We start from the raw sequence: 115343 nt of genomic DNA on the forward strand, positions 1-115343 counted from the left end.
GCTGGATATCCTCTTTTTTTGTTATAAAGTATAAAAAAACACGTACTCCCCTGATCTATAATCAAGTGAAAGCACGTGCTTGTGAAATGAGATTACTACTATTTTAAGGAATGAATTGCTGCACGATTTTTACAACTTTACCCTCACGAAGCGTAACATGGTATGGAAATTGACTGAGGTCCAGAACGTCCTTTTTAGCAAAATCTTTCTCAAACTGTGCCAGAGGAATCGATTCGTTCCATTGCACGTCTGTATCTTCTATGTTACCCGTGTGATCATAAATCTGCACCTCTACCGAAGCATCTGGTGCAACCTGATACACGTCATTTTGCACGGAATTGTTTACGATGTAGTAGCCGTCTGGAGCTCCATCCAATCCTGTATTTCCTTCATGCTCCAATAATGCTTTATCAGCTGCCGCGCCTTCATACCATTCAATCGGGTCTGCCGACAAATAAATTTGTCCGTCACGAATCTCCATTTGGTTTATATATACGGTCTCCTGATTTTCAGCAGCTGCTACAGGCGTGTAGCCTTGCGCTGTTGCCCCAGCCGTCGTAATCAGCATCATCATTAAAGCCAATACGGTCCATTTCGAAGCTAGTTTCATCATGTCTGATCTCTCCTTGCCGTTTGGGTATGTACACGGTGTCTGTAAGCTTCATTACCCTTGTGTACTTATCATAAACGTTGCACGGTTAAAAAGTGTATCAGATACATAAAAAAGAAGTTACGATTTTTTAAGACTTGGTCTTAAAACTTGATAACATGTCCTAGCTATCTTAACAACCCGACCTGACGTGCCTGTTCTTCGGTGAGAATAAACTCTTCATTTTGCCATACTTCGTCCTCTTTGGTTACAGCAAACATCCCCATGATCTCTGTCCATATTCCTTTGTCGACGGCTTCCTGTTGTGTAATGATAATTTTCATTTTGTTTCCTCCTCCTGTAAAATATGTGCAATCCAAGGCTGTCGATTTGTGTATCCCACTTCGCGATCAGATGGTTTCTCCGATCGCTGTTGGAACCTGATTTTTTGAATTATATTTTAAATGGTTAAATTCAGGTTCCAAAGGCGAACGCTATCGCTTCTCCGAAATCCATCTGCCCGCTTCGTTACTCAGCTTATCCTTGCCATTCTCATTTTTCATGAGTTCACTTCTAAAAAGCCAACGACCTAAACTGATACTTAGGCCGAATATAATACTTTTATTTAAAGCCTCTAACCCTTATATGGAACTCACAATGCTTGTCCTAGATTTGCATTATCGGAGTGCTTGAGGGGTTCTTGTCCCGCTTATAACATATGTACCCTTTTCCTACCGAGATTATTCGTATCTTATTTGTACCATAAAATTTTATATTATTTTTGTAGGTAGTGATTTCTTTTGAAATAACTAAGCCCTAAAATAAAAACGGCTGTAGGTTATTCTACGAGCCGTTTTTACTAAAAAATTTTATATGCTTGGTTAATCTGTCAGTACCATCAACATATAACGTATTCGTTTATTGTTTCTGCATAAAAAAATGGTCGCCAAAAGCACTAAAGCAGCGGAGAGGACGGAATCGTTCTGAAGAAGCGGAGCGTTCGGAAGAATGATCCGTCCTCGTAGCGACCATTATCCGCATCACTATCACTTAACCACTCCGCATGATATAAACGTAACGCTCCTTTTACACAGAAAAGTAAAAAGGCTGTACGCATACTGGCTTGGATACGGTTACTTGTTGCCCGGTGTAGGTCAAGCGTCCACTCGCCTTGTCCACTTTGAACGTAACAATGTTGTTGGTATCGCGGTTGGCCACGAGCATATGATCACCATTTGGAGTCAAAGCAAAATGGCGTGGATGCTCTCCTTCAGCAGATACATGCTCGACCAAGCTCAACTTGCCAGTTGCTCCGTCTACAGCGTATACCACAATGCTGTCATGCCCACGGTTGGAACCGTACAGATAAGCTCCATCCCCCGAAATCGCAATTTCAGCAGTTGTGTTTTCACCTGTAAAGTCAGACGGCAATGTCGGTACGCTCTCAAGCTCAGTGAGCTTGCCAGCCTCTGCATCATATGCAAAAGAAGTAATGGAAGAATCCACTTCGTTAATCACAAAAGCGAATTTACCATTCGGGTGGAACGTCAAATGACGTGGACCTGCACCTGCATGGGTTTTTGTTTCACCATGAAGCACCAGTTGTCCTTTGCTGTCATCAATGGTGTAAACGCGGATCAGATCCAGACCGAGATCTTGTACGAACAGGAAGCGGCCGTCCGGACTAAAGAAACTGGAATGTGGATGTGGACGGTCCTGACGTTCAGGGTGCGCTCCTTTGCCCTCATGCTGTTTAACATCCAGCAACTCACCGATACGTCCGTCCTCAGTCAGAGACACCAGTCCCACCATACCACCGTGGTAGCTGACTACAATAAGGTAACGATCAGATGGATCACGCTGAATGTGGCAAGTTGTTGCACCCACGTTTTCCGCACGATTCAGCAATGTAAATGTTCCTTTAACTGGGTCAATTTCGAAAGCAGAGGCTTCGCCTACTTTCACTCCTGCAGCAGAAGTCGTCTCTCCAATGGAATACAGCTTCCGATTTTTGACGTCCACATTCAGGAATGTAGGATTTTTCAAGCCGGAGAACTCATCCTGTAGTGTAAGTGCTCCTGTCTGTTCATTAAAAGTGTACGAATAAACTCCGTTACCTTCCAATTCGGCGTAAGAGCCTGCGAATACGAGCAATTTTTGTTGTGCTGTCATGGTTGTGTCCTCCTTGGATTAAAAAAATGATGGGCAATTGGAATGATTGCTCCTGTTACAAATATCGCTTTAAGAGGCGCGCTCCACCACGGGCTCTGTGGACAACGCCACATTTCCCGCTACGGCACGCGAGATCATGCATGAGGTTTCTGCCTGCTCTGCCAGTCGCAATGCTTGTTCGATCTGCGATTCTGTCGCATCGGCGGCCAATTGAACCTGCGGACGATGCACAATTCGGCGATATGTAAAAATATTGTTCGTTACATCGACAATCCCTTCGGATTCCAGCGCCAGTGATGCCACCGGGAGACTCGCGCGCTCCATCATCGCCGCCAAAGTAATCAAATAGCAGGTAGCGGCGGCACCGAGCAGCATTTCATCTGGATTGGTGCCCACACCAGGGCCTCCCATTTCAGCCGGGATCGAAATTGCAGTCCGCAACTGTCCAGCCTCAATACGGCCGTCGCTGTTGCGCCCCCCGTTCCAGTCTGCCTTGAGCAGAAAGGTATGCTCCATTTCAGGTCACTCCTCTCTCTTATATTATGAATCTTTACACAGGTGAATGTAAAGGTTAGTCAATCTCCTGATTTTTGGTTTCCGTACCCAGCAACCATACAGCCGCTGCACCGATCAAGATAGCTACGAAGAAAATCACAAAGATAGATGGTAACGCTACGCCCTGTCCTACGAGTATACCGACCGCAAACGGCCCGATAACGCCTCCAATACGGCCAAACGCAGCCGCCATACCCACACCAGTTGAACGTACAGCTGTCGGGTACAATTCCGGAGTATAGGCGTACATGGCTCCCCATGCACCAAGATTAAAAAAGGACAAGCAGATACCAGCAGCTAGCAGCATTCCCGCCGTTTCCGAGGTGCCAAACCAAATGGCGGACACTGCTGTGAGCAGCAGGTAGATGATCAGTACGAATTTGCGCCCCAGCTTTTCAATCAGATAGGCGGCGGTAAAGTAACCTGGTAGTTGCGCAAGCGTCATGATCAGCACATACTCAAAGCTTTTAACCAGTTCGAAACCTTTCATAAACATAATGCTCGGTAGCCACAGGAACATGCCGTAGTATGAAAATACAACTGTGAACCATAAAATCCACAGCATCAGCGTAGACTTGCGATGGGGTCCCGACCAAATCGAAGCCAATCGTGCACGCAGCGGAAGTTTAACGCTTTGCTGCTTATAACGCGGTGAATCCTCAATAGCTCTGCGCAGATAAAGAGCGTACAGCGCAGGTACTGCGCCGAGAATAAATGCCATTTGCCAACCATACTTTGGAATAACAAAATAAGCAATAAGAGCCGAAAGGATCCAGCCTGCCGCCCAGAAGCTTTCCAGCAGCACAACCGCTCTTCCTCGTTCTTTCACAGGCACTGATTCTGACACCAGCGTCGAAGCAACAGGCAATTCCCCACCCAAGCCTGCACCAGCAATAAAACGCAGCACCAGCAGCATTCCGAGACCTGTCGCCAAAGCGGATAAGCCACTGGCAATAGAAAAGATCAACAATGTCCACACTAATATGGCACGTCTGCCGTAACGATCAGCCAAAATCCCCGCCAAAGCGGCCCCGAACACCATTCCTATCGAATTCATTGCAGTCAGCAGTCCAATTTGCTCAGATCCCAGATGCCACTCCTTTGCCAACGCTGCGACTATAAATGAAAGCAGCCCCACATCCATAGCATCAAACAACCAGCTGAGCCCTGCGCTAAACAGCAATTTTCTTTTTTTGGCTGGTGGTAATGAAGTTAATTCACTCATGATTTGCTCTCCCTTAAAAATATATCGTATGTAGACGTATATTCAGGTGTCTTGTCACCTGTAGCCTAGCATCTATTGTACCGTAAGCTTCCTTAATCTGCGAGCTTTTTAACACAGAAAAAAACGGAAGATTGCCTACGGCAATTCTCCCGCCTTCTGGAACCTGCCACTTACCGGTTTTGGACCAGACCGATGATCGTCACCATGAGCACCAGCAGCTGGATGAGTGTATCGTTACTCATTCCAATCGCCTCCATCCCATATGAGATACTCCTTCGGCCGTTTCCCCTCTCCCCGGATCATGACGCTTGTTCCCCAATACATACCTATGCAGGCGGCGGGAAGCTTATGATCAATAATGGATGAAAATCTCCATACGTTTAAGGTTTAATCCAGGACCACTGCAAATCCATTTCCTGAATACATTCACGGTTATCATGTTCATCATTGGCCACCAGTGGTGTCACTGGATAGATGCTCATGTCGCCTTGCTCATACGTGCGTAGTAGAGGCAACAGCTCATCTATGTTCTGGACAGACGGGTCCAGCCATGAATCTATATGATCAGCTTCCAAAATAGCTGGCATACGGGTATCGAATTCACGTATATCCGTATTGGCATGAACTGTCATCATCGTACAGGTACGTAAAGGCTCCTTACGACTATCCTGCCAGACTTCATATAGCCCCGCGACCGCAAACATCTTCTGTTCCGGCAATACCACCCGTACAGCACACATGCGTTTACCTAATTTTCGCCAGTAATAAAATCCATTGCATGGAATGATACAGCGCCGGGTTTCCGCCATCTTGCGATAACTCGGATTTACCCGAACCGTATTCAAGTCTGCATTGACACAATCCTTGCCCCAGTAGGGAATAAATCCCCAGCGAAATTCATCAAGTACCCGTTCTCCATCCTGATACAGCACAATTGGAACATGCTGAGTGGGACTCATGTTATAGCGTGTTTTGTAATAATACATCACCCGTTGTATACCAAAGTGATCCCTTACCTCATCCAAATCAGCCGATAACGAAAACCTTTTGCACATTTGCTATTCATCCTTCCGCCTTTTTCACCTATTGTGCGGATATACAAGGAAAAATATGCATATGCTGGTTTTGCAAAAATCCAATAAACGACAAAACATATAGCAATATCCCCGCAGTTGTGAAGCTACGGGGATAGATACTAACTTATATTGTTATTACTTCTTTTCTACCGCGTGACCGCCAAATTCATTGCGCAGCGCAGCAACCACTTTCCCGTTGAACGTGTCTGCATCAAGAGAACGATAGCGCATCAGCAGGGACAAAGCAATGACTGGAGTTGCAGCTTGAATGTCCAGTGCTTCCTCTACCGTCCATTTTCCTTCACCAGAAGAGTGCATAACCCCACGAATTTCGTCCAGGTTTGCATCTTTGGAAAATGCACGTTCAGTCAAGCCCATCAGCCAAGAGCGAATAACAGAACCGTTGTTCCACACACGCGCTACTTGTTCATAATCAAAGTCAAAGCTGCTTTTTTCTAGCACTTCAAATCCTTCACCAATGGAAGCCATCATGCCGTATTCCACACCGTTATGAACCATTTTCAGAAAATGTCCGCTTCCGGATTTACCTGCATACAGATATCCATTTTCCACTGCTGTGTCGCGGAAAATAGGCTCAACAACCGCCCAAGCTTCCGGATCGCCACCGATCATGTAACAAGCGCCATTGCGTGCGCCTTCCATCCCGCCTGATGTTCCAGCATCCATGAAACTGATACCATATTCTTTTAGACGGGCATGACGAGCAATAGACTCTTTATAATGAGAATTACCACCTTCAATAATGATGTCCCCTTTGGACAACATCGGTTGAAGCTGATCCAGCACAGAATCCACAATTTGGTGAGGAACCATAATCCACAATACTCTAGGGGATTGAGTTGTCTGTACAAGCTCTTCCAATGTAGAAGCACCTTTAGCTCCATAATCCTTCATTTCTTGAATTGCGGCCGCATTGACGTCGTAAGCGACAAGTTCATGCTTATGATCGATCAAATTTCTTCCGAGATTCAAGCCCATTTTTCCCAAACCAATTAATCCTACTTGCATAGTAAAGGCCTCCTGCCGTAGCAAACATATTTTGTATATACTTTCTTATAAGTGTTAAGAACGAACGACTGCTTTCTCAGAGCTTTCGGACTTTTCGTCCAACCACCATGTAAAGCCTTGCTCCTCTAACAATTGATCTGAAGCTTCTGGACCGTAAGAGCCTGCTGCATACGTGTGAAGTGAAACCTCACCACGAGCAAAAGCTTCCAGTACAGGTTGAACCCACACCCATGAAAGCTCAACTTCGTTCCAATGAGCAAAAAAGGTGGAATCGCCGCGTAGCGCATCAAAGATGAGGCGCTCATAGGCTTCTGGTACATCCTTGGCCTCGGAATGATAATTCATCAGAACCGTCTCCAGTTGACCATTGTTCAGCGGGTCTCTACTGTTCAGACGCAGCGTTACCTTTTCATCCGGGTTAACATGGATGATCAGCAAGTTCGGGTCAGTCGGTTGCCCTTGAGCGGCATAAGGATCTGTGCTGTCCTTTTTGAATTCCACGACGATACGAGTAGATTTTTCTTTCATACGTTTGCCGGTACGAATATAGAACGGCACACCCGACCATTGTTCGTTGTCAATCCATAGGCGAGCTGAAATGAAAGTGTCATTTTGCGAATCAGGTCCGATATCCGGCTCTTCTTTATAGGAAGGAACTGCTTTTCCGTTGATCTCACCGTTGGTATATTGGCCTCTAACCACGTTGGAAGCAATATCGGAAGGATCAAGCGCACGAAGCGCGTCCATCACCTTGCTTTTTTCGTTACGCACCTGGTCAGCCGTGACATGTCCCGGCTTGTTCATAGCCGTCATCATCAACACCTGCAGCATGTGATTTTGTACCATATCACGAATAGCGCCGGAGTGATCGTAGTATCCCGCTCGCTCCTCCACCCCTACAGTCTCGGAAGCGGTAATTTGCACATTGGCGATGTATTGATTGTTCCATATTCCTTGGAGCAATGGATTAGCAAATTTTAAGGCTTCCAGGTTTTGCACCATGGGTTTACCTAAGTAATGGTCAATACGATAAATCTCATCCTCAGCAAATGTTCTGCTTAGGCGATCATTCAACTCACGTGCGGATTCCAAATCATGTCCAAATGGTTTTTCGATAATGAGCCGTTTCCAACCCTTTGTTTCAGCTAAACCACTCTCCCGAATATTGAGGGCAATCACATCAAAAAATTCCGGTGCCACCGATAAGTAAAACATGCGGTTCCCCGGAATTCCCAAGTCATTTTCACGTTGCTCAGCAAGCTGTAGCAGCTTTTTATAATCTTCCGGGTGGTTGACGTTCAATGCGCTGTAACGGAAAGCACTTAAGAACTGATCCATCTGTGCACGGTCATCATTCACGTGTCTGGAAAAATCCTTAATGGATTGCTCTACATTACTTTGAAATTGCTCGTCCGCCACTTCACGACGCCCCATCCCAATTACAGAAAAGGAAGCCGGAATTTTACCTTCTACAAACAAATTATACAAGGCAGGGTAAATTTTGCGTTTAGCCAAATCCCCTGTCGCTCCAAATAAGACAAATGTCATTGAATCCATGAAATATTCCTTCTTCCCATTATAAAGATGAGGTTATTAAAAGTTACCTGAGGAATTAACGTAACCCATAATACACCCAAAATAAGGGGCAAGTCAATCAAATTTTAGCGAAATCGTGAACATTCGATATATCCTGTAATGATAACGTTTTCTGTGGTATGATTGACGAAAGGAAAGAGAAAAAACTGTTAAATATGTCACAGTTGATACAAAGCGTTATAGTTACTATTGGTATACAGAGTTACTTTTAGTATACTGTTTAAAACAACAATGAAATTGAGGGGATTCAGATGAGCGACGACAGGCAGCCTAAGCTTTTGTGCGGTAAGGTGGAACAGTCCTTTCAGATCATCAGCAAAAAATGGACCGCTCTCATCATTCATACTTTGATGGAACATCCCAAACGATTTAGTGAAATTCACGTCTCCATACCTGATCTTAGCAAACGCATGCTGAACGAACGCATCAAGGAACTAGAGCTTTCCGGCCTGATCCTTCGCAATGTCATCACAGAGCGGCCTGTGCGTACTGAGTATTCGCTGACACGCAAGGGTAAAGAGCTAGGTGATGCATTGAATGGTGTGGAGAGCTGGGCCGAGAGATGGCTTTAACCGCTAACAGGAGGTCATCACACAGGGTCTCCTGTTATTGTGTTACCCCATGTGGATCATAATACAAACTATAGTACGAAAATAATGGGACAACCGCTTAGCAGCTCATGATTTCAGAATGAGCCAAGGAAGGATGAAAACGATGGCATTTGGCATTACCCGGCAGGAACTTATGGCCTGGAAAAGAGAAGTCAGTCGTGGTGAAATTGCTTTTCTGACACATTACTGGCTGGATGATCGCTTTCCAGGCATTACAACCGTCACCAAGGTGGGATGTTCTAATTTGGACAAGCTGCGTTTATGGTGCAACCATAACGGATTGGACCCCCAATATATTCATCAGCGTCAGCCCTATCCGCATTTTGATCTTATCGGCAACAAACAGACGGAAATTTTACGTAAGTACGGCATGAGCGATCAATTAAAACGTTTCGAACTTCAACTCCCAACGAGTACACGCCCATCGTTCTAAACCGCAGCTCTCAGAGCTGCGGTACTTTTGTTTTCATACCAGTTAATACCTTGTGTATCCAAATAGCTGACATAGCTCCTTCTCCCATCGCCACAGTCGCTTGCTCGGCATGAGCACCTAAGTCCCCGGCTACCCATACATTTTCCACATTTGTCATTTTGCTGCGAGGATGAGTTTCAATATGCTTATTATGCAGCAGATGTACACCCAGTTGCTCTGCTAGCTCTGAATGAACATGATTGCTGCCAAAGGCTAAAAAGCCCCGCTCTGCTCGAACCACTTGTCCATCAGCCAGCCGCACTCCTTCAAAACAGCCCGGTTCTCCGGTTATAATCTCAGAAATGGCTGCTTCCTTATAGCCAATCCCTTTTTCCCGCAGCTTCACAATCAGCTCGTCCGGCACCTCTGAACGCTCATGATTGACATAAACAAGTTGATCGGTGCGCGCTGATAAAGTCAGAGCCATGGAAGCTCCTGCTTTGCCTGCCCCCATAACGACCGTGCTGCGATCCTGAACCTCATAACCGTCACAATCCGGGCATACATATACACTGTTGCCCAAGCAGGCTTGTAACCCATCCAGCTTTGGAAAACGGTCCGTTAGCCCTGTCGCCAACAGCAGCGTTTTTGACGAATACACGGATCCACCTTCCACTTGAATGTCAAAAAGCTCATCTCTTTTGGCGGCTTTTACCGCCTTCCCTTCAACAAATTCAGTACCTAGTTTCGTGGCTTCACTACGTCCAAGCCGGCGCAGCTCTTCACCAGAAATTCCGTCAGGAAAGCCCAAAATATTATGATACTGGTGGCACAGCGTAGATCGACCATAGCCCGAATCTATCACTAGAACCCGATGACTGCTGTATCTCCCCAATTGAATCGCTGCTTGCAATCCGGCAATTCCCCCACCAACAATAATGCAATCATAGTTCATCACTTTTCCTCCTTTGAATAGGTGCTACCCTAGACATCTGCATAAAACCGCAATAACACCTATGTAAACTTCTCATCCAATTTTAAACATAATATCACCCACTAACGGATGAATTAACCCCAGTGTCCGTATATATCAAAAGCTTACATACCTTAAAAATGGAATGACAAAAAGCACTGTGGATACCCACAGTGCTCTAATCAGGCTGAACCTGAAACGTCATTTTATCGTAAAAATTATTTAAATGTTTTTACGCGTTCCTCAACAGGCTGGAATTCTTTTTCACCTGGTTGGAATGTCGGTTTACCAAATGGCATTTCAGCAATCAGTTTCCAATGCTCAGGAATGTTCCATTCGTTTTTCACTTTTTCATCAATTAATGGGTTGTAATGCTGAAGGGATGCCCCCAGTCCTTCTTGCTCCAGAGCTGTCCATACAACCAATTGCAGCATACCATTAGATTGGTTGGACCAGATCGGGAAATTGTCCGCATAGGCTTCAAATTGTTGTTGCAGACCAGCCACCACGTTATTGTCTTCAAAGAACAAGACTGTTCCGTATCCGCTGCGGAAGCCGTTCATTTTCTCGGCAGTAGACTTGAATTGCTCCTCATTGCCTACAACCTCACGCAAAATATCTTCTGTAATATTCCATAGTTTGTCATGATGCTCTCCAAGCAGCACTACAGCACGTGAAGTTTGGGAGTTGAAAGAGGTAGGTGTGTACTTAACAGCTTCCTCTACAATCTCTTGAATCCGTTGGTCAGAAATGACTTGTTCTTTGCTAATACCATAATAGGAGCGTCTGTCTTTCAGAGCTGTGAAGAAGTCTTTAGCCATTTTGTTACCTCCTGAGAAAAATTAATTACTTTTCGTTACTTAATATACATTACACATATCTTAAAGTCAAGAGATTTCTTTTTAAATATTACCAGTTAGTTGATGATTATACGCCACTATTGTATTTTTTCTCACTGGAAGAGGTGTGCTTGGTTGCATCCTTGTCTCTCTCTTCCTGTCTTTCCATCTTCAAATCCTCTACAGGAATGGCGTCTACCGTCTGCTCGATCTCAAAACGGTCGAACAAGCTTTCCTGCTCTGTCGGATACTGCTCTGCATGATCTCGATTGATCGACTGTTTCTGATGTTTAGACTCCGTTCTTCCTTTCCCCTTCTGTCCTTTCTGCTCATTCTGATCGTGCAGGTTATCTTCAAATGGGGTCATTTGGCTTCCCTCCCTATCGGATTGGTGTCCACAGTATACTTTTACCTTTCACATCGGGGATTAAACGCAAAAAAGAGAAAATCTCCGCAAAGATTTTCTCTACTCATGTACTTATAGATGGTTGATTGGATTATTCCGAGCTGGATTGACCTGTACACTCATGAAAAAGATGAGGTTCCAGCTTCTCTCCCGTTACGAGCTTCTGCACCAGTTGAGTCCCCGAGTCGGGGGTCATTTGACCATACCAGTCCCCTTGAGGATATACGATTACAACCGCAGCATCATGACAACGCCCATTACAGCGAGTTCTAGTCGTGTGAATATATGCTTCTGCATTTTGTTTACGAATTTCATCCCGAATTGCCTGTGTAACTTCTTCACCCTCATGTCGCATACATGTGCCTCCATTGCAGATCAACACATGATGCTTCATCGGTTCTAATTCAAAAATAGCCATAGCTTCCCCTTTAATCAACAGTTGTTGGTTTTAAATCAATGTTTATCTGGATAAAGAACAAGCTGTGCTTCCATCTGATCAGCCTCAATCGTCAGCACGATAAATGAATATTCGTCTTCGCCGCGTTTGTCCGTCGGAGACCCCGGATTAAGGACAAGCTGACCGTCAATCGTTTTGACCACCGGAATATGCGAATGTCCATAAATCAGACAATCCAGCGTCTCTCCCTTAAACGTATTCAATGCGATATTTTCTGTCGTTCCTCGCCAGCCGTGACCGTGAACCATACCGATCCGCTTGCCTTGGGCTTCAACGATTCGCTGATAGCCTAAACGCTCTACGATGTCCATTCCATCATTGTTTCCGGCAATGCCTTGCACAGGCGCAAATTCAGCTAGACGTTCATATACAAACCAATCCGTCCAATCTCCGGCATGAAGAATGAGGTCACTGCCTTTTAACTCCTGTACAAGCCGACTAGGTAACGTTTTGCTTCTATGCGGCATATGAGTGTCTGAAAGTACGATGATTTTCATATCAATTTCTCCTTACCAGCGTCTTTACATAGATGAACTTTGTTGCCCCAGGCGCTGCTGAAGTGCCTGCTCCAGATCTCGCAGCGTAACAGTCTCGAAAAACGCCTGTATTTTCTGCTCTGCCACGGTATATAAACCATCCAACAATGCGTCTATGTTCCTACCTACCTCACAATTATGATTGCTATCGGTATGGATGGCGAACAACGGACCTTCATCCTTGGTCGCCTCATAGATCATTTTCAGATTGATGTTTGAACTGGACATGCTTAGACGAAAGCCGCGTGCTCCAGGCGACGAATCAACCAAACCCGCTTGCTTGAGTCGGCTCATAATCCTTCTCACAACTACCGGGTTTGTGTTGATGCTGGAAGCAATAAGTGACGATGTCATTCGCTCCGGTGCCCCTTCAGCCAGAAGAAGCAGACAATGGATACTAACGGAAAAATGGGTACTCATGTTAACCACCTTTATGTGTGTGCCTCATTAAATGTTTGGTAAAATGCATGTTTCCATCATACCACAATAGAGGCACCAACACAGTGCTTACTGCACCTTACTCCGGAAAATAGTCATTTTCAGGACGTACTCGCACTTTTAATTGGCGTACACTATATTCCAACTGCTTAACGATATCCTCCAGTTGACGACGGTCAAGTCCATTAAGGTCGGCGGCAGGCTTAGGTGCATTTTTCAAATCACGTATGGTTGCCTGCTGCTCCTGCCACTTGTCCATCAGGTCGGCTATATTCGCATAAAAGCGTTCGTAATCCTTGATCACTTCATCCAGAAAGGCATCCACCTCGTCCGGATCATAGCCGCGCATTTTATTCTTAAACTGTTTCTCATGAATGGAGAGCGCGTCCAGCTGAATGCCCAGTTGCTTAAACAACTGCTTTTGCTTATCCAGACGACGCTTCATATGTTCATCCATCGGTTATTCCCTCCTTAACACACTATTCTTTTTATATCACATTCTAGGCTGGGAATAAAAGTCTCTGCTGATTGCCCGGCCCTAGGAACGGGTATAAAAGAGCATACGTGTCACTTATACAGACCACGAAGGGGAGAGATGATCATGAACCACTTGAACGATTCGCAGCTTGCAGAGCTGAAACATATGTTGTTGGAGCAGAAAAAGGATTTAGAAAAGCATTTTGAACAAAACGGTCAGGAAAACACTCCATTGGGAGAAACTCTGACAGATTCCACAGGTGAGCTCTCGTCCTATGATAACCACCCCGCAGATATAGGGACAGAAACCTTTGAACGGTCCCGTGATCTGGCGATTAATGATTCGCTGCAAGACGAGCTGGAGCAAGTCAATGCAGCCCTTCAACGGATGAAGGATGGGACGTACGGAATATGTGTGGAAAGCGGGGAAGAAATTCCTTTCGAACGGTTGCAAGCCATTCCATATACAGCCTATACCGTCGAGCACACGCCAACTCGAGAATTATCGAATGACCGCCCGGTAGAGGAACAGGTCATGACTCCACCACCCAAAGGTGCGGGTGAGGTTCGCCAACGAAATGCAGGACGATTTGACGATGCGGGCGCATGGGACGCCGTAGAAAAATACGGTACATCGAACTCGCCTGCAACTGCCGCCAAGCGTGATGTCACCGATTATGATGAAAATATGTAATGCTATACGCTTATGTATTCGTTCATCTAAAAAAGCAGCTTGTCCTTTGGACAGGCTGCTTTTTTATGCCTTACGGGAATACGGTGATCCCGTTTATCCAATTTCTATCCGTTTTCGACTGCGAGCTGACTCAATACAAGCGTCGATCACCTTCATATTGCTCACCGCATCTTCTGGCTCATACGGCAACGGGACACCATCAAGCACCGCTTTAGCAAAAGCATCCGCTTGCAGTTCAAAGGAATTAAAACCTTTCAGACGTTCCTCACGCGTAACCGAACCGACGTGGACGAAAATTTGCGGTACCACAGACGTTCTTTCCCAACCGAACATTTTGGGCATTGCAATCGTACCCTTGCTACCGAGAATTTCCATGTTGGAACGGTTGGCTGCCCACATGCCACAATCGAAAGTAAGGTTGACTCCACCCGGAAATTCCAGCAAGCCGGAAGCCATCATATCGACGTTGTCATGCTCCGGGGAAAATAAGGCATGTACCGTCACTGCCTCCGGCTCCCGGTCCAAATACATACGAGCGGCTGATATCGGATAGACGCCCACATCATATAGCGAGCCGCCGCCCATGTTTTTATTAAAGCGCACATTATCTGCCTGATCGGTATTGTTAAACGTAAACGTGCAATGGATGCCGCGAATGTCACCAATTTCCCCACTATTGATAATTTCCTTAATTCTTCGATGTTTGGGATGATAGCGATACATAAAAGCCTCTGCAAAGATCACTCCTGCACGTTGACATGCTTCAATCATGCGGCTTGTCCCAGCCGAGCTAAGAGAAGATGGTTTTTCACACAAAACGTGCTTCCCAGCGTCCGCTGCCCGAATGGTCCACTCTTCATGCAGATGGTTTGGCAACGGAATGTACACCGCTCCGATTTCGGGATCAGCCAACAGTTCATCATAGCTTCCATAACTTTTTGGAATATCGAACTCCCGGGCGGCCTCAGCGGCTTTATCCGCATTACGACTAGCAATCCCAAGCACTTCTCCGCGTTCAGATTGCTGAATCGCAGGAATTACAGCGATTTGGGCGATCTCCGCAGTGCCTAAAATTCCCCATTTCAGCTTTCTACCCATCATTCTCATCCTTTCGTGGTTAGGAATAGTTGTCTTGTTCCGCTTTATGCAGCATACCTAAGCAACGGTCCAAATCAGCTTTGACCTGCTTCTTGTACAATCGTGCTTTCTCCTCCCCATCATCTGTAAAGTGATAGAGTACAATCTCCTGAAAATCCACGCGCGGGTCTGTTCCTTTCAATCGCTTGGTACGGTAAAAAACGCCTTCCTGTACCAGCTCATGCAGCGCCCGGTAAACCTCGCTCTGAGGCGGAACATATCCAAAGCCACTAAACTCATCCTTCATCGATTCGAGCATCTGATATCCATAACCGCGATGCCTCTCCACCATTGTGATCAGATAAATTTTGATAAAAGCCCGCTGGGATATCATAAACGCCATTTCACAGCCTCCTCCACACCTTATTCGTGCACCTTATCTTCCATTATAAACCACTCTGCGTCCATACACTATTTCCTTTGATGAGATAAGAGTTTATGAGAACTCTCCATCCCTTGTGACCTGTTTTAAGATGGTGAGAGATATAGAATGAGGCGATATAGAGTAGTGTGCGAAGCGCTGAGAAATGATTTTATTGTTTTTGTTATTATGAATTTTTCATATGTTGAAATAATGTAACTAAAGCTAAAAAAATAGAGTTACAGATTACGAAGACTGGATTAATTGTTTTAAGGCCTCCGTATCGTTACTTGTCAAAATAGGAATATATTCTGTTATTTTTTGGATGTCCCAGTCCCACCATTTCAGGGTTTGGAGCATAGCTATAGTTTCCTCATCAAACCGATAACGAATTAACTTCGCGGGATTTCCTCCTACAATGGAATATGGCAGAACATCTTTAGTCACCACGGCATTTGACGCAATGATCGCGCCATCACCAATTTGAACTCCGGGCATAATGGTAGCATTGTAACCAATCCAAACATCATTTCCAACCACAGTGTCCCCTTTGTAGCCCCCACTTAAATTGGGTAAACCAACTTCCCAATCTCCGCCAAACGCTCCAAAAGGAAAAGTGGTAAACGCATTTGTATTATGATTAGCGCCATTCATAATAAATTTGGCTTTGGAAGCAATCGCGCAAAACTTACCAATCTTTAATTTGTCCCCTATAAAATCAAAATGATAAAGGACATTTTTCTCAAAATCCAAAGGGTTATCATCATCGTCATAATAGGTATAATCCCCGATTTCGATATATGGATTAACCACTACATTGTTCAAAAAACACAGACTTCTAATATTTTTCATCGGAAAAACGCTTCTTGTATCTGGACCACTCATTTTGCGACCCTCCCATATGGATGTTCCTTCACCTTACTAGTAAAGGAACATCCAGTCTATCAGTATGTATACTATTAAACAAATGTAGATAGAAAAGTATCCCTTGGCCTTATTTCTTGGCTTTGGGATACTCATGTGAACATATGTGATTGGGTTATCAAATCAGGCTTGCTTTTGTAAGGCTGGCGGACCTCCAGTCGGGCGAGGACGAACCCGAAGCCCCACGATCCATTTGCCCAGAGGCAAACGTGCCAGCAGCCATGTTCCGGCAACGGAAAAGATCATACAGAGAACGAATGAAGCCAGCGTACGAAGAACGTGACTCCAGTCTGCAAACAACCTCTCGTCAAAATAATAGGTCACACGTAGCATAAAGGCATGCATGAGATACGCTCCATAGGACAACGTTCCAATGGCCGTCAGCATACTCGCCGCACGTCCCCCCTTATGAGCAATCCACGTCGCTACCCGATAAGCTACAAAAATAGACGCAACGCAATATACAGCCATGACCGGACGCAGCAGAGACAAATAGTTAAAGGAAAGAACTGAACCTCGCGGCGTCTGGAACTGACCGATCATCTCATACAGTAAGTAGCCTGTAATTACGATAAACAACGGCCAGTATATCATCTGTGCTTTGGTTACCCAAGCATTCCAACGCTTGACGTTCATCCCGGCTGCCGCTCCTAGCACAAAATAAAAGAAAAAATAGATCACATTCCGGTCAGCATACAGGGTAAACCAAGAGGTAATGACCGGAAGCTGGAGCTTATCCATCGCTTGGTATACGGGTCCAACGGCGAACATGAGCAAAATATATAGCACGCCGAATCCAGCCAATGCAGCGGGTCGCCATTTTGACGGCAGTAACGCAGACAAACGGCGAACGGCATAACGAAACACGGGAAATAACACATAACATTGAATAATCATAACGATGTACCATAGATGATAGCTGCTTTTCCCGTTCAACAACTTCTGGAAAAAATCCAGCGGGTGAATATATCCACCACTTTGGGCAAGCTGATTTCCCAATTCGTATAAAAGAGACCATATGATATAAGGAACGATAATGTCCATGAATCTTTTACGTAAAAACGTTCCGTATTTTAAGGCTCCATCATAATTGTAAAATAGCACCATTCCAGTGATAAATACAAACACAGGAACTGCAAATTTGGAACACAGCAGTAAAAGTGTCATCAATACCCCGTCCTGGATGCGCGCCCCCTGCGCAACCGCATAGTGTGCGACGGAATGCTGAAGAACAACGGCCGCAAAAGCCAGCCCTCTCAGCAAAGCGACTTCGGAAATTCTCTCTTTTTGACTCATGTCACTCTCCTGTTACATCTAGCAATTTATAAATCCAGGATTTTTGCAAAATCCTCAATCTATTATAACGACAATTCTGTAAAAATATATAGAAGGATAAACGTGCCAACGGCATGCAAAGCATCATTTATCTCAGTTTTATTCGTTGAGTAACATATGTAAAAGCAGCAGTCCTCCCTCTCGGGGAGAGTGCTGCTGCTGTAGAAACAACCTATATACAAAGGAGATAGGAAAGCCTGCTGTACATCACTTTCTTAACTAGCCGTGAGGTGTTTACAGGTTCCTTCTAGTATCTGTGTACACATCTGTACGCGGCGTGTCTGCCACCGTATCATCATATGTTCTATAACGATCCGCATTCAGCGAACGGTTGGTGCGGAAAATATCATAAACATCCCTGTGATGGTCAGCGGAATCCACCAGCACTAAAATCTTGCCCTGATCGACGTATGTCTCGTATTGACGTGCATCATCCTCTGGAATGCCCAGCCCAACCAGTCCACCGACCAAGCCACCTGCTCCCGCTCCGACAGCTGCTCCGGTAAGAGTAGCCGCGATAGGTCCAGCGGCAAGGATAGGTCCGATACCCGGAATAGCCAAGGCCCCGATGCCTGCCAGCAAGCCAGCGACACCGCCTACAACTCCACCTGTAGCCGCACCTGTCGCTACACCCTCCGGTGCTTTGGTGCCTGTCTCTTCACTAATCGTCCTCAGCTCGTCACGGTCACGGGTGATCACAGAAATCTCACTGCTTGGAATTCCTTTGCTCTGCAATTGTCCAATCGCACGAGACGCTTCCTGTTCTGTATCAAAAACACCGACAATTTTCTTTTCATTATAATCGTTTAAGTTATTAGCCATGATAGTTACCTCCCAATATTTTAGTGTCGAGTGGTTCGTTTTTCATTACCCCGCTATTATGACGTTTAAACGATTTTACAAAAATTCAAAAAGTCGATTAGCATAAAACAGCTTCTATTTAACGCTTTGGCTTTGCTCTGTTGGTCGCCACAGCTTCCAGTGGATCATCTGGCCAATAATGCTTGGGATATCTGCCTTTCAGGTCCTTTTTGACTTCATAATAAGCCTCGCTCCAGAAGCTGGACAAGTCGGACGTCACTTGGACAGGTCGCTGGGCAGGTGACAGTAAATGCAATACAATGGGTACGCGTCCGCGTCCAATACGAGGCGTATCCCTCATACCGAACAACTCTTGTAGTCGTACGGCCAGCGCTGGTGCCTCAGGATTCGAATAATCGACAGGAATGCGGGAACCGCTGGGTACGCGGATATGCGTCGGCGCTTCCTGATCAAGTTGCTGCCGCTGTTCCCAATCCAGCCTGTCAAGCAGCAATGCAGCACTATCCAGCCGTTGCAAATCGGATACATTTTTGGCTCCTAGAGCAAAAGGCAACAGCCACGATTCCAGTGAATCCAGCAATGCCGATTCCGTGCAGTCGGGCCAGTCCTCAGGCGCCGAGAAGTGCATAAAAATCAAACGAGCCTGCAACTGGAGGGTTTGCCGATTCCATGACAGCAGCTTGAGCCCGCGTTCACGGACACCCTGCATCAAGGCGGTAGCAACCTCCTCTGCCGGAGGTCGCTCATAGGACGTTTCCTTTAAGACGAGTGAGCCCAGCCGCAGTACCTTGCGGGCTCTCACTGCTGAGACGGAGCTATCCCAGTATACGTTGGCTTGTTCCAGCAACAAATCGCTGCAATGCTGGATCAGCTCTTGCAGTTCAACTGGTGCAGCCAGCTGAATGGCGCCATCTGCTCCCTCGTCGTCCACTTCGGCGGCGACAAGATAGGTCGAACGCGACATCCACTCCACTTGTCGGAGTCGCGCGCCCCGACCGCCGCTAAGCAAAAAGCGGCCGTCCCCTCGGCCCTGCGCGATCCGATCCGGATACGCAAAGGCCAACAGCAGCCCGCAAGCCGCGGAGCCGTCAGGCTCGTCCTGCGCTGCGGCTGCTGTCNNGCGGCTGCTGTCGGCAGCGAGGCTAGCAGCTGCCGGCTCTCCTGCACGATACGGCGAATCACCGTATCGTCTGCTGCCCGCAGCAGGCTGTGCGTGCTGCGGGCATGGGTCGCCTCGCGCAGGGCATCCAGCCGCGGGCGCAAATCCGTTCCGCCATGGACGCGGAACGGGTCACGCTCTTGCAGCAGCGCAGCCAGACGGCTGGCAGTTGGTGCCAGGCCGAGGGCCGCTGCGCGCAACAGCATGTGCCCGAGGCGCGGGTGCGTGCCCAAGGCGGACACCTCGCGCCCATGCGCGGTGATGCCGCCTGTAGTGCCATCGGCTGCTTCATCTAGGCAGCCGAGCTGGCGCAGCAGACCTGTGGCCTGGCGGTACGCGGCCTCAGGCGGGGCATCCAACCAGGCCAGCTCGGCGGGCTCGCGTACGCCCCAGGCCGCCAACTCCAGCGCGAGCGGGGCCAGATCCGCCGCCGCGATTTCCGGGCGGCTGGCATCGGGGAGCGCGGCTTGCTCCTGCGCGCTCCACAGCCGGTAGCATACGCCCGGCTGGAGGCGGCCCGCCCGTCCGCGCCGCTGATCGGCGGAGGCCTTGGACACCTTGACGGTGGTCAAACGGCTCATACCGGTCCGCGCGGAAAATACAGACTCCCGCGACAGTCCGCTGTCGATCACCACCGTAATCCCGGCTATGGTCAAGCTAGACTCGGCAATCGAGGTGGCCAATACCACTTTTCGACTGCCCGAAGCCGACGGGCGTATTGCCTCATCCTGCTGCTCCAGCTTCATGCTCCCGTACAGCGGAATTACCTTGACATGTGCTGGTAAATGCTTTGAAGCCAATTCTCGTTCCGTTCTGTGAATTTCTCTAGCCCCTGGTAAAAACACCAGCAGATCGCCATCATGAGCATGAAGTGCCTTTTCTACCGTCTCAGCCGTAAAGGACTCTAATGAGGTTGACGAAGGTTTGGACATATGAAAGGTTTCTACCGGAAATACAGTGCCTGGACATTCCAGCAATGGCGCATCCCCTAATAGTCTGCATACAGGCTCTGCCTCCAGGGTGGCAGACATGATCAATATCTTCAAATCCGGTCGCAGCAACGCCTGGCTTTGCAGGGCAAGTGCCAATCCCAAATCTGCAGGCAGGCTACGTTCATGAAACTCATCAAAAATAATCAGGCCGACTCCCTCCAACGCCTGATCATGTTGCAACATCCGGGTCAGTACGCCCTCCGTAACCACTTCAATCCGCGTGTATGGCCCTACTTTTGTATCCATACGAACCCGGTAACCCACGGTCTTCCCGGTGGGCTCTCCGAGCGCTTTTGCCATTTGCGCTGCTGCTGCACGCGCTGCCAAACGCCTCGGCTCCAGCATAATCATCTTTTGCCCTGCCAGCCACGGCTCATGCAGTAGCTCCAGAGGTGTTACCGTCGTTTTCCCCGCTCCCGGCTGGGCAATCAGTACCGCCGCCGACTGGGATTGCAGTGTATGTTTAAGCTCGGGGATCACTTGTATAATAGGCAGTTGTTTATCTGTCAATGAAATCTCTCCAATGATACGCTTGATGCGTAGAATCTAAGTTTTAATTCCTTTATTATTGTGAATTTTTCATTACCTGTAATTATTGAATACTGAATAAAAAATGTTAAGCTGCACTCTGGGACTTCTCTTTGATCTGTAGTGCATAATTCTTCTAAATCTATTATACAGATATTTAAATTTCCCGTCTGGCCATCGCGGCTATGTAAGTTTCCTGTGTTAGCTCCTGTACCTGTCGGGATGCACTCGCGGTAAGTTCGTTTTATAATATGGTTGATATGGATTGCTGAAGGACGGAATATAGAATCGAGGTCACTTTCGTATGGAATTACAGGCCCAACCCATCAGAGGGCGATTTGCCCCAACACCATCGGGATGGATACACTTAGGAAACGCTCGTACTGCCTTATTATCCTGGCTGCACGTTCGTTCCCTGGACGGAACCTATATTTTGCGCATGGAAGATATTGATATGACGCGAGCTCGCAGCCAGTTGGCGCAAGGGATTATGGGAGACTTGCGCTGGATCGGGCTGAATTGGGACGAAGGACCCGACGTAGGCGGTCCCTACGGTTCCTACACTCAAAGCCAACGGCTGGAACGCTACCAGTCTGCATTGGAGAAACTACAGAGGCAAGATTTACTGTATCCTTGTTTTTGCAGTCGGGCCGACATTCTGGCCGCCGCCCATGCTCCACATGGACTGTCTGGTGAAGGGCCTGCGTATTCGGGGGCATGTCGTAACCTTAGCTCTCAAGATGTCGTAGCCAAAGCACAACATAAACTCCCTTCACTTCGCTTTAAAGTGCCGCAACATCCAGATGCCGTTATTTCGTTTCATGATCAGGTAGCAGGTCATGTGGCCTTTGGTGCGGCTGAGGGGGGCGATTTTATCGTCAAACGAGCCGACGGCATGTTTTCCTATCAGCTGGCTGTCGTTGTCGATGATGCGGATATGCATATGACCGACGTACTACGCGGGTATGATCTTCTCGATTCGACTCCCCGTCAGCTATTGCTGTACCAAGCTTTGGGGTTGCAGCCGCCACGTTTCGCACACGTTCCCCTTGTCCTAGGCCCTGATGGGCGAAGGCTGGCCAAACGACATGGTGGCGTAGCACTCCGAGCTATGCGCCGACAAGGTGTCACACCGGAAGCAGTCATTGGCTGGCTCGCCTATTTTTCCGGGCTGCTGGATTCACCTGAGCCTGTGAAGGCTGTGGATTTAATCGATGACTTTCATTTGGACAAACTGCCCAAAGAACCTGTCATCCTGACGAAACAATGCCTCACGAGATTATCTGCACTGCAACGGTAATGAGGTAAAGCACTGAGATTAAAGTGTACGGGCAGGGGCATCCGCCCTTTGCTCCTCTCGCTTCTATTCCTCCAATCGCTTACGCATAGCGGACTCATATTCATAAAATACAGACGACGTATTCAGCCCTCTTTCCTCCAGCAGCATACGGAGACGTAGTGATTTTTCAGTCAGCCTGCGACTGATCCGCTGTTGCTCTCCTGCCTCATGACAAGCGTGAAGCAAATCACGTAGCTGGACACATTCCTTTTGTAACTGAAGTTCTTCCGGTAAAATGCCTGCATTCTTCAACAGCTTGTACGACATCCGCAGCTCCTCTGGAACATGTGACAGATCCTCGATCACCAGTGGCTTGCCCTCTCCCGGTAAATGATCAAATTCACCTTTAGCCATCGCCTCGGCAATCTTCTGCTCTGCCATTCTGGAGAACATCCCCATCGCCCCTTTCCATTCCTTGTATTAAACATCCTATGTACAATCTATATTAAAGAAACCTGGAGTCCTTTGCCACTGTAGCTTACATATCATTAGGATATCCTGTTTCCATAAAAGAGAGAGGGGTTATTCTTCGATCCCAAGCAATTGACATACTTGTACTCGATATTTTTTGGCCTTACGTGTTCCATGAATGAGATTAGACAAGCGGCTAGCAGGAATATGATAGGTATCACAAAATGTTCTCTGATCCATTTGCCTCTCGACTAGCTTTTCTTTGATTTTCCAGCCAAAAGGGGTTACAGGATTTCGTTTGTTCAACAACGTTACCACCTCTTCATAGTATAGGATTTAGGATTTAGAATTTTGATTGGGGTTTGGAGATTGGAGATTGGAGTTCGTCTTCTTCATTCAAAAGCGCGTCATGCACACACTTTAGCTAAGATTTCATTTTGCAGGTTTGGTATTGATTCAATAGTTCATCCAGTTTCATGGATTGTTCAATCACTTTGGGATGCGTTAAAAATCCGTATTTCTTCTGGACTTGGTACAGTCTTTTTCTGGCCCGTTCGACACGAAGTAAAGTCACACCTGGATTCATCAGCATGATTCCCCCTTCTGTGATATCCTAATACAAAACGTAAACTTTTGGATTTTTTGATAATTTACTCGACAAAAAAAGTGCTTCTGGAGCATTCCAGAGGCACTTTTTGACGTTTTATGTTTATTTAAAATCCCAACAGACTCCCACAAGCTGAACTTAAAATCCAAATATATTTTATTTATTCAGCTTGGAATCAACACTGAGAAATGATTGATTACTTCTAATAATAAAATAATCTTTCTTTTCGCCCTTCTCTAACTAAACTCTCATACTTTGTACACAGTCTAAAGTCTGCAAATTGTTTGAACTGCTCAAATAATCTTATACAGCTAATGAAAAAGGCTTCTTTGTTAATGACTAATGATTTAGATAAAACGTCTAGTAAATTTTTAAATCCATATGAATAATTACCTTTATTTAAGTAGTATTTAGCCAGTTCATATTTAAAACGCGTTAATTGTTCTGGAACCACTTGATGAGTGTACATATCAGCAGATGGTTGCTGTTGGGTGATCGAATCTATCTCCGCTTCGAACTGCTTAAGTACTTCATCCACATCAACTTGATATCGGTTAGCCGCCATCATAATATTTAATAGTTTTGTAACCATTACTTTTTCAGAAGCATCTGACGATGCAGCAATATATTCAACATAATTGTTTAGTACACTTATATCTCCAGATAATAGTTTATAGGTGTAGATATTACCTTCTGCCCAATCTTGAAATAGTTTCATCCAATGCAGAGTTTCCTCGTCCGTCTCTTTGACCCAATCTAAATTAGCGTAGGCGTATGTATATTCTAATGCCTGCTCATAATCTCCTTTGGCCTCATATACACTGGCACACAGTAAATCAGAATAGGTAATGTACACAAACAATGGACGGCTCAGCCTCTTTTCAATTTCCGCAGGCTTTCGTTTTTTCTGCTGATGCTCTAATGTATATTGGATTTCCGCTTTATCTCTCATTTTTCGAGCGGTCACATCAAGCCGATCCCATAAACGCAAAGAACGATACACATTCGCCAAATCTTTTAGCGCATCAAGTTGGTCTATTTCATCCAGACGTTCCACGAAGGGTTCAAATAGCGTTGCTGCCTTGAGATTACGGCTTTGGTCGTCTCCAACTTGAATCGAGAATATACGATATTGGCAGGTGGCCAAGCGTTCAGAATGCTGATATTTCTCCACTTCTGCGACATTCTCATAGAGAGGCAGCGCAGCAGCATGTCGTCCCTGTTCAAATAATGCTTCTGCAACATCAAATAGCCTAGTCGCATACAGCGGATTATCCATGATATGTCCAACCATTCGACGAATTGCATCCAGCTTGTCCAGCTCCGCACAACGATACAATAATGGCTCGATTCGCCTAAAATTCGGAGAAAGGTCAATGATGTAATTTTCTATGTATAGATCGTAAAAATAGCCTTCTGGCAAATCCATAGCCGCAGTAATTCGGTCTAGCTGCTGTACGGAAACAGGACGATGCTGACTAAGCGTTCTTTGATGAACCCCTGAATATTGGGCAAATTGACTCAACGTCATATCATTTTGTTTTAGATAATCCTCAAACTCCGCTGAAATCGTAGGTGTATGCTTCAAGTCATAACCACCCTTCACATAAAAATTCCATTATTTTAAAAATCACCCTTTATTCTTCTCCATAATTAACCATCTGTCAATATATTATGCAACTAATGTTTATAACGAAAATTCAGCATAACTTACACACAAGGGAAGATTGTGAAAACGAATAGCAAAAGTAAAATTGGATTGCCGAAATAAAAGGTTTCACAGAGTTGACATGACTATTTCATTTCTCCATATTCTTACTATTAGTAAATGATATAGAGTTCCCAGGTAGAAACTCTGTTGAACCTTTTAATCAAATGAAAAATTCCCCGATTTTGATGTAATCAAGGGATACATAGGTTCATTTCTCTCGCTTTGATAATGCCATATTGATTATTTCTCCACTCACAATTCCTGTCAGAATTGCATAGATTCCCATAGCACTCATCTGATATCCCAAAGCGTAAAATACCCCTATAACTATTGCGTAGTTCAATAGAATCGTTGCATAACGCTTTAGAAACTTACTAATGGAAATCCTCATAAGCAACTCCCACCTTATTTTATACTTCAACATAGTAAATGTTAGTTCATTATTGTATAAAAGTAAGGGGCAATTTGTCGAATAATCCGTTAAAAAGAAATTTGCACCTATTCACTGCTGGGCAGGCCACGAAACAAGACTTCTTTTTTCATATCATTCACGCACTCACATGGAGTGCGACAGCGAAAATGCAGTAATTCATACCCTAATGATATCAGTTCCACACATTCTCGCAAAAAACGATGCCAAAAAGGCTTGGATCAACCATTGCCCTTTTCTGAAGGCAACCGATTCAATTGTTTTTCGACATTTTTCGAGGTGCGAAGGACCCGGGATTTTTATGTGAGCTTCACATTCGCACCTTACAGAATCAGCGGACTTTCCATATCGTAAGCTTCTTTGGCCCCTATATGATCCACTTTCTTTTTGTAGTTATCTTCTAAGTTGTAGAAGCGCAAGCTGTCTTCTGTTTTGTCTATCAACTCTTCGAGTTCGTACTTTAAATGTCGAATTGGGTAAAATCCGAAATACATTCACATAGGGATAAATAATCCTATCCTGTTTCATTGTGCCATGCCTTCATTACGATTTTTCCTTGTAACATCGTTCATCATGGCAGCCTCGTTTTCTTTTTTTGTAAAATCTTTTATTTAATCATTTTTCTTATTAATCAATGTAAGGATAAAACGGCCGGCATATACTTCTCGAAGTTCTTCCATCACATCCAATGCCAATGAGGCTCACTCTGAACAACCTCTATGCAGAAAACCTACATAAGCATTCAAGCCCACAGCTTCCAGTGCCCATTTCATATCGTTGGACAGCAGTGTATAGGCAAAAGATAATAGGGCATTCACATTATCTAACGGCGGGCGTTTATGGTGTCCATGGAAGTGAAAATCATCTTGTACTGAACCGTCGCCGTCCCTTCCAAACCGCACAGCCTGATACACTTTTGGATTTCGGTTTGGGGATAGCAGGCCGCAATCGTCTTCGTCAGTGTATTCTTTTTCTGATCTTATCGTCCATCTGTTTTCGTTTGGTTGTTTACATTGTCTTTATACAAATATACCATCACCCTAATTTATGAAATCAAACAAGCGGATCAAGGCTGGATGTCTTAACCTGCTTGTTTGGTTTTCTTATGTCACCTTCTTATGACAAGCACGCAATCAATACAGATTGGCTGCAGACTCAGGAGTAAAGGCTAGAATGTCCTCTGTCCGTCCCTCCCGGATTTTCTTCGCCCATGCCGGATCACCCAGGAGCGCGCGTCCGACAGCTACCAGATCAAACTCACAGTTATCCAGCCGCTTCAGCAGCTCCTTCTGTCCTTGGTTGTCTGCCTTCTCTCCATCTGCGGGATCATTGTCCATGCCTACGGAGCCAACAGTAATCGTTGTCTTCCCGGTGAGCTTCCTCACCCATCCGGCAAGACTAAGCTCCGAACCTGCAAATTCCGGTTCCCAGAATCGGCGCGTCGAGATATGAAAAATGTCTACGCCCGCTTGTACCAGCACAGTCAGGAATTGCTCCAGCTGCTCCGGCGTATCTACCAGCTTCGCCGTATAATCTGCCATTTTCCACTGGGACAGGCGCATGGAGATCGGATAATCCGGGCCGACGGCAGCGCGGACTGCCTGGACAATCTCGGCTGCAAACCGGGTACGCTTCAGGAAATCGCCGCCATAGCGGTCCGTCCGTTGATTGGTTTTCTCCCAGAAGAATTGGTCGATCAGTAAGCCGTGACCGCCCGACAGCTCAATTCCGTCGAAGCCAACCTGCTGTGAATTTACTGCCGCATCGACAAAGGATTGGATGACCTTGGCAATTTCTTCTTCCGTCATCGGCTCGCTTACTTTGTTCCCCTGCATATCCAGTCCCGAAGGCCCAATCGACGGAGCGTCCGGGTAAGGCTGGGAACCCACGGGGCGAATCATCCCCATATGCGATAACTGCGGGAATATGACCCCTCCAGCCTCATGGACCTGTCTGACCACTTCCCTCCAGCCGTTCAAAGCGGCTTCGCCAAAGATACTAGGAAGTCCGGGCTCACTTGTTGCAGCCGGATGGTCAATCATGCCTACGGTGATGACGAGCCCTACCCCGTTCTCTGCGCGGCGTCGGTAATAGGCGGCAGTATCCTCACCCGGCACTCCTTCCGGTGCAAAAGCACGCGCCATCGGCGACATTACAATCCGGTTAGGTATAGTTAATTGATGAACCGTATGAGGTTCAAATAAGGCCTCCAGTGAATGAGTTTGCTGCTGCTCTTTAGTCAAGAATTACGCCTCCTATAGTTTCAATAATTATTTTCATAGTGGATATGAGTGCAATAGTATCAAGCTCCTGTTCCCGCTTCAACCAACAATCCGACTAATTTGTTGCTTAAGCAAGAAGTGAAAAAAACTGTCGTATTGGGAGATAATAATTGTTGTCTATTCAACACATGTTTATAATAAGAGATTAGTATCTTTACTGAAAGGAGTGTTCAAAGGATGGCTGGTGTACTTCCTCCCAATCCAAACGACCCGCGCGTCATTCGGACACGTCAATTAATTCTGGATGCTTTCATTCAGCAGTTGAACATCATGGACTTCAACTCGATAACTATCGGTGACATCACCAAGGCAGCCACGATTAACCGGGCGACCTTCTATGCACATTTCCCGGATAAATATGCGCTGTTCGAAGCCTTTTTGCTGGACGCATTTACGAATATGGTAGTCTGTAAAGTCGATACGAAAGGACCTTTGACGAAGAAGACGCTTCTGGAGCTTATTGTGGCATTATGTAATTACCATGAAACAAGCCACCACTGCTTCAAGAAATACGATTCAGTGGCCCTCTTGCTTGAAGAAAATATCAAGCTGCATCTTGAGAAACTCACCCTTCAGCTGATCTCTGGAGCAGACGTCGCTGCGGACTCGAAGTCGCTCGCAACCGCAGCAACCCTGTTAAGCTGGTCTTTATACGGTGTTACCTACCGCTGGAATCTGGAGGGAAGAACAGAGCCCCCCTCCGAGCTGGCTGTGCGGGTAATGCCGCTGATCACCGACGGGTTCCACATGTTCAATTAATGCAAAATGGCATGCGGATTAACTACCAAAAGGTAGTTAATCCGCCTCTAGATCGTTTTTTAATTTGATCCCATTGATCGTCGCGTATTTCGTATCGTCTTTTCATATCTCAATTTACCATCATTTAACTATGATTTATAGTTTGAATACACGCCCTAGAAAAATACCTTTATGTTTTCGAAAATCATAAAGGTATTTGTAAAATATTTTATGAAAACGTTCGGCAAAAGTTGAGTTATTAACCCTGTTCATCATACCGGCTGCATTACCTGCATAAACCTTCCCATCCGTTCCAGCGCCTTCTCCAAATCGACGAGCGAGGCTGCATATGAGCAGCGAATAAAGCCCTCTCCGCCTGATCCGAATACATGTCCCGGTACGACCGCCACCTTCGCTTCCTTCAGCATACGAAGTGCAAACTGCTCAGATGACATGCCACTAGAAGTAATTGAAGGGAAGGCATAGAAAGCCCCTTCAGGCTCATGACAAGCAAGCCCGATTGCATTCAAGCCGGCCACAAACAGCTTGCGACGTTCATTGTAGCTCGCCATCATCTCATCCTTGGCAGCCAAGCCATGACGCAATGATTCCAGCGCGGCAATCTGTGCAATGGTGGGCGCACACATGGCTGTGTACTGATGGATTTTTAGCATGCCGGCAATCAGCTCATACGGACCGCACGCATAGCCTACCCGCCAGCCTGTCATCGCAAATGCTTTGGAAAAACCGCTGATGACAATCGTACGCTCCTTCATGCCCGGCAAAGAGGCGATACTGACATGCTTTCTCCCGTAAGTCAGTTCGGCATACACTTCATCCGAAATGACGACCAGATTATGTTTGATAATGAGCTCTGTAATCGGTAGCCAATCCTGCTTCGTCATAACTGTTCCAGTCGGATTACAGGGATAATTGATCATTAAAACCTTTGAATGAGGTGTAATTGCCACTTGCAACGCTTGCGGGGTCAGCTTGAATTGCTCCTCTGCCGTAGCCGCCACCCCTACAATTTTACCGCCATGCAGATGGGTAATGGGTTCATAGGCAATATAGCTTGGTGCTGGAATCAGCACCTCGTCACCCGGATCGATCACTGCTCGCAGCGCCAGGTCGACGGCTTCACTGCTCCCCACCGTCACAATCATTTCCTGCTCAGGATCATAGGAAAGCGCGAAGCTGCCGGAAAAATAAGCAGAGATCTCCTCCCGTAGCTCCATCAAGCCAGCATTCGAAGTATATTTCGTCTGCCCTTCACGCAATGCCTGAATACAAGCTTCACGTACCTTTTCCGGTGTAACGAAATCAGGCTCTCCGACCCCAAGGGCGATTGTACCTCCGCCTGCTGCATTCAGATCAAAAAAAGCGCGAATTCCCGATGGGCAAATATCCCGTACACGCGAGGATACAAACCGCCCTGTCCCCTTTTCACTAAACATATTACGCCATCCCCCATTCCTGTTTCCGCTCATGGAGCGAGCTGGAAATAATATGGTCCAGTAGCTGTGTAAAGGTTATACCCGCAGCTGCCGCACTCTTCGGAAGCAGGCTGTTGGCGGTCATTCCCGGTAATGTGTTCACTTCCAGCACGTAAGGTCTATCCTGACACAAAATCATATCGATCCTTGCATAGACCTTGCATTGCAGCAGCCGGTAGCTGGCCAGTGCCGCCTCGCGCACACGCTGCTCAATAACGGGGGGAAACTCGATCACCTTCTCCTCAGCACCGCCGACCTCATATTTTGCTTTGTAGTCGAACCACTTCGAACGAGCGGAGCTAATGCTAATAATCGGTAATACCTCGCCATCTACGATGGAGCAGGTAATCTCCGTCCCTTCATAATAGGACTCAATCAAGATCGCTTGATCCAAGCTGCAAGCCCCCTGAACAGCCGACAGCAGTTCCTTCTCATTTTGTACAAGCTGGATGCCGATGCTGGATCCCCCCGTATTCGGCTTCACAATAACCGGGTAGCCCAAACGCTCCACCACCTGCGGATCATAATCGTCCATCCCCTGCCAGTAAAGGCCTGAAGGCGTATGCACACCCGCTGCCTTCAACAGCATCTTGGACAATTGCTTATTCATGCATAAGCTGCTTGCCAGGACACCGCTGCCTGTGTAGGGAATGCCCAGCGTCTCCAGCGCTCCCTGCACCGTGCCGTCCTCGCCATACTGACCATGTAGTGCCAACAGCGCGATATCAATGCCTGCCTGCTGGACCTGCGCGATTAAATCCGCTCGCTGCTCGATCAGCATTGGAACCACTTCATAACGGCTGCGATCCAAATGATTGATCATCTCTTGACCTGTCTGCAGAGAAATCTCACGCTCAGAGGAAATACCGCCCATAATAACGCCAATTTTCATCATGACACCTCATTTTTCTTCAAAATCTTTATATGGCTACGGATATTCATCCGATCGCTAGTACTTCTTCAGAACAATATTCCGTCTCTATAGCTCTTTTTTAACTATTATGCTTCAAGAAAGTTAAGCGTCTGTTTCCCGATTATTTGAATACCCCGTTCGATATTTTCATCTGTTACTCGTGAAAACCCAAGCCGCAATGTATTCGTCCCTTCGCCTTCTTGAATAAAAAACTTGTCTCCCGGAGTGAAAATGACGCCCTGTTCTGTGCAAGCTTCTAGCAGCTGGCGTGTATTTACGCCTGTCGGGAAGGTAAGGAACAAATGCAAGCCCCCGTCACCAGACACCTGCGCCTCAGGAAGATGTGCTTCACAGCATGTCTTTGTCAGCTCATATTTGCGCTTATACTCTGTACGTGCTTTTTTTACATGTTTATCGAAATTTCCGTTAAGCATATATTGGTATAAAATCGATTGATCGATTGTTGAGGTATGAATGGTGCGCGCACGCTTAATGCTTTCCAGAGTGTCAATCAGTGCTCGGTCTCCAAGCACCCAGCCTACTCGCAAGCCGGGGAACAGCACCTTGGAGAAGCTGCCAATATAGATTACTCCGTTCCCTTGCCCTGCTGTTGCTATTAAGGGCGCAACATGCGCTCCCGAGTAGCGAAGCTCCTCATTGAATCCATCCTCGATCACCGGAATCTGATAGCGCATCATTAATTTCATAACAGCGCTGCGCTTTGCTGGCGACATGACGATGCCTGTCGGATTATGATAGGAAGGAGTTAAATAAGCCAAATCGAAGCTATTGTTCTGCAGTACCTCCTCTAGCCGCTCCACATCAATACCGTCACACTCCATCGGAATGCCGGTAATCTCAAATCCTTGCAACTTCAAATTTTTGATCGCTGTGTGATGGGTCGGATTTTCACAAATTGCCGCTCCGCGGCGTGCAGAAGGGCGTAAAGCCGACAGCACAATGTCAAAGCCTTCTGTAAAACCGCCTGTAATCAGCATATCCTTGCCAATTATATCGACGCCCTTGTTCTCCATATAATGCATCAGGTAATCAATCAGCGGCTTGTAGCCCTTGGCATAGCCGTAGTTGAGCAGCACCTGCCCTTCGATTGCCATCCGATCCATAAAAGCTCGCCTTACATCCCCCAGATCAAACAGCTGCTCATCTGGAGCGATGCTTGTGAACGAGATAGTTCCCTTTTGGGCACGAATGCCCTGCTTCATCATATCCAGGTCAACAGCTGATACAGCATACTCGTTCATTCTTGCCTTCCAGTCGATCTCCCAAGTGGCAGAGCCGTCAGATCCTCCGTTATCTAGGGCCGACTGGCCCACCATGGCGGCCACATAACTACCCTTTCCGGGAATTGCATACGTAAATCCATCATCCTCCAAGCCTTCATAGGCTGCAATGACTGTATTGCGGCTCACCTTAAGCAGAACGCTCATTTCTCGTGTGGAAGGTAGCTTCTGATCCGCCTGAAGCGCCCCTTTTATAATTAAACGATTGACGTATTCTTTTACTTGTATCGAGACCGGGCGGTCACTTACGAGCTTGAAATCCTGGAACATCCTTCATCGCCTCCCCCTATAATGATGGCATACAAGACGAGTGAAAAAAAAGAACCACCGCACTGGATTTTTCATCCTTCGGTGGTTCTTCCGTATTTTATCTCCTGTACTCCCTCGTATTCTTGCCTCATTCCCTCGCATCATTGCCTCTCATCGCGCCCATTGGGATGAGTGATGAGTAAGATTTCAATCCACGCACTCACATAGAGTGCGACAGCGAAAATAAAGAAATTAATATCCAGATGATATCAATTCCATGCATTTTCGAAAAAAACGATGCTAAAAAAGCTTGAATCGACTATTGACTTCTAACGAAGAAAGCTAATCCGAATCCATTTCGACAAATTTCGAGGTGCGAAGGATCCGGGGTTTTTATGTGAGCTTCACATTCGCACCGTAACCAAGATAATACACTCAGGATACCACAAAACATTTCTCTGTCCCAGAGAATGCAGTATTTTCTAAAACAATAACGACTCTGCCCCATCAATGACAATTTGTGCACCAGTAATGTGACGCGAATGATCAGAGGCCAAGAATGTCACCAAATCAGCTACCTGCTCGGGTTGACCCGGTCCATCAGCCAACGGTTGTCCTCCTTCAGGAAACTTGACGGGGATGGTAATTTGCTTTAACCCTTCCGATTTCTCCGTGGTTTCATCAATATTCGTCGAAATGGCACCCGGATAGATGACATTGACACGAATACGGAACTTAGCCAGCTCCAGCGCAGCCATTTTAGCAAAACCGGTTTGACCCGCCTTCGATGTGCTGTAGGCTGACATTCCAAAGCTGGTAAAGCGCTGATTTCCATTAATGGAGCTGGTAATAATAATGCTGCCGCCACCGTTCTTTTTCAAATGTGGTATTGTATACTTCACCGTCAGGAAGGTACCGTCCAGATTCGTGGACAATGTTTGCCGCCAATCCTCAATGCTCAGATCCTCGATCGGTCCGACGACCCCGTTAATCCCCGCATTAGCAAAAATGATATGCAGACCGCCAAATAATTCAACCGCTTCCAGAACTGCTTTTTCCACACGCACCGGATCGGCAATGTCCACGTCAAATGCCCGCGCTGACCCTTCACGTATAGCATTAATTTCTCTTTCTGTCTCCAAAATACGCTCATTACTTACGTCAAAAAGAGCGACATTCGCTCCTTCTCTAGCCATTTGAATGGCCGTTGCCTTGCCAATACCAGAACCAGCCCCCGTGATTAGAGCGGTTTTGCCTTCAAAGCGCGCGCCTCCTGCATATGTGTAGCTCATATGTATCGCTCCCTTTCTGTAATCTGTATAATCACAAGATTACCCAAAAGGATATACTTTATAATCACTATTTTTGCGCATTTTTTGCTATTCCTTTGCGATATTTAAGAAAAGAGCGAATATTACGCGTATTAGCGCCTCTTTCCTTCTCCTCCTCGTTACATTCTATAAATATCTTAAAGATTCGTAATTTTATATGTATTCATCAAAAAAGGACGTTTTACAACCATGGATATGGATGTAGAACGTCCTTTTGCTTATTTACCACTGCAGCTCAATAAATGCAGCATCATCATCAAGTCCCCCGGTATGGGATGCGTCCAGCAATACCTGTATCTGCTCATCAGGGACAGGCTCGCGAATGGGGTCCAAATCGGATAAACCGTCCGTATATACCTGTAGTCTCATCGGCATATCTGCAGGTATACTTCTTTCGTACCAATGAGGCTTCCCTCCAATCGGCCCACGACTTGTAGACCAGCGCTCCGCTGTAGAGAAGGTATGATCGAACAGCTCGCTAATTTCTTCGGCACCGTTCCATAATCGCAAACGTGAATCCCCTTGCCAGGCAAGTCGGAGACGTCCACGGCTACCACGCTTCGGCAGTTCGATTTTTCCGCAAATATACATGGACTGGCTTCCCTGACGACGTTTATCTTCCAATACCGAACGCATTAAGCCTGATTCGTGATCCAAAGGCTGCCGATCGAGTTCCTCTGCCGCTGTACCTGCCAAACGTTCAAGGTACACTCTCAATTGATCAGCAGACAGATCTTGTCCCCGTTCCATCCAATCCAGTAAAGAAGAACCCAGATAACGGGCTGCAAAATCTCCTCGGTAACTGAGCCCGACGCCATCACACAAGACAAAACAACAGACGGATTTATGAATACGTACTGCGGCGAAATCCTGTCCGCTTTCTCCCATACTGGCAGATTCGGCAGATCTTCCATAGCCATAACGACACATAAAACGACTGTGATGAGATGATAAAGGCTGATCGCCTGTCTGAGAGCTTATGTAAGCAAATTGCTGAGTCAGCCTTGCATTCATTCCCTTTTTTTTGCTCGCGGGGAGCAGGGACAGCAGTGGATTCATGCTTTTACCTCCTTACCGTACAGGCGTTGCGGCCGACATTTGGAACCCAATGGACACCAGTTCCGCACAGGTTCCGGGCAGCATCATAATGGCTCCTTCACCTAACTGATAATCTGCCTCAAATAGCATTTCTCGATAGCTTTCAGGCAGTACAGAAGACATATCACGCAATTTCACAGCATGTTCATCCTGCAACGGCGTATTATGTGTCAGACCTTTCCAGCGACGGGGGTCCTGAATAGGCGTTTCCAGCAACCTGTCGGATAAAAATATATTTTCCACCAGTACATTACCGTCCGGTACACTCATGCTCATAATGCGCTTCGCAATCGGTTCCGGATCATCGCCTGTGGAAACCCCATCTGTCATATGACAGACCAAAGGTGCAGGACAGTCCTGCATCCCTGGTAATTCTGCCTGCAAAATACGCTCAGCTTGCAGGAAGGCTTTTGCTGAATCTGAGAATCGTTTGGGTGTCAAATCGGGCAACGAACCAATGGCCGCGATTTCATCAATTCCCTTGACACCATTCAGCAGGTCATACACGTCATCACTATAAGCTAAAATCGCAATCCTATAGCGCGCTGTCAGCCGATTTCCTTTGGTTGATCGGAAAACCATCTGCCGGATCGCCAGCGATATAGCTTCATATACAACGTCAATACGCCGCCGCCCCTCCATCAGCATGTTCATCGACGCGCTGATGTCAATCAGGTAAATGATCAGGGCGGGAGTGCGTTGTGAAGCCTGTATTGTATAATTCATGGTTTGTACATGCTCCCCTCAGTTACCTTCTATCCCCATCTGTTTCGTATCTATCATTCCGCCCATATATAAACATATGAAATATTAAATTTTAGGCAATCTAAAATTCGTATCTCCTAAAAAGTTATAGATCGAGGAAGCCCGATACCCCACTTCACCTACCGAACGATAATAAGAAGGATTACTATCATATAGTGTTCTAAAACGCTTGGCAAAGCTCTTTGCCTTCGCAGCGCTTCCACCTTCCTGAGAGGCATATGCCTTGTTGTACAGGGAAATAAGCTGAAGAACGTTCTCCTTGTTTCGTGCATGCATGGACTCTTTTTGCTTTTGTTCCGCCTCGGCTGCTGCCTTACGAGCTGCCTCTTCCTGGGCGGCACGGGCTTCCTGCTCTTTTTTCAAAGCCAAGTATTTTTCATACTTTGCCTGTTGATCATACGCTTTTTGCTTCGCCAACTTGGCAGCCGCCTGCTTATTTTGTTCTTTTTGGGCGAGATAAGCTTCATATTTAACCTGTTGAGCGATAAGGGCTTGCTGTTTCTTCTGCTCTTCCTGTTGCTTTTGAGCGACAAGTACCTGCTGTTTGGCCTGCTGTTCCGCTTCCTGGCGTTGTTTCTCCGTCAGCAATTTTTGGGCGGCTTCCTGCTCGGCTGCCAGCTTTTCCTCGGCCGCCTTTGCAGTCTTCGCTGCCTCTTCCTGCTTGGCTGCCTCGATTTGTCGCTGATTGGACTGATCTGCAAGAATATTCACGGCTGGGATTCCAGCTGCCAACAGAACGACTGCGGCCGCAGTTGTCACGATAAACGCTTTGGAGCGATACCAGGCTTTTGATTTTTCAGGTTGCTCTGGCGTCTTGGGATTCAACTGCTCCTCTAGCCCTGTGATCGCAGCCGACACCTCCACATGCAGAGGACTGCCGTCTTCTACAAAATGATACAACGACCGGTATACTTCTAGCGCTGCAGCAGGTTTGTTTTGCTGCTCCAAATCACGTGCCTGTCGGAACAGCTTGTCCGTTACTCCACGCTCTCCCTGCTCCAGGGCAGCCTGATTTAGCAGTGCAGCCTGTTCAGCCTTGAGCGGTGCAGGCGCTGACAAAGAGGGTGCAGCTTCACTGGCAAGGCCGCCCACCGCTGCCGATTCTATTGTTTCTGTCGCAGCAGGCTCCGGTTCTATAGCCTCAACTGGAATTTCCTGCTCAGTAACCGCATTAAGTACAACCAGCCATTCGCCAAAAGTAGGGCAACTGCTTAAATCCTGACTATCCCAGGCACGGCTGAACAATTCTACCACCTTGCTGCCCCAACGGGATTCAAGTGATTTTCGTAAAATAAAATAACGTTCGCAAGGCGTCTGCATTTCATGCTGATCAAAATAACTTTCGCCCCACGCTTTGTCGACTACAACACGGTCAGACCAGCCTAGCATTTCTCCTATAATAATTGCCCCTGCAAAACGGTCTGCATACGCACTCCATAACCCGCTGTGGACGGTACGATGTGCGGCATACCCTGGCGAACCTGCCAATAGAGCGTCTGGACGATCCATTTTAGTACTATACATTTGTTCCACGTCCACCAATTCCACAGCTGACGTGCCTTGAGGCAGTTCCACTTCAGAAAAAAACGGAAGCATCACATTCGGCGCCGATAAATCACAGTGCGCCAATCCTTTTTGCTCCATAGCTGAACCGATCCCTGCCAATGCTCTGGCTAAAGCCAGACTATCGGAAGCCTCAAGCTGACGCTGATCTGTGAGACAATCGAACCATGTCATACCGTGAACCCATGGCATCAGCACCGCATACAGCAAATCAGGTTGCTCGGCGATCAGACTTCCGTTTCTTTCTGGAGTGAGCACATCACGCTTGCATACCTGCAAACCGGGAATATCCCCGTATGCTTCCATATGCTCAGATTGATAAACCATAGCCGGGATGCGGAACTTCGGAAAAAACACCTTAAGGGCTTTGGCCTCATGCGGTGCTCCGTTTTTGGCATTCAGCTGGTATACAATTCCCTGCCGCCCTGCTTGAGCATAGGCTAAACCGGGTGCAGCGGGATGTCGTCCAACCACATAAGCTGTGCCGTTTATGATCAATTCGTCTCCCGGATTCGGTTGAAAAGACATGAAACATCCCTCTCCTTACATCATTCAGTATGCTAGTTTTCCTCACCTTATTATATACATCTATGGATGGCAAGAAAACCGGGTATCCGAAGATCGCCCGGTTTTTCCTGAACATCCTGTGCCAAACCGTGAGGAATGGCTCACATATTGCTTCTTATAGAGTGGTATATGATAAGTTAATGCCCATCAGGCAAGGCAACTTATTTCGTTTGGTCAACCGTACGGAATTTGTTAGCGATAGCTGTCAATTCTTGGCTGATGCTGTTCAAAGTCGTTACGAAAGCTTGCATTTGTTTGCTAGCTTCCTGAAACTCTTGGAAGAAGCGTTGTTTAGTCATACCTTCCCATTGACCTTCCATACCTGAGATGGACTGTGTCAAACTGGAAACGATCTGTTGGCTTTGCTCACCACTTTGTTTAAATTGGTTAGCCACCTGATCAACCTGTTCTGGGGTAATTAAAATGCGTCCTGCCATTTTTTGCGTCCTCCTTGATGATAAAAATGTTTTTGTTTTATCTGGTTCAAATTGTACTATGGCTATTTAATTCCCTACAAAAGGCAAAGGACCTAATTGTAATAATCCCACTTTTTAACTATAAAACAGCGCCTAACAGTATAATATTAACAAAACAACCACCTAATAAGTCCCATAAAGCCGGGAATTGTGAAACGAATTCAAATAAATTTTGCAGTCGATCCAGATTGTCCCGGAACGCGATCCCAACTAAGCGACAGGCTGATCTCTTACTGTAGACGGATCAGTAAAATACCAATCCTGCGGACTGCTAGAAGACGCCTGCATCAGAATATCCTGATGCAACGTTTCTACATCCGAAGGTTGTACACCAGCAATGGCATGTACGACAGACTGCGGGTTTGAAATCAGACTGCTTCCTTCCGAAGCTTGCCCAGGCAGAATAGACGGTGATTGCTGATTAGACCAATCGAGCATCGTGACGGGTCGTCCCAATGGTTGGCTGGCAAATGACAGAATCGTTTGATAGTTGTGGTCAACAGACTGAAACTGCTCTGCCTTTCGGTTCAGTTGTGTACCTGATGTATGGAGGTAAGCATGGATCTGTTCTGACATCCGCTTGGCCTGCATCCAATGATTCAAGATTGCCTCGCGTGCAGATACATCCCAATCCAGCGATTGTAACGCCTGCTCCAAACCTGCTGTTAACTGTTGAATTTGCTCCGCCGCATGCTGTAGCTGCCCGCTAAGCCCCCGAAGCACATCCGGTTCAACTCGAATGCGCATATCCATCACCCTTCTTCTGTCACTTCTTCATTCACTGCCGACTGTTTCAACCAATTTAATAATAAATCCACAAACTGATCCCTTGAAGCCATAGCTGCAATCAGCCAGTCTCCGTTACCACTAGAGCTCATCCGAAATATCCAGTTCATTGCAGGACACAGGACAAAGGCTGCTCGTTGTGATTCCCACTCCCTGCCGTTCCAAACCAGCAATTGCAGTTCTCCCTCGGCTACACGGGAACTCAAAGACTGAGCCAGTCTTGCAGCCCCCTCTGCATCTCCGCTAGCCTCGGTCAGTTTACTGCTGATCAGAGACACACTTTCTCCTGCCGATTGCTCGTAAATTTTATTAAATGCCTGCTTGGAGAACATAAGCGCCGGGGATTCAGGTACAAGTCGATCTACCCAACCCATTTTATCAATCAATGTTTCGCAAGCCTTTTCCACATTACCCAGATCGTACAGTCGATACTCATCGGGTTCATCAGCGGATTTCACGAGTTCCACTACACGCTCGTTCGTGCAATGGAGATAGCCTTCAAACTGCTTACCTCCCCGCACATAGCGAATTCGGCAAGCCCTGTTGGATAATCCCGCGATAGCGACTCTTGAAAAAACGGTAGGAGGCATTGCTAGCTCTTTGCCCTTATCTACCCGCTTTAGATAACCCTTTTCCAAAAGAGTAGCTTTTACCTGCTCCCACTCTTCTGCCAACTCCTCTGCTAGATAGCCCTTAAACGGATCTTCCACCCCAAGCAGTCTGTCAGAACCCAATACGCCTGCTAGAAAAAACAGTTCCTTCGCCTTGAGGGTTATTAACTTCTGCTTGGAAGCTTGAAACGTTAACATTATGAGCCACCTCCCTTCAAACTACAACATGCCATCGGTCACGAATTTTCGTTATCCAATCCTCACAACTCACTTGCTCTGAGAAGGGAATTGCAGCTTTTATCCTGGTAAATTTGCGCCGTACGTAGTATCCCTGCCCAGGTGGCAGGACTTTTAGGCCACCAGCAGCGGCGTTCGCCTCCGAATAAGGGATACGAAAGAACGATAGATCGTTCGAATCTAGTGTTCCAAATAGCATACCGCTTTGGCTTGCCTTGACATCATTAAACCAGTCCACACCAAAGGTAGGGAAATCAGATGGCACACCCGATAGCACGACATGCACATTGCGATCACGTCCCAACCGTACAATGGCGGAGAGCTGATCCTTTATCATAAAATCGTTCAGTTGCTTGCTTAACATATCCGCATCATCAATGACCAGGAGCAATTCGGGATCATTCCCCTCCTTGTTCCGTTGTTGAACGATATCATACACTTTCTGTACCAGAGGTCCCATTTCTTCCTCGCTTTCGGCTGCAGCCTTAACATGAGGAAGATGCCGTAATCTAGAAAGTCCTCCGCCTCCATATCGTGTATCGATCGTATAGACTTCCAATTGATCGGGTGATGTGTAATAAGCCAGCGATATAATCCAGCTCATTAGAAAAGAGGTTTTTCCACCCTCCATTGGACTACCCACTATAAAATTGGGCCCTTCTTTTAGATTCAGGAGAAAAGGCTCAAGATCGTCACTCTGTAGACCTACAGGTACCTCATAAGGAAGTGCGCCCGATGGTCCACTTGTCCGATCCCACTGCTGAAGCAGTTCCGACAGTGGAATCCGCTCAGGCAATGGGAGGATGGCTGGTGCGTGCGTGCCTTTCCATTCCTGCGCAATGCCAGCAATATTGCGACGTAATCGTGCTGATCGTTCCGACTCATCTTCACCTGGTGAAGGCAATGCCGTTTGGAACTCCAGCGGAGGAACATGTCCTTTAACCAGGGCGCGGCCTGGAATTAACGGTCCTGGCGTTTTGGCTGGTCGTCCTACCGCATAGTAATAGTCACTCGGGTCGGACATTTCAAAAGAAACAGCATTTGGTATGTTACTACGGAATTTCTCAAACACATCGGTAATCCGGTTCGCTGTAATGATAAACGTAATACCTAGACTACCTCCTTCACGCAAAAGAGATTCCAGTAATTCATTTTCATCTGGATAAGCATTACGGAAATTAAGGTATCCATCAATAATTACGACAATTTGCGGAATATCTTCGACAGCAGAACGTCGATAAGAGCTTATTGTTTTGACACCAGCCTCGGAAAGCATTTCCTTGCGTACGGCCACCATCTTGAACAGATAACGGAACAATCGCTTGATCCGGTCATCCTCCTCAGCCATCATAACAGCCCCGATTTGGGGAAGTTCCCCAAAGTCGCGCATCGTTCGACCCATGTCAATGATATAACCGTTCCAATGATTCGCAGCAAAACGCTGAGCCGTGGACATCAGCAATGTATGCAAAAAGGTCGTTTTACCCATGCCCGGCATGCCATACACAGCCCAATGACCATGATCGAGCGATGCATAAATTGGCTCCTGCCGCTGATTCGGCAAATCATCAACCAGACCAATAAGAGCCTTCAGCTCCAAAGATGACGATGTACTATCTATTTCGGTGCATGCCGGCAGATTTGTTAAATCCAGCAATTCAGGCAGCGGCGGAAGCCACGGTCCCTGAAGTCGTTCAATCCCTGCCTTAGCAGCCTCATTCGCAATATAATCAATAAATACTTGAAGCTGTTTAGGGGCTTCTTCTCCTTTTAAGCCTGAGCTTGCCCGTTCGCCGCCCGTCAGTAGCGCTTCACGTTTCCCGTTCAGTCTCACTTCATGTACAGGTAGTGCAGAAGAAATATCGCTGTTGCCTATATACGGCGCACCGCTCCAAGCAAACTGCATCTCTTCAAACACCTCGTCGCTACCCACCTGGAAATATCCTCGTCCCGGCTTCGTAATCCACGCGGCATTCGGTATTTTCAACATGTCACGGCTATCACCTTCGCTTTGCACCCGTAAGCAGATGCGGAACCTGGAGTTACTCCAGATCTTATCATCCACGACACCTGCGGGCTTTTGCGTCGCCAAAATCAAATGGACACCTAGTGTCCGCCCAATCGCGGCAATACTGATTAGCTCGTCCATAAACTCTGGCTGATCCCGCTTTAATTGTGCAAATTCATCAATAATAATAACCAGATGAGGCAGCGGTTGTTCCTGCCGCTGCCGGAGTAGTCTGTAATATTCATCAATATGCTGTAAATTGCCTGCATCGTTTAATATCTTCTGTCGACGAACCAGTTCTGCTTTAAGAGATATTTTGGCACGTTCAATCAAATTATTGTCCAAGTTCGTAATCGTACCCACAACATGCGGCAAGTTAACGAACGTATTGGACATGCCTCCACCCTTGTAATCGATCAGCATAAAAGCAAGATCATGCGGATGAAACTCGGCAGCAAGCGAGGCTACGATGGACTGGATAACCTCACTCTTCCCTGAACCCGTTGTACCGGCGATCAAGCCATGGGGACCATGTCCTTGACGCTCTATCTTATCATGCAGGTTAATCATAATCCTCTTACCGCCTGCACGCACGCCCATCGGTACGGGTAAGGTATCAGGATGGCGGTTACGTCGCCACCGATCTGCCACGTCCAGTTCTTCCACACTCGCTACGCTCATCATATCAAACAGAGGCAGCACAGCGGGAATATCAGAAGCAGAGGAACGCTTCAAGCGAATAGGAGCCATGTACCGCGCTAATGCATCGGCTTCCTCTTTTGACAAACGATCCGGTTTAAAACTTTGCTGTTCAACCTCCGCCGATTCTGATTTGCGAGCATATACGCCCTGCTCTTTGGAAGCCTCCACAATCAGCTGACACTGCATCGGCAAAGCCTCTTTACGAGAAGCCAGCACAATCGTACACGCATCAATGGCTCGGCCGTCCTCTAGTAACAACGGCAGCAACGGTTCTTCCTCAATCAGCTGGGTGTCAGATAAAACAACGATATAACACGGGACTTCCATCCCTTTGCCCTGGCGATCATTGCGATTATTTTTACGACGGTTCAGTCTGGCAAACAGAAAATCAGCTAATTGATGGGCACTACTACTGCGGTCTGACATCATCCTCTGGATTCGGTCATCATCCCACACATGTGGGAGCCAGCGCATCCAAGTCCATTCACTTTCCTCTCGCTCGTCATAGAAGGAAGCGATTTTCACTTCATCTGGCGAGTGACGAACCGTCACTTGTGCCAAGATGACTCTTAACGCAGCAAGGGTATGCTCCCGTTCGCCGACCAATCCAACCACTTTGGATTGAAACAGTGGTAATGCAATGGAAGCGGCGTCTACCAGACGAAATTCTTCTTCCAGTTCATCCGCAGCTCCCAACAAAGGATCTCGATCATAACCGTCTGGGCGTGGAATTTGCAATTTAATATGAAAGGGAACTTGTCCAGTCCCAATACGCACCTGCAAAAAGTCCTCATCTTCCGGTGATCGTTCCCAAAGTGAACTGTTGCGGTTTTTGACGATTTGAGTGCATATTTGCGGGTCACCGTGAATTTCATATAGTGTGCGAATTTGCTCCTCGCGTTTCATTTCAAGTTCTTCACGATGCTTTTGGAGCTGTTCTCGGTACATCCGGTCCCGTTCCTCCAGCTTACGCTTGTATTCCTTCTTATTATTTAAATAGACGAAAAAAGGAATCGTATAAGATGTAAGCATCATGACTACAGTGACCATCTGGAACATCAAATAGTTACTGTTGCCCATCTTGCCTGTTTTGCTCATATATACGTAAAAGCCTATAGTCACCAACGTCATCATTAACGGAATAAGTATAGATATAATAGAAAAAGACGGCTTGCTCGGCTCAGCCGGAGGCCGTAAAATCTCCAGCTTCTCCTCTCGGAGCGCCGGCCTTAATCTCGGGGATCGCTGGTATAATGCATTCAAGACAAAAGTCCCCCTTTTCGCTTACTATTTCATTTTACCAAGGTTTCATATAATTTCATGTGTGTATTTACCCATTTTTTTCACTTTGAAACAGAGAACGCCTTCCATACACAGGCGCTTCGTCCTGAGTTGTCGAAAAAGCGCGCTGAATACGCACAGTACAGCCTTCCCGCAAGCCTGATCCTGTGAGTAGCTGGTTATCTCCCACCCTGAACCAAAGCCCTTCCGGGAACTTTGCTTCCATAATATATTGCATGCCTTCCGCCGGAGGCTCGCCGAAAATGCGCACACCCAGCATCAACTTTAAATGTTCCACCGAGTATTCATCAGCTACCTCGATGTCAAACCACTCTGTTTCCTGTCGTCCTGAAAGCACGGTCAGGATCATCTGTCATCCCTCCCGATCCTTAATATATAGCAAAGTTCACGCAAAAAGCCTATTTCTACGGAAATATGGCTATCGTAACTGTAGCATCCGACTATCAGACTGTCAATTTGTTACAAAATGCCCACTCTAAAAAATAAAACAGATACTTTAGTCATATTTTCGAATAGTAGTAGAGTCATTGGTATCAATAATATGTATTTAATCATTTCTAATATAGGTATATACGTCATTTTGTCGATTAGTTAGAACTAAATTCGATTGTTACCTAGATTGTTGTGAACACTTTGTAAATTTTTCAGACCTTTATGTTTTTATAAGGTGTTTTTAAGGTAATTTTAAGAAACGGGCACTACAATTAAGCCATGAAATAACTCAGGCGAGGTGATTTTTGTGAGAACATTAATTACATTTCAAAACAAACGTATTCCCGTATACTTCAATCAAGAAAATAAGCAACCAGTACAAAAAACATTAAAACTTCTAAGTAACACTTTGGAGAATAAAATCTCCAGCGGCAAGCGTGCCCTTCAAAAATGTCTTAACTCTTTGATCAGTATAGAGATTGTCGGTTGTGAAGCCATACTGCATAGCGTTAGTGAAAATGATTCATTGGCATTGTCCCTCTATTAAGAGGGACTTTTTTTTGTCCAAATTATACACAAAAAAGAGAGGGGCATTTCAGCACCCTCTCCATATCAGCAGCTTTGAAACATGATACATTTGACTTACCGCAGCTCATGCATTTGATCAGACTCTATTTAAAGTATTCTGCGATAACCTTTTTTACCGCCTCGTTCCTTATTCTGCGCCTTCTCAATCCGTATTCTAAACAGTTCTAGTAAATTAGCGCGTGTATGCTCTTCCCGGCAGTTGTCCAGCTTTTTTAAGATAAAACGGTCAATGGACATATGACTCAGGCTCCTTTACAGCAAGCTGCCCCTGCTTTTCAAGGGGTTGATCAGGCTATCCATTTTTAACCATTCTGTCTGTTATTTAAACAGGTACGTTCCTTATAGGATAAAGCAGGCGGGATTACATACCCTTTAATTAGGGTAAATACATAAAGTTTCGAAAATTTTATCACGTTAAGCCTGGAAGCTATGGACAAGGAGCGAGCAAAAACCATGAGTAAACACATGATTACCAAAATAGGCTGGAACCTTTTATGTGCATTCTTAATCCTAACGATGCTGGCTGCATGCAACAGGGAAAAAGCTTCTACCCGGAGTATGGCCCAACATGAAGCTGAAGCACGTGCCTACACCGTAACGGGTAATCCCAACCAAGGTGCATCATCCCTTGATGAACGAGCTGCCAATCATACACCTGCCCACCAGCAAGGCAGCAGCTATGTCGAAATATCAGGAGGCGTTAGCATTGATAAAAATACCGTGAAGGTTATAGGGCATTCCAACCTCCCGGCCGGAGCACGGATCAAAGGGAATCTTGCGGTCAAAAACTCCCTGTTAACTGGGTACACAGATGAGACAACCGTTCAAAAGGACGGAAGTTTTGTACTCCAGGTACAACGCCCTGGAATACAGGGCAGTATGGATCTGACTGTTCTGTTCCGTCCGGATGACCAAGAAAATGAAATACGAAATCTGTATGGCAGCGGTGGCAACAAATTGGAAGGTCCTTATGTATATCAATACGAAGAAAACAAACAGCTTCTGTATGAAGTTCGGATTGGGGCTGAATTTGATCCTGAACAAGAACGCAATATCCCTTTAGTTAAGCCCGTCTGGAACAAACCTAAGGACTACGGTAGCCCTCAAGTGTGGATTAAGCCTGATGTGAAGCAAGAAGGTAACTATTATCATGTATATGCGCGCAGCAATTTGCTGGAAGGGTCGGACGTCAAACTCACGATTGATTTTCCGGGACGATGGCAGTTTGGCTACGATGATCAAACCAAAGTTATGCCTGACGGCTCCTTCAGCATGAGGGTCAAAAAGCCGAGCCTTGCCAACCGCTACACCATAGTCATAAGTTTCGAACCAAACGAAGATATGTGGACCAACGCCAAACAGGCGTACGGTACACAAGGAGAACGTCTTTCGGGACCGTTAGTCAAATCCGCAGACGACAAAGAGGGCTCCAAACAAATTGAAGCCCGTATCCCTATCCAACCCAAATCGTAACTAAACGTAGCATCTAACTTAAGGTTACGGCCGTTCGCCATGAAATACGCTTCACAGATCCAGCCTATGACGCGGTTTCCACGTCTGAGTAAATACAGAATCTGATGTCGTCTAGCCGCTACGGCTGTATCGTGACTGGCGTGCCTATACTTACCTTCTCCTGAAGCTCAAGCACATCCTTATTCTGCATTCGAATGCAGCCATGTGACACCATCTTGCCAATGGACCATGGCTCATTGGTGCCATGAATGCCATAATGCGGCTTGGACAGCCCCATCCAGAACGCTCCGAAAGGGCCGCCGGGATTGGGCTGTTTGTTAATAATCGTAAATTGCCCATGCGGTGTCTGTGTAGCCAACTTGCCAATACCGACTGGATAACTAAGAACAATCTGATCACCATCTTTCAAATATAAACGACGATCCGATAAATCCACAACAATGCTGTAGTTCGGCATATATTCACCCCTTTATACCATATGCCGACTACAACATAGATTTTCTTATATTTTTACATTTGATGCTTCACTGCAGTTCGGCTTACCACTCCACATCACGTCGCCAGCCGCTTCGCTGATCCCTACGACCCGGGGTTGTGCTTGAACGGCTATCTTTCCTGCGCCGGTCTGCCTCCTTACGCGCCTGATATTCCAGTTCCCGCTGCATTTTGCGATAATTGTTCACTCTGGATTCCGACAATTCCCCTCTCTCTATAGCTTCCTCCACTGCACATCCAGCTTCGCCCTTATGCTTGCAATCTGCAAAACGGCACTGCTGCGCCGTTTCCATAATATCCGTAAAGGTATGAGCGACACCCATGGAATCATCCCACAGATTAAGCTCGCGCATACCAGGTGTATCCAGTAAAACGGCTTGCTTTGCGATGGGAAAAAGCTGTCGGTGAGTGGTTGTGTGCCTGCCCCGGCTGTCTTCCTCCCTCACATCCTGTGTCAGTTGAACTTCAGACCCGGAGAGCCAGTTTACTATCGTGGATTTGCCACTACCGGAAGAGCCTGTCAAAGCAACTGTGCAGCCAGGTTGAAGAAACGCCTCCAGTTGCTCTCTGCCTTCGTTCTGCAAAGCAGAAATAACGATAACAGGTACACCAGGGGCAACTCCCTCCGCTTCAGCAACCCGTTGTTCGACATCTTCACAAAGATCACTCTTACTCAAAACGACAACCGGGTTTACCCCGCTATTCCAAGCCATAATTAAATACCGTTCCAGTCTGCGCATATTAAAATCATGATTCAGCGCATTAACAAGGAACAGCGTATCCACATTGGTAGCGATCAGCTGCTCCTTCGTCTCAAAGCCCGCGGCCTGTCTAGATATTCGACTTTTCCGTGGCAAGACGGCATGGATGACTGCATCCGACACTTCATCTGGCGTAGTGATTGCTAGCCAGTCCCCTACAGCAGGCATTTCTGCCGGATCGACAATAGCATGTCGTAGCTTACCTGAAGCAGCTCCCCAGCGTTCTCCATCCATTGTGATAAGCTTCACCTTTTGTCCATAATCGGCAATCAAGCGGGCAGGACGTACCTGTGTATTTCCTGCGCGTTCCTCAAAGCTTTGCTTCCATTGGTCCCAAAAACCGTTCCAGTAATCAGACCAACCGTATTCATGTATACTCATTGTTTTCCTCCTGAAATCATCGTTAATTTTTAATCGTAGTGTTATTCGATAGGTGTACATTTTTCTACCCGCATGCAAACAACGCAAAAAATCCGCAGGGGTTTCCCTGCGGAGGGTATACGATTCAGGCCGATGTGATCCGTTCGTTCACTTAAGCAAGCAGTCTCTCAAGGACCACTCCCCAGAACCAACAACTGGATAACAAGACGCCTAACCATAAAAAATCCGCAGGGAATCACTCCCTGCGGATTTCGTTGGTTCTACTGTCCAACCAACTGCTAAGCCAAGACTATAGGTCTATACAGTCTTTAACCGTGCATCGTCCGTGCGGGAGACAAGTCATTCTGCTGCTGAACCCATCCATTCATGTTCGTACGCATATAACATCGCCTCCTCCTAAAATTTCCTTTATCATACAAGTCCATCAATTGTCTGTCAAGGCTACTACGAAACTTTTTTTTGAAATCTTTGTCAAGTTTCGTTTAGCGTACCTGATCCCAGCGCGTCCACATCTCACGCGGGTTCAATTCGTACATTTCCCGTTCCCTGTACATAAACTGATGCATAATCAGCTCACGCCGAATCGTTGCAAAATCCTCATGGTATTGCTTGATCCACTCATTTAATTCACGTTCAGGATACATGCGACCTGGCTCCAGCTTTTCCGCCAGCATCTGAAGTACGATTATTTTTTTCTTATACTGCGCAGGGATTTGACGCAACTTGCCGTCCTTGGAAAAAAAATTGCGTAAGACCGACGTCTCCAGCGTCTCATTCAACTCTGACATCTCTTCATCCCCTTCTCCTTTTTCGAAAATAAATTGCACCGTCGCCTCGGCATGCTGCCGGATCAGCTCTGGATTCAGTGTGAAATACACCGTGTTTTTATCACGTCGTTCCTTAATCAACCCTGCCTCACGGAGTTTGGAAGCATGATGTGTAACAGTCGGCTGGGACAAATTCAGCTTTTTCGCCAAAGCTTGGCCATGCATCTCCCCACGGGACAAAAGAAGTAATATCCGCATTCGCGTTGGATCAGCAAGTGCTTTATGATAATTGACCATTTTATCCAGTTGCATCGTTATTGCACCTCTTTTCAATAGTACATACTTGCTATGCAAGCGAATTCAATCACATAAAATAGATATATATCTAATTATATGTTCGCTAAAAGTAGCTGTCAATCTTCACCGTCCGTCATCTCTTTCTGAAAACGGCTGGATATTGTGTTCGCATTGCGGTAGGATTATTATTTGAAAACTTCTCCCATACCCGACCCATTTGCATCTATTCTGAGAGCTGTTTTTAATCGTCAAAATAATGTTAACCCTACAAAACTGGCGTAATAAACCAATACAACTGGAGGTTCATCCAAATGCACGACGTAATCATTATCGGTGGCGGACCCTGCGGACTATCCGCTGCAATCGAATGCAGCCGCAGAGGTTTGCAAACTGTCATTATTGAAAAAAGCAACATCGTTCACTCCATTTTTCTGTATCCGACGAACATGCAGTTTTTTAGCACCGCCGAACTACTGGAAATCGGTGATGTTCCATTCAGCACCCCTAATGACAAACCTTTTCGTCATGAAGCACTGGCGTACTATCGTAAGGTAGCCACTCATTATAACTTGAACATTCAGCATTATGAGGAGGCCCAGTCCATTCATCGCCAGGATGACGGTACATTTACCGTACATACCCTGAGCAAAGGGGAAATAACCAAAACGTATTCGTCACGCTATGTCGTTGTGGCTACAGGATATTTTGATCATCCGAACTATTTGGGCATTCCCGGGGAACAATTGGATAAAGTCACGCACTATTTCAGCGAAGCCCATCCCTATACAGGAACCCGGGTCGCAGTCATCGGTGGTAGCAACTCTGCGGTAGATGCTGCGATGGAATTGGTGCGGGTCGGAGCTACGATTGATATGGTATATCGTCGAAGCGAGTTGTCCCAATACATCAAGCCGTGGGTTCGTCCACAGTTTGACAGTATGGTACAAAAAGGGAAGATCACGCTGCACTTAGGCGCACGTATTACCGAAATTCATCCAGACCATGTCTTAGTCACTCCACTGGACGCAGAAGCGTTCCGGCTCGAAAATGATTTTGTACTAGCACTGACTGGATTTCACCCGGAACGAAAACTACTGGAGTCTGTCGGCGTCCACATGGCTGAGGATCTGGACAAACCAGAATTTAATCCTGCCACGATGGAAACGAACATCCCAGGTATATATGTCGCCGGGGTCATCGCTTCAGGCAGCAATGCCAATGAAGTGTTTATTGAAACAGGTCGCTGGCACGGGCGACAAATCGCCGAACATATCCAAAGCTAAATAAACGAAGGAGAACATCTGTATGGATTACAGCTCACTTATCTTACTGGTATTGGCTGGTCTTGGGATTGTTAGTGGCAACTCTACCGTGACTATTGCCATGGTTGTATTACTGCTACTGCGGGTAACCAGCTTTCACACTGCTTTCCCCTGGCTTGAAAAGTATGGCCTGACGATCGGAATTATTATTTTGACGATTGGGGTCATGACCCCGCTAGCCAGCGGTAAAATCAGTATCAATCAGGTGATGGAGTCTTTCCTGCACTGGAAATCACTGCTCGCGATTGGTATCGGAATTCTGGTAGCCTATCTTGGCGGCCGCGGAGTAACTTTGATGTCTGGACAGCCCATTATTGTGACAGGTCTACTGATCGGGACCGTCATTGGCGTTGCCTTCTTTAAAGGAGTTCCTGTTGGACCTCTGATTGCTGCCGGATTGCTTTCCTTGTTAATCGGCCGCAGCTAAATTCGTACAACAAATATAGGAATAAATGATAGCAATCTGCATGTCGGGCTGAATTCAGTTCCGCTTTGTGGTATACTCATATCGCATAATTTGGTAAATGCAGGAGGCTTGACCGATGTCTCGACAATTTGTAACGGAAGCTGTAATGGTGGCTATATACGGCCAACTACTTACATCTCCCGCCCCTGTGGAATATATAGTGCCTTACACATCACTGCTAGAGCTATACGAATTCCAGGATAGCACAGAGCCGCTCATGGATAATCCTATGGACGATCAACATGTGAAGCGGAAGGTAAGCGAGTTGATCAGTTATTTTGAAGAACCTTTGAATCAGAAAAAAATTCGGCGTGCCCTTCAGATGCCTTGGGCCAAGAGCTTGCCTATTCTATTCGATGCCAATACATCACTCATTGTCGTTAATGCTGTTGATACGGCGCATTACGGAGAATATTTTGATCCAATTGAGACTGAACTGGTGTTGACAGCTCAGCGTGAATCATTACCCATTCTGACGGATCAATTGGACTGGATCCACCGCATTCTCGAAGCTTCCGTACCTGTACATGTGTACGACATTGATGATTTTGATTTTGCACTCGATGGCCCGATACTTAACAACCCTTAACATACGACATACCCGCCTTAAGCACAAAAAAGCGGCGAAGCATCATGTACAGGTTCATCTCCTGTAACACGATACTCCGCCGCTTTTCATGTCCAAGAACAACTATTTGCACGCTATGATTGACAGTGGAGCGCTAAGCTTGTCCATCCTCAACATAGGTGTAAATAATGTCATCATGTTCCTCCAAATACTTAACTTCCAGGTGATGGCCCTTCAGATACCAGTAATCCTGGTCCTCCATATAAAACGTAATGCCAGCCGCTTCATGTTGTAATACGGGGTGCTGCGGAGGCTCTACGGCAATTCCCAGAGAAAAGCCTGGATGCAACCCGCCGCCAGAGCTATAGCGAACAAAAAAACGGATCGAATCTCCACGATTCAAACTAAGCTCCTTAATGTACCACTGTGCCGCAGGTTCAGTTACCTGTATGCTCATACGTTATGCTCATCTCCTTGTACAATGACGTCTGCCAACTATATCATAGCATCTTTTAGATTGACCACCAACCGTTCCAACCCAGCGAGCTTCTTGGACAAGCCATATACATTTTTTTGAAAAAGGTTTGACAATTCGCAAAAAAGGGTGTTAAGATTCAACCATACGAGATCCATTTTGAAATTTATTACCAATTTGAACGATTACTCATGTTAGAATGAACCCATTTTGAGGAAGAAAGGAGTGTTACCGGTGCTAAAATTTCCTATTGCATTTTACCCACATCTACAAACACAACAACTTCATACCGGAGCATCTCCCCTGTCGCATCCTTCAAAATTGGGCCATTCGCGTTGTATGGTTTAATACGAGTGGCTGCCTGCGTTTGAGCAGTTTTTCAGTGGTGAGTGTGCTGAAAATACCTGCGCGCCATATGATATTGAGATTTAAGGCATATCGTCTGCGGACGGTATGCCTTTTTTGCGCCTGTTGCCGGATCATACTTGTGGCAGCAAGGCCTGTTGTTTCTTCAAAATGGTACACAACTCTCGAATGAACTTGTCATGAAAGGATGGGATTCCTCTTGTTTTCGGTACTTAAAAATTTAAGCTGGTTTTTTAAAAGAGAACGAAGCCGATACTCCATTGGATTGTTTTTGCTGATAGCCGTTGGTGTGCTGGAGCTTGCTCCACCTCGGCTGCTAGGTAGTGCCATTGATGAGATTGTGCGCGGTTCAATTTCCTGGTCCTCACTTTGGCGTTATATTTTGTACATCATAGGCATTCTAGCCGTCATCTACTACATTACGTACATATGGATGCACAAGCTGTTCGGTGGTGCCAATCTGGTGGAGCGCTTACTGCGCACACGCTTTATGAATCATCTGTTGCGGATGACCCCTCCATTTTTTGAACGCAATCGCACTGGCGATCTGATGGCTCGTGCCACGAACGACCTTCGCTCCGTAGCAAGTACAGCAGGCTTCGGCATGCTGACACTGACAGACTCTACGGTCTATCTGAGCGTGGTATTAGTTGCCATGGGCACCTTAATCAGTTGGAAGTTGACACTGGCAGCTATCCTGCCCCTACCTTTTATCGCACTGGCTATGAGCATTTACGGTAAAGCCGTTCACGAGCGTTACACACTGGCACAAGATGCATTTGGTGATATGAACGATCAGGTGTTGGAATCCGTGGCAGGTATCCGAGTCATTCGCGCCTATGTGCAAGAGCGAATGGACGAAAAGCGTTTCGCCGATATTACCGACGATGTATTTCGTAAAAATCTGGCTGTCGCTCGGATGGATGCCCTCTTTGAACCAACCATTCGTTTATGTGTAGGACTTAGCTACGTCATCGGACTCGGTTATGGTATTTATCTGGTATTTCATAACGATATCACGCTAGGCGAATTGGTCTCCTTTAATATGTATTTGGGAATGATGATTTGGCCGATGTTTGCCATTGGAGAGCTGATTAACATTATGCAGCGCGGTAGCGCTTCCTTGGACCGGGTTAATGAAACTCTCGATGTCCAGCCAGACGTTCAGGATGCAGCTCAACCTGTTCCAGTGGATCGCCTCGAATCCATCAGGATGAAAGACGTTACCTTCCGTTACCCTACCTCTACTATTGACAATCTGTCACATGTGAGTCTGGAGCTCAAACGCGGAGAAACGCTGGGCGTCGTCGGTAGAACAGGCAGCGGGAAATCCACGCTGCTCAAACAGCTACTACATGAATATCCGACGGGTAGCGGTGATATTTTAATCTCCGGCATACGTCTGGAGGACATTGCAGTAGAACAACTACACAGCTGGATCGGCTACGTGCCGCAAGAGCAAATTTTGTTTTCCAAATCGGTGCGCGAGAACATTCAATTCGGAAAACCACATGCAGATGACGACGACATTATGGAAGCTATCCGTACTGCTGCCTTCGACCAGGATTTAGGTACCCTGTCTGATGGGCTGGATACACTGGTCGGAGAAAAAGGTATCGCCCTGTCCGGCGGCCAGAAGCAGCGCGTTTCGCTGGCTCGCGCCTTTATCGGTGATCCGGATATTCTATTGCTCGACGATGCACTATCTGCAGTAGATGCCCGGACGGAAGCAAGAATTATTGACAATATCCGACGTCAGCGCTCGGGTAAAACAACCCTGATCTCCACCCACCGCCTTTCCGCTGTAGAACATGCAGACCGGATCGTCGTGCTGGAGCAAGGACGCATTATTGAGGAAGGAACCCACAGCGAGCTACTTCAGGCTGACGGATGGTACCGACAACAGTATGAACGGCAACAAGTGGAATCTGATCTGACCTCAGGGGAGGTATCCTAATGAAACCCAATATCGGCAAAAGGCTATTTCAGTACGCGCTGACGAGCAAAGCAGGCTTTATCGCCGCTCTCATCGCTTTGGCTATCGGAGTAGCCGCCGAGCTGGCTGGTCCCTTCATCGCCAAAACGATGATCGACGACCATATGCTCGCTATTGAAAAACCATTTTATGAAACAACTCGTGTGGACGGAACTGTAAGTTATGCTGGCACCCACTTTAAGCGTGAAGATCGCTTTGAGGCCGGGGAGACTAAAGGTCGCGAAGCGAGGATTTTACAAGTTGGGAAATCTTTCGTATTTGTCGATGGCTCGGTTCAAGTGGCTGACGGTAACCGCTCCTTTACGAATGGAACGCTGACTGTGACACGCGGCTCCGACACCTTTCGCTATGAAGCTAAGGCTCTGACAGCTGATGAACTGTATAGCTTTTACAAACCGGAAATGCCCGGTATCTTTCAGCTGATTGGCTGGTATTGCTTCTTCCTGGTTATTTCCATTTTTGCTGAATTCGGCAAAACATACTGGCTGCAATCCTCGGCGAACAAGGTCATTCAAAAGCTTCGGCTTGATCTCTACGCTCACATCCAACGGCTGCCAGTTTACTTTTTTGATAACTTGCCTGCAGGCAAAGTCGTATCCCGTGTTACGAATGACACTGAGGCAGTCAAAGATTTGTTTGTGGCTGTGCTCTCCAATTTCACTTCAGGGATTGTGACGATGGCAGGGGTATATGTTGCACTCTTTTTGCTGGACTTCAGACTGGGCCTTATCTCTCTGTTTATTGTACCGTTACTGATCTTGTGGATTATATTGTATCGCAAGGTCGCCACCCGCTATAATACGATCATTCGGTCCAGACTCAGTGAGATTAATGCGATTATCAATGAATCGATTCAAGGGATGTCCATTATTCGCGTGTTCCGCCACCAGAAACAAACGCAGCAAGAGTTTGAGGAACTGAATGATGACTATATGAAGCATCAGAATAAAATGCTGAATTTGAACGCCTTCACTTCGCACAATTTAGTCAACGTATTGAGAAATCTCGCCTTTGCCGTCGTGTTGTGGTACTTTGGATCTGAGGCGCTCGGAACTACAGGTAGTGCTGTTTCACTAGGCGTATTGTATGCCTTCGTCGATGTGCTGGGTCGACTGTTCCAACCTATGACGGGTATGGTCAACCAACTCGCTGTACTGGATACTTCCATCGTATCCTCAGGACGCGTATTTGAGTTGATGGACGAAACTGGAGAGCCGGTGACGGACGGCACGATGCCGCGCTACAAAGGCCAGGTAGAGTTTAACGACGTTTCCTTTGCCTACAAAAAGGATGATGTACTTAAACATATTTCTTTTACAGCACAACCCGGGCAAACTGTTGCCCTTGTCGGACATACCGGATCAGGCAAAAGTTCGATTATCAACCTGCTATTCCGGTTCTATGATCCGCAAAAAGGAACGATCACCATTGACGGAACGTCTGTCAAAGACATCCCTAAGCAATGGCTTCGCCATCATATGGGCATTGTTCTTCAAGATCCATATTTATTCACAGGTACGGTAGCCTCCAATGTCAGTCTCGGAGACAGCCGAATCACGAGAGAACAGGTGAATAAAGCGCTGCATGATGTTGGAGCCGACAAATTGCTGGCCCATTTGACGCAAGGATTCGATGAGCCTGTTATTGAAAAAGGCAGCACCTTATCAGCCGGGCAACGCCAGCTTATTTCCTTCGCTCGTGCACTAGCCTTTGATCCCGCAATTTTAATTCTGGATGAAGCTACTGCCAATATTGACACCGAAACGGAAGCGCTCATCCAATCCGCTCTTGAGGTGCTCAAGAAGGGACGTACGACCTTTATCATTGCTCACCGTTTGTCCACCATTCGCAGTGCGGACCAAATTTTGGTGCTGCATCGGGGTGAAATTGTTGAACGGGGTAGCCATGATGAACTTATGGCCCAAGGCGGGCGTTACTTCCAAATGTATCAGCTCCAGTCGGGAACAGTTGCAACAGAATCAGATTCAATCTCTGCTACGCCTCCTGCGCAAAATGACTTACTTGCTGGCAAAGTCAGCATTTAAAGCTTGAATAGCCCAATTACTTAGGGCTAACGATGAACATTTGGCATGAAAAAAACCAGCGAGCCTCCCCTACACATTGGAGGCTCGCTGGTTTATTTTTATATAGGACATATGGCTTGTAATTTTATTTAGCTACAGACGTGCCTGTTCCTGTGGGTGGAAGCACTGTTCCATCTACTGCTTTGAGCGTAACCTTATACTTGCTGTCTACCAACGTACTTGTGTGGGTGTCCGTAATGACTTGAATGTTCATTTCCCCTGGCTTTGGACTAGTCAGCTTGTAGTAAATTACTGCATTCGTATCATCTACGTAGTCGATGTGATCCACTTCAATGCCGTAACCTGGATTAGGTGCTTGCAGACGGGTAATTGTCACTTTGTTCTGCTGGTCATTTGCCTTCTCTATACTCATACTAATATTGTTTTGTTGAACCGGATCTACAGGCTCAGCCGGATTTTCAGGAGATGCTTCAACCGTTTTATGACTTTGTACAAATTCGGATGCGTTATAGACCATTTCTGCTGCCTCCATCCGCGTTACTTTACGATCCGGGTTAAAGTTGCTCTGTTCGTCCAATTTTGCAATTTTGGTCAGTAGCAGGAATTGAACTGCTGCGTTTGATTCCTGGTCTAGTTTTTTTCCATCCGCTACATTAATTAACATACGGACGGTTGGATATTCACCCGTTGCACTCACTGCTTTATACAGAATATTCGCAAATTGTTCTCTTGTCATACGGGTGCTTGGATCAATATCGGGTGACAAAGGGATTTGGTGTTGGGCTGCAATCCGATAGGACTGAGCATACCATGCGGAAGCCGGAATGTTTGCAAAGGAACCCGTTGTGAAATCAGGCATTACCTGAAGATCCATTGCACGAACAACCAAGTGTACTCCTTGTGCATACGTGAGCGTTTGATCCGGTGCAAATTTATCCTTGGTTATTCCTTGAATAATTCCTTTGTCCTGAAGTGAGTTTACGATCTTCTCCTGTTCAGCTCCCTTTATATCACGAAAAGCTGAAGCCGACGTAGCTACTGCCAATGAGCAGATGACAAGCAGGGCAGCTGTCACGCTTTTGTTCTTTTTCATGAGATACACCTCCATGTTTACTTTGCTTCTACACTTACCGACGTAATAAAAGCATCAAATGTTTCAAATATGCACAAATTGGTTGCAAAACAGTGGAATACCTGCGATTAGTGTAACCCGTCTAACTCTTTTCTGCTCACAATCTTTATAGATACCCAAAAGTGCCTGTAACAGATTAATCTTTTACAGTATTCCTTTGGAAGAGCCAGGTCTGGTAGCAGTCATCCCGCCAGTAAAAACTCGCTCCCCTTTGTTCGCTTTGCTTACATCCGATTCGGTGCTTTCAGACCAAGAAGTTGCAACGCGCATGCCAGAATATCCGCAGTTTGTTCCGCTAACTGAATACGCCACTGTCCACCATCGACAATCCTTTCCTTGGCGTAAAAACGGTTAAACGCCTGGGCCGTATCCAATGCAAATCTCGCAATTACCGAAGGTTCCAGTTGGCGAGCCGCACGTATCAGTTGTCCGTGATAGCGACCCAACTGCTTAAGCAGCGCCCAACCTGCGTCACCCAACATTTCATCCGATGCGTCATTCAAATCACGAGAATGGCTATCTTGGACAAGGGCGTTGTCGCTAGAATTGGTATTATCAACATCGGTGCGAGCGTGAGCTTTCTCCAGAAGGCTACGTATGCGCGCATGAGTATACTGCACATAAGGCCCGGTCTCGCCTTCAAAAGTCAGCGCCTCCTCCAACGAAAAATCCACTTCATTCAGCCGGTTGTTTTTTAAATCGCCAAAAATAATCGCCCCAATGCCAACGTCCTCAGCCACTGCCTGTTGTTCCTGCAAATCGGGGTTCTTCTGATTAATGATGGCTTGAGCACGCGCTATAGCTTCATCCAGCACCTCCTCCAGTTTGACAACTTTTCCGCGTCTTGTGGACATTTTCTTACCCGCAAACCGCATTAATCCAAACGGCACATGCTCACATTGCTCCGCCCAAGCCTCCCCTGCATGCTTCAGCACCGCAAACACCTGCTGGAAATGCAACTTCTGTTCCCCACCAACGACGTACAGCAACCGATCAGCCTTCATCACTTCATGACGATAAATCGCTGTTGCCAGATCACGTGTTGGATAAATGGTGGTCCCATCCTTTTTTAGAATAAGACACGGAGGCAGTTCCTCATCTTCCAGACGAACCACGAGCGCGCCATCACTTTCCTCCAGCAATCCTTTTGCTCTTAATTGAGCAACAACTGCCTGCATCTTATCATTGTAAAAACTTTCTCCCAGCACATGGTCAAATGTAATGTTTAGACGCTGGTACATACGATCAAATTCACCCAGACTGACTTCAACAAAAAACTCCCATAGTTGTTGAGCCTCAGCATCCCCATGTTCCAAACGTCGGAACCACTCGCGGCCTTCATCCTCCAGAGTCGGATCATGCTCGGCCTCCTGATGAAAACGCACATACAGCTTCAGCGATTCACCAATCGGATCATGTTGTAGCTCCTCCTCATTTCCCCATCTTTTATAGGCCGCAATTTGCTTGCCAAACTGTGTTCCCCAATCTCCAAGATGATTCACACTTATTGGAACATATCCGGTTTCACCAAGAATACGATACAAGGCAGCACCGATAACAGTAGAGCGAAGATGACCGATACCAAACGGTTTGGCAATATTGGGCGAGGACATATCAATAACTACCCGCTGTCCGTGCCCGATATTGGGCCTGAGGAAATCAGCCTCGCTCAATTCAGCAAGCATAAGCGGAATATGAACTGACCGATCCAATGTTATATTTACATAGGCACCCGATGCTGAAGCAGTTAAACCTTCTTCATGGTTTACTAGCTCCGCTAATTCCAGTGCAATGTGCTGTGGAGACTTTCGAAACTTTTTAGCCAGCACAAAACACGGAAACGCCACATCTCCCCATTCAGGCTGCGGAGGCACCTCAAATAAAGATAAAATTTCTTTTTCCTCCAAGCCCGTATGGGCCAATATCGCTTGAGCAGCAATCCTCATTAACATGATCTCTCTCCTTCTTTTTATAGAATCTAACAAAAAAAGCCCCCGCCTCTTGAAATAATTCAAGAGACGAGAACTTCAATATCCCCGCGGTACCACTCTTCGTAAATCGGTTGTGCGGCTAAAGCTAACTTACACAAATCGCGATTTCACTCCAATGACTAATAACGGTGTCTGCCGGGCTGATCTACTGAAGTTCTGCTCGTTGGATCAACCGCCTCCCGGGTGCGCTTCACATCGGATCTCATACCGGCTTCCACCTCTTCCGGCTCGCTGTAATGATACGGCTCCGCTGCTACTCTCCCGTTCCATGACGTTAATTCCAATCATTATACAAACCTATTCAGTAGAAAGCAACCTTTTATTTCCTCTTCAGGCACTAGTTCCATATATGTAATTACACTGCCACCAATTGGCGGCATGCCTGAACGCAACGACGGCAGGCTTCTGCACAATGTTTGCAATGATCATGGGAATGCTTGCTGCATTCAGCAGCACATACCTCACAGGCCTTGGCGCACAGCTCACAGATTTGCTCGGCAAAATCCGTTCCGCGCTGCAGCATTTGAGCAGCAAATCCGCATATTTCTGCACATTCCCTACTCACTCGAATACATTCACGCAGCATAGCTAAATCATATTCCTTCAAACTCGCTACGTAACATACATTGCAAGCGTTCATACATTCCAGGCAAGCATCCACGCATTGTTGGTATGAATGATTCATATTACATTACCTCCCAGTTGTTGACCCTGCTGTACTATTACCCGCTGATCCTTGAGATTAATCATTTGATGTGCGCGCTTACAATAAAATAAAAACAAAGTAATCCCGACTTATGTAAGGAAGTGTACTATATTCCAGTGTGCAAGTGCAAGGATATTAATCACATGGATTTTTAGCCCCTGTTTCTGACTTGCATACACTCAGTCATTGCTCTATTGTAAAAAGTGTATGTCTAACCATCGATCAAGGAGTGAACATTTTAATGAATATGTCTTCCGTAGAGGAGCATCGACAGGAATCCCCACAACAGGTTAATTGCATGGTCGTGACTGTCTCGGACACACGTACCGTGGAAACAGATACCGGGGGACGACTGCTCATGGATCTACTAGAAACCAATGGATATAAGGTTGTTCGATATGTCATCGTCAAGGATGACTACGAAGGTATTCAGCAGTTAGTATCCGAAGCAGCGGCACAGGATGACATCGAGGCTGTACTTTTGACAGGCGGTACCGGTATTTCTCCACGTGATACTACATATGAAGCCGTCTCCTCTCTACTGGATAAGGAACTACCTGGCTTTGGAGAAATCTTCCGTTATTTAAGCTTTGCTGAGGACATTGGTTCAGCAGCTATCTTAAGCCGGGCTGTAGCTGGCACTGTGGGCCGGACAGCTGTATTTTCTATGCCTGGCTCACGCGGAGCCGTTCGTTTGGCAATGGAACGCATTATTGTCCCTGAGCTACGACATGTGATGAGAGAAATTTATAAATAAGCTCCTATTTCCTACATGCCGCGACACAAAAAGGCACCCCATACATTCATGAGGTGCCTCTTCCAACTATTCTTTTTCTTCAACTTCGGGCTGCATATAGCTGTCGATCAGCTTTTGCTTCAGCTCCCATACCTTCTCACTCAGATTTACACGATAAATTTCAGGGTTCAGCTTCCGCAAATATTCTGGCCAAAACAGTTTCAACTGTGAAGTATGGTAGGCACGAATTTCATCCAGCTCAGGAAGCTCATATACCTTCTGTCCATTTATAAAAATAGGCTCGAGCATTGGCACGGCTTCATAATTTTCTACATACTTCTTCATATACGGATGCAAAGGGTTAAACAGCTTCAGGCGCTTACCATTACGCGGACGCTCTTCATCCGGGAAAGAAATATAATCGGCTACGGCTCTCCCTTTCTTCTTATCCACAATGCGATATACATCCTTCTTGCCTGGTGTGGATACTTTTTCTGGGTTACCCGAGATCTTAATCGTCGGCAACATTTCGCCATCCACTTCACGCTCAACCAGCTTGTACACCCCGCCAAGCGATGGTTGATCTGAAGCCGTGATAAGCTGTGTTCCTACACCCCATACATCAATACGCGCCCCTTGGGCTTTCAGGTTAAAAATCGTATTTTCGTCCAAATCATTGGAAGCTACAATTTGTACGTAATCTAAACCTTCAGCATCGAGCATTTCCCGCGCCTGTATGGATAGATAAGCCAAGTCACCGCTATCCAGACGGATTGCATTCATACGCTTGCCCTGACTCTCCAGCATTTTTGCTGTCCGAATCGCATGAGGAACACCGCTTTCCAGCGTGTCAAAGGTGTCTACCAGCAGTGTAACCTGGTCTGGCAAAACCTTCGCATATACGTCAAAAGCCTCCTGCTCCGTCATAAAGGTCTGAACCCATGAATGGGCATGTGTCCCCTTCGTCGGGATTCCAAAGTGCTCGCCTGCCAGCATATTAGAAGTCGCGTCAAAACCTGCCACATAAGCTGCTCGTGCTCCCCAAATCGCCGCATCAGCTTCCTGCGCACGCCGTGTCCCAAATTCGAGCAGTGTATCGTCACTTGCCACCTGCTTGATGCGCGATGCCTTTGTCGCAATGAGTGTCTGATAGTTCATAAAATTCAGCAATGCCGTCTCAACAAGCTGCGTTTCCATAATCGTTCCTTCAACACGTACCAGAGGCTCGTTTGGAAAAACAAGTGCCCCTTCTTTCATTGAATGGACCGTTCCACCAAACTTAAACTGGCGAAGCGCCTCCATGAACATGGGATCGTATTTCTCCTCCTGTTCAGACAGGTAGCGAATGTCCTCTTCTGTAAACCGCAAATTTGCAATATAATTCACAATGCGTTCCAGACCAGCGAACACGGCGTATCCATTACCAAAAGGGAGTTTACGGAAATACGCCTCGAACACAGCTTTACGCTGGTGACTTCCGTTCACCCAATGGGCGTACATCATATTAATCTGATATTTATCTGTATGTAATGCGAGGCTCGTTGACTGCATCGTAATCATCCTCTCTGACTGTCCCCAGGTTTGTGGCAACGTACCACCTCATCTGCCCAGATTCAGCAATATCCGGCTCCATTTTGTTATCGGACATTGGTGCACAATCGTTAAGTTATTTTACTTCTTCTGACGTAAAACCGTGTCCTCAGCCGACCGTACCGCGGCTCCAAGACTTCCTTCAAAATGACCCAAAGCCCAATCATGTCCAGCTTGATTAAAGCTCGCCACAGCGTCCTTGTATACAGTAATAGCAAAACCTTTGTTATAAGCATCTACAGCCGTATGCAGCACACATATATCTGTACACACACCAATCAGATGAACTTCCAGAATACCACGTTCACGCAGCCTGAGCTCCAGATCTGTGCCCGCAAAAGCACTGTACCGTGTTTTATCCAACCAGTAGATAAGATCACTTTGTTGCTCATAGAGGCTACGAAGCTTGCCATACAAATGTCGTCCGTTGGTTCCACGTATATTATGTGGAGGAAACAGCTTGCTCTCCGGGTGATAAAGGTCGTTCTCCTCATGCAAATCCACAGCCATGACAACAAAGTCCCCTTGATCCACGTATGCCTGCGTAATTGCTGCGATCCGTTCATCCAACTCAATCGCAGGTTGTCCTACAGGCAAACTACCGTCCACAAAATCTTTCGTGTAATCAATAACAATTAGTGCCTGCATTGTACGGTCAGCTCCTTATCCTCAAAGTGAAATTGTACATTCTATGCGTAACCTATTACATTAGATGTTACGTGTAGATAGATAAACGCGGTACTCTGTCACTAAAACGGTACAACTGTGCCGGTCTTTGTGAATACTGGTTGGAACTGAGCGGTTTGCCGTTCTCATCACGCACCTCTTCCAGTATTCCCTGTCTGCTACGAGTCGATGTTATTTTGCGAATAAAGTTTGGCTCTTCGAAATCCGGTACGACACTCTGAATCACCTGATATAATTCACCCAGTGTAAAATGTAGCGGTAAAAACTGCTTGGCTATCGTCGTCTGAAGCATCTGCAACTGAATTTTGCGATAAGCATCTACTATGATATCCCGGTGATCGAATGCCAACTCCAATTCCTCCAACGCTTCGCGGATCGTGAATAGCCCGACCTCGGAAGCATCATCGGCCGCCTGACGCTGTTCCAACATCCATTCTTCTACCAGCGCAAAAAATGCATGTGATATGATCCACCCGCGCGGATCACGTCCCGGTCCACTATATACACCCAAATACTCCAGATGCCCGCCGTCCACACCTGTTTCCTCTAACAGCTCCCGCTTGGCAGCTCCATACATAGATTCATCTTCCTGACAAAACCCTCCAGGCAAAGCCCAGCGTCCCGCAAACGGCCAACTGCGGCGCTTGATGAGCATCACTTTCAGCTCCCGAATCGGCAATGTCTTTGTTACCGTCTTGCGCTCCCGCTTCGTTAAGGTAAACATAACGATATCCGCTGGAGCTCCATCCGGGGTGCGGTATTTCTTAATGTTGTACGACGCCTTTTGCGCCTCTTCGTTTATACGATTGCTATCCATTGGCATCACCATATTATATCGTTTTGATAAATTCATTATGACATAATAAAAATTTTTGTCAAGTGTCAGGCCTTGCCTGAATCACTTGCTTGTGTACGTAATACTCGGAAGGTTGCTGTAGATGTAGAACCGAGTGTGCCTTCACTATCTCTTACTTCCGCTTCAGTGGTTATAGTGCGACCTCCCTGATGAAGAATCCGCGCCCTAACCTCCAGTCGTCCTTGCCTCATGGCTGACAAAAAATGAACATTCAGGTTCGTCGTTACACATGGATCCATATTTCGTGAAGCCATACTGACCATCCCCATCGCCTGATCCATCAATGAAGTAAGTACACCCCCATGGACAATACCCATCACATTGGTATGCTCTTGTTTGGCCTCCAAAGCGATCTGTACCTCGTTTGCATCAGCTGCAATCAGCTCACACCCTAAATACTCCCAAAAAGTATTATTTTCTCCCTCTAGCATCTTACCCAACTTATCCATTTCCTTGCTTCCATCCCTTCTATGTTGTCCCATTTCTCTTGATGTCTTATAAACACATACGATAGTAAATTGCTTTCGAAAAAAAGGCGTGGAAGCTACGCCTCCACACCATGATTTCATTCTAATCACTGCAATTCGACGAGGAAGTGCTTTTTCCCTCTTCTACGTTCACCTTCTCAGCAACGGTATCACGGATCGCCATGATCACCATTTGCAGTAGCTCATTAATTTCCACCTGACTCTGCTGAAACTCCGTTACAATTGGAATACCGTCAAGCTCTTCCTGTAGCTCCTGTAGCTCGGCCTCTATTTTGGCAATCATTTTTTGATTCTTCAAGGATTCAAATGCTACAATTTCCTTTTGCTTCTTTTTCATCGTTGCAATCAGTTGCTGGATTCGTTGATGATCCTGAATCTTTTCTTCTGCTTTCCGGAATACCTGTACTTCCTCACTGCTACCCAAAATATCTGCCAATTCTTTGGCTTTTGCCAATATCATTTCGCGATTGACCAAATGATCATGCTGGCGCGCCGCCGATTGAAGTTCTGTTTGTTGCAACCGCTCCTCTGTCATTGTCCATCGCTCCTTTTCTCACTTAGACGGCCTTGCACACAGCCCTTTACTCAGACCGCATGCAACCCGCTAGAATATTCTTTTATCCGTTAACTGCTACAGCCGTTTCAACCAGATCACCTTTGATGTAAAAGGTCATAGGTTCCGTAATTTTCACTTGAACAAAGGAACCAATCAGGTCCTTAGAACCCTCAAAATGTACAAGCTTATTGGAACGGGTCCGACCGGCAAGCACTTTGCTGTCATTTTTGCTCTCGCCCTCCACCAGCACTTCAACCACTTCGCCACGCAAACGACTATTAAAGCGAAGGCTGTTTTGGTTCACAGCAATGTTCAGACGCCGGAGACGCTCTTTTTTGACCGACATAGGCACATTATCTTCCATCGAAGCAGCTGGCGTACCTTCACGTGGTGAATAAATAAATGTGTAGGCAAAGTCATATCCGACCTCGCGCACCAGAGATAGAGTATCTTCAAACTGCTCGTCTGTTTCGCCCGGGAAACCTACGATGATATCTGTTGTCAGAGAAACATGCGGAACAGCTGCTTTAATCTTCGCGGCCAGTTCCAGAACACGCTCACGGGTATATTTTCGGTTCATTTTCTTCAATATATCCGTATTACCGGATTGAACAGGCAGATGAATATGCTCCACCAAATTGCCACCCTTACCAAGCACTTCAACCAAATGGTCATCAAAATCACGTGGATGTGATGTCGTAAAACGTACACGCGGGATATTGATTTTGCGCATATCATCCATCAGATCCCCGAATCTGTAATTCAAATCTTTCAAATCCTTGCCATAAGCGTTAACATTCTGCCCCAGTAAGGTAATTTCTTTAAAGCCTTGACGTGCCAAATCCCGTACCTCAGCGATTACATCCTCTGGACGGCGGCTTCTTTCCTTACCACGTGTAAAGGGAACAATGCAATAGGTGCAAAATTTATCACAACCGTACATAATGTTCACCCAAGCCCGCATACCCTCACGCTTCTTCGGCAAGTTTTCGATAATGTCGCCTTCCTTAGACCACACTTCGACCACCATTTCTTTGCTAAAGAGTGCTTCCTTGACGAGCTGAGGCAGACGATGAATATTATGGGTACCAAAAATCATATCAACAAAACCGTGTTTTTGCATAATTCGGTTAACGACATTCTCTTCCTGTGACATGCAGCCACACACGCCAAGCAGTAATCCTGGCTTTTCTGTTTTGAGATGCTTGAGGTGACCCAACTCGCCAAACACTTTATCCTCCGCATTTTCACGGATAGCACAAGTGTTCAGTAAAATGATGTCTGCTTCCTTCCGATCCTCGGTTGCCTGGTAGCCCATTTGCTCCAGCAAGCCTTTTATGGTTTCGGAATCATGCTCGTTCATTTGGCAACCAAATGTGTATACGATATAATGCTTTCCCTCACCGATATGCTTGAGCTCATCCGGAACTGCGTTATCATACAATACCTGTACGTCCTCTTTACCGCGCTGCTTTTCTTTTCTATGGTTCGGCTCCGCCATAATGTTGATTTCACGTCCGCGAATACGGATCTTTTTGCTATGCTCATCTTCAGAAATAATCTTCGCATCCGAGAAATCAAAATATTTGGAGTAATCTTTTGTTTTCTTTTCCATTCCTTAGTCACTCCTTACACCATCTATTTCACGAGCTAATTTGTAATTTTACTGTATTTTTAGGCATGGGTAAATTTATCTTAAGTTCTAAAAAACCTTTAAAAAAGGCATTACACTAAATTATAGCATGATTTATAGGCCATCGCCATAGATCAACCGCAGATACCATGGAGTGTAATTTGAACTCATGTTCTTTTTGTACATAAGTGAAGTATTTATAAATTATATAGTATGTAAAAAGCCCGATTCTTTTGCAAGAATCGGACTCTTTAAGCCTTCCGGCATTTAAATACGTGTATATTAGTCTACGATTTCAGCGTTGTCACCGTTTTTCACACCGGCTCCGTTCGCTTCATCTGTATCAATGTGCATATCCAAAGCAAAAGAATCGGACACACGTGCAAGAACATTTTCAAATACAAGGCCACGTTCGCCGCCGACACGTACTTTCAGCAACTGCTTGTCCTTAATGTCCCATTTAGCTGCATCAGATGTATGGAAATGAATATGGCGGGCTGCTACAATCACGCCTTCTTGCAGTTCCACTTCACCAGCTGGTCCTTTTACCGTGATTCCTGGTGTACCATCAATGCTACCAGATTCGCGTACAGGTGCTTTTACACCAATAGCAAAGGAATCAGTGCGAGAGATTTCCAATTGGGAAGCGGGACGAGCAGGTCCCAAAATGCGAACCTTATCAAATTGGCCCTTAGAACCAATTACAGCTACCGTTTCATTTGCGGCAAATTGTCCTGGTTGGGACAAAGGTTTAAATTCAGTTAATTGATAGCCTGCTCCGAACAAAATTTCAATATGCTCTTGAGTCAGGTGAATATGACGGGCGGAAACGCCGACAGGTACGATTTTACTCATCGTGTGGTCACTCCTTTTTCTCTATACAATACTTTACACATCCATGCTATTATACTCCTATTTTGCCAAGAAAGAAAAGGAGAGCGTATAAAGTTCCCTTTTTCGCCCCAATCAGCGTTAAATATCGTCCATAGAAATCGGATCAAACCGTCGTTTTAGCGAACAGGAGAAAGAAAAGCATGATTTCAGCTACGATGAGATGAGGGGGAACGACAATAAATATATTAAGGATAAACAGGACACAGAGTATTCCAGTTAAGAAAAAAATGACTCTGAGACGAGGTTTAAGATGACTTAATCGGTACTGATGAAATACCAGCAAAACCGACAAAAAGTAAATAAAAACAGAAGCAAAGGTAAAGCAAAGCACAAAGATATAGTCTACTTGTCCCAAAAACAAGAGCTGAATCGAAGCAGCTAGCATGCTAAGGGAAAGATAAATAAACAAATGACCATAAATAATAGTCTGTCCTGCTGATTGTTTTGATTTATCTACGCGCTTCTCCATATTCTCAAAATATTGCCACCAGATTGCGATGACTAATACAAAAGCCAAAGCAGCAAATACAACAGAAGAAACCGTAAAATGATCGGATTGTAAAACAGAAAGCATACTTATCACAGATTCGCCAAGCAGAATTAAGGTGAACTGTGCAAAGCGTTCTAAAAGATGCTCCGTATGGATTGGTGTGATCACCAACTTTTTACGACCAATCAAAGGAACGAGGATATCAACAGCTATACCGGTATATAAAATCAAATATCGAACCCAAGAGTCAAAAAAGAGGGAGAAACTAGAGATAACTATTCCAATCCAAAAATAGGTTCCGAAAAAACGAGCTGTTTCCTGTTTATGAGCCGTTTCTTTGGGTGCCGAAAGTAAATATTGAATGACAGTCAAACCTCTTAACCCAATATAGCCAACAAAAAAAGATACATAATACGCATCAAAATCTATATTAAGGCTGGCGGTCATGATTAACACGAAAAACAATTGCAGGATCATAAAGATTCGATGCGTTATACTGTCTTGCCCAAAACGGTTGTTGTAGACAGTTTGTCCCACCCAAGCCCACCATATTGGGATAAAAATCATAATAAACTTTTCCATATGTTCCCATGAGATACTACCATGCTCAACATGTAGCAAAACATGAGTGGCCTTGGAGACAGCAGCTACGAACAATAAGTCATAAAAGAGCTCAAGCCAAGTAACCTTCTTTATTAACATTGTGTAATGGAGCCCCCTCTGATATGGCGGTGCAGCATGGTGTCCCGTCAGTCTTGCTCCAACGTCTGCCGTATTTATGCTTATTTTATCACCATGAAATTCTAAGATGCTCCAATTATTTCGTAATTGCTCTCACTTTGTCAAGGTATTCGCAGCCAAAAACAACTCCTAGTAAATAGCTATTTAAGAAGACATTTTGGAAGGCAAATTCGTTTGCAGGTATTCCAGCGCATGTCCTCCCAACCATCCCTTGACTAGCTCCTCAGGGTAATGCTTCAGCAGCAGTTCTGCAAAAACCGGATATTTACCCGAGTGCTCCAGCCCTTGCACATGGTGCTCGATACCGTCAAAATCAGAGCCAAACATCAAATGCCTTTCGCCGCCTAATGAACAAATATGCTCAATGTGCGGTAGCAGATCCTCAGCAGTTACCGTACCCTGCTCTTTGAGAAACATTGTGACGAAGGTCAAACCAATCCGTCCGTTACGAGCGATCAGTGCACGAATCTGTTCATCCCGTAGATTACGGGGATGAGCACATCTCGCAAAGGCATTGGAATGCGAGGCAATGGGCGGTAGATCTGCCTCCTCCAGCACCTCCCAGAAGCCTTGTACGGACAAATGCGATACATCTAGCAGCAGTCCCAGGTCATTACAGCGATTGACCAAATCGCGTCCCTTGCTAGTCAGCCCGCCACCTCTATGTTCCATAATGCCGTCAGCTGCCCAGTTCGCATAATTCCATGTCAGCCCAATCAATCGTATTCCCATGGCATAGCACAATTCTGCATAAAACGGGTTCCCTTCCAGCGCATCTACCCCCTCCAGTGAGAGCAAAGCCCAAGGTGCCCATGTATGATCCGTTCCATTACCATCCAAATACGTTATCTTTTCCGTGCGTTTCTCTTCTCCTACCTGCTTTACTTGCTCCTCCTGATGCACTGCGGACGTATTTTTACACATTGCCAAGTCTTCCTTCCACAGCAATGGTCTCAACCCACCGGAGATAGAGGTAACATGCTGCCTGAACAGCTCAATTTGACGAACCACATGCTCAAATCTTGGCGTGCCCAATACCTGTGAAATATATATAGCGAAAGTTTGCAACCGCACGTTACCTTCTAGCAAACGTTCTTTTGTGACATCAAGCGATGGATGACTGAAATCAATCTGCGTATTGAGTTGCATTTTACATAACACATCACAATGAAAGTCGACAACTGGCCAGTTCACTTTTAACTTATTATTCATGCACCTTACCTCCATTTATAGATTGAAGCACCACAAATTTATTTTGAAAATCATTGTAACAGACTCACAATGCAAAAAAGCCCGTTTACAAATCGTAAACAGGCTCAGGCAACTTCCATTTATTATCTTGGCTCTACAATCAATTTGATCGCAGTCCGATCTTCTCCATCAATAACAATGTCTGTAAAAGCAGGAATACAAATCAAATCCACTCCGCTTGGTGCGACAAATCCCCGGGCAATGGCTACCGCTTTAATGGCTTGGTTTAGTGCACCCGCTCCAATCGCCTGTAATTCTGCATTTCCGCGTTCACGCAGTACTCCTGCGAGTGCGCCTGCAACTGAATTGGGATTGGATTTTGCTGATACTTTTAATACATCCATAGTAAGTACCTCCCCTGGGAATGATGATGGTTTGATTCCACTATTAGATGTTATTCGAGGGTCAGCAAAAAATTCCTGCTTTTTGGTGACAGTTTTCCTTATTCTTTCCTTAAGTAGCTCACAAAAAGGTTAATCCATCCGCCATTCATCTTCTTTGAGTCTGATTTTCTGAATTTTGCGGGCTTTTCCATCGTTATCATTCAGTTCTACGCTGATGGCATGAAAATGCCATTTGCCCATGTCCACTTGAAAACGTACCGGAAGCTGGGTCTGGAATTTCTGTAACACAGCCTCTTTCTGCATCCCAAGCACTCCCTCATAAGGACCTACCATCCCCGCATCTGTCTGATACGCAGTTCCTTGTGGCAAAATCGTATCGTCATTGCTCTGTACATGTGTGTGCGTACCTACCACGATTGAAGCACGTCCATCCAAATGCCAACCCATAGCGATTTTTTCCGAGGTTGCTTCGGCGTGGAAATCAACTAGGATATGTTTATGTTTTTTGCGCAGCTCATCGACAATTTCATCTGCTGCACGGAATGGATCGTCAATAGCTGGCAAAAAGGTTCTACCTTGCAGATTAACAATAGCCAGCTCCTTACCTCCACCTTTTACAACGGTATAACCCCGGCCCGGTGTTCCTGGTGGAAAGTTAGCCGGGCGGATGATCCGCGGCTCATCATCTATAAAATCAAATATTTCCTTATTGTCCCAAGTATGATTTCCCATCGTAATCCCATGAACGCCCCAATCAAAAAACTCTCTGGCGATGGCGGGGGTTATGCCTCTTCCCGAAGCTGCATTTTCTCCGTTCACGATAATAACATGCGGATTGTATTTTGATTTGAGTGAAGGAAGATTCTCCCTCAGTGCCTTTCTGCCTACACTGCCGACGATGTCTCCAATAAATAATACGTTGATAGAAAGCCCTCCCTAGTCTGCCTTACATAAATGAAAAGTGGCCCTACAAACAGCGGCCACTTTTCATTGAAATGCTTTTATTTTGCGTATTCTACCGCACGGGTCTCGCGTATGACGGTAACCTTGATATGTCCCGGATAGTCCAGTTCATTCTCAATCGTTTTCGTAATATCGCGGGCCAGTCGGAATGCTTCCGCATCATCAATTTTCTCTGGCTGTACCATGACACGAACTTCGCGTCCGGCTTGAATCGCGTATGATTTTTCAACGCCTTCAAAAGATTCGGAGATGCGTTCCAGCTTCTCAAGACGACGGATGTACGTCTCTAGCGTTTCACGCCGCGCTCCCGGTCTTGCTGCTGACAGGGCATCTGCCGCCCCAACCAGCATGGCGATCACTGAAGTCGCTTCGCAGTCGCCATGATGTGAAGCAATGCTGTTGATGACGACCGGGTGTTCCTTGTACTTCTTCGCCAGTTCCACGCCAATTTCAACGTGTGATCCTTCCACTTCGTGATCCAGCGCCTTCCCGATGTCATGCAGCAATCCTGCCCGTCTTGCCAGTACAACGTCTTCGCCCAGTTCCCCGGCCATCAGACCTGTCAAGTATGCAACTTCCATCGAGTGCTTCAATACGTTCTGTCCGTAACTCGTACGGAACTTGAGACGTCCCAAGATCTTGATCAAATCCGGATGCAAGCTATGCACGCCCACCTCAAAGGTGGCCTGTTCACCATACTCACGGATTCGTTCGTCCACCTCTTTACGGGATTTTTCCACCATCTCTTCAATACGAGCCGGATGTATCCGTCCGTCCGCTACGAGCTTTTCAAGCGCAGTACGCGCAATCTCTCTACGAATCGGATCAAATCCGGACAAAATAACAGCTTCCGGCGTATCATCAATAATGAGGTCAATTCCTGTAAGGGTTTCAAGTGCACGGATATTACGGCCTTCGCGCCCGATAATCCGGCCTTTCATTTCTTCGTTCGGCAATGTGACAACAGAAACCGTCGTTTCTGCTACATGATCTGCCGCACAGCGTTGGATGGCCAGTGTGATGATTTCACGAGACTTTTTGTCCGCTTCTTCTTTGGCCTGCTGTTCAATTTCTTTAATCATCTGAGCTGTTTCATGACGAACTTCCTGCTCTACGTTGGTCAGAATAATACTTCTTGCATCCTCCATCGTCAGATTGGAAATACGCTCCAACTCAGTTACCTGACTCTTGTAAATCAAATCAATTTGCTGCTGGGTTTCATCGATTCGTTTCTCTTTGTTGGCCACTTGTTCTTCTTTGCGTTCCAGCGATTCCAATTTTTTATCCAGCGATTCTTCTTTTTGCAGCAATCTTCGTTCCTGTCGTTGAATTTCATTGCGACGTTCACGAGTTTCTTTTTCAGCTTCGGCACGAATGCGGTGGATTTCATCTTTCGCTTCCAATACCGTTTCCTTCTTCAGCGCTTCTGCCTCTTTTTTCGCGTTCTCCACGATTTGCGCGGCAGCTTCTTCCGCACTGGAGATCTTAGCTTCTGCAATAGATTTGCGAATAAAATAACCAATCCCGAACCCAAAGAATAACGCGGCTACAGCAACGAGAACGAACCAGATCGCAGTCATCATACTGTTCACCTCCCCGTTGGTTCCTCCAAGGCATTCCTTGGGACTTTTTGCAATTGTCACATTTACTTTGATCGTCAAACTAAGACAACGACACAAGGTCGTTTCATTTCATATGCACATGCTTTCACATGTACAATTCCGCCTGGCATAGCGGCATCACTTGTTATTTGGCGATGAGAACTCACCCGTGGATTCCGCTTTTTTGGAAGGAAAAAGGGCGTTCCACAAGTATCGTTTCATATATATTTTATTATTTGACAAATGGCATTGTCAAGGGAATGCAAACATTAGTAGACTACCATGCAGCTTTCCATGTAATAACTAGCTCATCCTATCCGTTCATACTAGCCAAAGGTTCAGCAGCCGTTTGGCAACTATTCCTCCCACTGCAACAATTCCTCGTCATCTGAAGCAGCGTCATGCTCGGCCGCAGTGAGATGATTGACCACTCGGCGTGTCATATCCCCCGAATATCCACGTCTCATGAGAAAAGGGTAGGTTTTCCTTTTTTTCTCCATTATATCACCACGTATCTGATTCCATTTCTTACGTCCAACCGTCAAAGCGCTCTCCCACTCCTCATTATCGGTGATCTCACCTAACGCTTCGCCAATAGAGGCTTTAGAGATGCCCTTCTGACGAAGTTCTTGCCTAACCCACATCTTCCCCTTGCGTTGGCTTGTTATGCGCTGTCTTGCCCATTGACGGGCGTATAAATCATCATCAACGAGTTGTTCCCTTTGCAGTCGGACCATTACTTCGTCAATAACCGACTGATCCAGTTCTTTTTGCGCCAGACGCTGGGCAATTTCCTGACGTGTGCGAGGCTTTCGCCCCAAATAGCGAAGCGCAAGTACATAAGCCTGTTGTTTTTCATCTGCCAGAACGATATCTTCCAGTTCTTTTTTATCAAATGACGTTCCTTTGAACATATTGTACTTGATCATTACATCTTCTAATACAGACAGCGAATACGGACCAAAATGAATGATATACCTTCCACGTTTGCGTCCCTGTCCCTGCTCTACCCTAGTAATCATCAATTCCTCATGATCCGGAAAAAGAGAAATCCCTTGTTGCTTATTTGCTTCCGAAGTGTATTCATCTTCATCGTCCAACTGCAATATATTTCCCTCACTTTGAAATTCACGAAAGCAGCCTTTGAACACCTGCTACGCAAAGTTAGATTCCGCTGACAAAGCAGACTTTAGTTGATGCAAAAATGCCCTGCACAACTGTGCAGGGCATCAGAATCATGCTATTCAAACGGACGGTGCCATAACCCTGGCCCCAGTTCACAAATCAGGGTTCACCAAGCTTTATTCAAGCTCCAACAATTCCTGTTCTTCCTTCGCTTGCTGTGCCAACTCTTCTTCTGTAGGCGGAGCAACCGTCGTAACCAAATTGCTGGCCACCCGAATTTTTTGTTCGATCGTACTAGCAATATTCGGATTTTCCTTCAAAAATTGTTTAGCATTCTCACGTCCCTGACCAAGGCGCTCACCTTCGTAGGAATACCAGGCTCCGCTCTTGTCGACAATGTCATGCTCCGTACCGATATCGATCAAGCTACCTTCTTTGGAAATACCCTCACCGTACATAATATCCACCTCAGCCTGACGGAAAGGAGGGGCAACTTTGTTCTTCACGACTTTAATACGTGTGCGGTTACCCACAATGTCGTTACCCATTTTCAAACTTTCAATACGACGAACATCCAAACGTACCGTAGAGTAGAACTTCAAAGCACGTCCACCTGGTGTTGTTTCAGGGTTACCGAACATAACACCTACTTTTTCACGTAGCTGGTTAATAAAAATAGCAATAGTTTTCGACTTATTAATGGCTCCAGAAAGCTTACGCAATGCCTGAGACATCAAACGTGCTTGAAGACCAACGTGGGAATCTCCCATTTCGCCTTCAATCTCTGCCTTGGGCACAAGTGCCGCTACGGAGTCAACAACTACAATGTCTACTGCTCCACTACGTACAAGGGCTTCGGCAATCTCAAGCGCCTGCTCTCCTGTATCTGGTTGCGATAGTAACAACTCATCAATATTGACACCCAGCTTGCTTGCATACGACGGATCAAGCGCATGCTCGGCGTCGATAAAGGCGGCTTGTCCGCCTGTTTTTTGCACCTCTGCGATAGCGTGAAGAGCTACTGTCGTTTTACCGGATGATTCCGGTCCGTATATTTCAATAACCCGGCCTCTTGGAAAGCCGCCCGTTCCTAACGCAATATCCAAAGCAATCGAACCACTGGGGATCGTTTCCACTTGCATGTGGGTAGACTCACCCAACTTCATAATGGAACCTTTACCAAATTGCTTTTCTATTTGACGGAGCGCCATATCCAGCGCAGCACGACGATCTGACAATAAACTCACATCCTTCATTGTTTGTACTTTAATAATACCTTGTTTTGACACGCTTGCCAAGCATTTTTTCGAACATACATTCGTTTTTTTTATTCACACAGCTCTCTTCTATATTTACACCTGTCTCTTAAAACAAAAAAAGAACCGCTGGCAAAAGGCTTTGCAACGGTTCTTCCGATAAGATGATTATATCATGAATATCTATCTAAAAACAACTCTACGACCCACACTGTACATAGATGTTTAAGAGAGTTTCTCGTTCTCTACCAGCCTGCGCCACAATCTGTACAGGATTGCTTTGACTGATCGCAGTCGGATTGTTTCGCGGTTGCCACTCAGTCTCAGCTCATGTACTTCCGTTTCCTTGTCGCGTTCAGCAATGCCAATATACACCAGACCGACTGGCTTCCGTTCGGAATATCCAGGCCCAGCTACACCAGTAACTGAAAGTCCAAAATCGCTGTCCATGATCATTCTCGCCTGCTCCGCAAGCACAAGGGCTACTTCCTTACTCACTGCACCTGGCGCATGATCCCCTTCCAAATAATCATAAGGCACGTTGAGTAATTTCATCTTCATTTCATTGGAGTAGCACACGATGCCACCTTGAAACATAACAGCACTGCCAGGTATAGAAGTGATGTGTTCCATCAGCATTCCACCTGTACAGCTTTCTGCCGCACTCACAGTGAGTTCGCGTTTGGCCATTAGATCTACGATAACCTTCTCCAGCGCAACATCCTCGCTTGCATACATATACTCCGAAAGACGCTGCTGAATTTCTACTTCCGTAGCTGTCAGCTTAATTAATGCTTCACTTTCGCTTGCCGCCTTGGTGGATATGCGGATCGTGACTTCCCCTTCCTTGGCATAAGGGGCAATCGTGGGATCTGTCTGGGATTGGATTAGATCTAACAAATGGGTTTCAAGAGCTGACTCACCGATCCCTGCAAATTTTAGCATTTTCGAATAAATTGGCATTTCCTCACCGCTCAATGCCTGCTGAAGCAACCAAGGTTTCGCCTGGTTTGCAAACATAGGTTTGAGTTCCTTAGGCGGTCCAGGCAAAACTACATAAAATTTACCGTCCTGTGCAATCGCGTCGCCCACAGCTAGCCCTGTCTCATTTTCAAGCGGAGTAGCACCTTCAATAGAAAGCGCCTGCCGGCGGTTATTCTCGGTCATTTCTACCCCACGGTTACGGAAAAATTGATCTAGCTTGTCCATTGCAAGACGATCTATGTGCAATTTCCGCCCCAATACAGTCGCTATCGCCTCTTTCGTCAAATCATCCTGAGTCGGCCCCAGACCGCCGGAAAACAAAATAATATCCGCACGCTTCTGAGCAATTCTTATCGCCTCCTGAAGCCGATCTATGTTATCGCCAACCACAGTCTGAAAATATACATCGATTCCAATTGTAGCCAGCTCTTGTGACAAATATTGAGCATTTGTATTCACTATTTGTCCGAGCAATAACTCTGTTCCTACTGCAATTATTTCAGCTTTCATCAATTCTTCCTCCTGTACTGCAAATATTATGGGAATTATATAAAGAAACAGCAATAAGTTTAGTCCCTATTGCTGTTTCCATAAAATTTATCCTGTTAAACTTTGGAGGAGCTCAGCAAATGGATATTTTTCACGAAATAATCAATACCCGAATAAATGGTGATCAACACTGCTGCCCATATCGCTATTAAATCAAACGGTATACCAAGAAAAACAAACGGGAAATTATTAATGAGCAGCGCTACAATAGCAACGATCTGGATGATCGTCTTTAATTTGCCCCAATTGCTTGCAGCAACCACAGACCCATCCAGTAAGGCAATCTGACGCAGCCCCGTAACCGCAAATTCACGGCTAACAATCACAACGACAATCCATGAATCAATTTTCCCCATTTCTACCAAGGAAACCAAAATAGCGGTTACCAAAAGCTTATCAGCAAGGGGGTCCAACAGCTTGCCCAAATTGGTGACCATATTATTTTTACGTGCCAAATATCCGTCAAGACCATCCGTGCTGGCTGCTACAAGGAAAATGATAGCCGCAATCAGCTGATTATACGGCAGCTTGAAAGCTCCGATCTCAATCGGCGGCGGATAAAAATTAAAGTCCACCAGCAAAGCCAGCATCATCACCGGGATAAGGCAAATCCGCGTTATTGTAATTCTGTTGGGTAAATTCACAACACACTCTCCCCTGATTATCGTACTTGATTACAAATGGCAGTTTTCGGATTAAATTCAATCCTATGTAAATCGCTTTCGACGAGCGCTATACACCTGAATTGTCTGCATTTTCGTTACAAGTATAATATGGCGCAAAACGCATGTCAAAATAACCTGCCGCACATCAAGCAACGTTTTTTCCTGCAAAATATATGAGGGAAAACGGCTTTATTTCATGTTTGTAAATTGAAGCTCCAATGGCAAATCAGCTTTACGTAGCAATTGAATGATCGCCTGTAAATCATCCCTGTTTTTTCCAGTCACTCGGATTTGATCACCTTGAATCTGACTTTTGACTTTTAGCTTGGAGTCCCGAATAAGAATGTTAATTTTCTTGGCATTATCCTGATCAATTCCCTGCTTAAGCGAAAGGCGCTGACGCACTGAACCTAGAGAAGCGGGTTCCAATTTGCCATACTCCACATTTTTAAGGGACAGACCTCGTTTGGCCATTTTAGATTGCAAAATATCAATCACCGCATTTAGCTTGTACTCGTCTTCCGATGCAATCGTAAGAGCTTCTTTCTCAAGCTTGAGGCTACTTTTGCTATCCTTGAAATCAAATCGTGTTTCAATTTCACGCTCCGTCTGATGAACCGCATTTGTTAACTCCTGCATATCCATTTTGGAGACGATATCAAATGAATTTTCTGAAGCCATCGTTTCACTTTCCTTTCCACAACAAAGTTCAATATCTAATTATAGGCTAGTCATTTACAAAAATCCAATAATCCGTTGACTAAAAAGGCGTTCTTGCCAGTTTTCCTGACAAAAACGCCTTTATTTCAATTTACGGTCAAAATATCTAATTATGGCTTCGTGTTGGAGTTCGGAACATATCCAAAAGTCCAAGCACAATGTGAGCAAGACCAAAGCCCAGTATGCCATAGCCCCATGCATTCGGTGTCAGATAATAGCCCAGTAAACTGACAATTATACCGAGCCCAGTCACAATCCAGCTGACGGTCATAACGTATACACCTCACTTTGCGGAAAATGAAATGACTGCCTTTCCAGGAATTACAGTCATTAGTATTTCCTCGCACCCAGGCGTTTATTCACCATCAGTAGTTGTAGAATCTGTACCACTTTGTGCTGAATCCGTACTGCTACCAGTCGTAGAGTCTCCAGGTGAGCCCGTCACCCCTGCACTCGTTCCAGTCGAAGAGGCTTCTCCTTGCTGTATCAGTACACGAGTAGTCGATTTATTATCGGTTATCGGTTGACCTGCTACGGAGATATCTGTGGCAGAAGACCGTCCTGATTTGATATATAAACCTTCTGGTCCAATATCGAAAGACATGGCATCTCCACTTTTAGTCATACCGTAGCTCAGCTTTTCTCCACGGGAATTTTGTCCCTTGTACACTTCAAGCCAGCTTTCACCCGTAGCTTTAATATCAACCTTGGCTGTGGCTCCCGTTGCACTGGAAACTTTGAAAATCGTCGTCTTGCCTTGCTTGCCGTCCTGTGCCACAGTTACACCTTGTTGTGGTGTGGTCGTATCCGGCTGCTGTCCAGTATCTGGCGTAGTAGCATCCGTATTCCCCGTACCATCTGGCTGAGTTTGGCCGGTTTGCCCCGCATTAGGAGTCTGCCCACCAGCACCATTTGGAGCCGTCGTTTGTCCATTGTTCGGCTGTGTCGTAGTGGTATCAGGAGTAGACGTGCTTGGTGTTGTGCTTGGTGTTGTATTTGGTGTTGTAATCGGCGTGGTGTTTTCTACTGTTTTTGGAGTTGAATGGTTGTTACTCACCCAATAAGCATAAATAACCCCAACAATGAGAACTAGAAAAAGCCACATTAACGCTGTAGGCAACCATTTAAGATTACCAATCGTGGCAGGACGGCTGGAGCGTTTCTGTGTAACAGGCTCCATGACTGCTTCCGGTTCAGGTTCAGGCACATTGCTTTGATGTCCTTCCAGAAGCTCATCGGGATTCAACCCGACCGTTTCGGCGTATGTTTTAATAAAAGCTCTGACATAAAAGCTTCCCGGCAGCACTTTGTAATCGCCCGTCTCAATGGCTTCCAGATAACGTTTGCGTATCTTCGTCATTTCCTGAACATCGTCAAGGCTCAATCCTTTTTGCAGCCGGGCCTCCTTTAATTGCTGACCCAGTTCTGACATGTCATCATCTCCTTGTGTAATTACGCTTATTTAAAGATCTTCTGTATAACTGGCTGTAAAGGTATCATAAACAATTTCCTCAGCCGGATTATTGCGAAGTTCAATAATGATATTGAAATCGTCAAAGCTGTATCCCGATTCACGTACAAATACATCAGGATGCTCGATCACTTTAGTACTTGGCATGCTCATGATTTCCTGAAGCAGGTGATAATGTCTTTCATTTGATCGAATTGTACTCACAATACCATCAATAATAAACACATTGTTTGGGTTCATTTCTTCTTCAGAGAGCTGACTGCGCACCGTCTGTCGTAGTAACGTTGAAGACACAAAAGTCCAACGCTTCATTGCGCATACACTACTGGCAATAATGGATTCCGTTTTGCCCACACGTGGCATCCCGCGAAGACCGATCACTTGATTGCCGTCCCTCTTTAATACTTCACCCAAAAAATCGACCAGCAACCCAAGCTCGTCGCGTGTAAAGCGAAATGTTTTACGATCATCTGAATCCCGATCGATGTAACGGCCGTGTCTTACTGCCAATATATCAACCAGTCTCGGAGCACGTAAGGCCGTGACTGTAATGTTGCTCGCTTTTTTTAACGTGTCTCCGAGAATGCGTATCTTCTCGTCATCGTCCGTTTCAAGCAACATCCCCCGTCTTTCGCCTTCAACACCGTTGATTGTCAGTATATTAACCCCCAGAATACCAAGCATGGAAGCAATGTCTCCCAGCAGTCCGGGTCGATTTTTATGTATCTTGTACTCCATGTACCACTGTTTCGTTTCTTCCGTCACGTTAGCACCTCATTCACATTCAAACCGTCAACAACTCCAAGTCAAAGCATTATTGTATCATAAAATAACATCTTTCGACAAAACCAATTATTGAAATTCGATAGGCTACATTGTGTTGTAAGCCTCAATCACGTTTATGATATATAAATTACAATGGAATTACAAGAACAGCTCTGTAACCATTACAGAAAAGCCCCCAAAAGGGAGCTTTTCATGTTGGTTCCTACTTATGCGTTGCTCTTGGCCAATTTAACCATTAGCCGGGCGATGGTGTGACGCTCGTCCTCATCGGCAACTCCCCACAGTTCTTTCAGTGCGCGGTTGGAGTGGTTGGCTGGGTCGACCTTCTCATCCAGAAAATCACCGATTTCATAAGCAAGCTCTGAAATGGTATCTTGGCTGATCCCCAGCTTCTCCGCTTGCTCTACACGCTGACCAAGGAACTTTTTCCAAACATCAAAATTCTGAACAACTGTTGACATACTTAAATCCTCCTTAGATGATTCAGATTTAAAATCAACAGTTATAATATGCTCTTCTCAGACGCTTACTATACTGGTGGATTCCTCCAAGCGCTATTTCCCTTAAGTCACCCATCCTCCATTAGGACTTATGACCTGGCCATTAATATAACCTGACTCAGGAAGCGCAAGAAAATAAACCAGGGACGATATTTCATCAGGTCGAGCCAATCGTCCGGCAGGAATTTCTTCTTCCAAACTGGTAATTTCGCCTTCATCCAAATGATCCAGCATCGACGTATCCACTGCACCTGGAGCTACAGCATTCACTGTCACCCCGGAAGGTGCTACCTCTTGAGCCAGCGCTTTAGTGAAAGCGTTAATGCCTCCCTTGGTGGTGGAATACAACACCTCGCACGATGCGCCACATATCCCCCACACGGAGGAAACATTCACAATGCGGCCATAGCGTTGGGAAATCATATGTGGCATAAAAACCTGCGTGCACAGAAAGGTTCCCTTAACGTTGACGGCCATCACTTCGTCCCATTCCTCTTCCGAAACATCTGTCAACAGCCCATAATGAGATAATCCGGCGTTGTTCACAAGAATATCCGGCTTCATCCCGTGATTATCCAGCTTTTCCCGCATGCGTTCGATCTGCTCCTTGCTCCGCAGATCCGCTGACACGGTCATTACCTTGCCTGAATAAGCCATGCAACGACGGGCAACTTCATTTGCTTTTTCATGGGACTTCATGTAGTGAATGACAACATTCATCCCTACAGCTGCAAAACGCTCAGCAATAGCAGCACCAATTCCGCCACTCGCTCCTGTAATCAGCACGGTAGTATCGCCAATCGCTTTTAATTCTCCGCCCTCGGTGGTCATCATTTCCCTCTCCCTGGACATTACGGACTCACCACTAGTGATATTGCAAGTTGATCCCACTGGATATGGTCTTTTAGACGGCGATTTACATCCTCAAGCGTGATACTCTCATAAATAGGAAGCAGTTGGAAAAAATCACTGCCCCGGAAGCGATGTCTTGTAAATTCATGTGCAATATTTTCTGGTGAATTAAGTGTACGCAGATAACCACCGATTTTCTTTTTGCGTGCCCGCTCAAAATGTTCTGCTGCAAAGCCCTGCTTCTGAATGGACTCCACCTCTTCACGTATTCTCGCCAACAGCCGATCCGGGTCTTTGGTATCCCCGCCGATTGCAGAGAATGCATATTGCTGCGTACTATTGTACTCATGACCAAAACTGTCCGAAATCAGATCCTCATCGTAAAGCTTTTGATATAGTTGTGTACTGGAACCAAACAGGAGATCAAGCATCAGCTTGGTTTCCAGATCATGACGAAGTAATTCTTCACCCGTTAGGCCTACTTCCGCCTCCTTGAATCCAAACAGTAGCTTTGGCAGAGAAACGGCCAGCTTCACCTCACGACGTGGTTCTGCAACTGTAGTGGGTTCAACGTCGAAAATCCGCTCAATCTCTCCCTGCGGCTTATAGTCTTTTTTGGCCTGATTGTTACGTACCAGCTCTATTACTTCAGCTGGATCCACTCCGCCCACTACAAAAAGAATCATATTGCTTGGGTGGTAGAAAGCTTCATAGCAACTGTACAGTGTTTCCTTTGTAATCGTACTGATGGATTGAATAGTACCTGCGATATCAATATGCACCGGATGGACCTTGTACAACGCCTCGATCAGACCAAAGTAACTCCGCCAATCGGGGTTATCTTCATACATATTGATTTCCTGGCCGATAATGCCTTTTTCCTTCTCTACATTTTCATCTGTAAAGTAAGGATGCTGCACAAAATTGACCAGCGTGGTCAAATTTTCTTGAATACGCTCTGTTGCCGAAAACAGATATACTGTTTGATCAAAGCTCGTAAATGCGTTCGCCGATGCCCCATTAGAGGAAAAGGTAGCAAAAATATCGCCTTCAGGCTCTTCAAACATTTTATGCTCCAAAAAATGGGCTATGCCATCCGGCACCTTTACGGGCTGTCGACCTTCTACGCGGAAATGATTATCAACTGAGCCGTATTTAGTTGCAAATGTGGCGTATGTCTTCTGAAAACCCGGTTTGGGCAACACATAAACGTGTAAACCGTTATCCATTACTTCATAGTACAGCGTTTCCTGCAAATGCTCATAAGGTATATGCTCCACCGCTATTCCCCCTTCTGGTCTCTCAAGAAATAAATAGTGTCCAGTCGGAACGTCCGGGCGGCATCCTGAACATCCTGCACCTTGACTGCCTCCACCTGACTCAGCAGCTCATCTACTGTCCGCTCTTTACCGGAAAGCTGTCTGTTAAAATCATAGGCGATCATTTCAAAAGCGGAATCTTGCATCTCCTTCAGCAAGTTGCGAATCATCGCCTGCGTTTGGGTCATTTCCAGCTCAGTAATCGCTCCGTTTTGCGTATCTTCCAGTTGCTTGCGGATAATAGTAACCGCTTTTTCATAATTAGGAATTTCAATACCAGATTGAATCGTACCAATCCCTTTATGCCCGTCATACCGCGATGAAGCGTAATACGCCAAACTTTCCTTTTCCCTTACATTAACGAACAGCTTTGAATGCGGATACCCGCCTAGAATGCCGTTGTACATCAGAGCGGAAGCATAGCGATCGTCTCCATACGTAATAGGGGTGCGCAACCCCATGTTGAGCTTGCCCTGGTTCACATCAAGACGCTCTACAACGGTTTGAACATCACGCTCTACTGACTTGGGCTGTTCTGGAACATACCCTGCTTCCGCTGAACGGTTCAATTGAAAATAGCGATCAACAAACTTCTCAACTTCTTCTAGCGTCGTATCTCCCACAACGTATAAATCCATGCTGGCATGATTCAGCCATTCTCCATAAGCCTTATACAAGCTCTGTGCATCTATACTGTCCAGATCAGATCGTTGACCCAGAGGGTGCAGACGATAAGGCTCATCTTTGCACATTTCCTCCATACAGCGCTCACCAGCATAACGTATTTTATCGTTAACTATAGATTCCAGCTTCTTACGCACATTTTCTCGTTCCTGCTGGACGTATCCCGTTTGAAATGCACCATTTTCCAATGCAGGCTTCGTTAGCACTTCTCCGAGAAAAGAAAACGAACGATCCAGTAAACTATCTGGACTATTTACAAAGCTGTCATTAATCGTATCCATGCGAAATTGCACGATCTGATAATCTCCACGTTTGTATACATCGAATCCGAAACCCGCGCCATACAATTGCTCTAACTGTTCTCTGAATTGTGTAGTCTGCGGATACGATTCTGTCCCCCGTCGCAGAACGAAAGGTACCAGCCCCACTCGGGTTACGGTGTCCTCCCGTAGCGGAGTACCTACATACAATGATATAGCAAACGTCTTAAAGCGCTTGGTCGGCAGTACATGAATCCTCAGTTGTCTGCGTGTGCCACGCTCGAAACCTGTTTTGTTCAAGTCCAAAACTCCTTTGTGACGTCAATTTGCGTCTAGCCTTTGATTAGCATTAGCTGCTGTAAATCATCCTCCTGTAAAGAGGTAAAGTGTACCAATCTTTATTCTAACCATGCAAAAGCCAAGAAGCAACCGGAGACAAGCTCCCGGCTGCTTCGGCATTTTACATGCAGAAAATATGCTCCCCGATGGTTTTCACCTGCGGACGGGACCAAATCCATTTGGAGGTGGCTGTTTTGGGGTTAAAATAATAAAGACATCCCCCGCTTGGGTCCCAGCCGTTCAGGGCTTGGCGTACCGCCTTTTGTGCAGTTTCATTCGGTGTGAGCCAGATTTGGCCGTCTGCTACAGCTGTGAAAGCTCCTGGTTGAAAGATCACTCCAGATGGTGAATTGGGAAAGCTGGGTGACTTAACCCTGTTCAAAATAACAGCCGCGACGGCAACTTGTCCTTCAAATGGCTCGCCGCGGGATTCACCGTAAACCGCGTTGGCCATAATTTTAAGATCATTTTCAGATAGTCCCATGGTGTTGGCCGATCCCATCGTTTCATCATTTTGATCTGCTTTATCGTTATTGTCCGCTGTCTGTCCCTGAGCGGAACCTTGATTGTTACGATGCATAGGAGTTTCCGTAGGCTTCCAGTTAGGAGTAGCATTCACCAGCTTTAATTTCGTCTTTGCTCCGACCACTCCATCGGGACGGATGCCAAATTCCTTTTGAAAACCCTTGACAGCTTTTAGTGTACTGCTGCCAAAATGGCTGTCCACTTTCCCGCCAAAAAAGCCCAGCAACTTCAAACGTGATTGCAACTCATATACATCCTGACCGTAAGATCCAAAATCAACCGCTCCCGAGCTAAATGTCGGCTGGGAAGGTTGCGCCGCTTGTACTTTCTGCTGTGTGCTCAGCGGCTCTGCTTGCTGTTGTGCAGAGTCACTTTTAAAAAGTCCTGTGTACGTAATAGCCGAGGCTGCGAGGATACCAGTGCAAATCCAGACCATTGTCTTTTTCATATGCTGCGCTCTACCTTTCTTTTGTGGGATTAACAGGATGGCTACGTTTATTATGACAAGCTCCGCTTAAAGCTATTCACCCTTTTAATCTTCTTTCAGCAGGTAGTCGCCACACCTCAAAAAACATCACAAAAAAACGCTGTTTGTTCACTTGGAGTTGTCATATTAGAACAACCACCATGCGAACAAACAGCGTTTTAATGTAGTACTGGATAGAGATCATGCTTAGGAACTAACTTTATTTTGCTGATATTGCTCCATTGAGATAAGGACCTCACGGGGCTTGCTACCCTCGTAAGGGCCGATGACTCCGCGAGCTTCCATGGAGTCAATCAGTCGAGCAGCACGTGTATAACCGATCCGCATGCGGCGCTGAAGGAGCGAAACGGAAGCTTGTTTAGCCTCTAAAATGATGTTGACAGCCTGATCGTACAGCTCATCCAGCATTTCATCTGCATCAGCCGATACCTCTTCCACCTCCGGCACTAGCGTTTCATCATACTGCGCTTCACCCTGTTCACGTACATAGCTAACAATATTTTCGACTTCTTGATCGCTCATGAACGCTCCCTGAACGCGGACTGGTTTGGAAGCTCCCATCGGCATGAACAGCATATCACCACGTCCGAGTAGCTTCTCGGCTCCGCCCATGTCCAATATGGTACGTGAGTCTACCTGCGAGGAAACGCCAAAGGCAATACGTGAAGGAATATTGGCTTTAATCACCCCAGTAATTACGTCAACCGAAGGTCTTTGCGTTGCAATGATAAGGTGGATACCTGCTGCACGCGCCATTTGGGCAAGTCGTGCAATCGCATCCTCCACATCTCCCGCAGCTACCATCATTAAATCTGCCAACTCGTCCACAATAACGACAATGTAAGGCAGAAATGCATCCGGATTATCTTTCATCAGATTATTATAGCCCTCAATATTACGGGTTCCTGATTTGGAAAATAACTCATATCTTTTTTCCATTTCAACTACAATTTTCTTCAATGCAAGTGAGGCACGCTTTGGATCAGTCACGACCGGAGCCAACAAATGCGGGATTCCGTTGTACACGTTCAACTCCACCATTTTAGGATCGACCATCAAAAATTTGACCTCATCCGGCTTTGCTTTGTACAAAATACTCGTAATGATCCCATTGATACACACTGATTTACCCGAACCTGTTGCCCCAGCTACAAGCAGATGGGGCATCTTGGCCAAATTACCAACAATCGTCTGTCCTGCGATATCACGTCCGAATGCAATGGATAAATTGGAAGCTGACTCCTGGAAAACAGTTGTCTCCATTACCTCACGCATCGTTACAATGGAAACTTCATTATTCGGAACCTCAATTCCGATAGCAGATTTGCCAGGAATCGGAGCCTCCATACGGATATCTTTGGCAGCAAGCGCAAGCGCAATATCATCCGTCAGACTCACAATGCGGCTGACCTTCACTCCAATGTCCGGCTGAATTTCATAACGCGTTACGGCAGGGCCACGGACAACCTCCAGCACCTTCGCCCGCACACCGAAGCTTTCCAGCGTTGCCTCCAGCTTGCGTGCCGTTTGCATGTAATCCTTTTGTCCCATACCTTTGCCTGCGTTTTGTGGTTTAGCAAGCAAACGAAACGAGGGGAGCTTGTACGGTTTAGGCGGCGGCGGAGCCGGAATAGCTGTATGGGTACCTTCAGCCTCTTCGCCTGCCACCCCAGTTGCAATCGTCTGAGCTTGTCCCTGAGCACCTTCTAATGTCCCCTGGATCGTTGTCGAATCATCCATATCCGTATTCGCAGTGGCATCCACAAAGTCATCCTCCAGGGATTCGTCAATAATGGAAGTTGTCTGCTCTGCCCCTGTCAGGGACTCTCCAAATTCAGCTTCCGGTCTTCTTTCCTCATGCTTTACTTGTTCGAAGAAATCCCTAATAATCGGCGACCTTTTTACCGGAGTTGCAGCTTCCTGCTCAGCGTGTTCGACTACGTCAGACATCTCTTCACTCTGGTTGCCGTTTCTCCACTGGGCCTGCGCGTTCTCAGCTTCATATGGAAGATCATGATCATCCTCATCCGTATCGACGGAATGCTCCTCCTTGTCCGCTCTATCTGAATTTTTGAGACCAAACAACTGAAAGAAAATCGGCTGTTTGCGTGCAGGAGGCTGCATTTCGTCAAAGTCATCATCCATGTCTTCCTCATAGGCAGGAATGGGCTCCGACTTGATTTTTCTATTTCCACTACCTTTGCTAGATGCCGAAAGCGGAGTAGCTTTACCAGTCCATTTTTTGCGCACGCTTCCCCCGGCTGTCAGCAGCTTGGTCTTTACAATCCGCACCAAATCCACATAGGACAGTTGGGTCATCAGCATGAAACAAATGACGAACATAACAATCATGATCAGTTTAGCTCCCGTGAGACCAAACAGCCACAACAGAACAGTAAGCTGCAATGCGCCTACGTAGCCCCCGCTGATATCCTTGTTCAGCATTGAGGTATGACCCTGCTGGTCAGGCGATAGCAACTGCTCACGCATATCTATATGTATCTGGGTCATCACTCCGCCCGGCTGAAGCGCGTTGATCGGCCCCAAACGCTGCTCCATAGATGAAATAGAACTCATAAGTGTAAAGGCAAATACCAACAGGAGCAAACCCGTTTTACGCGAGTTCCACTGGTTCGGCCACTTGCGGTGAATCATCACCATCAGACCATAATAAATGCCAATGAGAGGGATAACAAAATAGAATTTCCCCAGTACGAGCCCAAACATCTTGGATAGCGACCGACCAACTGCCGCTTCACCCGACAACGCAATGACCGCTAATGTAATCAGCACAATGCCGTAAATTTCAAATTTTAGAACTCCGCCAAATGCGGCTTTCTTTTTTCTTTTTCTTCTTCTGGACATACAAGGTCACCCCCCAGAAGAATATTATACCACGTCACCCGGTATCCGCACATATGTTCTTTTTCAACAGTAAATGACCTATTTCTAAACTATTCGACACCTTCTACGACCACTCGATGACTTGACCTGGTCCATAACGCGGATTCAGGTAGGCTTCCAGTGGACAGTCCAACAACCGTACAATGATCCCCCGACGACTTTCAAGCGGCTGTACTTGCATAAGTAGACCGTCTACCCGTACCTCTGCAAACTCCTCAGCCTCTTTCCACATCCCTTGCCATACCATTTCCATTGGCATTACAGTATATAGTGTCATTGTGGTAGCTCCCCTGACAGTGTCTCTGTAGAAGTTCCTGTGGCACTAGGAGAAAAAGGAGCATACGGAGCCTGCTGTTGAATCCCAGCGATCCCGTTTTGCTGACGCCGCGTTTCAATAATGGTGTTCAGCTGTTTTAAAGCCTCTCCAATGCCTCCAACCGCGTCCATCAATCCATACTTCACTGCATCGGCTCCCCCAACCGCTGTACCAATATCGCGGTTTAACTCACCGGTTTTAAACATCAGTTCCTTAAACTGCTCTTCTGTAATACGAGAATGAGAAACGACGAAGCGTACAACACGTTCCTGCATTTTTTCCATGTATTCAAAAGTTTGTGGTACTCCAATGACCAGACCGTTCATACGAATGGGATGAATGGTCATCGTCGCACTCTCCGCAATGTAGGAATAAGTGGAAGACACAGCAATAGGCACACCGATGCTATGCCCCCCACCTATGACAATGGTCACCGTTGGTTTACTCATCGATGCGATCATTTCAGCAATAGCCAGTCCTGCCTCAACATCACCACCAACTGTATTCAGCAAAATCATTAATCCTTCGATACGAGGATTTTGTTCTGCCGCTACCAACTGGGGAATAATGTGCTCATATTTTGTCGTTTTGTTTTGAGGCGGTAAAATGAGATGCCCTTCAATCTGACCGATAATCGTCATGCAAAAAATATTGGACTCGCTTCCAGGCATGGAGGTTTGACCCAGCTGCTGCAAAGCCTCCATAGCAGGTAAAGCGGGTCTTTGCCCAATTTCTGGTTGATCTGGCGCTTCCGTTTCCTCGCTGCCAGATGATAGATTGCTGTATTGTTCCATATGAGTGATCTTCCTTTCGCTTTACGCATCTATATGACACGTATTCACCCTATAGTATGGGATGGAAATGGAATATTTTATACCCACCACCATGCCTTTCCTCGCCCTGAAAAATCAAAAAAGCCTCTCCTCCCGCGGAAACCGTCCAATATTTCCTGCGGGAAGAGAGGCGACTGTGTGCCTGTGACTTAAGTTTTTAATTCAGGTTTTTGAACAAATTTCAATTGAATCACACTTCCATTATAATTGGCAGGATCATCGGTCTGCGACGAGTTTGCTCATACAAGAAGCGACCCAGTGCATCCTTGACATTTGTCTTGAGGGAAGCCCATTCATTTACATTTTCACTCATGAGCTTATGCAGTGTACTTGAGACAATACGATTTGCTTCATCCAGCAAACCTTCCGATTCACGGACATATACGAAACCGCGGGAAATGATATCTGGTCCCGATTTAATCGTTCCGTCTTGCTTGCTCAGTGTAACAACAACCACCAAAATACCGTCCTGTGACAGCAATTTGCGGTCACGCAATACGATATTACCTACATCCCCTACGCCTAGTCCATCGATCAGTACGTTACCTGCTGTAACTTTACCAGCTCTGCGTGCTCCACCATTTTGAATTTCAATGACTTCACCGATATCCGTGATGAAGATATTTTCAGGCTCAATACCTACGCCTTCAGCAAGAAGAGCGTGACGACGTTGCATTCTGAACTCACCATGAATTGGCAAGAAGAACTTTGGTTTCATCAGATTCAGCATCAGCTTGAGTTCTTCCTGGCTTCCGTGTCCAGAAACGTGGATACCTGGATTAGCTGCGCTGTAATATACATTGGCACCCAGACGGAACAGTTCATCAATTGTGCGTCCAACGTATTTTTCATTACCCGGTACCGGAGTAGCTGCAATGATAACTGAATCCCCTGGAAGAATGTCAACCTTTCGATGTGTGGAACGAGCCATTCTTGTCAAAGCGGACATCGGTTCACCCTGACTGCCTGTGCAGAGAATAACTACACGATCCGCTGACATTTTGCCAACTTCTTCAGGCTCAATCAGCATTCCATCTGGAATTTCCAAATATCCCAAGTCCGAAGCAATACCTACGACATTAACCATGCTTCGACCAATAACTGTTACTTTACGTCCCGTTGCTTCAGCAGCATTAATTACCTGCTGAATACGATGTACGTTAGAAGCAAAAGTGGCTACGACCACACGCTGTCTCGACTTGCGGAAAATGTCTTCCAGGACAATACCAACGCTCTTTTCCGAAGGTGTAAAGCCCGGTTTCTCGGCATTTGTACTGTCTGACAAAAGCGCCAGTACGCCACGTGTGCCAATTTCAGCCATACGCTGCAAATCTGCATATTGTCCGTTCACCGGAGTATGGTCAAATTTGAAGTCACCTGTATGAACAACAGCGCCTTCAGGAGTATCAATACATACACCTACAGAATCCGGAATACTATGGTTGGTTCTGAAGAAAGTTGCTTTTAATGTGGAACCCAACTTGATTTCGGAATCAGCATTGATCAAAATACGTTTGGTTTCACCAAGCAGATTCGCTTCCTTCAGCTTATTTTCCACCAATCCCAGCGTCAATTTGGTACCATATACTGGTACATTCAAATGTTTCAACACGTAAGGCAAACCGCCGATATGGTCCTCGTGACCATGGGTCAGCACAATGCCTCTTACTTTGTCGCGGTTCTCTGTAAGGTAGGAAATATCAGGAATAACGATATCAATGCCCAGCATGTCCTCTTCCGGGAATTTCAGACCGGAATCCACCACGACAATGTCATTGCCGTATTGAACGACATACATATTTTTCCCGATTTCACCGACGCCGCCCAAAGCGAAAATCATCAATTTATCGTTGTTTGTTTTTTTAGACAAATGAATCTAAACCTCCTATGGTAGTTGGACGTCGTACCTTGATTTGTTTATTTAATTTTCAAAAAAATACCGCACCCAGTCACTTGACCCCATTATACATGATTAAAATAAGAAAAAACAAGTCATCCTGTTCGTTACGCTAGGTTTCCCATTGCCGTCTGAAACCATTAGTATCTGTCATTTTATCTACATGCATGGTTAAAAGCACAGCAAAAAGGACGTCCTATAAGAACGCCCTTCACGCTGGAGAACCTTGTCAGACAATAAACCCTATCGGTTTTGTACCTACCGACTGCCCTTAACAAGGATACTCCTTAGTATTAATTAACAGCTTACATTCCTATTTCTCTTTAGCGGGTAAATAATTTCTTAATAAATTCCGCTTCATCCTCAGTTGGAGGAATGAGTGGCAACCGAACCGAACCTACCTTAATCCCCCGTAATTCCAATGCATATTTTACTGCCACCGGATTAGGCAGAGGATGAGGACAGCCAAACAAACCCTTGAAAATCGGGAACAACTGCTGATGCAACTTGGCTGCCTCCTGCGAGTGTCCTCCTACAAGTGAATCGATCATCTGCTTCATTTCAGCACCTACCACATGACTCGCTACGCTGATAATACCATAAGCACCTACAGCCATAGCAGGCAACCCAGAAGCATCATCCCCGGAATAAACCAGAAAACCTTCTGGCGCTGCCGCTGCAATCTGTGTGACCTGCGCAAGTGATGCACATTCTTTAGTTCCCACAATATTCGGAATTTGTGCAAGACGCAGCGTTGTTTCAGCTGTTAGACTCGCTCCAGTACGGCTTGGAACATTATACAGTATAGCTGGAAGGGATGTGGAGTTTGCAATACTTTCGAAGTGTTGATACATCCCTTCCTGATTCGGTTTATTATAATATGGCACTACCAGTAGAACACCATCTGCTCCTGCCTGCTCCGCGGCACGGGTTAGATGAACGGAGTGACGCGTATTGTTGCTTCCAGTCCCGGCAATAATTTTACATCGTCCAGCTGCTTTTTCTACAACAAATGCAAACAACTTGATTTTTTCATCATCGCTCAGGGTAGGAGACTCCCCTGTTGTTCCAGATACAACAAGTGACTCTGAGTGCTGTTCTTCTATTAAGTAATCAATCAACGAGGACAATGCAGTCCAGTCAATCTCTCCTTGCTGATCAAAAGGTGTCACCATTGCGGTAATCAATCTGCCGAAGTTCACCATGCTGCCTCCTTTTTGCAAGTCCGAGCACGGACAATGCGCCTATTGATGGAGTTCAAATTTATTATGCAATGCGCGTACAGCCTGCACCATATCTTCTTTTTTAACAAGTACCCAGATCGTCGTGTTGGAATCTGCGGATTGAAGGATCTGTACGTCTGATTCTGCCAATGCCTCCACAATCGTCGCCATAATGCCTGGTACCCCGTTGATACCACCGCCTATGACAGAAACTTTAGCACACCCGGCCAGTATCTTAGGTTCTAGACCCAAACCGTTCAATACTTCAACCGCTTTGCTTCCATCATGATCGAACACAGTATAAACTGCCCCCGATGGCGTTACGTTAATAAAGTCAACGCTAATTCCATGTTCAGCCATAGATTTGAATACTTGTAATTGCAAGTGCTCCAAACCCGGCTTTAATTCAACATTAATCTGAGTGACATTGCCGACATACGCAATACCGGTCACGAAACGGTCTACGATGTCTGCCTGCACGTCTTTAAAGCCTTCCGGGTGGGTAACTAACGTACCTTCTCCTTCGGAGAAGGTAGAGCGAACACGGACCGGGATATTAGCCTGCATGGCGATTTCAACAGCACGAGGATGGATAACCTTTGCTCCCTGATGAGCCATATTACAAATCTCCGTATAGCTAACATGTGTAAGTGGCTTTGCGTTTTCCACAATGCGCGGATCGGCAGTCAATATACCATTCACATCCGTATAAATATCAACCATATCCGCATGTAGAGCAGCACCCAGAGCAGTAGCTGACGTATCGCTGCCTCCCCGACCCAAGGTAGTCATATCACCGTCTGCTGTTTGTCCCTGAAAACCTGTCACTATGACAACTCTGCCTTGGTTCAACTCTTCAACAACACGGTCTGGCTTTATATCCAAAATACGAGCATTGCCGTATTGATCATCCGTAATAAAGCCCGCCTGTGCCCCAGTTAGCACCGTAGCAGGAATACCTTCCTTCTCCATCAGGCTGCATAATGTAGCAGCAGAAATGATTTCACCACAGCACAGCAGTAAATCCCGTTCGCGCTTCGGAAGACTGTCGCCGTTAGACGCCGCCCAATCCAGCAGCGTGTCGGTGGCATAAGGCTCTCCTTTTCTCCCCATGGCCGACACAACAACAACCAATTGAAGATTTTGTTCCAGCTCCCGCTTCACATGTGCCAGCACAAGTTGACGTGCTTCAGGTGTGGACAGCGAGGTTCCCCCAAATTTTTGCACCAAAATACCCATTATTCTTCCCCCATATCGGAACGTTACTCCGCGTTTGCAGCAATAATTTCCGCGATTTGCACCGCGTTCCATGCTGCTCCTTTGAGCAGATTGTCGGATACGACCCACAAATTCAATCCACGGCTATTGCCCAAATCACGGCGCACACGACCCACAAATACGTCAGGTTTTCCTGCAGCTTCAGATGCCAGTGGATAAAGCTGAGCAGCAGGATCGTCCACTAGCGTTACTCCCGGTGCCGAAGCCAGCAGATTGCGGATTTCTTCTAAATCATAATCTTTTTTAAGTTCTACATACACAGATTCCGAGTGACCGTATACAACAGGAATACGCACACACGTTGCTGTTACGTCCACAGATTCGTCACCCAGTATTTTTTTCGTTTCACGTACCATTTTCATTTCTTCCAGTGTATAACCATTGTCCTGGAATTTATCGATTTGCGGGATAGCATTGAAAGCAATCTGATGCTTTACTGGCAACGAGCCTACTGGCAACAGATCAGGCTGAACTTCATCACCGTTCAGAATTGCTGCGCTTTGACGATTCAATTCATCAATAGCCCGGCTTCCAGCTCCGGAAACGGCCTGGTATGTGGATACTATGATACGAGAAATGCCATACTGATCATATAATGGTTTCAAAGCAGCTACCATCTGAATGGTGGAGCAGTTCGGGTTCGCAATAATTCCTTGATGCTCGGCAATTTTGTCGCTGTTCACCTCAGGCACTACTAGAGGAGCTGTCGGATCCATTCGGAATGCGTTGGTGTTGTCAATGCAAACTGCCCCATGACGAACAGCATGCGGCGCCAATTCCTTACTCACGTCTCCACCTGCACTAAACAAAGCAATGTCGATTCCTTCAAAGCTGTCGGGGGTAGCAATCTCTACTGGAATTTGCTGACCTTTAAAGCTAATTAACGTGCCGGCAGAACGAGGCGAAGAAAGAAATTTGATTTTGTCCACAGGAAAATCCCGTTTTTCCAGCAGATTTACGATCTGTTCTCCTACAGCGCCTGTCGCTCCAACGACAGCTACATTAAACTTTCTATTGCTCATCTGGTGTATCTCCCCTTCTCGACTAAAAAACCATTTTTTATTCTGAAAGCATCCACCGCCACAAGAAATTAGACCCGATACAATATCGAATCATTTTCTAGGCGAGGGATGCTCAGCAGTTAACTATAATACTTCATGGGGTCTTGCGTTCCACAATCATCGGCTGAAGTTGTTTGCCCTGCAATGCTTCATAAGCAGCCTCCGGAATCAACTCCATGTTAGCTACAAGCGAGTTCGGCTTTTTAACTGGATTGTCCTGTCCGAACGGCACAAAAAAGATGTTTTTGGCTACGAGTAATTTGGCGATATTGGCAGCATTTAGACCCAGTCCATCATTAGTAGATATAGCTAAAAGAAGTGGACGACCGTTGCGCAATTGCGCCTTGGCAGCCATCAAAACCGGACTGTCTGTCATTGCATTCGCTAACTTACTCATCGAATTCCCCGTCAAAGGTGCAATCACCAGCACATCGAGTATTTGGGAGGGACCCAGTGGCTCAGCCTCCACAATTGTAGAAATGATATCATTCCCTGTTATATCTTTCAACTGTTTTTGCCAACTTTGCGAAGTACCAAAGCGCGTATCCGTTGTTAGTACTGTATTGGATATAATAGGAACGACCTTCGCACCCTCATCAACAAAGCGCTGTATAACAGGCATTACCTCTTCAAATGTGCAATGTGAGCCTGTAATTGCATAACCTACTGTTTTCCCTTGCCAACTCATTGTGCATCCCCCCGATCAGGATTATCTTCCATTAACAACTGCACCAGCGTATTCGCTATAATGGCACCAGCAGTTTTGGGAGCAACAATACCGGGAAGACCAGGGGCAAGCATAGCCTTGATTCCACGCTTTTCCGCATAACGGAAATCACATCCGCCCGGGGCGGAAGCAAGATCTATAATCACGGTGCTCAATGGCAATTTAGACAGGATTTGCGCTGTGATAATCATAGAGGGTATCGTATTAAAAATCAAGTCAACTCCCTTTGTCTCATGCGCCAAATCCCTTGTCATAAAAGGCTTCCAACCCATTTCCACGGCTCTCGCTGCATCCTCTGCCCGCCGTACTCCAACCTTCACTCTGGCTCCCAACCCCTGTAGTGCCCTTGCCATGGTAAATCCAGTCCGTCCCATGCCTAGAACCATACAATCTGCACCGTGAATCGTAAAATCAGTATGCTGAATGGCCATCATCAGTGCGCCTTCGGCCGTAGGTATAGAGTTGTATATGGCCACATCATCTCTCTCCAGCAGCTCTACCAGCTTTAACTCATGTCTGGTACAAATTTCTTTTAAGTACGTCCGCGCCATCCCTGTATATACAACGCAATGCGGTGGAAGAGCAGCAGCATGTTCATTCAGAAACTGGAGCTTCTGTGCTCCGAAAAGTGCATTTACGTTGCCTTCCTCATCGCATCCCACCACCGGCAAAATCAGTGCGTCTGACGATTCCAGCAGCTTGACAGACATTGGTTCTAGTGTCACTCCTTTGAGTGGTACTTCAAGCTTGTCAAAACCGACCACACTGACGGTAGCATCCATGTCCACACATTTGCGGATTACCTCAAGCTGCCTCGCATCGCCTCCCAAAACAACGACGCGTATTCCTGTTAGCATCCGGATCACTCCTTTCCGAGACACGATATGCTTTTAGTCTATGCGAGTGCCCTGAGAGGGGTGAAAAAACACAAAAAAAAGCCGCCCCTTTATGAGGCGACCTTTATTTGCATGCTTACTCCTAAGCAAGTAAATTTGAAGCTTTTACAAAATAGACATTCGTACATTGCAAACCAACCATAGCCTCAGCGTCCTGTATGTCCAAAGCCTCCAGCACCACGCACTGTTTCAGATAATTGGTCTACTTGTTTCAACTCTACCTCAGGTACAACCTGAAATACCATTTGCGCAATTCGCTCATTGCGCGTAATCGTAAACGATTCCTCGCCCAAATTAATAAGAAGTACCTTAATCTCCCCACGATAATCCGCATCAATCGTTCCCGGTGTATTGAGACAAGTAATACCATGCTTAAGAGCCAGTCCACTCCGCGGACGGATTTGTGCCTCCAATCCCGCTGGCATAGCTATTGCAAATCCAGTTGGAACGAGGCAACGTTTGCCGGGTTCCAGTACCAGATTTTCCTGTACTGCTGCATACAAGTCAAACCCTGATGCAAGCTCTGACATTTTGCGGGGCAGCTCAATATCTTCATTGCCCGCAAGTCTGTTAATTTCCACGTAAGTTAGCAAAATAGTCCCTCCTCATATCCTTTACCGCTGAATCACTCGCTCCCACCATCGACAGGGCAAACGGCTCCGAGAACATCCGATCCAGCACTTTGTTCACATCATTTGCCGTCACTTGCTCGATATGTTCGATCATTTGATCCAGCGTATAATGCTGACCAAGCATTAATTCATTTTTTCCAAGCCGATTCATCCGGCTACCTGTACTTTCAAGGCTTAAAATCAAACTTCCTTTTAATTGCTCCTTGCCTTTACGAAGCTCATTAGCGTCCAAACCGTTGACAGCCACATCTCGTAAAAGCTCCAGCGTCAAATCCAGCACGTCCTTTGTTTGCTTAGGAGCCGTACCTGCATAGATCGTGAACAACCCACTGTCCGCATGGGAGCTATGATAGGAATAGACCGAATAAGCCAGCCCACGCTTTTCCCGAATTTCTTGAAATAAACGCGAACTCATGCCACCGCCGATCGCGTTATTCAGCAAAACCATAGCATACTGGAGCTCGTCACCCACTGCAAATCCAGGCAGGGATAAACAAATATGATTTTGCTCCGTTGCTTTCTCATGATACAACAGCTCGCCGTTAAACACAGGTACTGTCAGCGGCGAAACGGTTCCATGATTATCAAAATGTCCAAAATGTCGCTCCAACAATTCTACCAAGCGATCGTCAACATTACCAGCCACACTGATAACTGTATTGTCGATTGTATAATGCTCCTTCATATAATGACTGAGGTGTGAGCTATCCATAGCAAGCAGGTGATCTTCGGTTCCGAGAATCGGATAAGCCAGTGGATGTTCACCATAGGCCGCGCGAGATACAAGATCATGCACCATATCATCCGGTGTATCCTCGTACATGGAGATTTCCTCCAAAATCACATTCTTCTCTTTTGCCAACTCTTCCTGATCTAGTTTGGAATTAAAAAACATATCAGACAGCACATCAACTGCGATCGGTAGATGCTCATCCAACACTTTGGCATAATAGCATGTATATTCCTTCGAAGTGAAAGCATTAACATTGCCTCCGATGGCATCGAATTGCTCAGCGATTTCCTTAGCGTTAAAACGCTCTGTTCCTTTGAAAAGCATGTGTTCGATAAAATGAGAAATACCGCTATTGTCCAGCGTTTCATTCCGGGAGCCCGTTTTAACCCAGATACCGAAAGAAACTGAACGCACGGTTGGAATTTTTTCAATGACCACTCTTAGGCCGTTTTTGAGTTGAATTCTTTCCACGATTGGCCCTCCTAAACTGAATTGCATACTTAGCCATAATGTTCAATCCTAACAGAAAAAAGCCGTTCACTCAACCGGAGCAGGTAGTTGCCGATCAGGGGAAAGTGTCTGACTGACAGTTCCGAGCACAAGTCCCTTACTACGAATGGCATGAATCATGCCTTTGAGAGCAGCCGCTGAAGAATCTGTTGGGTGCATTAATATCAGGGAGCCTGATTCAACCTTACTACTGATTTTGTTAATTACCGATTCCGGTGACGGATGTTTCCAATCTACAGTGTCCAATGTCCACAACACTGTTTTGAGCCCACGTTCTGCTGCTATATCCACCGTTTGCTGATTAAAATCACCCGATGGAGGGGCAAACCAGTTATTTTTGATACCCAAAGTTTCTTGAAGAAGCACTTGAGTCTTTTCAATTTCTTGTGTGGCTCTGGTCCGACTCAGACGGCTCATATTCGGATGAGAGTATGCATGGTTCGAAAGCTCATGCCCTCTTTTTTGAATCTCCTTGGCGAGATCAGGATTTTTTTTCAACCAACTTCCATCAAGAAAAAATGTAGCCTTGACCTTTTCCTGATCCAGCGTGTTCAATATCGGCAAGATAAATTCATTCCCCCATGCTACATTGATCATGAAAGATACCATCGGCTTTTCGGGATTCCCCCTGTAAATTGGAACATTACCAAGCTGATTTAAATGTATTTTAGGTGCCAATTGCCGATATACATATTGAATGGGTCGATCCGGAGATGCAATCGCTTTGCGATAGGTAGCATCCAAATCTACCTCCAGTCCGTTATAGCCTGGAATAGCCTTCCATACCCTGTCGATCTTGGCATCAACTGGTTCCCGCCGCTGACGTGCTGCTTCTGTTCTTAGTCGCTGCATAAGCGCATTGTCGGGCAAAGCTGCTATCGCCATCGTGGTTACAGCCTCTGGCTCTTTAACCCCTGTAACGTCTCCATTGCGTAATTGACTAGCGTAGTCACGAACCCCACTAAACTGCCCGATTACGAGTGTGATGGCTAAACTGGCTACCACCCACACTGCTCGTTTTGCCCTACTCATAATTCCTTCATCCCCCCGCCCGTTTGTCCACATTGTATGCGGCGAGGACAAGAACTATGACGTAGCAAGCTCTAGAAGCTCACTTAGGTGCAGCTTGTGCATATGTATGAAAAAAGAGCCAGAAACGTAGCTCTGCCTCTTTCCAAAAGCTTAAACAATGCTATTCAAATCCCTTGTACTGTTAATACGAAAAGCTACTCCTGCCTTTCTAGTCTGCAACATGCAGATACCTAGGATTTTGCAGGTGCTTCTGCAGTCAGAACAGCCTTACGGGACAGATTGACACGACCTTGTTGATCAATTTCGGTTACTTTCACCGTAATTGTATCCCCAATAGCAATTACATCTTCAACTTTGGCTACACGCTCAGTAGACAGTTGAGAAATATGAACCAGACCATCTTTGCCCGGTAAAATTTCAACAAATGCACCGAATTTCTCAATCCGTTTTACTGTACCGATGTAAATCTCACCGACCACGACTTCCTTTACGATACCCTCAATAATGGAACGTGCTTTTTCATTCATCTCTTGATTTGTGGAAGCGATGAACACACGACCATCTTGTTCAATATCGATTTTCACGCCGGTTTCTTCGATGATTTTGTTGATGATTTTACCACCAGCCCCAATAACATCACGGATTTTGTCCGGGTTAATGTGCATCGTCATAATTTTTGGAGCATACGGAGACAACTGCTCACGCGGCTTCTGGATCGCTTCCATCATTTTGCTAAGAATGAACAAGCGTCCTTCTTTAGCTTGCTTGAGCGCATCCTGTAAAATCTGGCGGTCAATACCATTAATTTTAATATCCATTTGAATGGCAGTTACGCCTTCCGCTGTACCAGCAACTTTAAAGTCCATATCGCCCAGGTGATCTTCCATACCTTGGATATCAGTCAATACGGAAACATGCTCTCCATCCTTGATCAATCCCATGGCTACACCTGCAACCGGAGCTTTAATCGGTACACCTGCATCCATCATAGCCAGTGTACTTGCACAAATACTAGCTTGTGAAGTCGAACCATTCGATTCCAGTACCTCGGAAACCAGACGGATGGTGTATGGAAATTCAGTTTCAGAAGGAATTACTTTGGAAAGCGCACGTTCACCAAGAGCACCATGTCCGATTTCACGACGACCTGGCGCACGCAAAGGACGAGCCTCACCTACGCTGAATGGCGGGAAATTGTAATGATGCATGAAGCGTTTTGTTTCTTCCAGATCAATACCGTCCAAAATTTGTACATCACCCAATGCACCAAGTGTACAAATGCTAAGCGCTTGCGTTTGACCACGTGTAAATAAGCCCGAACCATGAGTACGCGGCAAAATGCTAGTGTCGCTTTCAATCGGACGAATTTCGTCAAGCTTACGACCATCAGGACGCACTTTATCATGCGTAATCAGACGACGTACTTCTTCCTTAACGATATCATAGAGAACTTCGCTCACGTCGCTCAAAAGCTCAGGTGTCTCTATGTATTGTGCTTCAAAATGGGCAACTGTCTCTTCGTTGACTGCATCAATCGCCTCTTGACGGGCATGTTTTTCTGCAATTTTAACAGCTTCCATTAAACGTTCAGCTGCATAAGCACGTACTTCACTGTTCACTTTTTCATCAACAGCATGCAGTTTAACCTGCATTTTCTCTTTACCTGCTACTTGCACCAATTGTTCAATGACTGCCACAATGTTCTTAATCTCATCATGACCGAACATAATAGCTTCCAGCATAACTTCCTCTGGAATCTCATTGCCCTCGGCTTCTACCATCATGATGGCATCTTTCGTTCCGGCTACAACCAGGTACAGATCGCTTGCATTCTGCTGTGCAATATCCGGGTTAATCACAAATTGCCCGTCTACCCGTCCTACAGCGACTCCACCAATTGGCCCATTAAAAGGTACATCCGAAATGCTAAGTGCTGCCGAGGTTCCGATCATTGCTGCAATTTCAGGTTCACAATCCTGATCGACACTCATAACCAGGTTCAACACCTGTACATCATTCCGGAAACCTTCCGGGAACAATGGGCGAATTGGACGGTCTGTCAAACGGCTGGACAAAATCGCTTTTTGACTCGGACGTCCTTCACGTTTAATAAATCCGCCAGGAATTTTCCCCACAGCATACAATCTTTCCTCATAGTTTACGGTCAGAGGAAAAAAGTCCAAATCTTTCGGCTCACGGGAAGCGGTGACGGTACAAAGCACAACTGTTTCTCCGTAGCTCACTTTAACTGCCGCATTGGCTTGTTTCGCAAGACGTCCTGTTTCCAACACCAGCTTTCTTCCGCCGAGCTGCATTTCTACGCGTTGCTCCATGGTATCCCTCCATTTCATTTCATTGTAAAAGTTCTATACATATCCAGTATTTCCTGCGCAGGTCTTATTCATAAGAAGCTAGCAGACAAATCAGGATATGTAATTCAAAAAAAGATTCCTCATTTCAAAAAAGAACCCGGCTGCTGTCCGCCGTCGCCTTAGCAGGGACAAGCGGTGAACAACCAGGCTTCTTTTCTCATTACATGTCTGAAAATTAACGACGCAGTCCGAGACGCTCGATCAACGCACTGTAACGTTTAACATCAGTCTTCTTCAGGTAAGCCAAAAGTTTACGACGCTGACCGACCATTTTCAACAACCCGCGGCGGGAGTGATGGTCTTTCTTGTGCGAACGAAAGTGACTTTGCAAGTTGACGATGTTTTCAGTAAGGATAGCGATTTGTACCTCTGGTGATCCTGTATCGGATTCATGAGTTTTGTACTCCTCGATCAATTGCTGTTTACGCTCTTGAGTCAATGCCATCCTGTTCACCTCCTTCATTATAATCGCCATTAGCCTCGTAGCCGCCGGTGAAAGCGGACAACCAAGCTAAGGTTCATCGTTGTTTACACAACATAAGTCAGTATAACACAGCGCCTGTCTTATGTAAATAAATTAGCCTAACAGCTTTTTAGCCGTTTGTGCGTCATTGCCAATTTGGCTGATCAGCTCATCCACCGAAGAGAATTTGCGTTCAGGGCGGATGTAGTGGTGAAGCTCCACAAGCACAGACTCTCCATAAATTTGCTGATTAAAATCAAATAAATGTACCTCAAACGACGGGTTCAGCACACCTTCATGAAAAGTAGGCTTAACCCCTACATTCATTACACCGTTTATCCAATGATCGCCTATGAGTGCCCGTACAGCGTATACACCCTTGGTCGGAATCACGTAAGTATCATCCAGTTTGAGATTAGCGGTCGGAAAACCGATCGTACGTCCGCGCTTCTCTCCATCCATTACAGTACCCTGGATACGATAAGGACGTCCCAACCAGCGAGAGGCATGTGCTAGATCCCCGGTCTGTAAAGCACGGCGAATGCCAGAGCTGCTCACCTTGTCCCCATCCAGTTCGAACGGTGGTACGGTGTGCACCGACATCAGCTCTCCTCCCAGCTTCCGAAGTGTATCCTCATGCCCGGCTCCCCGGTGGCCAAACCGAAAATCAAAGCCTACTACCGCCGTTCGAATTTGCAATGGAAGCAGCACGTCAGTCATGAACGCCTCAGGGCTAACCTTGGAAAATTTTTCATTAAAACTCAAAATATAAAGTACGTCCACACCCATATCGGCCAGAATAGTCTGCTTGTCCGCAAGCGGTGTTAAATAGCCTTCATAATCGCCTTTTTTCATGACTTCCTTCGGGTGAGGGTGAAATGTCATGACAGATACCGGCACTTTCTGTTCACGAGCCAACGCAACGGCCTTGCGTATCACGCTTGCGTGTCCCAGATGAAGACCATCGAACTGACCGATCGCCGTGACCTGTGGACGTCCCCACTGCTGCAAAAGCTCATCACTCAATGGATAAGATAACGATACGGTAATCATTATTAATTCACCTGCATTTCACATCATTTGACTAACTTCGTCAAAATTATAGCACAATTCAAGGTAAAAAAACTTTAATTGGGGCGATCGCACCTGATTCATCCCGCCCATATATGCCTAAAAACGTTTTATCCTCTTTATACAATCGGAAGGGCTGGCTGTCCGTCACAGGTGGTGAAATCATATTCAGCGATAGGCGTTGGCCTTGTAGAGCCGCAGCTACCTTGGCTTCAGCCACTATATGCTCAGGCATATAGTCAATCGCCTGATCGGTTGCAATAAGTCGCTCTCCAAGACTGCCATCCGCTACGAAGCGTTCTATCTCTTCGAACGTCAGGCAACGTTCCGCAGGAATTCCCGCAGACATAGTTCGCTCCAGCTTAACCATCGTTGAAGGATATCCCAATTCACGGCCAATATCAACACATAGTGTACGGATATACGTGCCTTTGGAACATAAGGCACGGAAGGATATATCCACATACGATCCCGTCTCCGTGAATCCTGTCATTTCCAGCTCATAAATGTTTACTTCACGGCTTTTACGTTCCACGGTTTTGCCTTCTCGGGCCAGCTCGTATAGACGTTTTCCATCTACTTTGAGCGCAGAGTACATTGGTGGCACCTGGGAAATTGTACCGACAAAACGCTCCAGAACCGCTTTGGCTTCCACTTCCGTCACCTCTACTGGACGTTCACTCTCTTCCGTGATTGTCCCAGTCAGGTCTTCGGTATCAGTGGCAATACCTAATCGCAATGTAGCCCGGTATTCCTTGGGCCGCTCCTGCATGTATTCCACCACTCGGGTAGCACGTCCCAGACACAAGGGCAGCACACCGGTTACCTGCGGATCAAGCGTTCCGGTGTGTCCGATTCGCTTCATACCCAATAAACGGCGAGCCTTGGCCACCACATCATGAGAGGTAAATCCAGCAGGTTTATAGAGAGGTAGAACGCCTTCCCAAGTTGCCTGTTCCTTCTTCATCGGGTTCATAGCTCAGACTTCACCCGCCCTACAACTGTCTCAATGATATCTTCCAGCTTACCCTCTAGCCGGCAGCCAGCCGCACGCACATGTCCACCGCCCCCAAATGATTGAGCCAGCGCAGCTACATCAACATTCCCTGCCGATCTCAAGCTGGCCTTGACCGCTTGATCATTAATAACTTTAAAGAAAATGCCTACTTCAACCCCACGAATATTTCTTGGATAATTCACAATGCCTTCCAAGTCCTCATTTACAGAGCCACATTCCGTCATATCGTCAGGTGTTACAACGACCCAAGCGACTTTACCATCCTCCGACATCGTGAGCGTTTGCAATGCTTTTGTCAGCACCTTCATTTGGGGAAAGGTCATTTCCTCAAGCAATTTCTCGGACAAAGATGGACCATCTACACCGTAAGCAAGTAACTGTGATACCGTAGACATCACTTTCGGTGAAGTGTTGGAGTAGCGGAAGCCTCCTGTATCCGTCAGCAACCCTGTATATACAGCCGTTGCTACTTCAACGTCCCAGGTTACTGCAAATTCTTCCAGTAGATCAAAAAGAATTTCCGCTGTTGCCGCAGCATCCGACTTAATCACATTAACCGTACCATAAGCATCATTCGTAGGATGATGATCAATATTCAGGATAATGGCATCTTCCGTAAAAAACTGCTCTGTCAAACCAACACGACGGTAATCCGCACAATCTACACAAATGATCCGGTTGTATTTACGTTCTGGCGGTTGCTGGCTCATATCCATAATCTCATCGGCATGCCATAAAAAATCCATACGCTTCGGAATAGGTCCCTCATTCAGCATGGTAAATTTCTTCCCCAGACATGAGAGAAGCCAGCCCACCGTTACGGTGGAGCTGACTGCGTCTCCGTCCGGCTGTACATGCGATACGATCAGGTAATCATCATGCTCCAGAATAAATTCCTTCGCTTGTTGAAGCGCCTGTTCATAGGTATGCATTGCCTTCTCCTTTACATTCAGTTCATGGTTCCTTCAGACAAACTAAAAGTTTTATTTTTCATCCTTGTCGATATCACTCAGCAGTTTTTCAATTCGACTGCCGTAAGCAATAGATTCGTCAATTTTGAAAATCAACTCAGGAATATGGCGCAGCCGTATCCGTTTGCCGAGTTCAGAACGAAGATAACCGTTCGCTTTGTCCAATGCCTTCAGGGAAGAATTTTTTTGTTCTTCATCCCCGAGCACGCTCAAGTATATTTTCGCTTGGGACAAATCATTTGTAAGATCGACACCCGTTACCGTGATAAAACCGATGCGGGGGTCTTTTAATTCAGTTTGTATGAGTTGGCTTAGCTCCTTCTTGATCTGCTCGCCAACCCGACCTGTACGTATTTTAGCCATGGATGCTCACCTCTCTGCCGTTAGCGCTCCACTGTTTCCATGACGAACGCTTCAATAATGTCGAGTTCCTTGACATCATTATAGCCATCAAGGGTAATACCGCATTCGTAACCTTGGGCAACTTCTTTTGCGTCGTCCTTAAAGCGTTTCAGTGAGTCGATTTTACCTTCAAAAATGACGATGCCATCACGAATCAGGCGTGCTTCTGCTGAACGGGTAATTTTACCGGATGTCACCATACAACCAGCGATCGTACCGACTTTAGTAACTTTGAATACGTTACGTACTTCAGCATGCCCAATCACATTTTCTTTATATTCAGGATCCAGCATGCCCTTCATGGCTTGCTCTATTTCTTCAATGACATTGTAAATGACACGGTGTAAACGAATATCCACTTTTTCAGCTTCCGCTGTAGATTTCGCCTGGTTATCCGGACGAACATTAAAACCAATGACAATAGCATTGGAAGCTGCTGCCAAAATAATATCGGATTCGGTGATTGCTCCTGCACCACTGTGAAGAATTTTAACGCGCACACCTTCGACTTCAATCTTGTTCAAGGAACCTTTCAACGCTTCGACGGAACCTTGTACGTCACCTTTAATAATGACGTTCAGATCCTTCATTTCGCCATCCTTGATGTGTTGGAACAGGTCATCCAGTGTTACGCGAGTATTACTGCCCAGATCAGATTGGCGTTGCGTGATCGCACGTCTGTCAGCAATAGCACGAGCTTTGCGCTCATCCTCAAACACCATGAATGGATCGCCAGCAAGTGGAACCTCTGTCAAACCAGTAATTTCAACTGGAGTGGAAGGACCTGCTTCCTTAAGACGACGACCTTTATCGTTGACCATGGCACGCACACGTCCGAAGCAGTTACCCGCTACGAAAGCATCGCCGACTTTCAGTGTACCGTTCTGAACGAGGATACGGGCTACAGAACCGCGGCCTTTATCCAGTTCTGCCTCGATGATGGTACCACGTGCCCGTTTGTTCGGGTTCGCTTTGTACTCGTTCACTTCAGCTACGAGCAGAATCATTTCGAGCAGGTCTTCCAGACCCATTCTTTGTTTCGCGGAAACGTTGACGAAAATCGTATCGCCGCCCCACTCTTCAGGTACCAATTCATATTCAGTGAGTTCTTGCTTCACTTTATCCGGGTTGGCATCCGGTTTATCGATCTTGTTCACAGCTACGATAATTGGCAGACCTGCTGCCTTCGCATGGTTAATAGCTTCGACCGTCTGTGGCATAACACCGTCGTCAGCTGCAACCACGATAATCGTCATATCTGTCACTTGAGCACCACGTGCACGCATAGCGGTAAAGGCTTCGTGACCCGGTGTATCCAGGAAAGTGATTTTTTTGCTGTTAATTTCAACTTGGTATGCACCAATATGCTGTGTAATACCGCCAGCTTCGCCACCAGTTACATTAGTCGAGCGAATGGCATCCAGCAAAGTTGTTTTACCATGATCGACGTGACCCATAATCGTTACAACCGGTGGACGTGTTTTCAGATCCGCAGGATCATCATTTTCTTCCACGGTTTCAAAACGATCTTCTTCGACCGGAATTTTCACTTCTACCTCGACACCAAAGTCTCCGGCAAGCAAGAGGATGGTATCCATATCCAGCTCCTGGTTAATGGTCGCCATCGTTCCGAGCATAATCAGTTTTTTGATGACTTCTGACGCATCCTTATGAAGAAGCTTGGCTGTTTCGCCTACGGTCATCTCACCACGCACAATAATTTTCTTAGGCGTGTTGTCGATTTTCTCGCGACGCTCCTGTTGTTGACCTTTACCACGATTGTTAAATTTCCCGCCACGATTGCTGCCGCCGCGATTATTGCCTCCACGACCACCGTTACCACCACGTCCGCCGCCTTGACGGTTATCGTCAAAACGTCCTTGACCGGAACGGTTACCACCGTTGTTGGAGTTACTACCTGTACGGTTGCCACCACTACGGTTCGCATTGTTGCTACCTGTGGATGATGATGTTCTTACAGCCGTACCACCCTGACTACTTCCCTGAGGGCGTGAGTTAGTGCTTTGGTTACCTTGAGGACGCGAACCTGTGTTACCGCCGGGACGCTGTTGTCCTCCCTGTTGTTGACCATTACTGCGGTTTTGTGTACTTTGCTGACCAGTGGGTCTGCTAGTACTTTGTTGACTGCGGTTTTGACCGCCCTGCTGACTGCTTTGCGCTTTTGGAGCGCTGCTTCGGTTACTGTTTTGGTTGTTGTTTGTCCTATTCATACTTACCTGCTTTTCCTGTTGATTTTTGGTTTGCTCAGTTGAATGATTACTATTCTGGCTTGAACCGGCCTGATTCGAGCTTACTTGCGCCGTACCTGCTCCGCCTTGCTTGGCCGCAGCATTGGATTTAATATTCTTAAAAAAACTTTCCACTTTACCTACGGCATCATGTTCCATGACGCTCATATGGTTGTTCACGGGAATATCCAGCCGTTTAAGAATGGTGATAATTTCTTTGCTGCTCATGTTCAACGATTTGGCGTATTCGTATACCCGCACTTTGTCTTTGCTTTCTTGTTTACTCAATATACTCCACCTCCGACATTATCCCCGCATGTTTCTTGATCAATTTCGCGAATCCTTGATCCGTCACAGCCAGCACAACCCTTTCAGGTTTGCCGATACTGCTTCCCAAGCTTTCCCGGTCAAATCCTATCAATAAGGGGATTTTGTACGTCCCGCATTTGTCGCGGAATTTCTTTTGAGTATTCATTGAAGCATCTTTCGCAAGAATGACCAGCTTGGCTTCTGAAGACCTGATCGCTTTAAAAACGATCTCATCACCTGTTAGCAGCTTGCCAGCTCTCATGGCAAGACCCAATCCAGACAGCGCCTTATTCATCCTGCACGCTGCCTTGTGCCGCCAGGAATTCTTCCTCGACGGCAGCAAAATCACGACTTAGCTGCTCATAGATATCAGGATGAACCGAGTGCTTCAAGGCTCGATCCAGTGCCTTGCTCTTTTGAGCCAGCTTGAAGCAGGCGGCTTTGCCGCACAAGTAAGCGCCGCGTCCCGACTTTTTGCCAGTCAAGTCAATCAACACTTCGTCTTCAGGGGTTTTGACGACACGGATCAACTGCTTCTTTGGCATCATTTCATGACAGGCCACACATTTGCGCAAAGGTATCTTTCTCTGTTTCATGCATTAACCCCCCTACACTCCGCTTAATCTACAGAAACGGAATCCTGATGCATTTCATCGGTGGATGTTCTCGGTCTGCCGAGTTCTTCCTCCGCCTGCGTTTCACTCTTAATATCAATTTTCCAGCCCGTAAGCTTAGCAGCAAGACGAGCATTTTGCCCTTTGATACCAATAGCAAGAGAAAGCTGATAATCAGGCACAATAACACGCGCCATTTTCTCTTCTTCAAATACTTGCACTTCGAGCACCTTGGATGGACTCAGCGCATTAGCCACGTATTCATCAACATTATCGGAATAACGTACAATGTCGATTTTTTCGCCACGTAGCTCATTTACAATGGTCTGTACACGTGTTCCTCTAGGACCCACACAAGAGCCAACCGGATCAACCTCGGCGTTACGGGAATGAACCGCGATTTTAGAACGGAAGCCTGCTTCACGCGCTACGGAACGAATCTCTACAACACCATCAAAAATTTCAGGCACTTCGAGTTCGAACAAACGCTTAAGCAGACCCGGATGTGATCGGGACAGCATAATTTGCGGTCCTTTGGTTGTGTTTTCTACTTTGGTAATATAAGCCTTGATTCGATCCAGATGGCTAAATTTCTCATTAGGCATCAATTCACCTAACGGGAGAACCGCTTCCACCTTACCAAGATCAATATAAATGTTACGCGGGTCTTGGCGCTGTACAGTTCCTGTTACAATATCTTCTTCCTTGTCCACAAACTTGTTGTAGATCAGTCCCCGTTCCGCTTCGCGGATACGCTGGGTCACGACTTGCTTCGCAGTTTGTGCAGCAATCCGTCCAAAATCACGTGGTGTGACTTCGATTTCAGCGATATCCTCCAACTGAAAATGCGGGTTAATCTCACGAGCCGCAGGCAACGAAATCTCGGTGCGAGGATCCAATACCTCCTCAACGATCAACTTGCGGGCATATACCTTAATGACTCCCGAGTTGCGGTTCATATCAACACGCACGTTTTGTGCGGTGTTGAAATTCCGTTTGTAACTGGAAATCAAGGCTGCTTCAATGGCCTCAAACAGCACATCCTTGCTGATCCCCTTTTCTCTTTCCAACTCGTTCATTGCTTCAATAAAATCCATACTCATGGATTACTGCTCCCCCTTTCAAATGATGCACCTGCGTACTGGTCGGCACACGAGGCAAAAAAACATGTAGTACATGTCAAACAGCAACAGTCAAATCTGAATTAAAATATGATCGCGAGCCTTGCACCAGCTACCTTGTCATAAGGTATGGCATGCTTCTTTTGTCCGCTTTGAACGGTGAGTTCCCCGTCTTCAAAAGAAAGCAAACGACCTTCAAATTCCTTCAGGCCGTTGATCGGCTCGTATGTAGTAACGAATACGTTTTTGCCTACCGCTTTAGTAACGTCCTCCGCTTTTTTCAGCGGCCTTTCGGCGCCTGGTGAAGACACTTCCAGAAAATATGCTGTAGAAACAGGGTCATTTTCATCCAACTTTTGACCCAGATATTCACTGATCATACTGCAGTCGTCCAGATCAATTCCTCCGTCTTTGTCCACAAAAACGCGAAGAAACCAATTGCTGCCCTCTTTGACATACTCGACATCGACCAGTTCAAAACCATGCTCATCGAGGTAAGGTTGGGCCATTTCTTCTACTACTGATTTGATCTTTGGTGTGCTCAAAGATTATAACCTCCAAAAGTGAACTTTCCTGTGGTGAAAAAAAGACGCCCTATTACCATGGACAATGCTTCTCCATCACCGGCTTTTTCATTTTCATTTGATGTAATGTTCATTTCGGGCTCACTGCAAATAAACCGGCGTACCGGTTTCGTGCCCAAAAATAACCTTTTCACGTTGTAACTGTATATCAAACAGTAAAGAGTGGGTTTCCCCACTCTTTTAGCAACGGTTTTATCTCCATGATTACCAAAAAAATTATAACATAACCATAGTTATGTGACAAGTGCCAGAGCTTGACTACTGTGGTTCGGATTAAAACAGAGACAGCTGATTACTCTCTGGCAGACCTCGAAAGCAACCCATCTGGGACAGCATTTCGACAATAGTTTTACTAGCCTTCGATTTTTGTTGAAAATCCTCGACAGACAAAAATTCACCATGTTCACGGGAGGCGGCGATGTTACGTGCTGCATTGTCTCCAATTCCCTGAAGAGCTCCGAATGGCGGAATGAGTGAATCTCCATCCACCTTGAAGCGTGTAGCTTCGGAACGATACAAATCAATGGATTTAAAACTAAACCCGCGAGCCGTCATTTCCAGAGCCATTTCCAGGATTGGAAGCATCCCTTTTTCTTTGGGAGGTGCCTGAAAGCCGAGTTGCTCGATTTCGACAATCTTCCGTGCGATTGCATCATATCCCTGACAGCACAGCTCAATATCAAAATCGGCTGCACGTACTGAAAAGTAAGTCGCATAATATTCAATCGGATGATACAGCTTAAAGTACGCTGTGCGCACTGCTGAAATAACATAGGCTGCAGCATGCGCCTTCGGAAACATGTACTGGATTTTCAGACAGGAATCAATGTACCACTGCGGCACCTTGCATTTTTTCATTTCCTCAATCCATTCAGCACTAAGCCCCTTACCTTTACGTACGCTCTCCGTAATTTTAAAGGCCAGACCTGCGTCCATGCCTGCCTTGTAAATCAAAAACAGCATGATGTCATCACGGCAACCAATTACAGTCTTGATGTTACAGGTATTATTCTTAATCAGTTCCTGTGCGTTCCCCAACCATACGCCCGTGCCGTGAGACAATCCGGATATTTGCAGTAAATCGGCAAAAGAACTTGGCTGCGACTCTACTAGCATTTGGCGTACAAACTTCGTCCCCATCTCTGGTACACCATAGGTAGCTACAGGCGTGCGGATTTGCTGGGGTGTTACACCGAGCGCCTCCGTGGAGTTGAACATGCTCATCACCTTAGGATCATTCATTGGAATGGTCGTAGGATCGACACCAGTCAAATCCTGAAGCATCCTCATCATGGTCGGATCATCATGACCCAGAATATCGAGTTTGAGTAGATTCGCATCAAAAGCGTGATAATCAAAATGCGTTGTTTTCCATTCCGAGCTTGTATCATCGGCGGGGTACTGTACCGGCGTAATATCCTCGACCTCAATATAATCGGGAACAACGACAATTCCGCCTGGATGTTGCCCGGTACTACGTTTGACCCCTGTACAGCCCGAAGCCAGCCTGTTCAATTCAGCCCCACGCCATTTTTTATGATGCGCCTCTTCATATTTCTTTGCAAAGCCAAAGGCTGTTTTCTCGGCAACTGTACCGATGGTTCCAGCACGGAATACACTTTTCTCACCAAACAGTACTTTCGTATAGTTATGTGCGACAGGCTGATATTCGCCAGAGAAGTTCAAGTCAATATCGGGAACTTTATCTCCCTTAAATCCAAGAAACGTTTCAAACGGAATATCCTGTCCCTCACCCTTCAGTTTGCCACCGCATTTCGGACAGTTTTTGTCCGGCAAGTCAAATCCGCTCGGCACACTACCGTCCAAAATCCACTCGCTATGTCTGCATTCAGGATTACCGCAAATATAATGTGCAGGCAGTGGATTAACCTCGGAAATACCGAGAAAGGTAGCGACCACAGAAGATCCAACAGAACCCCGTGAACCTACCAGATATCCATCCTTATTAGACTTTTTAACCAAACGCTCGGAAATGAGATAGTTGGCAGAGAAACCATATTTAATAATCGGCTCCAGTTCTTTTTCAAGGCGGGCTACGACCACTTCGGGCAATTCCTCACCATAGATGGATTTAGCTGTCTCGTAGCAAGTGTTGCGGATTTCCTCGTCCGCCCCATCCAGCAAAGGTGTAAATAGCTTGTCAGGGAACAGCTCCAGCTCCTCAAACCGATCCGCCAGCTCACTGGTATTCTTCACAACGACTTCATAGGCTTTCTCCTCGCCCAAAAATTCGAATTCTGCCAGCATTTCGTCTGTGGTGCGTAAATGCGCATCTGGCTTGCGAATATCTTTTAGCGGGCTAAATCCCGTAATGCCGTGTATCGTAATGTCACGGTACAGCTTATCTCGAGTTTCCAAATAGTGAACATTGCCTGTGGCAATTACGGGCTTATCAAGTCGCCGTCCAATTTCGCATACTTTGCGTATCGCCGTTTTCAGAGCATCAGGCCCGCTTACCAATTGCTTTTCCACTAGATGCATATACATCGTCAAAGGTTGAATCTCCAACACATCATAAAACTGTGCAATTTCCTCGGCTTCTTCCTCAGACTTATTCAACACAGCCTCGAAGAACTCTCCTTTTTCGCAGCCAGAAATAATAAGCAATCCGTCTCTCATTTCTGACAATTTTGATTTAGGAATACAAGGCACACGTTTGAAATATTCGGTATGAGACATCGAAACCAGTTTGTACAGATTTTTTTTACCAATCGGATTGAGGGCATAAATACAACAGTGAAAAGGACGAACGGTCGATAAATCCTTACCCACATAATCATTCAGACGATCGAGCATTTTTAAACCCTTAATTTGTTCCGCATCATTCAGCAAGCCATTTAGCACTTCAGTCAGTGCGACTGTATCGTCAATGGCTCGGTGATGGCTTTCGAGCGCAACTTTATATTTGGTCGTCAGCGTATTCAGACGGTGGTTTTTCATTGTTGGAAACAGTAAACGAGCCAATTCTAGCGTATCCAGTACCGGATTGGTCATTTCAGGCAACCCCATATTTCGAAGGGTGGCCTGGATAAACCCGACATCAAATCGCGCATTATGGGCAACCAATACAGCATCGCCAGCAAAAGCTACAAACTCCTTCATAACAGGTTCTACATCCGGAGCATCCTTGACCATTTCATCGTTAATGTTGGTCAGTTGCTGGATATTGTATGGTATACGCTCATGCGGATTGACAAAGGTAGCATAACGATCAACTTCTTTGCCATCATGCATTTTTACAGCCGCAATCTCAATAATTTTATTCTGTGTAACCGATAAACCAGTGGTTTCAATATCAAAAACGACATAAGTCGCTGTTTTCAAATTTAATGGTTGTGCCTGCATTACAACCTCAACGGCATCATTAACCACGTTTGCCTCAATACCGTAGATCATTTTAATTCCGTTTTTCTTTGCTGCTTTTGCTGCATCAGGATAGCATTGCACACCACCGTGATCGGTGACCGCAATCGCTTTGTGCCCCCATTTGGCGGCTGTTTTGACGTATTGATCAATTGAGGCGACAGCATCCATTGCACTCATCTTTGTGTGTAGATGGAACTCAACCCGTTTTTCCTCTGCCTTATCCTTACGTGTGGGTGGAGCCTGTACTTCAACTAGATCGGAAGGAATCATAACCAGCTCGGGAATTTGCATAAAACGATCATATTCAACTCGCCCCCGCACTTTGACCCATTTCCCGTTAGCCAACAAACTGAGGATCTTCAGATCTTCTTTAGTTTTAGCAAACATTTTCATTTGCAGGGAATCACTAAAGTCGGTCAAATAATACGTAAACAACGTACTGCCATTGCGCAATTCTTTACTATCCAAACCGAAGATTGTCCCTTGTAAGGTGACTTTCTTTTCTTCGTCCTGAATATCTTGCATCGGAACAGCTGGTTCTTTGATGTCATAACCAAATTGAAGCCGTACGTCTCCTTCTTCTTCATCCAAAGGCGGCATTTCGGATTCCATACTTTCCATCATCTGCTGAATAACTTCGCGTTCTTCCTGCATCTTCTTCTCTTGGAATTGCTGTAATGCCTCCTGGTTACTTTCACCCACCTGGACTTTAATGCGCATAGAGAGCCCGAAATATTTATTGTAAAATTTGATGATAGCTTGATCTATCTGCTTTTTACGCGCCAGTTCCAATGACATACTGTCGCTCATCGTTAGCAATAATAGACCGTCTTCCCACTCATGCACAGCCCGATTCAACCA

Annotated in this window: 109 protein-coding genes, 1 pseudogene and 1 other annotated feature (1 of these 111 only partly in view); of the genes and pseudogenes, 13 read left to right on the forward strand and 97 right to left on the reverse strand. The window is 46.1% G+C overall.

Annotated features, from left to right (window positions below; all coding sequences use genetic code 11):
* Positions 1-103: 103 nt before the first annotated feature.
* The 8 genes from C1T21_RS07435 to zwf form a co-directional block, all read right to left on the reverse strand.
* The gene (locus C1T21_RS07435; RefSeq protein ID WP_061830325.1) at positions 104-613 is read right to left on the reverse strand and encodes a hypothetical protein; all 510 of its coding nucleotides are present in this window, start codon (positions 611-613) and stop codon (positions 104-106) included.
* Between the two features lie 164 nt (positions 614-777).
* Entirely contained in the window at positions 778-933 is a 156-nt protein-coding gene (locus tag C1T21_RS27275; protein ID WP_172828312.1) for a hypothetical protein, read from the reverse strand.
* A 742-nt stretch (positions 934-1675) separates the two neighbouring features.
* Positions 1676-2761 carry a lactonase family protein gene (locus tag C1T21_RS07440; RefSeq protein ID WP_103047803.1) on the reverse strand — a complete coding sequence of 362 codons (1086 nt, stop codon included), beginning with the start codon at positions 2759-2761 and terminating at the stop codon, positions 1676-1678.
* A 69-nt stretch (positions 2762-2830) separates the two neighbouring features.
* Positions 2831-3277: an OsmC family protein gene (locus tag C1T21_RS07445; protein WP_013310026.1), complete on the reverse strand. Its 447-nt coding sequence runs from the start codon at positions 3275-3277 to the stop codon at positions 2831-2833.
* Between the two features lie 55 nt (positions 3278-3332).
* A complete protein-coding gene (locus C1T21_RS07450) occupies positions 3333-4541 on the reverse strand; it encodes an MFS transporter (RefSeq protein ID WP_103047804.1) in 1209 nt (402 codons plus the stop codon).
* Between the two features lie 380 nt (positions 4542-4921).
* A complete protein-coding gene (locus C1T21_RS07455) occupies positions 4922-5596 on the reverse strand; it encodes an SOS response-associated peptidase (protein ID WP_103047805.1) in 675 nt (224 codons plus the stop codon).
* A gap of 156 nt (positions 5597-5752) precedes the next feature.
* A complete protein-coding gene (gene gnd, locus C1T21_RS07460; protein ID WP_103047806.1) occupies positions 5753-6646 on the reverse strand; it encodes a phosphogluconate dehydrogenase (NAD(+)-dependent, decarboxylating) in 894 nt (297 codons plus the stop codon).
* A 54-nt stretch (positions 6647-6700) separates the two neighbouring features.
* Complete coding sequence (gene zwf, locus C1T21_RS07465; protein WP_103047807.1) at positions 6701-8203, reverse strand: glucose-6-phosphate dehydrogenase; 1503 nt, start codon at positions 8201-8203, stop codon at positions 6701-6703.
* Between the two features lie 290 nt (positions 8204-8493).
* On the opposite strand from zwf, the gene C1T21_RS07470 reads away from it, so the two are divergent.
* A complete protein-coding gene (locus tag C1T21_RS07470; protein ID WP_007430161.1) occupies positions 8494-8814 on the forward strand; it encodes a winged helix-turn-helix transcriptional regulator in 321 nt (106 codons plus the stop codon).
* A gap of 142 nt (positions 8815-8956) precedes the next feature.
* Entirely contained in the window at positions 8957-9286 is a 330-nt protein-coding gene (locus C1T21_RS07475) for a hypothetical protein (RefSeq protein WP_103047808.1), read from the forward strand.
* 10 nt (positions 9287-9296) lie between these two features.
* Here the strand turns inward: C1T21_RS07475 and C1T21_RS07480 are convergent, their stop codons facing one another.
* The 7 genes from C1T21_RS07480 to C1T21_RS07510 form a co-directional block, all read right to left on the reverse strand.
* A complete protein-coding gene (locus tag C1T21_RS07480) occupies positions 9297-10220 on the reverse strand; it encodes an NAD(P)/FAD-dependent oxidoreductase (protein WP_103047809.1) in 924 nt (307 codons plus the stop codon).
* A gap of 236 nt (positions 10221-10456) precedes the next feature.
* Positions 10457-11059 carry a nitroreductase family protein gene (locus C1T21_RS07485; protein ID WP_025722870.1) on the reverse strand — a complete coding sequence of 201 codons (603 nt, stop codon included), beginning with the start codon at positions 11057-11059 and terminating at the stop codon, positions 10457-10459.
* Positions 11060-11165: 106 nt separating this feature from the next.
* Entirely contained in the window at positions 11166-11444 is a 279-nt protein-coding gene (locus C1T21_RS07490) for a hypothetical protein (protein WP_103047810.1), read from the reverse strand.
* A gap of 130 nt (positions 11445-11574) precedes the next feature.
* Positions 11575-11901 (reverse strand): (2Fe-2S) ferredoxin domain-containing protein, encoded by a 327-nt coding sequence (locus C1T21_RS07495; RefSeq protein ID WP_061830316.1) that lies wholly within the window; start codon positions 11899-11901, stop codon positions 11575-11577.
* 35 nt (positions 11902-11936) lie between these two features.
* Entirely contained in the window at positions 11937-12437 is a 501-nt protein-coding gene (locus C1T21_RS07500) for a metallophosphoesterase family protein (RefSeq protein ID WP_103047811.1), read from the reverse strand.
* Positions 12438-12461: 24 nt separating this feature from the next.
* Positions 12462-12896, reverse strand: a complete 435-nt coding sequence (locus C1T21_RS07505; RefSeq protein ID WP_103047812.1) for an Rrf2 family transcriptional regulator — start codon at positions 12894-12896, stop codon at positions 12462-12464.
* A gap of 97 nt (positions 12897-12993) precedes the next feature.
* Entirely contained in the window at positions 12994-13371 is a 378-nt protein-coding gene (locus C1T21_RS07510) for a DivIVA domain-containing protein (RefSeq protein WP_023988297.1), read from the reverse strand.
* Positions 13372-13515: 144 nt separating this feature from the next.
* Here C1T21_RS07510 and C1T21_RS07515 point away from each other — a divergent pair, with 144 nt between their 5' ends.
* Positions 13516-14085, forward strand: a complete 570-nt coding sequence (locus tag C1T21_RS07515) for a TraR/DksA C4-type zinc finger protein (protein WP_103047813.1) — start codon at positions 13516-13518, stop codon at positions 14083-14085.
* A 93-nt stretch (positions 14086-14178) separates the two neighbouring features.
* Here the strand turns inward: C1T21_RS07515 and C1T21_RS07520 are convergent, their stop codons facing one another.
* From C1T21_RS07520 to hrpB, 7 genes are all read right to left on the reverse strand, one after another.
* Positions 14179-15183 carry a Gfo/Idh/MocA family protein gene (locus C1T21_RS07520; RefSeq protein WP_103047814.1) on the reverse strand — a complete coding sequence of 335 codons (1005 nt, stop codon included), beginning with the start codon at positions 15181-15183 and terminating at the stop codon, positions 14179-14181.
* Positions 15184-15202: 19 nt separating this feature from the next.
* Entirely contained in the window at positions 15203-15565 is a 363-nt protein-coding gene (locus C1T21_RS07525) for a replication termination protein (RefSeq protein WP_013310011.1), read from the reverse strand.
* A gap of 264 nt (positions 15566-15829) precedes the next feature.
* Positions 15830-16468 carry a CatB-related O-acetyltransferase gene (locus C1T21_RS07530; protein ID WP_103047815.1) on the reverse strand — a complete coding sequence of 213 codons (639 nt, stop codon included), beginning with the start codon at positions 16466-16468 and terminating at the stop codon, positions 15830-15832.
* A 162-nt stretch (positions 16469-16630) separates the two neighbouring features.
* Positions 16631-17803, reverse strand: coding sequence for an acyltransferase (locus C1T21_RS07535; RefSeq protein ID WP_103047816.1), 1173 nt, complete (start codon positions 17801-17803; stop codon positions 16631-16633).
* Between the two features lie 273 nt (positions 17804-18076).
* Positions 18077-18664, reverse strand: coding sequence for a general stress protein (locus tag C1T21_RS07540; protein WP_103047817.1), 588 nt, complete (start codon positions 18662-18664; stop codon positions 18077-18079).
* A 118-nt stretch (positions 18665-18782) separates the two neighbouring features.
* On the reverse strand, positions 18783-19628 hold the full coding sequence (locus tag C1T21_RS27825; protein WP_258012391.1) for an ATP-dependent helicase C-terminal domain-containing protein: 846 nt from the start codon (positions 19626-19628) through the stop codon (positions 18783-18785).
* Positions 19532-21295 (reverse strand): ATP-dependent helicase HrpB, encoded by a 1764-nt coding sequence (hrpB, locus tag C1T21_RS07545; protein ID WP_483874463.1) that lies wholly within the window; start codon positions 21293-21295, stop codon positions 19532-19534. The genes C1T21_RS27825 and hrpB overlap by 97 nt, the downstream gene beginning before the upstream one ends.
* Before the next feature lie 352 nt (positions 21296-21647).
* On the opposite strand from hrpB, the gene gluQRS reads away from it, so the two are divergent.
* The gene (gene gluQRS, locus C1T21_RS07550; protein WP_103047818.1) at positions 21648-22643 is read left to right on the forward strand and encodes a tRNA glutamyl-Q(34) synthetase GluQRS; all 996 of its coding nucleotides are present in this window, start codon (positions 21648-21650) and stop codon (positions 22641-22643) included.
* Between the two features lie 63 nt (positions 22644-22706).
* On the opposite strand, the gene C1T21_RS07555 is transcribed toward gluQRS, so the two are convergent.
* The 6 genes and pseudogenes from C1T21_RS07555 to C1T21_RS07590 all read right to left on the reverse strand — a co-directional run bounded on the left by C1T21_RS07555 (position 22707) and on the right by C1T21_RS07590 (position 28084).
* Positions 22707-23081: a DnaJ family domain-containing protein gene (locus tag C1T21_RS07555; protein ID WP_076264218.1), complete on the reverse strand. Its 375-nt coding sequence runs from the start codon at positions 23079-23081 to the stop codon at positions 22707-22709.
* Positions 23082-23204: 123 nt separating this feature from the next.
* Positions 23205-23399, reverse strand: a complete 195-nt coding sequence (locus tag C1T21_RS07560) for a Rha family transcriptional regulator (protein ID WP_053326560.1) — start codon at positions 23397-23399, stop codon at positions 23205-23207.
* Between the two features lie 118 nt (positions 23400-23517).
* On the reverse strand, positions 23518-23685 hold the full coding sequence (locus tag C1T21_RS07565; protein ID WP_019687040.1) for an aspartyl-phosphate phosphatase Spo0E family protein: 168 nt from the start codon (positions 23683-23685) through the stop codon (positions 23518-23520).
* Between the two features lie 217 nt (positions 23686-23902).
* Positions 23903-25288: a helix-turn-helix domain-containing protein gene (locus C1T21_RS07570; protein WP_103047819.1), complete on the reverse strand. Its 1386-nt coding sequence runs from the start codon at positions 25286-25288 to the stop codon at positions 23903-23905.
* 1164 nt (positions 25289-26452) lie between these two features.
* Positions 26453-26755: pseudogene (gene cas1, locus C1T21_RS07585) on the reverse strand (CRISPR-associated endonuclease Cas1).
* A 219-nt stretch (positions 26756-26974) separates the two neighbouring features.
* On the reverse strand, positions 26975-28084 hold the full coding sequence (locus C1T21_RS07590) for an NADH:flavin oxidoreductase (RefSeq protein ID WP_103047821.1): 1110 nt from the start codon (positions 28082-28084) through the stop codon (positions 26975-26977).
* Positions 28085-28300: 216 nt separating this feature from the next.
* Between C1T21_RS07590 and C1T21_RS07595 the strand changes: the two genes are divergently transcribed.
* Complete coding sequence (locus tag C1T21_RS07595) at positions 28301-28882, forward strand: TetR/AcrR family transcriptional regulator (protein WP_103047822.1); 582 nt, start codon at positions 28301-28303, stop codon at positions 28880-28882.
* A gap of 251 nt (positions 28883-29133) precedes the next feature.
* Here the strand turns inward: C1T21_RS07595 and C1T21_RS07600 are convergent, their stop codons facing one another.
* The 12 genes from C1T21_RS07600 to C1T21_RS07655 form a co-directional block, all read right to left on the reverse strand.
* Positions 29134-30318, reverse strand: a complete 1185-nt coding sequence (locus C1T21_RS07600; protein ID WP_103047823.1) for an aminotransferase class I/II-fold pyridoxal phosphate-dependent enzyme — start codon at positions 30316-30318, stop codon at positions 29134-29136.
* A gap of 1 nt (position 30319) precedes the next feature.
* Positions 30320-31249: a D-alanine--D-alanine ligase gene (locus C1T21_RS07605; RefSeq protein ID WP_103047824.1), complete on the reverse strand. Its 930-nt coding sequence runs from the start codon at positions 31247-31249 to the stop codon at positions 30320-30322.
* 107 nt (positions 31250-31356) lie between these two features.
* Positions 31357-32841, reverse strand: coding sequence for an aminotransferase-like domain-containing protein (locus C1T21_RS07610; RefSeq protein ID WP_103047825.1), 1485 nt, complete (start codon positions 32839-32841; stop codon positions 31357-31359).
* Between the two features lie 461 nt (positions 32842-33302).
* On the reverse strand, positions 33303-34112 hold the full coding sequence (locus C1T21_RS07615) for an SDR family oxidoreductase (RefSeq protein WP_023988269.1): 810 nt from the start codon (positions 34110-34112) through the stop codon (positions 33303-33305).
* 261 nt (positions 34113-34373) lie between these two features.
* Entirely contained in the window at positions 34374-35210 is an 837-nt protein-coding gene (locus tag C1T21_RS07620) for a hypothetical protein (RefSeq protein ID WP_013309993.1), read from the reverse strand.
* A 12-nt stretch (positions 35211-35222) separates the two neighbouring features.
* Positions 35223-35975, reverse strand: coding sequence for a vWA domain-containing protein (locus C1T21_RS07625; RefSeq protein ID WP_013309992.1), 753 nt, complete (start codon positions 35973-35975; stop codon positions 35223-35225).
* A gap of 84 nt (positions 35976-36059) precedes the next feature.
* Positions 36060-38105 carry a serine/threonine-protein kinase gene (locus C1T21_RS07630; RefSeq protein WP_103047826.1) on the reverse strand — a complete coding sequence of 682 codons (2046 nt, stop codon included), beginning with the start codon at positions 38103-38105 and terminating at the stop codon, positions 36060-36062.
* A 200-nt stretch (positions 38106-38305) separates the two neighbouring features.
* Entirely contained in the window at positions 38306-38581 is a 276-nt protein-coding gene (locus C1T21_RS07635) for a WXG100 family type VII secretion target (protein WP_013309990.1), read from the reverse strand.
* Between the two features lie 249 nt (positions 38582-38830).
* A complete protein-coding gene (locus tag C1T21_RS07640; RefSeq protein WP_103048248.1) occupies positions 38831-39367 on the reverse strand; it encodes a WXG100 family type VII secretion target in 537 nt (178 codons plus the stop codon).
* A gap of 5 nt (positions 39368-39372) precedes the next feature.
* Positions 39373-40215 carry a hypothetical protein gene (locus C1T21_RS07645; protein WP_013309988.1) on the reverse strand — a complete coding sequence of 281 codons (843 nt, stop codon included), beginning with the start codon at positions 40213-40215 and terminating at the stop codon, positions 39373-39375.
* 16 nt (positions 40216-40231) lie between these two features.
* Positions 40232-44227, reverse strand: coding sequence for a type VII secretion protein EssC (gene essC / locus C1T21_RS07650; protein ID WP_103047827.1), 3996 nt, complete (start codon positions 44225-44227; stop codon positions 40232-40234).
* A gap of 67 nt (positions 44228-44294) precedes the next feature.
* A complete protein-coding gene (locus tag C1T21_RS07655) occupies positions 44295-44615 on the reverse strand; it encodes a hypothetical protein (RefSeq protein ID WP_023988263.1) in 321 nt (106 codons plus the stop codon).
* A 390-nt stretch (positions 44616-45005) separates the two neighbouring features.
* Here C1T21_RS07655 and C1T21_RS27835 point away from each other — a divergent pair, with 390 nt between their 5' ends.
* The gene (locus C1T21_RS27835; RefSeq protein WP_013370782.1) at positions 45006-45245 is read left to right on the forward strand and encodes a hypothetical protein; all 240 of its coding nucleotides are present in this window, start codon (positions 45006-45008) and stop codon (positions 45243-45245) included.
* A 128-nt stretch (positions 45246-45373) separates the two neighbouring features.
* Here the strand turns inward: C1T21_RS27835 and C1T21_RS27280 are convergent, their stop codons facing one another.
* Positions 45374-45523, reverse strand: coding sequence for a hypothetical protein (locus C1T21_RS27280; RefSeq protein ID WP_023988262.1), 150 nt, complete (start codon positions 45521-45523; stop codon positions 45374-45376).
* A gap of 216 nt (positions 45524-45739) precedes the next feature.
* Here C1T21_RS27280 and C1T21_RS07665 point away from each other — a divergent pair, with 216 nt between their 5' ends.
* A complete protein-coding gene (locus tag C1T21_RS07665; protein WP_258012393.1) occupies positions 45740-46759 on the forward strand; it encodes a flagellar motor protein MotB in 1020 nt (339 codons plus the stop codon).
* Between the two features lie 118 nt (positions 46760-46877).
* Here the strand turns inward: C1T21_RS07665 and C1T21_RS07670 are convergent, their stop codons facing one another.
* From C1T21_RS07670 to C1T21_RS07680, 3 genes are all read right to left on the reverse strand, one after another.
* Positions 46878-47216 carry a L,D-transpeptidase gene (locus C1T21_RS07670; RefSeq protein WP_023988260.1) on the reverse strand — a complete coding sequence of 113 codons (339 nt, stop codon included), beginning with the start codon at positions 47214-47216 and terminating at the stop codon, positions 46878-46880.
* 82 nt (positions 47217-47298) lie between these two features.
* Positions 47299-48396: a ribosome small subunit-dependent GTPase A gene (gene rsgA / locus C1T21_RS07675; protein ID WP_025719067.1), complete on the reverse strand. Its 1098-nt coding sequence runs from the start codon at positions 48394-48396 to the stop codon at positions 47299-47301.
* 482 nt (positions 48397-48878) lie between these two features.
* Positions 48879-49475 carry a DUF2087 domain-containing protein gene (locus C1T21_RS07680; protein WP_103047828.1) on the reverse strand — a complete coding sequence of 199 codons (597 nt, stop codon included), beginning with the start codon at positions 49473-49475 and terminating at the stop codon, positions 48879-48881.
* 296 nt (positions 49476-49771) lie between these two features.
* Between C1T21_RS07680 and C1T21_RS07685 the strand changes: the two genes are divergently transcribed.
* The 3 genes from C1T21_RS07685 to C1T21_RS07695 all read left to right on the forward strand — a co-directional run bounded on the left by C1T21_RS07685 (position 49772) and on the right by C1T21_RS07695 (position 51837).
* A complete protein-coding gene (locus C1T21_RS07685) occupies positions 49772-50743 on the forward strand; it encodes a YpdA family putative bacillithiol disulfide reductase (protein WP_103047829.1) in 972 nt (323 codons plus the stop codon).
* A gap of 22 nt (positions 50744-50765) precedes the next feature.
* Positions 50766-51209 (forward strand): DUF441 domain-containing protein, encoded by a 444-nt coding sequence (locus tag C1T21_RS07690; protein WP_029517055.1) that lies wholly within the window; start codon positions 50766-50768, stop codon positions 51207-51209.
* A gap of 115 nt (positions 51210-51324) precedes the next feature.
* On the forward strand, positions 51325-51837 hold the full coding sequence (locus C1T21_RS07695; protein ID WP_103047830.1) for an ADP-heptose synthase: 513 nt from the start codon (positions 51325-51327) through the stop codon (positions 51835-51837).
* A 133-nt stretch (positions 51838-51970) separates the two neighbouring features.
* On the opposite strand, the gene C1T21_RS07700 is transcribed toward C1T21_RS07695, so the two are convergent.
* On the reverse strand, positions 51971-52273 hold the full coding sequence (locus C1T21_RS07700) for a HesB/YadR/YfhF family protein (protein WP_013309976.1): 303 nt from the start codon (positions 52271-52273) through the stop codon (positions 51971-51973).
* A gap of 583 nt (positions 52274-52856) precedes the next feature.
* Between C1T21_RS07700 and C1T21_RS07710 the strand changes: the two genes are divergently transcribed.
* Positions 52857-54614, forward strand: a complete 1758-nt coding sequence (locus C1T21_RS07710) for an ABC transporter ATP-binding protein (RefSeq protein WP_103047832.1) — start codon at positions 52857-52859, stop codon at positions 54612-54614.
* A complete protein-coding gene (locus tag C1T21_RS07715) occupies positions 54614-56698 on the forward strand; it encodes an ABC transporter ATP-binding protein (protein ID WP_103047833.1) in 2085 nt (694 codons plus the stop codon). Before C1T21_RS07710 ends, C1T21_RS07715 begins: the two co-directional genes overlap by 1 nt.
* Before the next feature lie 124 nt (positions 56699-56822).
* Here C1T21_RS07715 and C1T21_RS07720 read toward each other — a convergent pair whose 3' ends face one another.
* From C1T21_RS07720 to C1T21_RS07730, 3 genes are all read right to left on the reverse strand, one after another.
* Complete coding sequence (locus C1T21_RS07720) at positions 56823-57791, reverse strand: S-layer homology domain-containing protein (protein ID WP_103047834.1); 969 nt, start codon at positions 57789-57791, stop codon at positions 56823-56825.
* A gap of 263 nt (positions 57792-58054) precedes the next feature.
* Positions 58055-59782, reverse strand: a complete 1728-nt coding sequence (gene argS / locus C1T21_RS07725) for an arginine--tRNA ligase (protein WP_103047835.1) — start codon at positions 59780-59782, stop codon at positions 58055-58057.
* 59 nt (positions 59783-59841) lie between these two features.
* Positions 59842-60099, reverse strand: a binding site (T-box leader).
* 77 nt (positions 60100-60176) lie between these two features.
* Positions 60177-60506: a four-helix bundle copper-binding protein gene (locus C1T21_RS07730; RefSeq protein WP_023988251.1), complete on the reverse strand. Its 330-nt coding sequence runs from the start codon at positions 60504-60506 to the stop codon at positions 60177-60179.
* A gap of 262 nt (positions 60507-60768) precedes the next feature.
* Between C1T21_RS07730 and C1T21_RS07735 the strand changes: the two genes are divergently transcribed.
* Positions 60769-61284, forward strand: a complete 516-nt coding sequence (locus tag C1T21_RS07735; RefSeq protein WP_103047836.1) for a MogA/MoaB family molybdenum cofactor biosynthesis protein — start codon at positions 60769-60771, stop codon at positions 61282-61284.
* Positions 61285-61350: 66 nt separating this feature from the next.
* Here the strand turns inward: C1T21_RS07735 and C1T21_RS07740 are convergent, their stop codons facing one another.
* The 49 genes from C1T21_RS07740 to C1T21_RS07975 all read right to left on the reverse strand — a co-directional run.
* Positions 61351-62814 carry a nicotinate phosphoribosyltransferase gene (locus tag C1T21_RS07740; RefSeq protein ID WP_023988249.1) on the reverse strand — a complete coding sequence of 488 codons (1464 nt, stop codon included), beginning with the start codon at positions 62812-62814 and terminating at the stop codon, positions 61351-61353.
* Between the two features lie 120 nt (positions 62815-62934).
* Positions 62935-63501, reverse strand: a complete 567-nt coding sequence (locus C1T21_RS07745; protein ID WP_103047837.1) for a cysteine hydrolase family protein — start codon at positions 63499-63501, stop codon at positions 62935-62937.
* A 67-nt stretch (positions 63502-63568) separates the two neighbouring features.
* A complete protein-coding gene (locus C1T21_RS07750; RefSeq protein WP_023988247.1) occupies positions 63569-64357 on the reverse strand; it encodes an NUDIX domain-containing protein in 789 nt (262 codons plus the stop codon).
* A gap of 65 nt (positions 64358-64422) precedes the next feature.
* Positions 64423-64845 (reverse strand): PaaI family thioesterase, encoded by a 423-nt coding sequence (locus C1T21_RS07755; RefSeq protein WP_025719091.1) that lies wholly within the window; start codon positions 64843-64845, stop codon positions 64423-64425.
* Positions 64846-64966: 121 nt separating this feature from the next.
* Positions 64967-65419, reverse strand: a complete 453-nt coding sequence (locus C1T21_RS07760) for a YlbF/YmcA family competence regulator (RefSeq protein ID WP_103047838.1) — start codon at positions 65417-65419, stop codon at positions 64967-64969.
* A gap of 82 nt (positions 65420-65501) precedes the next feature.
* Entirely contained in the window at positions 65502-67055 is a 1554-nt protein-coding gene (miaB, locus tag C1T21_RS07765) for a tRNA (N6-isopentenyl adenosine(37)-C2)-methylthiotransferase MiaB (protein WP_013309963.1), read from the reverse strand.
* A 300-nt stretch (positions 67056-67355) separates the two neighbouring features.
* Positions 67356-67928 (reverse strand): phosphate propanoyltransferase, encoded by a 573-nt coding sequence (gene pduL / locus C1T21_RS07770; RefSeq protein ID WP_013309962.1) that lies wholly within the window; start codon positions 67926-67928, stop codon positions 67356-67358.
* A 142-nt stretch (positions 67929-68070) separates the two neighbouring features.
* Complete coding sequence (locus C1T21_RS07775) at positions 68071-69159, reverse strand: low temperature requirement protein A (protein ID WP_103047839.1); 1089 nt, start codon at positions 69157-69159, stop codon at positions 68071-68073.
* 183 nt (positions 69160-69342) lie between these two features.
* Positions 69343-70410, reverse strand: coding sequence for a dipeptidase (locus tag C1T21_RS07780; RefSeq protein ID WP_103047840.1), 1068 nt, complete (start codon positions 70408-70410; stop codon positions 69343-69345).
* A gap of 122 nt (positions 70411-70532) precedes the next feature.
* A complete protein-coding gene (locus tag C1T21_RS07785) occupies positions 70533-70793 on the reverse strand; it encodes a stage V sporulation protein S (RefSeq protein WP_007430104.1) in 261 nt (86 codons plus the stop codon).
* A 129-nt stretch (positions 70794-70922) separates the two neighbouring features.
* On the reverse strand, positions 70923-71717 hold the full coding sequence (locus tag C1T21_RS07790) for a TIGR00282 family metallophosphoesterase (protein WP_013309959.1): 795 nt from the start codon (positions 71715-71717) through the stop codon (positions 70923-70925).
* A 77-nt stretch (positions 71718-71794) separates the two neighbouring features.
* Positions 71795-73339: a ribonuclease Y gene (gene rny, locus C1T21_RS07795; RefSeq protein WP_013309958.1), complete on the reverse strand. Its 1545-nt coding sequence runs from the start codon at positions 73337-73339 to the stop codon at positions 71795-71797.
* Between the two features lie 374 nt (positions 73340-73713).
* Positions 73714-74463: a regulatory protein RecX gene (locus C1T21_RS07800; RefSeq protein ID WP_103047841.1), complete on the reverse strand. Its 750-nt coding sequence runs from the start codon at positions 74461-74463 to the stop codon at positions 73714-73716.
* Between the two features lie 195 nt (positions 74464-74658).
* On the reverse strand, positions 74659-75720 hold the full coding sequence (recA, locus tag C1T21_RS07805) for a recombinase RecA (RefSeq protein ID WP_103047842.1): 1062 nt from the start codon (positions 75718-75720) through the stop codon (positions 74659-74661).
* A 243-nt stretch (positions 75721-75963) separates the two neighbouring features.
* Positions 75964-77232 carry a competence/damage-inducible protein A gene (locus C1T21_RS07810; protein ID WP_103047843.1) on the reverse strand — a complete coding sequence of 423 codons (1269 nt, stop codon included), beginning with the start codon at positions 77230-77232 and terminating at the stop codon, positions 75964-75966.
* A gap of 95 nt (positions 77233-77327) precedes the next feature.
* Entirely contained in the window at positions 77328-77915 is a 588-nt protein-coding gene (gene pgsA, locus C1T21_RS07815) for a CDP-diacylglycerol--glycerol-3-phosphate 3-phosphatidyltransferase (RefSeq protein ID WP_103047844.1), read from the reverse strand.
* 210 nt (positions 77916-78125) lie between these two features.
* Positions 78126-78617, reverse strand: a complete 492-nt coding sequence (locus C1T21_RS07820; RefSeq protein ID WP_013309953.1) for a YajQ family cyclic di-GMP-binding protein — start codon at positions 78615-78617, stop codon at positions 78126-78128.
* A 145-nt stretch (positions 78618-78762) separates the two neighbouring features.
* Positions 78763-78927, reverse strand: coding sequence for a hypothetical protein (locus tag C1T21_RS27285; RefSeq protein WP_023988236.1), 165 nt, complete (start codon positions 78925-78927; stop codon positions 78763-78765).
* A gap of 84 nt (positions 78928-79011) precedes the next feature.
* Positions 79012-80088, reverse strand: coding sequence for a RodZ domain-containing protein (locus C1T21_RS07825; RefSeq protein ID WP_103047845.1), 1077 nt, complete (start codon positions 80086-80088; stop codon positions 79012-79014).
* A gap of 30 nt (positions 80089-80118) precedes the next feature.
* On the reverse strand, positions 80119-80892 hold the full coding sequence (locus C1T21_RS07830) for a DUF3388 domain-containing protein (RefSeq protein WP_250244779.1): 774 nt from the start codon (positions 80890-80892) through the stop codon (positions 80119-80121).
* A gap of 227 nt (positions 80893-81119) precedes the next feature.
* Complete coding sequence (locus tag C1T21_RS07835) at positions 81120-81374, reverse strand: DUF3243 domain-containing protein (RefSeq protein ID WP_013309950.1); 255 nt, start codon at positions 81372-81374, stop codon at positions 81120-81122.
* 102 nt (positions 81375-81476) lie between these two features.
* Positions 81477-82244, reverse strand: coding sequence for an elongation factor P 5-aminopentanone reductase (ymfI, locus tag C1T21_RS07840; protein WP_023988234.1), 768 nt, complete (start codon positions 82242-82244; stop codon positions 81477-81479).
* A 20-nt stretch (positions 82245-82264) separates the two neighbouring features.
* Positions 82265-83545, reverse strand: a complete 1281-nt coding sequence (gene yfmH / locus C1T21_RS07845; RefSeq protein WP_103047846.1) for an EF-P 5-aminopentanol modification-associated protein YfmH — start codon at positions 83543-83545, stop codon at positions 82265-82267.
* A 2-nt stretch (positions 83546-83547) separates the two neighbouring features.
* Positions 83548-84828, reverse strand: coding sequence for an EF-P 5-aminopentanol modification-associated protein YfmF (gene yfmF, locus C1T21_RS07850; protein ID WP_103047847.1), 1281 nt, complete (start codon positions 84826-84828; stop codon positions 83548-83550).
* Positions 84829-84988: 160 nt separating this feature from the next.
* A complete protein-coding gene (gene sleB, locus C1T21_RS07855) occupies positions 84989-85840 on the reverse strand; it encodes a spore cortex-lytic enzyme (RefSeq protein WP_103047848.1) in 852 nt (283 codons plus the stop codon).
* 225 nt (positions 85841-86065) lie between these two features.
* Positions 86066-88744 carry an FtsK/SpoIIIE family DNA translocase gene (locus tag C1T21_RS07860; protein WP_103047849.1) on the reverse strand — a complete coding sequence of 893 codons (2679 nt, stop codon included), beginning with the start codon at positions 88742-88744 and terminating at the stop codon, positions 86066-86068.
* A 103-nt stretch (positions 88745-88847) separates the two neighbouring features.
* Entirely contained in the window at positions 88848-89060 is a 213-nt protein-coding gene (locus C1T21_RS07865) for a YlzJ-like family protein (protein ID WP_061829428.1), read from the reverse strand.
* Positions 89057-89893 (reverse strand): ClpP family protease, encoded by an 837-nt coding sequence (locus C1T21_RS07870; RefSeq protein ID WP_103047850.1) that lies wholly within the window; start codon positions 89891-89893, stop codon positions 89057-89059. The genes C1T21_RS07865 and C1T21_RS07870 overlap by 4 nt, the downstream gene beginning before the upstream one ends.
* A 229-nt stretch (positions 89894-90122) precedes the next feature.
* Positions 90123-91802: a ribonuclease J gene (locus C1T21_RS07875; RefSeq protein WP_013309942.1), complete on the reverse strand. Its 1680-nt coding sequence runs from the start codon at positions 91800-91802 to the stop codon at positions 90123-90125.
* Positions 91803-92152: 350 nt separating this feature from the next.
* Complete coding sequence (dapA, locus tag C1T21_RS07880; protein WP_103047851.1) at positions 92153-93034, reverse strand: 4-hydroxy-tetrahydrodipicolinate synthase; 882 nt, start codon at positions 93032-93034, stop codon at positions 92153-92155.
* 39 nt (positions 93035-93073) lie between these two features.
* Entirely contained in the window at positions 93074-94291 is a 1218-nt protein-coding gene (gene dapG, locus C1T21_RS07885) for an aspartate kinase (RefSeq protein WP_013309940.1), read from the reverse strand.
* A gap of 23 nt (positions 94292-94314) precedes the next feature.
* Complete coding sequence (locus tag C1T21_RS07890) at positions 94315-95352, reverse strand: aspartate-semialdehyde dehydrogenase (protein WP_013309939.1); 1038 nt, start codon at positions 95350-95352, stop codon at positions 94315-94317.
* 133 nt (positions 95353-95485) lie between these two features.
* Complete coding sequence (locus C1T21_RS07895) at positions 95486-96079, reverse strand: dipicolinate synthase subunit B (RefSeq protein ID WP_029517031.1); 594 nt, start codon at positions 96077-96079, stop codon at positions 95486-95488.
* Complete coding sequence (dpsA, locus tag C1T21_RS07900) at positions 96076-96975, reverse strand: dipicolinate synthase subunit DpsA (protein ID WP_103047852.1); 900 nt, start codon at positions 96973-96975, stop codon at positions 96076-96078. Before dpsA ends, C1T21_RS07895 begins: the two co-directional genes overlap by 4 nt.
* A gap of 185 nt (positions 96976-97160) precedes the next feature.
* Positions 97161-97607, reverse strand: a complete 447-nt coding sequence (gene dut / locus C1T21_RS07905) for a dUTP diphosphatase (RefSeq protein ID WP_013309936.1) — start codon at positions 97605-97607, stop codon at positions 97161-97163.
* Positions 97585-98850 carry a M16 family metallopeptidase gene (locus C1T21_RS07910; protein ID WP_103047853.1) on the reverse strand — a complete coding sequence of 422 codons (1266 nt, stop codon included), beginning with the start codon at positions 98848-98850 and terminating at the stop codon, positions 97585-97587. Before C1T21_RS07910 ends, dut begins: the two co-directional genes overlap by 23 nt.
* A 66-nt stretch (positions 98851-98916) precedes the next feature.
* Complete coding sequence (locus C1T21_RS07915; protein WP_180984566.1) at positions 98917-99921, reverse strand: polysaccharide deacetylase family protein; 1005 nt, start codon at positions 99919-99921, stop codon at positions 98917-98919.
* Positions 99922-100151: 230 nt separating this feature from the next.
* A complete protein-coding gene (pnp, locus tag C1T21_RS07920; protein WP_103047854.1) occupies positions 100152-102254 on the reverse strand; it encodes a polyribonucleotide nucleotidyltransferase in 2103 nt (700 codons plus the stop codon).
* Positions 102255-102468: 214 nt separating this feature from the next.
* Positions 102469-102738 carry a 30S ribosomal protein S15 gene (gene rpsO / locus C1T21_RS07925; RefSeq protein WP_007430074.1) on the reverse strand — a complete coding sequence of 90 codons (270 nt, stop codon included), beginning with the start codon at positions 102736-102738 and terminating at the stop codon, positions 102469-102471.
* 132 nt (positions 102739-102870) lie between these two features.
* The gene (locus C1T21_RS07930) at positions 102871-103809 is read right to left on the reverse strand and encodes a bifunctional riboflavin kinase/FAD synthetase (protein WP_103047855.1); all 939 of its coding nucleotides are present in this window, start codon (positions 103807-103809) and stop codon (positions 102871-102873) included.
* A 58-nt stretch (positions 103810-103867) separates the two neighbouring features.
* Entirely contained in the window at positions 103868-104803 is a 936-nt protein-coding gene (truB, locus tag C1T21_RS07935; RefSeq protein ID WP_103047856.1) for a tRNA pseudouridine(55) synthase TruB, read from the reverse strand.
* Positions 104800-105777 carry a DHH family phosphoesterase gene (locus C1T21_RS07940; protein WP_103047857.1) on the reverse strand — a complete coding sequence of 326 codons (978 nt, stop codon included), beginning with the start codon at positions 105775-105777 and terminating at the stop codon, positions 104800-104802. The genes truB and C1T21_RS07940 overlap by 4 nt, the downstream gene beginning before the upstream one ends.
* A 51-nt stretch (positions 105778-105828) precedes the next feature.
* Complete coding sequence (gene rbfA / locus C1T21_RS07945) at positions 105829-106179, reverse strand: 30S ribosome-binding factor RbfA (protein ID WP_010346342.1); 351 nt, start codon at positions 106177-106179, stop codon at positions 105829-105831.
* Positions 106180-106199: 20 nt separating this feature from the next.
* The gene (gene infB, locus C1T21_RS07950) at positions 106200-108755 is read right to left on the reverse strand and encodes a translation initiation factor IF-2 (RefSeq protein ID WP_103047858.1); all 2556 of its coding nucleotides are present in this window, start codon (positions 108753-108755) and stop codon (positions 106200-106202) included.
* Positions 108748-109071, reverse strand: coding sequence for a L7Ae/L30e/S12e/Gadd45 family ribosomal protein (locus C1T21_RS07955; RefSeq protein ID WP_025720915.1), 324 nt, complete (start codon positions 109069-109071; stop codon positions 108748-108750). The genes infB and C1T21_RS07955 overlap by 8 nt, the downstream gene beginning before the upstream one ends.
* Entirely contained in the window at positions 109064-109372 is a 309-nt protein-coding gene (gene rnpM / locus C1T21_RS07960) for an RNase P modulator RnpM (RefSeq protein WP_007430067.1), read from the reverse strand. Before rnpM ends, C1T21_RS07955 begins: the two co-directional genes overlap by 8 nt.
* 23 nt (positions 109373-109395) lie before the next feature.
* Entirely contained in the window at positions 109396-110493 is a 1098-nt protein-coding gene (gene nusA / locus C1T21_RS07965) for a transcription termination factor NusA (RefSeq protein ID WP_013309927.1), read from the reverse strand.
* Positions 110494-110594: 101 nt separating this feature from the next.
* Positions 110595-111056, reverse strand: coding sequence for a ribosome maturation factor RimP (gene rimP / locus C1T21_RS07970; protein WP_014281118.1), 462 nt, complete (start codon positions 111054-111056; stop codon positions 110595-110597).
* A gap of 312 nt (positions 111057-111368) precedes the next feature.
* On the reverse strand, positions 111369-115343 hold the 3' portion of the coding sequence (locus C1T21_RS07975) for a PolC-type DNA polymerase III (RefSeq protein WP_103047859.1). Its footprint extends 342 nt past the window's final position; the window shows 3975 of its 4317 coding nt (coding positions 343-4317); its start codon lies beyond the right edge, outside the window — the gene reads right to left on this strand; its stop codon occupies positions 111369-111371.

It is taken from the genome of Paenibacillus sp. F4, from assembly GCF_002894905.1.
GTDB classification, from domain to species: domain Bacteria; phylum Bacillota; class Bacilli; order Paenibacillales; family Paenibacillaceae; genus Paenibacillus; species Paenibacillus polymyxa_B.

Bases quoted from the DNA above. Each gene is read 5' to 3' on its own strand.
- C1T21_RS07715 (WP_103047833.1), top strand. From the start codon at position 54,614: ATGAAACCCAATATCGGCAAAAGGCTATTTCAGTACGCGCTGACGAGC.
- C1T21_RS07735 (WP_103047836.1), top strand. From the start codon at position 60,769: ATGAATATGTCTTCCGTAGAGGAGCATCGACAGGAATCCCCACAACAG.
- C1T21_RS07665 (WP_258012393.1), top strand. From the start codon at position 45,740: ATGAGTAAACACATGATTACCAAAATAGGCTGGAACCTTTTATGTGCA.
- dapG (WP_013309940.1), bottom strand. From the start codon at position 94,291: ATGGGTATTTTGGTGCAAAAATTTGGGGGAACCTCGCTGTCCACACCT.
- C1T21_RS07530 (WP_103047815.1), bottom strand. From the start codon at position 16,468: ATGAGTGGTCCAGATACAAGAAGCGTTTTTCCGATGAAAAATATTAGA.
- miaB (WP_013309963.1), bottom strand. From the start codon at position 67,055: ATGGAAAAGAAAACAAAAGATTACTCCAAATATTTTGATTTCTCGGAT.
- C1T21_RS07500 (WP_103047811.1), bottom strand. From the start codon at position 12,437: ATGAAAATCATCGTACTTTCAGACACTCATATGCCGCATAGAAGCAAA.
- C1T21_RS07750 (WP_023988247.1), bottom strand. From the start codon at position 64,357: ATGGATAGCAATCGTATAAACGAAGAGGCGCAAAAGGCGTCGTACAAC.
- C1T21_RS07865 (WP_061829428.1), bottom strand. From the start codon at position 89,060: ATGACACTATATACTGTAATGCCAATGGAAATGGTATGGCAAGGGATG.
- C1T21_RS07825 (WP_103047845.1), bottom strand. From the start codon at position 80,088: ATGTCAGAACTGGGTCAGCAATTAAAGGAGGCCCGGCTGCAAAAAGGA.
- C1T21_RS07480 (WP_103047809.1), bottom strand. From the start codon at position 10,220: ATGAACTATGATTGCATTATTGTTGGTGGGGGAATTGCCGGATTGCAA.
- C1T21_RS07450 (WP_103047804.1), bottom strand. From the start codon at position 4,541: ATGAGTGAATTAACTTCATTACCACCAGCCAAAAAAAGAAAATTGCTG.
- C1T21_RS07645 (WP_013309988.1), bottom strand. From the start codon at position 40,215: ATGTTAACGTTTCAAGCTTCCAAGCAGAAGTTAATAACCCTCAAGGCG.
- C1T21_RS07610 (WP_103047825.1), bottom strand. From the start codon at position 32,841: ATGTTCCAGGATTTCAAGCTCGTAAGTGACCGCCCGGTCTCGATACAA.
- C1T21_RS07955 (WP_025720915.1), bottom strand. From the start codon at position 109,071: ATGAATAAGGCGCTGTCTGGATTGGGTCTTGCCATGAGAGCTGGCAAG.
- C1T21_RS27280 (WP_023988262.1), bottom strand. From the start codon at position 45,523: ATGTCCATTGACCGTTTTATCTTAAAAAAGCTGGACAACTGCCGGGAA.
- pnp (WP_103047854.1), bottom strand. From the start codon at position 102,254: ATGGAGCAACGCGTAGAAATGCAGCTCGGCGGAAGAAAGCTGGTGTTG.
- rbfA (WP_010346342.1), bottom strand. From the start codon at position 106,179: ATGGCTAAAATACGTACAGGTCGGGTTGGCGAGCAGATCAAGAAGGAG.
- pduL (WP_013309962.1), bottom strand. From the start codon at position 67,928: ATGAGTAAAATCGTACCTGTCGGCGTTTCCGCCCGTCATATTCACCTG.
- C1T21_RS07630 (WP_103047826.1), bottom strand. From the start codon at position 38,105: ATGTCTTTTCAACCGAATCCGGGAGACGAATTGATCATAAACGGCACA.
- argS (WP_103047835.1), bottom strand. From the start codon at position 59,782: ATGTTAATGAGGATTGCTGCTCAAGCGATATTGGCCCATACGGGCTTG.
- C1T21_RS07940 (WP_103047857.1), bottom strand. From the start codon at position 105,777: ATGCATACCTATGAACAGGCGCTTCAACAAGCGAAGGAATTTATTCTG.
- rsgA (WP_025719067.1), bottom strand. From the start codon at position 48,396: ATGAGTATACATGAATACGGTTGGTCTGATTACTGGAACGGTTTTTGG.
- C1T21_RS07915 (WP_180984566.1), bottom strand. From the start codon at position 99,921: ATGAGTAGGGCAAAACGAGCAGTGTGGGTGGTAGCCAGTTTAGCCATC.
- C1T21_RS07810 (WP_103047843.1), bottom strand. From the start codon at position 77,232: ATGAAAGCTGAAATAATTGCAGTAGGAACAGAGTTATTGCTCGGACAA.
- C1T21_RS07455 (WP_103047805.1), bottom strand. From the start codon at position 5,596: ATGTGCAAAAGGTTTTCGTTATCGGCTGATTTGGATGAGGTAAGGGAT.
- C1T21_RS07720 (WP_103047834.1), bottom strand. From the start codon at position 57,791: ATGAAAAAGAACAAAAGCGTGACAGCTGCCCTGCTTGTCATCTGCTCA.
- C1T21_RS27275 (WP_172828312.1), bottom strand. From the start codon at position 933: ATGAAAATTATCATTACACAACAGGAAGCCGTCGACAAAGGAATATGG.
- gluQRS (WP_103047818.1), top strand. From the start codon at position 21,648: ATGGAATTACAGGCCCAACCCATCAGAGGGCGATTTGCCCCAACACCA.
- C1T21_RS07890 (WP_013309939.1), bottom strand. From the start codon at position 95,352: ATGAGCAATAGAAAGTTTAATGTAGCTGTCGTTGGAGCGACAGGCGCT.
- C1T21_RS07680 (WP_103047828.1), bottom strand. From the start codon at position 49,475: ATGCAACTGGATAAAATGGTCAATTATCATAAAGCACTTGCTGATCCA.
- rpsO (WP_007430074.1), bottom strand. From the start codon at position 102,738: ATGGCATTGACTCAAGAGCGTAAACAGCAATTGATCGAGGAGTACAAA.
- C1T21_RS07695 (WP_103047830.1), top strand. From the start codon at position 51,325: ATGTCTCGACAATTTGTAACGGAAGCTGTAATGGTGGCTATATACGGC.
- C1T21_RS07930 (WP_103047855.1), bottom strand. From the start codon at position 103,809: ATGATTACCGTATCGTTATCTTATCCATTGAGTGATGAGCTTTTGCAG.
- C1T21_RS07760 (WP_103047838.1), bottom strand. From the start codon at position 65,419: ATGACAGAGGAGCGGTTGCAACAAACAGAACTTCAATCGGCGGCGCGC.
- rnpM (WP_007430067.1), bottom strand. From the start codon at position 109,372: ATGAAACAGAGAAAGATACCTTTGCGCAAATGTGTGGCCTGTCATGAA.
- C1T21_RS27825 (WP_258012391.1), bottom strand. From the start codon at position 19,628: ATGTCGCGTTCGACCTATCTTGTCGCCGCCGAAGTGGACGACGAGGGA.
- C1T21_RS07640 (WP_103048248.1), bottom strand. From the start codon at position 39,367: ATGCGCATTCGAGTTGAACCGGATGTGCTTCGGGGGCTTAGCGGGCAG.
- C1T21_RS07685 (WP_103047829.1), top strand. From the start codon at position 49,772: ATGCACGACGTAATCATTATCGGTGGCGGACCCTGCGGACTATCCGCT.
- C1T21_RS07730 (WP_023988251.1), bottom strand. From the start codon at position 60,506: ATGAATCATTCATACCAACAATGCGTGGATGCTTGCCTGGAATGTATG.
- C1T21_RS07525 (WP_013310011.1), bottom strand. From the start codon at position 15,565: ATGGCGTTTATGATATCCCAGCGGGCTTTTATCAAAATTTATCTGATC.
- C1T21_RS07835 (WP_013309950.1), bottom strand. From the start codon at position 81,374: ATGTCAACAGTTGTTCAGAATTTTGATGTTTGGAAAAAGTTCCTTGGT.
- C1T21_RS07535 (WP_103047816.1), bottom strand. From the start codon at position 17,803: ATGAGTCAAAAAGAGAGAATTTCCGAAGTCGCTTTGCTGAGAGGGCTG.
- C1T21_RS07655 (WP_023988263.1), bottom strand. From the start codon at position 44,615: ATGATCCTGACCGTGCTTTCAGGACGACAGGAAACAGAGTGGTTTGAC.
- C1T21_RS07485 (WP_025722870.1), bottom strand. From the start codon at position 11,059: ATGGCTAAAGACTTCTTCACAGCTCTGAAAGACAGACGCTCCTATTAT.
- C1T21_RS07470 (WP_007430161.1), top strand. From the start codon at position 8,494: ATGAGCGACGACAGGCAGCCTAAGCTTTTGTGCGGTAAGGTGGAACAG.
- C1T21_RS07445 (WP_013310026.1), bottom strand. From the start codon at position 3,277: ATGGAGCATACCTTTCTGCTCAAGGCAGACTGGAACGGGGGGCGCAAC.
- C1T21_RS07820 (WP_013309953.1), bottom strand. From the start codon at position 78,617: ATGGCTTCAGAAAATTCATTTGATATCGTCTCCAAAATGGATATGCAG.
- C1T21_RS07620 (WP_013309993.1), bottom strand. From the start codon at position 35,210: ATGAATCCACTGCTGTCCCTGCTCCCCGCGAGCAAAAAAAAGGGAATG.
- C1T21_RS07895 (WP_029517031.1), bottom strand. From the start codon at position 96,079: ATGAGTTGGCAAGGGAAAACAGTAGGTTATGCAATTACAGGCTCACAT.
- zwf (WP_103047807.1), bottom strand. From the start codon at position 8,203: ATGGATTCAATGACATTTGTCTTATTTGGAGCGACAGGGGATTTGGCT.
- gnd (WP_103047806.1), bottom strand. From the start codon at position 6,646: ATGCAAGTAGGATTAATTGGTTTGGGAAAAATGGGCTTGAATCTCGGA.
- C1T21_RS07440 (WP_103047803.1), bottom strand. From the start codon at position 2,761: ATGACAGCACAACAAAAATTGCTCGTATTCGCAGGCTCTTACGCCGAA.
- C1T21_RS07520 (WP_103047814.1), bottom strand. From the start codon at position 15,183: ATGGGTAGAAAGCTGAAATGGGGAATTTTAGGCACTGCGGAGATCGCC.
- C1T21_RS07860 (WP_103047849.1), bottom strand. From the start codon at position 88,744: ATGTCCAGAAGAAGAAAAAGAAAAAAGAAAGCCGCATTTGGCGGAGTT.
- C1T21_RS07785 (WP_007430104.1), bottom strand. From the start codon at position 70,793: ATGGATGTATTAAAAGTATCAGCAAAATCCAATCCCAATTCAGTTGCA.
- C1T21_RS07775 (WP_103047839.1), bottom strand. From the start codon at position 69,159: ATGTTAATAAAGAAGGTTACTTGGCTTGAGCTCTTTTATGACTTATTG.
- C1T21_RS27285 (WP_023988236.1), bottom strand. From the start codon at position 78,927: ATGACCGTCAGCTGGATTGTGACTGGGCTCGGTATAATTGTCAGTTTA.
- C1T21_RS07540 (WP_103047817.1), bottom strand. From the start codon at position 18,664: ATGGCTAATAACTTAAACGATTATAATGAAAAGAAAATTGTCGGTGTT.
- ymfI (WP_023988234.1), bottom strand. From the start codon at position 82,244: ATGACCACCGAGGGCGGAGAATTAAAAGCGATTGGCGATACTACCGTG.
- C1T21_RS07555 (WP_076264218.1), bottom strand. From the start codon at position 23,081: ATGGGGATGTTCTCCAGAATGGCAGAGCAGAAGATTGCCGAGGCGATG.
- C1T21_RS07700 (WP_013309976.1), bottom strand. From the start codon at position 52,273: ATGAGCATACAGGTAACTGAACCTGCGGCACAGTGGTACATTAAGGAG.
- C1T21_RS07615 (WP_023988269.1), bottom strand. From the start codon at position 34,112: ATGAGCTACACATATGCAGGAGGCGCGCGCTTTGAAGGCAAAACCGCT.
- C1T21_RS07670 (WP_023988260.1), bottom strand. From the start codon at position 47,216: ATGCCGAACTACAGCATTGTTGTGGATTTATCGGATCGTCGTTTATAT.
- nusA (WP_013309927.1), bottom strand. From the start codon at position 110,493: ATGAGTATGGATTTTATTGAAGCAATGAACGAGTTGGAAAGAGAAAAG.
- C1T21_RS07510 (WP_023988297.1), bottom strand. From the start codon at position 13,371: ATGGATGAACATATGAAGCGTCGTCTGGATAAGCAAAAGCAGTTGTTT.
- dpsA (WP_103047852.1), bottom strand. From the start codon at position 96,975: ATGCTAACAGGAATACGCGTCGTTGTTTTGGGAGGCGATGCGAGGCAG.
- C1T21_RS07475 (WP_103047808.1), top strand. From the start codon at position 8,957: ATGGCATTTGGCATTACCCGGCAGGAACTTATGGCCTGGAAAAGAGAA.
- C1T21_RS07755 (WP_025719091.1), bottom strand. From the start codon at position 64,845: ATGGATAAGTTGGGTAAGATGCTAGAGGGAGAAAATAATACTTTTTGG.
- dapA (WP_103047851.1), bottom strand. From the start codon at position 93,034: ATGGTGAACTTCGGCAGATTGATTACCGCAATGGTGACACCTTTTGAT.
- sleB (WP_103047848.1), bottom strand. From the start codon at position 85,840: ATGAAAAAGACAATGGTCTGGATTTGCACTGGTATCCTCGCAGCCTCG.
- C1T21_RS07515 (WP_103047813.1), top strand. From the start codon at position 13,516: ATGAACCACTTGAACGATTCGCAGCTTGCAGAGCTGAAACATATGTTG.
- C1T21_RS07745 (WP_103047837.1), bottom strand. From the start codon at position 63,501: ATGCAGGCACTAATTGTTATTGATTACACGAAAGATTTTGTGGACGGT.
- C1T21_RS07495 (WP_061830316.1), bottom strand. From the start codon at position 11,901: ATGGCTATTTTTGAATTAGAACCGATGAAGCATCATGTGTTGATCTGC.
- C1T21_RS07595 (WP_103047822.1), top strand. From the start codon at position 28,301: ATGGCTGGTGTACTTCCTCCCAATCCAAACGACCCGCGCGTCATTCGG.
- C1T21_RS07625 (WP_013309992.1), bottom strand. From the start codon at position 35,975: ATGAATTATACAATACAGGCTTCACAACGCACTCCCGCCCTGATCATT.
- C1T21_RS07505 (WP_103047812.1), bottom strand. From the start codon at position 12,896: ATGAGTACCCATTTTTCCGTTAGTATCCATTGTCTGCTTCTTCTGGCT.
- C1T21_RS07490 (WP_103047810.1), bottom strand. From the start codon at position 11,444: ATGACCCCATTTGAAGATAACCTGCACGATCAGAATGAGCAGAAAGGA.
- C1T21_RS07565 (WP_019687040.1), bottom strand. From the start codon at position 23,685: ATGCTGATGAATCCAGGTGTGACTTTACTTCGTGTCGAACGGGCCAGA.
- C1T21_RS07870 (WP_103047850.1), bottom strand. From the start codon at position 89,893: ATGGAACAATACAGCAATCTATCATCTGGCAGCGAGGAAACGGAAGCG.
- C1T21_RS07740 (WP_023988249.1), bottom strand. From the start codon at position 62,814: ATGCAGTCAACGAGCCTCGCATTACATACAGATAAATATCAGATTAAT.
- C1T21_RS07600 (WP_103047823.1), bottom strand. From the start codon at position 30,318: ATGTTTAGTGAAAAGGGGACAGGGCGGTTTGTATCCTCGCGTGTACGG.
- C1T21_RS07435 (WP_061830325.1), bottom strand. From the start codon at position 613: ATGATGAAACTAGCTTCGAAATGGACCGTATTGGCTTTAATGATGATG.
- rny (WP_013309958.1), bottom strand. From the start codon at position 73,339: ATGATGACTGCGATCTGGTTCGTTCTCGTTGCTGTAGCCGCGTTATTC.
- C1T21_RS07635 (WP_013309990.1), bottom strand. From the start codon at position 38,581: ATGGCAGGACGCATTTTAATTACCCCAGAACAGGTTGATCAGGTGGCT.
- C1T21_RS07690 (WP_029517055.1), top strand. From the start codon at position 50,766: ATGGATTACAGCTCACTTATCTTACTGGTATTGGCTGGTCTTGGGATT.
- C1T21_RS07605 (WP_103047824.1), bottom strand. From the start codon at position 31,249: ATGAAAATTGGCGTTATTATGGGCGGTATTTCCTCTGAGCGTGAGATT.
- C1T21_RS07780 (WP_103047840.1), bottom strand. From the start codon at position 70,410: ATGAATAATAAGTTAAAAGTGAACTGGCCAGTTGTCGACTTTCATTGT.
- truB (WP_103047856.1), bottom strand. From the start codon at position 104,803: ATGAACCCGATGAAGAAGGAACAGGCAACTTGGGAAGGCGTTCTACCT.